Origin of the sequence: Nocardia sp. NPDC051030 (genome assembly GCF_040683015.1) — a bacterium.
Taxonomy (GTDB): Bacteria; Actinomycetota; Actinomycetes; order Mycobacteriales; family Mycobacteriaceae; genus Nocardia.
The window spans coordinates 228,707-342,111 of record NZ_JBFBCD010000010.1; the positions used below are offsets into that span (position 1 = coordinate 228,707).

The window sequence follows — 113,405 nt, forward strand, 5'->3', positions numbered from 1 at the left end:
TGATGCCGATTCCCGCCACCAGTGCTCCCTGATCTTGGGAGACAGGCGCGGTAAGCGACCACGAAGTCCGCGCCACCCGGTGGGCACTGCCACGGCTGCCTGGTGGCCAGTGGCTGCGCCCGCCACGGCCGCACGCGAAACCCCGTTCAGCGCGTGATGATTCGGTGTGTCAGAGCCACCAGGTCGTCGGCGCGGTAGCCGGGGTAGCCGTGGAGGAGGGCTCGCCAGTCTGCGGGGATTGCCGATGCGCCCCACTTCGCGCCGAGTAGGCCGCCCGCGATGGCTGCGGTGGTGTCGGTGTCGCCGCCCGCGCGGACCGCGAGTTCCAGTGCGGCGGGGAGGGAGTCGGCGTGGGTGATGGCCCACCAGGCCGTTTGGAGGGCGTGCACGACCCAGCCGTTTTTCGGGAAGTCCGTGGGTTCGCCGTGTTCGGCGGTGTCCAGCAGCGGACCCCAGAATCCGGCGTCGACGTGTGAAAGTGCTTCGCGCAGACCGTCATAGGTGCCGTGAAGGATCGCGTGCCGGATGGCCATCGACCAGATCTTGCATGCCTGCATGGCCTGCGGGTCGTAGTGGGTGAGGGAGCTGACCAGGGCCGCCGCCTTCGCCAGATGCGCTTCATCGTCGAGGTAGGCGAGGGCGACCGGCGCGGTGCGCATGAGCGACCCATTGCCCGCCTTCAGCCCGCCCAGATCGTGCGCGTGGATCTGCATCTCGCGCCCGGTCGGGCTGCGCCACTGCAAGACCTGGCTGGTCTGGAAGCCGACATCGGCGGGTTTGGAATCCCACCAGGTGATGAACCCGGCGGCCACGGCGTCCAGCCCGGCCTCGTCATGCAGCGTCCCGGCCTCGGCCGCGCCGATCGCCACCGCGACCGCCATGGAGGTGTCGTCGGTCCATTCCCCCGGAGCCCAGTTGAACGCACCGCCGCCCTTCATATGGATCGCCACATCCGGACCCGGGTGCGTGAACTCGTATCCGGCACCGAGCGCATCCCCGGCCGCCGTCCCCAGCAGCACGCCCTCGGCCCGATCGATCTGCTCCGCAGTCAATTCCATCGGCGTCCCGACCCTCTTCCATTCGATGAGCTCGCCATCCAATCTCTCACGAACCTACGACGCTCCCGGCGTCGCCCGGCCGGGACCGCGAAATACGTACGGATTCCACACGGTGGTGAACGCGGCCCGGCTCGCTCGCGTACGGCCATGGTGAGGGGGTTCGAGCACGCCGGTGGGCGCTGCCCGGGGTCGGCACGGTTCTTGCATTACGCTTCGGGTGACTCCGGCGCAGCGTTGCCGCCACGGTCGTTCAGTGCATCCCCGCTCCCCCGTAAACGGATGGAATTTCCGGAGGTTTGCCGATGTCGAATCAGGTCGCCACCCCGCCCCGCGTGGCCGCTTCGGACCGCGAACCGCTACTGCGGCCGCTGGCCCCGGTGCCGTCGAGCGGGCATATCTTCGACGTCACGCGGCGATTGGGCACCGTGGACATGGACGAGAACCAGGGTCTGCGGATCGATGGGATCGCGCGGCAGATTCAGGACGCCGGGGTCGATCATCTGGTGCATTGCGGGGCGCTGGAATCGCATCCGCACTGGATCGTGCGGCGGACGGTGATCGATGTGATCCGGCCGATCACGTGGCCCGCACAGCTGCGGCTGCGGCGCTGGTGCTCGGGGATCTCCCCGCGCTGGTGCACCATGCGGGTCCGGATCGATTCGGACAATGGCGGGCTCATCGAGACCGAGGGGTTCTGGATTCATATGAACAAGGAGACGATGAGCCCCTCGCGGGTGGAGGACAAGTTCTTCGAGCTCATGTGCACCACCACCGATGAGCAGCGGCTGCGCTGGCGGCAGTGGCTGGACGCGCCCCTGGATGGTGTGGCGGGCACGCGATTTCCCTTGCGGCGCACCGATGTCGACCACTTCGGGCATGTCACCAATACGGCGTACTGGCATGCGGTGCACGAGTTCACCGCAGACTCGGCGGACATCACGCGGGAGCCACATCGGTTCGTGCTCGAATACAACAAGCCGATTCGATACGGCGAACAGCTCGATATTCATGCCGAACGGCGTCCGGACTCGCTGAGCCTGTGGTTCGCGGTCGAGGGCGATGTGCGGGCCGTCGCGCAGCTCCGACCCACCGTCATGTGACCCACATCACTCGATAGTTTTCGATCGCGGCGACGGATTCCGCCCCGGCGGCTGGTCTAGATGTGGACCGAATCCGACTACCTCCGGAGTATCCGATGTCCGCTCCATTCCAGACCGCCGTCGTCACCGGTGCCAGCCGCGGCTTCGGGCGCGCGATCGCCGCCGCGCTCGTCGCCTCGGGCAGCACCGTCATCGGCATCGCCCGCGATGAACAGCAGCTGCGTGCCGTACGCGAGGAACTCGGCGAGCGATTCATTCCGCTCGCCGCCGATGCCACCGAGGAAACCCTCGCGCACACCGTCATTCGCGACTATCAGCCCACCCTGCTGGTCCTCAATGCCGGGGCCGCACCGCTAATGCTGCCCGTGCAGGAACAGACCTGGGACACCTTCAGCCGCAACTGGAATACCGATACCAAACACGTATTCGCCTGGACGAGAGCCGCATTGCTGGCGCCGCTCGCACCGGGCAGCGTGGTGGTGTCCATGTCCAGCGGGGCCGCGCTGTTCGGGTCACCGCTCAGCGGCGGGTATGCCAGCGCCAAGGCCGCCATTCGATTCATTCGCGGGTACGCCGAGGAGGAATCGGGTCGCGCCGGGCTCGATATCCGCTTCGCCGCGCTCATGCCGAATATGACGCCAGAGACCGACCTCGGCACGATCGCGGTCACCGGGTACGCGGCGCGCGTGGGCGTCTCACCGGAAGCGTTCGTCGCCGGGCGGTCCCAGCCCATCCTCACCCCGGAACAGCTCGCCAAGTCCGTCCTCGAGGTCGCCGGAAACCCGGACAGCGCACCGGAATACCGGGTCGAAGGCGTCGGGTTGCAACCCGTCTAGGCGAACCACAGCTCCCCACCGAACTCCCCCGGAGACCCGAGATGCCCTCGAACACCGAATTCGCCACCGCCACCGAGCCTTTCCGCCCGGAACTGCTCGCCCACTGCTACCGCATCCTCGGCTCGATCCACGATGCCGAAGACCTGGTGCAGGAAACCTATGTGCGGGCGTGGGGCGCATTCGATCGGTTCGAGGGCCGCTCCACGGTGCGGCGCTGGCTCTACAAGATTGCCACCATGGCCTGCCTGACCGCGCTGGAAACCCGCTCCCGGCGGCCACTTCCCTCCGGATTGGGTGCACCCTCCGATGATCATCGGATCGCAGTCGCCCCGCGCGAGCCGACCCTCGAATGGCTACAACCGGCCCCCGACTTCGGTTTCGGCGCGGTCGACCCCGCCGCCATCGTGGCCGGCCGCAGCGGAGTGCGGCTCGCTTTCATTGCCGCACTACAGTTCCTGCCCGCCCGGCAGCGGGCGGTACTGACCCTGCGCGATGTCCTGGCCTTCCGCACCGCCGAGGTCGCCGACATGCTCGAGATGTCGAATGCGGCCGTCGACAGCGCGCTGCGGCGGGCCCGATCCCGCCTGGCCGAGGCCGGGCCGGTGGAGGACGATCTGGCCGAACCCTCCGAGCTGGCCCGCCGCGCCCTGGTGGACGATTTCGTCGACGCGTTCACCCGGGCCGACCCGGACGCCCTGGTGACCCTGCTGCGCGCCGATGTCGAGCTCGAAATGCCGCCGACCCCCACCTGGTTCACCGGCCGCGACGCGGTCATGGGTTTCCTCGCCACGCGGGTCATGCGCGAAAACCTGTGGCATCAGATACCCACGACCGCCAACGGCCAGCCCGCCGTCGTCGTCTACAAACGCGCGGACGATGGGCGGTACGAGGCCTACGGAGTGCACGTCCTCACCCTGATCGGGTCTCGGATCGCACGGATCACGGCATTCAATGATCCAAGCCTCGTATCGGCCTTCGGTCGCGCGGAGGTGCTCACGCTCTGAACGCGAGCGACTACTTGGCGGCCAGGCCGATCAGATCGGCGACCGCCTCGGGCTGCGAAACCGACACCGCGTGTGAGGCGTCGATCTCGACCACGTGCGCGCCCGCACGCTCGGCCATGAAGCGCTGCACCTGCACCGGAATGTTCTTATCTGCCGTGGTGATCAGGCTGAAGGAAGGCACCGACTTCCACGCCGCGGCAGCGGCCGGTTCCGACAGAGCGGCCACGGCCACCGGGCGCTGCGTCGCCGCCATGAGCTCGGCCGTCGCGGCGGGCACGTCGTCGGCGAACTGCTGCGGGAACTCGGCCGCGCGGATGTAGAGCTCGGTCCCCGCCTCCGCACCCGGGATCGGGTAGGACGCCGGGCGCGTGGTCGGGCCCAAGGTGGAGCCCGGGAACTTATCGGTCAGCTGGAGTGCGCTCTCGCCCTCGGCGGGAATGAACGCGGCGATGTAGACGAGCGCGGTGACATTGGACTTGCCCGCGGCCGCGACGGTGATGACGCTGCCGCCGTAGGAGTGACCGGCCAGCACGACCGGACCGGCGACATCGTCCAGCACCGAGGCGATGTAGGCGGCATCACTGTCCAGGCCGCGCAAGGGGTTCGCGGCGGCGATGACCGAATGTCCCTGGGCGCGAAGGCGTTCGATGACGCCGTTCCAGCTCGACGAATCGGCGAACGCGCCGTGCACAAGCACGATGGTGGGGTTGCTCATGACTGCTCCGAATCTGTGGGTGGTGCGGGAATGTCAGGCCGGGTACAGCGCGGACCGCAGGGTCGCGACCGCCTGTGCGACAGCGGCTTTCGCGGCATTGGTGTCATGCAGCGAATTGACCATGACGAAGTCGTGGGTGATGGCGCCGTAGCGCACCTGGGTCACGGGGACACCGGCCGCGCGCAGCTTGCCCGCGAACGCCTCACCCTCATCGCGCAGCACATCGGCCTCGGCGGTGATGACCAGGGCGGGCGGCAGACCGGTCAGCTGCTCGGTGGTCGCGCGCAGCGGGGACGCGGTGATCTGGGCGCGGTCCTCGGCGCTGGTGGTGTACTGATCCCAGAACCACTTCATGCCCTCGCGAGCCAGGAAGTAGCCCTCGGCGAACTGGTGGTAGGAGCCGGTATCGAAGTTGGCGTCGGTGACCGGGTAGAACAGCACCTGCTGCGCGAAGGAGACATCGCCGCGCTCCTTGGCCATGAGGGTCAGGGCGATCGCCATATTGCCGCCGACCGAATCGCCCGCGACCGCGATGCGGGAGCTGTCCAGGCCCTTGTCCGCGCCATTCGTGGTGACCCACTGGGCGATTCGATAGGACTGCTCATTGGCGACCGGGTACCGCACCTCCGGCGAGCGATCGTATTCGGGGAAGACCACGGCCGCATGCACGCCGACGGCGAGATCGCGGACCAGGCGGTCGTGGGTGTGCGCGTCGCCGAAGACCCAGCCCGCGCCGTGCGTGTAGATGATCACCGGGAGGATGCCCTCGGCGCCCTGCGGCTTGACGATGCGGGCGCGCACCGAACCGGTCGGGCCGCCCTCGACGGTGATCCATTCCTCGTCGATCTCCGGCTTGAAGATCGGCGAATCCTGCACCGAGTCAACCGCCTTGCGGCCTTCCTCGGGCGGGAGCTGGTAGAGGAACGGCGGCTGCGAGGTCGCGTCGACAAACTCCTGCGCGGCCGGTTCGAGCGAAATACCCAGCGGATTTCCAGACAAGACAGTGCCTTTCTCCAGGACAGAGTTGAAAAGTGTGTTCGATCAGGCCAATTCGGCGATCGCGTCGGTAATGACCCGCGCCACCTCGGCCGGATGGGTCTGCATCACCAGATGCGGGGCGTCGATCTCCACGACCGAACGCAATCCCGCCCGCTTGTAGCCGAAACGCTCCACATCGGGATTGATGGTGTGGTCGGCGCTGGACACGATTCCCCAGCCCGGCTTGGTCTTCCACGCGACCGCCGAGGCTGGCTCACCGAATGCGACTGCGGACAAGGGCCGCTGCGAGACGGCGAATACCCGAGCCTTGGCCGGATCGACACCGGCGGCGAAGATCTCGGGAAACGCGTCAACCCGTACCGACACATCCGTGCCCGGCGCGCCGCCGTCGACCGGATAGGGCTGGTAGACCAGGTTGGCCGCGAGCTCCGAATCCGGGAACAGGCCCTGCAATTGCCCCAGGCTCTCATCCTGGTCCAGGGCGTATCCGGACACGTAGACGAGGCCGACGACATTGTCGGCGACGCCCGCGACCGTGATGACCGCGCCGCCGTAAGAGTGCCCGGCGAGCAGGACCGGTCCGTCGATCTGCTCCACGAACGACCTGATGTAGGCGGCATCGGCGGACAGACTGCGATCGAAAACGGGCGGCACGGCGACCCGATACCCCTGTGCGAGCAGTAGTTCGGTGACCGGGGCCCAGCTGGCGGCATCGGCGAAGGCACCGTGCACAAGCACGATGGTCGGGCTCGAGGGTGTTGATGCGGAGGGCATGGCGTTTCTCTCCAATGCTCGATCGACGCGCGGATGGTGCTGCGCCTCAATCATTTTCATCCGGAAACGCTCGCCCGGCCCCTCACCGAGGGCCGTAAACCCCTCCGATCAGGACACGGCTTCCAGGATTTCCGAGTCCGCGCCGGTGATCGAACCGGTCGAGCGGAAGCGCTGCTGATACTTGCGCGGGGAGATGCCGAGGCGCGCGACAAACGCGCGGCGCAGCGCCTCACTGCTGCCATATCCCGCGGTCATGGCCACCTCGGTGACGCTCCGCCCGGCGTGTAGCAGGTCGCGGGCCAGACCGAATCGGATGAACGCGACGTACTCGACGGGCGAGCGCTCGAGTTCCGAACGGAACAGCCGGGTCAGGTGCCGAGCGCTGACGCGGGCGTGCTCCGCGAGACTCTGAACCGTATGCGGGAAGGCGGGATCCGCGCAGATCAGATCGACCACGCTGCGCACCAGCGGGCTGCGCGGGACCGGACCGCTGAGCGAGGCCGAAAACTGGGATTGGCCGCCGGAACGCTGCATGTACACCACCAGCAACTGCGCCACCCGCCGGGCGATATCGGGACCGTGGTCCTCCTCGACCAGTGCCAGCGCGAGGTCCACGCCCGCGGCCACTCCGGCCGAGCTGTACAGATTGCCGTCGCGCACGAAGATCGCATCGGGTTCCACGGAGATCGCCGGGTACCGGCGGGCGAGGTCCGCGGTGAACTTCCAGTGCGTGGTCGCGCGGCGACCGTCGAGGAGTCCCAGGTCCGCCAGCACGAACGCGCCCGCACAGATCGACGCGATGCGCCGCGTGTTCCACGACAGGTGCCGGGCGGCCTCCAATAACTCGGGTGTCACGAATTTCGCGGGCGGCAGCTCGCTACCCGGGATCACGATGGTGTCGAAGCGTCCCGCGTCGACGGCGGCGCAGCTCACCTCGATGCGCGCGCCGATGGAGGTCTGCACGTCCCGGCCGTCGGCGGAGATCAGGACCACTTCGTAGCCCGCCACCGCCTGATTCGCCTCCACGAAAACCTCGGCGGGTCCGACGAAGTCGAGCATCTTCACGCCGTCGAACACCAGAATGCCCACTCGGCGGCGAGGCATATCAGAGATCTTTGGGGACATGTCAACCAGTATTATGGAGGCGTGCCTCCAAAACAAGGCGATGAACGTCTCAACCGGACAATTGGTACGGTGAGCCCCATGGGACGGCCACGACAGTTCGACGAATCGAGCCTGCTCGACGCCGCGACGGAACTGTTCTGGTCGAAGGGCTTCGACAACACCTCGGTCGAGGACGTCTCCCGCGCGACCGGCGTCGGCAATGGCAGCGTCTACTCCGCCTACGGTAATAAGCGCGGACTCTTCCTCGCCGCCTTCGAACGCTACTGCGATCGTCGCGCGCGCTTCGTCCGCGAGACGATCACCGCCGCCCCCGGCTCGGCCCGCTCCGCCGTGCACGCCCTCTTCCGCGCCGTGATCGAAGACTGCGCCGCCCAACCCGGCCGCCGCGGCTGCCTGATGCTCAACAGCATTGCCCAACTGGCCGGGCACATCCCCGAAGTCGTCACCCTCGGCGCGCGCACCACCACCGCCATGGAACTGAGCGTCGCCGACCGCCTCCGCACCGCCGCCGGGGGACTCGACGAGGCAGCACTCGCCACCCTCAGCGCCAACATAGTGATGGCCTCCCAAGGCCTGATCCAGTTGAGCCGCTTGGGAATTCCCGCCGAGCGGCTCCAGGAAATCGCCGAGGTCTCCGCCGACGTCCTACCCGCAGCCTGGGCGGACCGCGTCTAGCTCAAGTCGCGGGAACGATCCTCACCATGGTCGTGATCGCGGCCGCCTTGCGGATCTCCTCCGCATTCGGCGTCCCATCCGCATTGCGGCCGACCCCGTAGTACTTCGAATCACTCGGCATGGCGTGCAAGAACTTCGACAGATTCTCCGCCACCACCGCGACATCCGTAATGGGCGTGGCAATCCCCCGCTGCGTCTCCCCCGCAATCAACATGTCGACGGGAGCCCCGCCCCGCAAATTGATCCACCACTTGCTGTCCGTATAGCAGGTGACGGCATCCCCATCCCGCACATACCGAACCACGACAACATATTTCGTCCCGCTCTTACGACCGGTGACAGTCATCATCATCGTGTTCCCGCTCATCACCCGATGCAACGGCGACCGCAACACCTTCTTGACGAACCAGTTCACATATCCGGGCACTGTAGGCGGAGCGGTCTGGACGCTCATAACGATCCCCCTGCGTATTCATTCCGGCAAAACGGTGATACGTACCGCCCGCGACTTTACGCCTCAGCCCCAAACCGACCCCACCGCAAGCCATAACCACCCTGCAGTCGCCCCCCGCCTCAGGTCCACCAAATCAATTGCCTACCAATAGCATTGGTGCCGAATCCACCCCGACCGAACCGCAGGCCTTCTCGACAGCTGCAGGGGCTGTAAGGCCTGCAGCTGTCGAGAAGGCCTGCAGCGTCATCGTGTGGGCGGGGTGGGGGTCCAGCGACCGGTGCGGTGGGAACGGGCGGCGGTGGTGGCGGCGGAGGCGAGGCGGGTGCGGAGGCGGTCGGGGGAATGGAGGTCGCTCCAGGTGATGCGGACTACCAGCCAGCCGAGGGCTCGGATGCGGTCCTCGCGCTTTTTCTCGTCGAGGATCACTTGTTCGAGGGGACGGCCATTGCGAAGATCGGACTGGTATTTGATGGCGCCGTCGAATTCGATGACGATGCCGAGCTCGGGAAGGAGAAGGTCCACTCGGGCAATCCAGTTACCTGTGTCGGTCCACAGCTCGGCCTGCGGATGCGGGGACGGCAAGCCCAATTGGTGCAGGAGCACGCGGGTCCAGGATTCGCCGGGACTTTCGCTGCGGCCATCGAGGAAGGGCAGAACCGCCCGGGCTCGCTGGACACCGGTTCTTCGCCCGGCGCGGAGAAGCTGCTCGGACAGCGCCGCACTGTCGACGAGGTCCGCGTGCAGGGCTGCATCGCCCACCATGACCGCCCACTCGAAGGGCAGTGATCGGGCCAGATCTATGACGGTTCGCGCAACCGAGGTCACACGCATGCCCTCGAGCAGGACGATCTCATCATCGGTGATCGATATCCCGTGCAGCAGCAACTGCCGACTGGTTCGCCCACCGCCCTGACGATTTCGCGTGAGATGCACTCGCTCCAACAGGTGCCGCAGCACCGGAAGCCCATGGAGCACGGCCGCAGAGGAGTGACTGACGACCGACTCCGGGCTGGCGGCCTCTACCACCGCCCGCACCAGCACCGCATGCTGCTCCTCCGCCGACAACTCCACCTCGGTACGCAGATAATGCCCACGCCGCACCCGCCGAAAGGCCGGACTATGCATGAGTTCCCGATCCGAAAGCCCACCCGCCAACGCATCACGCCGAGAAACCGCCCGAGGAGTCACCATCCCACGATGCTCGCCCCCACCCCCTCCCCCCAAAACCCCCCACCCCCGATCTGTGGACAACCGACCGCAGTGTGAACAACCTGATTCCAGAGGTTGCAGGCCTTCTCGACAGCTGCAGGGGTTGTAACCCCTGCAGCTGTCGAGAAGGCCTGCGGCTATTGGAGGGTCGATTCGGTGAGGTCTCGGAGGTACCAGTTGAGGGGGCCGTGGGTGTCGTCGGTGCGGTGGCTGAAAGTGAAGTGGGTGCGGTGGGCTACGGCTTGGGAGGCCAGGTTTTCGGGGGCTATGCGGAGAACGGCTTGGGTGGCGAAGTGGGAGTCGGCGAGGAGGGTGCAGGCGAGATTCACCGCATGGGTGGCGATTCCCCGACCCCGCCAGGGCGGGTAGATGCCGTAGCTCAGATTGGCTTGGCCGGGCGCGAGGCAGGAGAGCTGGCATTTCGCGTCGATCAGGCCGGTCGTGGTGCCGGTGGACAGGTCCTCCACGGCGAACGCCCTGACCGGCGCGTCGGATTCCCAGTCTCTGACGCAACGGTGAAAGTAGTTCGCGACGCCCTCGGGAGTGCTGCGGCCGCCCGTATACCAGCGCACGAGGTCGTCATCCTCCGCCGCGAGATATACCGGTGCATCGGCGAGGACGACCGGCCGCAATCGGATGAATCCATCGCTGATCACCCACCGCATGAATGCTGAGACTACTGCTGAGCGGGCGCTCAGACCGGAAATCGATGTGATGTCATGACCCGACCGGAATGAATACTCGCAAGTAGCGACGGCGGTAGAAACGCTGAGCCACCAGCAGCGCGGGAAAGATCAGTCGCCACGGGCCGCGCGGAGCGGGACGGGTGAGGGAGCGCAGGGTCAGGTAGATGACGTCCATGGCATCCCGTTGCAGCACAAAGGCTCCCGAGGTCTCTCAGTTTTCCGACAGCATCGTGATTGAAGCGGTAAAGTCGTTCCAGTTCAACCACTTTCCACCCTGTGCCCAGGCGACGCAGGGTTCCCTCCCCCACCCGCACTTCGGTCGGGTGGGCCAGCGTCCGGAGGGACACGCCCCACGGGCCGGCTTCTGCACTGTGCAGTAACCGGAACCAGGACATGCGCACGATCGGCAGCCTGTGTGCTCCCACATCTGTAGGCGCACGCAGGATCACTTAGCCGATCAGCGACGCTTCCTCGCCCGAAACAGGGTGACCCGGAAGAGTGCCATAGGCGAAGCCCGCTCGATCGGGCCTATCGACCACAGCCCCGCCGCACCGGCTCGCGCACCGCGAACGCCTGCACGGCGGGGCTGGTCGCGCCGGGCGGGTCGTAGGTCAGATCGGTCACTGCTCACTCCGTGACAGTTCGGCGGCCCGGCGGTGCTGGTGCCACTTCCAATAGATCAAGGCGAGCACGGCAATCACCAGTAGGACGACCGCAAGATCGGAATCGACTCGTTTCAGGATTGCCGTGAAGGATTGGCCGACAAGGTATCCCGCCAGCACCATGAGTGATCCCCAGAGAATCGCGCCGACGGCGCTGGCCAGCACGAAGCGGCGGTACGACATCGGAGACATCCCGACCAGCTGCGGCAACATGGTCCGAAAGAACGTGCTGAACCGCCCGAACAGAATCGCCCAATCCCCCCGCCGTTGCAGGAATTCCCCAGTCTTGTCCAGCTTCTCGCGATACCGATCGAAGATCGGCCGCTGCAACAGCCGCGCGCCATATCGATTCCCCAGCGCATAACCGATGCTCGCACCCACGATCGCCGACACGATAACCAGCCCGAACGTAGTCGCGAGCCCCAGATGACCACGACTCGCCGCCACCCCGGCCAGAATCGCGGCGGTATCCCCCGGCACCAGCAGCCCGAACACCATCGCCTCCTCGGCCGCCACCAGCAGCCCCACCACGAGGTAAGTCCACACCGCAGGAAAGTCGAGTATTCGCTCCACCAGCGAGTCCATACCCGACGACGCTAATCGGACAACCCGGGCTACCTCGCCCGACACACCCGCCGAGGGAGCTGTGGTGGCGGCGAATCGGACGAAATCCCGCCACCACAGCTCCCTCACCGGAGAAGACCACTATTCGAGGAGGCCCCTGACGCTCAGGGTGGACCTCGCCGACGCACCCGCCTCGATCGTCCCCCAGCTCCGTCGGAGCGGTCAGCCAAATTGCTCAGGGCCACATATTCTCCCTGGATGGATGGTCGACCGAACGAAACCAGTCGTAGTGCCGGAGACGAGCTGCGGCTCGACCGGCATTGGGATCGAATCCGGACGGTGGTCGCGCGCGGGCAGCGTTCCACGGGGCATTGCGCCATCGCCTCGGTGGGACCCGATGGGATACCGAATGTGACGCCCGTGGGCACGGTTTTCCTGCGGGACAACGGGACCGGGTTCTATTTCGACGTCTACACCAGTGCGCTGGCACGCAATATCGAGGCCAATCCCAAGGTGTGCCTGATGGCGGTCGACTCGGGGTCGTGGATGTGGCTTCGGTCGCTGATCATCGGGCGGTTCGTGCAGCCGCCTGGCGTGCGACTGTATGGAACGGCCGGAAGTCGTAGGCCCGCAACGGCCGAGGAGCGGTCCGAGGTCGAGCGGCGGGTCCGGCAGGCCCAGCGGCTGAAGGGCGGCCGACTGCTGTGGTCGGAGTTCACCCATGTCCGGGACATCACGTTCAGCGAATTCCGACCGGTACGGTATCCGCGAATGATGGACGGGATGTGGGCGGACTAGTTGTCTGGGACCGGGCCGTCATTGGGGCTGGGGTCTACGGTGATTCGGTGTTCGGGGAGGAGGGGGGCTAGGGCGAAGACGCCTGCTGAGGCGTCGGCGGGGAGGGCTTCGACTGCTCGGACTCCGGGGTGGGTGGCCAGGGTTCGGAGGTCGGGTAGGGGGCCTTGGACGACTATTCCGACTACGCAGGCGCAGTTGGCTCGTAGGCGGGTGGCTACTACGTTTTTGGTGCGGGTGGAGCGGTCGTCGAAGGTGGGGGTTGATTCAGCTTGGGCGGCTGCGGTTTTGACGGAGGCCAGCGCTGCCGCATCGCCCGCTGGGAGGGGGATGTCGATGATCGGGGTGGAGACGCGGTCCAAGGCGACGTGGTAGAGGACGTCGGAGATGCGGAGGCCGCCGGTGTAGGTGGGGATGCGGTCGGGGGTGATGGCTTCGGTGAAGGAGATCAGGGACCAGCGGGGGGTGGAGTCGTTGGGCTGCAAGGAGTTTTGGGCGCGGGTGAGGTAGTCGGCGACTACCTCGCTGTTCTCCGGGCCCAGGCGGTCGGTGGAGATGACGGCGCGGTAGGGCTTGATCAGTACGCCCAGCAGCACGATCAGGAGGACGAAAGCCAGTGCGGTGATCGCGAATCCGAGCGGGCGGGCCGCCGGGTGACGCAGGAGCGTCTTGGCCCGGGTGGACGCGCGATCGTCTGCGGAGTGCACGAGTAGGCAGCCTACGCGGTGCGCAGGACGTCCAGGGCGTGCTCGAGGTCGGCGGGGTATTCGCTGGTGATCTCGATCCAGCGGCCGTCGGCGGGGTGGTTGAAGCCGAGCTGGCGGGCGTGCAGCCATTGGCGTTCCAGGCCGAGACGTTCGGCCAGGCGGGGATCCGCGCCGTAGGTGAGGTCGCCGCAGCAGGGGTGGCGGACGGCGGAGAAGTGCACGCGAATCTGGTGGGTGCGACCGGTTTCCAGGTGGATGTCGAGCAGGCTCGCGGACTGGAAGGCCTCGACCGTGTCGTAGTGAGTGACGCTGGGGCGGCCGTCCGCGGTGACCGCGAACTTCCAGTCATTGCCGCGGGCGCGGCCGATGGGGGCGTCGATGGTGCCGCTGCTCGGATCCGGATGTCCTTGTACGAGAGCGTGATACCGCTTGTCGACGGTGCGCTGCTTGAACGCGCGCTTCAACACCGTGTACGCGTGCTCGGACTGTGCGACCACCATGACGCCGGAGGTGCCGACATCGAGGCGATGCACGATGCCCTGGCGCTCATGCGCGCCGGACGTCGAAATGCGGTAGCCCATGGCGGCCAGTCCACCCACCACGGTGGGCCCGGACCAGCCGACTCCGGTGTGCGCGGCCACACCCACCGGCTTGTCGACGGCGACGATATCGTCATCGGCGTAGAGGATCTTCATCCCATCCACGGGTGTGGCCTCGACGACGAGTTCGCGCTTGGGCTCCGGGAATTCGACCTCCAGCCAGGCCCCGGCGGGCAGCCGTTCGGACTTGCCGACCGCGACGCCGTCCAGCTGCACCGAGCCGTCCTCGGCCATGGCCGCCACCGCGGTTCGCGACAAGCCGAGCAATCGGGACAGTCCGGCGTCGACACGCATGCCGTCCAAACCATCCGGCACCGGCATACTGCGTGTTTCCCTCATACCGTCTTCTCCTCCGCCTTCTCGTCCTTGCCCGCGCGCGTGCCATCCGGTTCGAATCCGAACACCGTCAACGCCACCAGCAGGATCGCGCCACACACAATCGACGAGTCGGCCACGTTGAACACCGGCCACCAGCCGACCGCCACGAAATCCACCACATGCCCCTGCAACGGCCCCGGCGCCCGGAACAGCCGATCCACCAGATTGCCGAGCGCACCACCGAGCACCATGCCCAAGCCGATCGCCCACGGCACCGACCGCAGCGTGCGGCCGATCCGGATCACACCGATCACCACCGCGACGGCGACCAGAGTCAGCACCCACGTCATACCGGTCGCCATGGAGAACGCCGCACCGGGATTGCGGACCAGCGTCAAACGCACGGTGTCGCCGATGATGCGAATGGGATGACCGGGCGTCATCTGCGCCACCACAATGGTCTTGGTCAGCAGATCCAGACCGAGCACCACGGCCGCCAGCAAAAGCACCGTCTTCAGACGTAGCGGCTGACGACCCACCGCACCGGCCGACTCCGAATCAGCCTCCGCGCGCTCCGCATCGGACGCATCCGACTCGGTAGTGGCCGCATCGGCCGCGGCCCCGGACGCATCCGATGCCGCATCGGCCGCAGCATCGGTTTTGACCCGTGCGGGCTGCTCAGTCGGGGTGCCGGTGGATGCGGTGTCGCCGGGCGATTTATCGGGTTCGTCGGCGGCGGATTCGCTCGGACGGTCGGTACTCACCCCTGACATCATTCCCTATCCCCACTTCACACCCGTCGCTCGCCGTGCCCGAGCACCGCGCCCGCGCCGAATCCGGCAGTGTGTCTCCGGCGAATCCGATAGGGGCGCTCGGGCAAACCACCAGCGGCGCGGACCCGATCCCAGCTGATTATCAGGAACGGGCCGTAACCTGTTCCACGTGACGGTGTTGTCTTCATCCCCCAGCTCGGCGAACGCCACCGCACGCTGTACCGGTTCACCCGGCCGGCCGCGCCAGGGTTCGCGCGGCGCCCGATCCGGCGTCCTGCTCCTGGTGCTGGCGGTCACCCTGACGGCATTCGGCGTGGGATGCAGTGAGCGTTCGGAGATCACGGCCGAGGCCGAAGCCGAACCGGCCGGAAGCCTCAAGGAAGTCACCATGCCGATCGCGGCGGTGACCACCACGGTCGTGGAGCCCGGGGAGGAACCGCGCTCCCCGCTGCGGCCCGCCGTGCAGCCGGGCACCGTGCAGCAGGTCACGCTGAGCACCAATCATCACATCGAGCAGCAGATCAATTCGCAGGCGGTGCGCGACTTCTCCCCGCCCTCGGTCACCATCCCGCTCACCGCGCAGACCGGCCGCGACGGCGTCGAGCTGACCCTCGGCACCGTCACCTCCCCCGATCCGGCGCTGGCCAAGGCGCTGGCACCCGCCGACGGTTCCCGCGCCGGATTCGATATCAGCGAGCTGGGTGCGATCACCGCATTGCGGCTGGCCCCCAAGCCCGCCACCTCGGACGCGGCCCGCGCGGCGCTGGAGAACGCCTTCTATCAAGCGGTGTACCAATCCATCGCGTACCCCGACGAACCCGTCGGAGTGGGCGCGGTGTGGACGGTGCGCCAGCAGGTCTCGGGCAGTGTGCCGCTCGAGCAGGTGACCACCGCGACGCTCACCGCGCGCGACGGCAATCTGCTCACCATCGAACTGAATGTGGTGCAGACGCCCAAGTCGACGGTGTGGCATCTGCCCAATCAGGCCGGGCAGCTCGAGATCGTGGACTACTTCATGCACGGCACCGGCACCATCGGCGTGGATCTCGGTCAGCCGCTACCGGTTTCCGGATCGGTGGAGGTCGGCGGGAATCAGACCTATCGCGATCCGAACAGCTCGGTGACGCTGCGCCAGACCCTGCGCACACAGGTGCAGTGGGGAGCTTGAGTCGCGGCTGCGATGATGTGGCCGTGCCGGTATCCCCCACTCCGACCCGTCGTCGCACCGCCGTAGCCGTGCTGGCGAGCGCGGTGGCCCTGACCGTTTCGGGTTGCGGTTCGAATGATTCCGCGAGTCCCCTGCCGAGCTTCGGGCCGACTGTGCGGCCGCCCGCCACGACCGGCGCGCCGGGTGCGGTGCTCGATTCGATCACCCTGCGCATGGATCTGCTGGATGTGCCGCAGTTGCCGAACGGGTATGCGGCGCTCAATGATCCGCCGCCGGGCAGTGCCACGGGAGCGGGGGCGAAGACGGATCCCGCGCAGTGCGCGAAGGTGCTCGCGCCTATTTCGGATCAGGTGCCGGGGTCGGTTTCTCAGGCCATCGCCCAGTTCAGCGGACCGGATTTCGACAGCATCGATATCGATGCCGCCGCCTATGCGAATGGTGGCGCGGCACAAGCGTTTTCGAAGGTGCAATCGCTATTGCGAGAATGCACCGACTATTCCGGTAGGGACACCGATGGGGAATCGGTGAAATTCCGGGTGGGCGGTCTGGATCAGCCGAATGCGGGCGATGCCTCGACCTCGTTCCGAGTGAACACCACCAGCCAGGGCCTGACCCTGTACTCCGTGGTCAGCGTGACCTTGGTGGGTAACACCGTGGTGCAGCTCTCGCTGTCGAGCGCGAAAGAGCCGGACCCGCAGCAACTCAGCACCCTCACCACCACTCAGGTGCGCAAGCTCAGCGGCGCGGCAGGTCCATAAATTTTCGCTTGATCATCGACGCAATCGGGCAATTCCTGTCGGTGCCCCGTCCTAGGCTCGAGACGTCCGACAAAACAACCTCGATCGGAGGTTTCCGATGTCCGATGTCAAACCCATCCCCGACGGCTACCCGGTCGTGTCGCCCGCGCTAGCGGTGGACGGCGCAGCGAATGCCATCGACTTCTACAAGAGAGTGTTCGGCGCCGCGGAGCGCTACCGCATGCCCGGACCGGACGGCAAGATCGCGCACTGCGAACTACAGTTCGGCACCTCACTGGTCATGCTGGGCGATTCCGCACCGTCCATGGGGTTCCTGGATCCCAAGACGATCGGCGGCACCCCCGTCAATCTCTACACCTATGTCGATGACGTGGATGCCGTCCACGCCGCCGCACTGGGCGCGGGCTCGGTGGAAACCCAGCCACCCGCCACCCAGTTCTATGGCGACCGCACCTCCGCCTTCGAAGACCCGTTCGGCCACCGGTGGACTCTCGCCACCCATGTGGAAGACGTGACCCCGGAGGAAATGGAAAAGCGGATGGCCGAGATGCAGGGCTGAGCCCACCCGCTCAGCGCCGCAGCACCGAACCGCGGTACCACCCTCCGCACCCGCTTCAATGCCGAAACGGGTGCGGATCGCCGTCTAACGCCAGCCCATCACATTGATCGGGCCGGGACTCGACAGGCCCGAACGGGATTCGGGGGTGATGACCGGCTGCGCGGTGACCGCCTTGTCGTCGATGCGGCTGAACTGCTGCAGCTCGCCCCAGTCGATGCGCCAGGCGTCATTGAGGTAGGTGGACAGGGTGTGCGGGCGCAACAGCATGGAGCTCCAGCCGAGCGGTCCGCCATTGTCGTGGTTCTCCCACAGGTTCGTGTCATGCGCACCGCCCCGGTCCGGCAGGATGCGCCACTTCGGAACCTCGGCGATGCCGACATTGTGATCGAACGGCCGCTGGCACGGAACCTGCAGTCCCACAGCCCAATCCAGCAGGACCGGATCCTTCGAGCCGACCACTTCCTGCAGGGTGCGGGTGTGCGGCACGCGCGGCGGAGTCAGGGCGACCCACTGCCTCGGATCACGATTCTTATCGGACGCGACCAGGCGAATGACATTGGCGTTCACCGGAATATCGGCGAACGGCACCCGCAGATTGCGCCAGGTCGGGGTCGGGCCGATATCGATCGGCAGCACACTCCCCTGCGCCTGCGCCTCGCCCGCGGGATCGGCGGTGCCGTACTCGATTTCGACCGACTGACCGGCGGTCTCGACACCGTACTTGTCGATCGACCGGATCCGTCCCGCGGCGGAGATGGCGATGATGCCGGAGCGGTCGCCCGCGGCGGGCAGGCGATACCAGCCGGTGGTCAGCGTCGCGATGGACTCCGAGCTGCCATTGCTGCCCAGCACCGGGGTGGTGGCCGGATTCAGGCCGAAAGGCAGTGCGGTACTGGTGGTTCCGGTCTCGCTGCTGACGGCGTGACTGTCCTTCGCACTGGTGATGGCGCTGGTGTCGACCTCGTCATCGGCCTTCATATCGGTGGCCACACCCGAGGGCGAGAAGCCCTTCACGTCGGCATTGAAAGCGGAAAAGGCGTCACCGGTCAGCGGGGTCAGCATGCCCGCGTTCGGATCGGTCTCCACCAGCACATCTCGTGCCAGTCCACACGTATTACCCAGCGCCGCATTCACATTCGAGCTGGCGAGGGAGAACGACGGATACTGCGCGGCCGCCCCCTTGGCGAACGAGGCCACCTCGAACAGCACCATGAACGCCGCCGCCACGGTCAGCGGCCGGATCGCGGCCAGACGCCAGGCGCGCCGGGAAATCCGATGCGGGGCAGTGGGTTCCGGAGCACGCACATGCCACCAACCGGCCAGCGCCAACAGGGCCAGCGCCAACACCAGGAACAGCTTGTACACCCCGATGCCCGCGATCACCACCGGCTTGTCATTCCACGGGATCCCCCAGTTGGAGACGTACCACCAGCCGTTCATGGCGGAGAACGACATGGCCAGCGCGAACGCCACCACCGCCGCGAACAGGGCGCGGTTGCGCGGCGAACGCATCACCTTCGGGCCGAGCGCGACCGCGGCCAGCACCGCCACCGCACCGGCGAGCCCGGCGTAGACGCCATTGTGGTGCGTCCATTTGGTGGGCGTGGTCATCATCAGCAGCGTCACGCCGACCGTGCTGCCCAGCAGGCGGCGGGCCGGACCCGACGCCGTGAACGGAATCCGGCCGCCCTTGCGCAGCAGCACCAGCGCGCACGCCGCGAAACCCAGCCACAGCATGAACATGCCGAATCGGCGGGCCAGCGAACCGTCGATGGAATCCATGAACAGGTACTGATAGCGCAGATATTCGTTGTTCCACTTCACATCCGGACCGACCAGATGGTGTACGCGCTTCATTTCGAACATGGAGCTCAGCGGCTGATCGCCGAACATCACGCAGAGCACGACCGCACCGGCCGCGCCCACGGGGGCCATGAGAGTGAGGTAGCCGAGGAAGCGGGCGCGCACGACGGCGAACGTCCCGGCATTCGGCGGAAGCGGCTTGCTCATGGCCTGGGCGCGGCTGTCGATGATCCGCCAGATCGGGCGAATGCCCGCCAGCAGCGGGGCGAAACAGATCACGCCCGAGGGGCCGACGGTAACGGTGAGCGCGCCGATCATGGCGGCCACGGCGTATGGCAGCAATCGCCGCGTGGCGATCGCGCGCTCCACCGACACCCAGGTGAGCAGAACGCCCGCCGCCACAATGGGTTCCGGGCGCAGGCCATTGTTGTAGGGCAGCCAGATGACGAGGAAGCCGAGCGCGCCCGTCCACACCGCGACGCGATCACGCTGAATGCGGGCGCCGAGCCGCGGAATCACCTCACGACTGATGGCCAGCCAGGTGATGATTCCGGCGAGCAGCGCGGGCAGCCGCATCCACGGGCTGGCGACGCTGAGCTCCGCCATCCGGCCGAGCAGGTCGTAATACGGTGTGCCGATCGGGTTCTCGGGGACGCCGAAGTAGGCGAAGTAGTTGGCCATATACCCGGCGTGAATCGAGGCGCGGGCCATACCGAACTGATAGCCGTCATCGGACGTCGTGGAGCCGATGAAATGCCACAGCAGCAGCGGGGCCAGCACGACGCCGTCGACCGGCTTGAACGTCCACCAGCTCTGCGGCAGGAACCGGCGAGTGCGACGGCCATCGCGGCGATCCAGCCGGAAGAGCGCGAACAGGGCGATGATCGTGGCGATCACCGACGTCCAGATCGCGAGGCGCTTGACCGGGCTCGGATGGGAGGAGAACCGGCTGTCGACCTGCGCGGTGGCCGTGACGCCATCGGCGGCGGTCAGATCGGAGTAGATGCCGACCAGCTGCGGGCGCTGATCACCGGAGAGCTCCACCGGGGCGACCGAGGAACCTACGAGCGTGACATTGCCCTCAGTCATGCCCACATGGACGTCCAGGACGCTGTTCGTGGCGAGCTGATCGACCGGAACACTGATCAGCGACTGATTGCGCAGCACCACCTCGAGCTTGCCCGGAGTAGTCGAACCGTCGTCATGATTGGCGGCCGCCGTGACCCGGGCCACGAACCCGTAGCGCTCCAGATCGGGTGCGCCATCCGGTCCCGTGGCGATCAATGTGCCGCCCTGCGAACCCAGCTGTGCCACAGCGGAATACGGAATCGTGGCATCGAAAGTCAATGGCGCGTAAGACACCAGTGGCGCTTCGATGCTGTGCACCGAATTCCCCTGCGGCCAAGACAAAGTCGCCGCATCCACCCGCACCGGCAGCAACGGCACCAATACGGCCGCCACCACCGCGATCACACCGGCGATCAGAGCGAGCGGCCGCTCCCATCCTCCGGGTCTACCCGCCCCCGCCTCAGCCTCAGCTCTACCGGCGGACTCTTGCCCCGCCCTCTCCAACACGTCGGTCACGATCGCCGATAGTAAGCGGAATCCCACCCCTCCCGCTCCACGGTCATCCCCACGACCTCGTGAACACCCGGGGAAGGAGCCCGATATCACCCTCGGCCGGTCGGCCCCGGGACGTCACATCCGAATGCGAACGGGCCCGGCACCCCACTGCTGGGTGCCGGGCCCGGAAGCGGAAGAGACTAGCTGCAGGCCGGGGAGGTCTGGTTGGCCAGCGACAGCATGTTGCAGATCCATTCCTTCTGGACCTTCCACTTGCCGTCCTCGGCCACGAACGGCACGACCGCGTTCTGCGGCGCGCCACCATTGACGGAGACCTGCGCGTCGGCGGTGATGGTGCCATTGCCGAGGTCGGTCACATTGGTGACGGTGACGGCCGCGCCATTCTGCTTGTAGGCGTCGGTCAGTCGCTGCGGCAGCTCCGGGTCGGCCTGCACGCCCTGCATCATGTCGAGCTTCTGCGAGTTCGGGACGCTCGGATCCAGCGCCTTCTGCAGATCGGCGTTGAGTTCCGCCGCGCTCGGAGCCGCCGGGTAGTTCGCGGCGGCGGTGGTCTTCGAGGTGGTGGCCTTGGTGGGCTTGGTCTCCTTCTTGTCACCGCTGCCACACGCCGACAGCCCGAGTACGGTCACGACAGCCAGTGCGGCAACCGCGATACGTCCAGTCTTCTGAAGCTTCAACTGCTCGTCCTTTGCGTTCGAGTAGGTCCGTTCGACAACGTGACAGCAACACCCGAACGGCGGCGCTGCACGACGGCCCTCAGGCTACCAACGAGATCCACGAGAATCCGACTCCGAACACCATGGCGCGGCACTTTCAGGCCGAATCCTCATAATTCACGCAATCAACCCTTAGGTGTGGGTCACCGCAGGCTGCCCAGTGGATCCGCCCTGGTCAGCCCGGAATTCTCGGCCGAAAATGTGTGCGCCGGACCCGGTCCGGTCGACCGGGTTTCGAAGCGGACGGTCACCACGCCGTGTCCCGCCCCCTGCACCCAGCCGTGCCCGAACTCGGGATGCTCGACATCCAAACCGGGATACCAGGTTCCGGTCGCGTAGGACCGAGTCGCGGGTGGCACCACCGGATCCGGCTCGACGGCCACGCTCAATGTCGGTTCCTCGTACACCGGTTCATCATCGACGACGGATTGATCCAATTCCGGGAACAGTGACTCCTGCCGAATCTCCGACAATCCCGCAAAACCCACACCTACCAGGCGAATCGGACCCAGCTCGGCCGGATCGAGCGCGGAACGCTGCGCGGCGGCCGTCAAGGTGGCCAGATCCTCGGTCGCATACGGCAGCGTGGAGGACCGCGTCACAATGCTCATATCCGATTTCTTGAGCTTCAACACCACGGTGCGCGCCGCGCGCCCATCGTGGGTGAGCCGCCGATGCGCCGATACCGCCATGGCGTCGATGGCCGGCCGCAATTGCGCGAGGCTGACAATATCGCTCTCATAAGTGGTTTCGGCGCTGATCTGCTTGGCCTCGGCCCGCTCCGCCACCGGCCGATCGTCGATCCCGCGCGCCAGCCGATGCAGCGCGACCCCGATGGCGCTCCCCAGAATCGACGTGGCCTCCGATTCGGGCAAAGCGGCCAATGCCCCCACGGTCTCGATTCCCAAGGTGCGCAACCGATTCTCCGCCACCGGCCCCACCCCCCACAGCTTGCGCACCGGCAGCGCGGCCAGGAACCCCTGCTGTTCGGCAGGCGAAATCACCCGCACCCCATCGGGTTTGGCCAATCCGGAGGCAATCTTGGCCAGCTGCTTCCCACTCCCCGCCCCCACCGAAGCCACCAGCCCGGTCCGTTCCAGCACGGAAGCCCGCAGCTCCTCACAGAATTCGAGCACCCGATCCGGCGTCGCCCCGGCCAGTTCCGCCGGTTCCCCGAACGCCTCATCGAAGGACAGCGTCTCCAGCACCGGAATATGCGTCCGCAGCGTGTCGAACACCTGCCCGCTGAGCTCGCCGTACACCGCCCCGCGCGGCGGAATCACCACCCCGGCGACCCCGACCAGCCGTCGCGCCTGATGCATGGGCATGGCCGACCGCGCCCCGAACACCCGCGCCTCATAACTCGCCCCGGCCACCACCCCGCGTCCGCCCATGCCTCCCACCAGCACCGGCCGCCCGCGCAGAGTCGGCCGCGTCAACTGCTCGACCGAGGCGAAGAACGCGTCCATATCTATATGCAGCACCCACCGCCGCCCCGCCTGTCCACTCACTGGGAGCGAGCTGCCGATCCGCTGCGAATCCAGCCCCGCCCGCACGGCTCCCCCACCCGCCGCGCCGACCCCCTCGAGAGCAGTGCGACCAGGCGCAATACCCGCGGCAGCGGAGTCGGGGGCAGAGTTCACACCGGGGAATCTACGCGCGGCTACCGACAGGTAGGCCCAGCCCCGTGTGTGATGATCGGTTCATGACGATTCGCAAGGCCGTGATCCCCGCCGCAGGCATCGGCTCCCGCCTGCTGCCGCTGACCAAGGCGATTCCGAAGGAGATGCTCCCGGTAGGTGACAAGCCGGTCATCGAGCACACCGTTCGGGAGCTGGTGGCGTCCGGCATCACCGATATCACCATTGTGGTGAGCGGCGGAAAATCGTTGATCCAGGATCACTTCCGCCCCAACCCGGCCCTGGTCGCGCAGCTGCGCGCCGACGGCAAGTCGGCCTACGCCGATGCCGTCGAGGAGGTCGGCGAGCTCAGCCGCCGCGGCCATATCAACTACCTCGACCAGCACGGCCCGTACGGCAATGGCACGCCCGTCCTCAATGCCGCCCGCAATCTGGGCGATGAACCCATGCTGGTGCTCTGGCCCGACGACGTGTTCGTCGCCGAGGTGCCGCGCGCCCAGCAACTCATCGACGCGTATGCGAAGACCGACGCGCCGGTCCTGGCGCTCATGCCCATGGACCCGTCCGAATCCCAGCGCTACGGCGTGCCGGTGGTCGAGCAGTCCGAGGGCGGCGGCCTCATGCGCATCAGTGGCCTGAAGGAGAAGCCCAAGCCCGCCGACGCCCCGTCGTCGTTCGCGGCCATCGGCGGCTATGTGGTCACGCCCGGCATCATCGCCGAACTGCGCCGCCAGGTGGACGATTGGTACACCCACCGCACCGGCGAGGTCTACCTGACCGATGCCATCAATATCTTCGCCGCCTCGAATCCCGTGTACGGCCAGGTGATTCAGGGCCGCTGGTTCGACACCGGCAATCCGGCCGACTACCTGGTCGCCCAATTCGCCTCCGCGCTCACCCATCCCGAGTACGGGCCGCTCCTGCGCCAGCTCGCCGCGGAGTAAGCGGGCGCATACACGCCACGGCCCACCACGACCACGCTTGCGTCGGTATCGTCGAGACCCGAAACATATGGGCGGTTTGCGACGATCATCCGTCCGGAAGCACTGGCTCGTTCAGAGGTTTGGGTTTTGCTACGTGGAGTTGGCAAGCGGGCGACGGCGCTCGCGGCGACGGCGTGTTCCTTCATCGGTTCGATGACCGCTCTGACCATGGCGGGACCGGCCACGGCCGCCCCACCCGACCCCATCACCAGCACCGCAACCCTTTCGGACACACCGGTTTCCGAGGACGGTTCGGCCATCACCGCCTTCGAGATCCACGACTCGCGCAATCTCACCCTGCATGTGCGCTCGGAGGCCATGGGCGCGGAATACGAGGTGGACGTCCAGCGTCCCGCCGATGCCAGCGCGCCGCGCCCGGTGCTGTACCTGCTCAATGGCGCTGGGGGCGGCCAGGATACGGCGAACTGGAAGCGCAATACCAATGCCGATCAGTTCTTCGCCGATAAGAACGTGAATGTGGTGATGCCGATCGGCGGGGCCTTCACCTACTACACCGATTGGCGCGCAGCCGATCCCAGGCTCGGCGTGATCAAGTGGAAGACCTTCCTCACCGAGGAGCTGCCCCCGCTCATCGACGGAGCCCTGGGCACCAATGGCGTTCGCGCCATCGCGGGCATGTCCATGTCCGGCACCTCGGTCCTGCAGCTGCCCATCGCCAAGCCGGGGCTGTACCGCGCGGTGGCCGCCTACAGCGGCTGCGCCCAGATCAGTGATCCGATCGGGCGCAAATTCGCCGAGCTGGTGGTGTCGGTCGGCGGCGGCAATCCGGCCAATATGTATGGCCCGACCGATGATCCGGAGTGGACCAGCAACGACCCGTACGTGCACGCCGACGCCCTGCGCGGCCTGGACCTGTACGTCTCCAATGGCAGCGGCTTGCCCGGACGCCACGACAATGCCACCGATGTGCGCAGCCTCGGCCCGGCGGACGGCGGCATCATGCAGCAACTGCTGGTCGGCGGCATCCTGGAGGCGGCCAGCGACTGGTGCGCCCGGAATCTCCAGACGAAGTTGCAGCAGTTGGAGATTCCCGCGACCTTCGATATCAATCAGGCCGGAACGCACTCCTGGGGTTATTGGGAGGATGCGCTCAGGGCGTCGTGGCCGGTGCTGGCGAGGGGCCTGGAGTTGTAATCGACGGCACGGCAGGCGAAGTGACCGTCACACTCGCCGGAGTCGATGGGGCCGTGAGCGATACGGAGGTGCCGGTCGTCCCCGACGGCAGCGGCACGATGACCACCCGATTGTCCGGTAGGGCGGGGATCCACAGATTGCGCCCGGCCGGATCGACCGTGAAATCCGCAGGCCCGTGCAGATTGTCGGGCAAGGTCACCTTCGCGACCTCGGACCCGTCCGGGCGATAGACGGTCACGGTGCCCGGGTTCGTGCCCTGCGATGAAATCCAGTCCGAGATCACGAGATTGCCGTTCGACAGGATGGCGAGCCCATCGAACACCCCGTGCAGTGTGCCGATCCGCTGCGGCACCACCGGATTCTGGCTGAGATCGAGCTTCCACAGATCCCCGCCACTGAAATCGGCCCCCGTGCCGACCACATAGGCGATCTTCCCGCCCGAATCCACGGCGACGCCATTCGCGCCCGGAATCCCGCTGGCCAGCGGCTCGAACTTCTTGGTCTCCAGGTCCAGCCGGTACACGATCCCGCGCATGGTGTCGCTCACCAGCAGCGTGCGCGGATCCAGCAATGCCATGTCATTGAGCAGCGCGGGCTCGTCACCGCCGAGCGGGGCCTCGAATACCTGCCCGTGCGTGTCGATGTCATACCCGACGACCCGATCGATATCGGCCACGAAGACCCGATTATCGGTGTGCGCCATACCCTTCGGCGCATTCAGCGGCGGATCCCCGGCGCGTGGCATGGCCTTGCGCGCGGTGAGCGTTCCCACCGAGTTCAGCTCGGTCAGGAAGCCGTCGCCGTCCTTGGCCGTCGGTTCCACCTTCGGGCCGACATTGGAGACGAACCAGCGGTCGCTGGTGAACAGCACGCTCTCGGGTGAGGAGAAGCCTTCGAGGGTCCCGGGTTTGGACACTGTCCCGGGCGAGGAGTTGGTGGTGCTCGCGCCGCTGCCCGGGGTGAGCGAGGTGGTCGTGAGCGTGTTCTTGGAGTCATTGGACGTGCCGCAGGCTGTCGCGACGGCCATCACCAGTAGTAGCGCGCCACCGAGTCCGGCCAGGCGGCCGCGACCTCTCGACCGGATGGAAGCTTTCGACCGCTCGGACATAATGTCCCCTTCACGGGCAAGGTCCCGCCCCGACCAGCGAGACGATTCAGTCTAGCCAGTACACGGTCTGAGACAGATCGAAATCGATTGAACTCCAATTAGTTTCGTTTACACATCAACTATTCGTCGGCGGTGTTGTACCGGACCAGATACCTCGCGAGCTGCGCGACGTCCGAATCATCCCAATCCTGGAAGCGCTCGGTGAATGCCTCGGCCCGGCTACGCGAGGCCGCCTCGGCCACCTTGCGACCCTCCGGCGTCGCCCGCAGCACGTGATTGCGCCGATTGGCCGGATCGACCTCGCGTTCCAGGTAGCCCAACTTCTCCAACGCCGCGACCTGCCTGCTCACGGTCGACTTGTCGAGATGGAAATGCCCCGCCAGATCCGCCGCCAGGCACCCGTCCCGCTCGATCACCAGATCGAGCACGCTCGACGCCACCAGCGACAGCTCCGGATGCAGTTCGGCGGCCCGCCCGCGCGCCCGCCGGGCGAACGCGGTGAGCTCACGCTGTATGACCTGGATCGCATCGGCGCGACCGGGGAATGCGGGATCGATCTCCATAGTTGTAGACTACAACCTCATATAGTTGCATTTACCAACCTTGCGGAGAGAATTCATGGTCTCGCATCAGATCCGGCACGTAGCCACCCACCTGCTGACCCCGCTGCTCATGTGCCTCGGCATGGGTTTGGCCTACCTCGGGGCGTTCCACCAGCCCGAGCCCAATCACCTGGCCCTGGCCGTGGTCGGCGACGCGCCGCAGGTCAAGGTGCTCGCGCAGACGCTCAAGGACAAGGGCGGCGACGCCTTCGACATCATCACCGTGCCCGGCCGCGACGACGCCATCGCCCAGCTGCGCACGCGCGATCTGGCCGCCGCGTTCATCCCCGATGCCCAGCATCCCGAATTGCTCGTCGCCACCGCAGGTTCCGACACCACCGCCATGGCCGCCGAATCGGTCTTCCAGCGCGTCACCATGCAGCAGGGCGTGCCGTTGACCGTCACCGACATCACCACCCCCAGCTCCGGCGACCCCACCGCGCAAGGCATCTTCTTCCTGCTGGTCACCCTGAGCATCGGCTCCTACGCCAGCGTGGCGGCCATCGGCGCGGCGGGCGCGGGACTGTCCATGCGCATTCGCGCCCTCATCGGCCTGGTCACCTCACTGGCCGTGAGCCTGATCGGCCTGGCCCTGTCCGGCCCGGTCTTCCACGTGGTCGATCACGACAATGCGGCGATCTGGGCCATGTCCTGGCTGTACTCCGCGGGCATTCTGGCCATCGGCATCGGCCTGCACACCTTCCTGAAGCGCTGGACCACGCTCGCCATGATGGTGCTGTTCGTCATGCTCAACTTCACCAGCTCCGGCGGTGTCTACACCCCATGGCTGCAGAACGACTTCTTCGGTGCGCTCCATTCGTTCTGGAACGGTGCGGGATTCGTGGAGGGCGCGCGCAGCCTGCTCTACTTCGACAGCAATGGTCTCAGTGGCCGGTTGGTCAGCCTGGTGCTGTGGTTCGCCGCGGGCATCGTGCTCATGATCGTTGCCGCGATCGCCGAAATGCGCCGGGCCACACTGGAACCGCGACACGCACTGCATGAGACCCCGGCCGCGATCGAGGAGAAGACGGAAGAGGAAATCGAGGAAACGGTCGGCGTCTGATCGCTCCCGATATGACTGCGGCGCACGTGAATTCGCGTGCGCCGAGTCATTTGTCCAGACGCGCCAGCGCGGCCTGAATACCGGCCGTGACCGTCTCGGGATCGCCGACCCCGCCGCTGATGGTCACGCCATCGCGGGTCAGCAGCAGCGCGCGGGACATCTGCTCGGTGTCGGCATGACCGGCCGCGTGGAGCTTGTCGGCCATGAGATCGCGGAACCAGGCGCGGTAGTCGTCCACCACCTTGCGCACGGCATGCTCCGGATTCGGGAACTCCACGGCCGCGTTCAGGAACGGGCACCCCCGGAAGCCCGGGCCACAGCTGAGCTCACCGAGCTTCTCGAAGATGGTGACGATCGAGTCGGTCCCGGTGCCCGGCACGGCTTCCAATACGCCGCGCTGCCGGTCGTACTCGCGTACCAGGTACGCGACGACCAGTTCTTCCTTCGTCTTGAAGTGCCGGTAGAAGGTCGCCTTCGCGATTCCGGCCTCGGCGATGATGCGGTCGATGCCCACGGTGTGGATGCCCTCGGCATAGAACAGCCGGGTGGCGGTCTCCAGGAGTCGTTCGCGGGCTGCACTCACCCCTTGACGATAGCAGACAGATCTGTCTACTCTGGATCGCAAGTGAACAGACAAGTCTGTCTAGGAGGACAACATGGCACCCCTCTACACCGCAGTGGCAACCTCGGTCGGCCGCGACGGCCGTTCCTACACCGATGACGGCGTGCTCGACCTGAAGCTGGCCCGCCAGAAGGAACTGGGCGGCGACGGCAATGGCACCAATCCGGAGCAGCTCTTCGCCGCGGGCTACTCCGCCTGCTTCGCCAGCGCCCTGCAGCTGGTCTCCAAGCGCATGAAGCTCGATGCCGAAGAGGCGTCGGTCACGGCCGAGGTCGGCCTGAATGCCTTGGAGGGCGGCGGTTTCGGCCTCTCGGTCGTGCTGCGCGTCGAACTCCCCGAGCACCTGCACAATGAGTCCGGTACGGCTCTCATCGAGGCCACCCACCAGGTTTGCCCCTATTCGAACGCCACCCGGGGCAATATCCCCGTGGAACTGGTCGTGGAGTAGATCAGAAGAACCGGCGGATGTCGTAGATCTCGAACTGCGACAGTGGGCTCAGCCCCACCGGCACTCCCCAGTCATACGCATTGAGGATCTGCCCGCCGCCCGCATAGATGCCCACATGCGAGGCATCACCATTGAGGACCACCACGTCGCCGGGTTGCATTGCGCCGAAAGGCACTTCCAACCCGGCGTCGGCCTGTTGCCAAGTGGTACGCGGCATATCGATTCCGACACTGCGAAATGACCACTGCACCAACCCCGAACAATCCCAGGCATCCGGTCCGACGCCGCCCCACCGATAGGGCTTCCCGATCTGAGTGGAGGCCACCCCGAGTGCCGCCATGGCGCGCGGGCTCGCCAGCGGCAACTGCGCCGACCCACTGGCACTACCGGAGGCCGAACCACTCCCGCTTCCCGACGCCGAACCCGAGGCCGAGCCGGAGTCGGCATGAGCAGAGTTAGCCCAGAGTGAGCTGAATGAAACCAAAGCGATCGTGGCGGCAATGAACGACCCGAACCGTTGTAGCAGTTTTCGCTTCATGAACTCGCCCCTCGGATCTATGACGCCGTGGAACTAGCAAATGCAACTCATGCGACCCGCGTTAACTATGTGATTGCTGTTCTATCTCATCAGCAACATCCTTCACAAGGTGGACAGCCCTGGCGTGTTCGGAGATCCACGTCACTCCCCCTAAGTGGTCTCCGAAAATGCCACACAATTGGCTATTCAACCCATCCACTTCTCGCCCTAGGTTCGAGGGTGTGAGCAACTGGAACATCCACCCGACACTGACCGGCGAGCACGTGCGCCTGGAACCGCTGACGTCCGAGCACACGAAGGGCCTGTTCGAGGCCGGAGCCGATCCCGGGATCTGGACTTGGCTGAGCGTCGACCAACCCGCCGATCTGCCCGCGATGGAGCAGCTGGTCGCGGCTGCGCTCGCGGATCCGGCCCGGCGGACCTGGGCGCAGATCGATGTGAAGTCCGGCCGAGTCGCGGGGATGACGTCGTACTACGAGATCTCCGAACAACACCGGATCCTGGCCATCGGCCACACCTGGATCGGCGCGGACTTCCAGCGCACCGCCATCAATACCGAGTCGAAGCTGCTCCTGCTCCGCCACGCCTTCGAAACCCTCGGCGCGCAACGGGTTTCCTGGCACACCGATATCCGCAACCTGCGGTCGCAGCGCGCCATCGAGCGACTCGGCGCGCTGCGCGAGGGCGTCATGCGCGCACATCGCATCCGCCCGGATGGCAGTTCACGGGACACGGTGCTCTACTCCATGCTCGCCGGAGAGTGGCCCGGAGCGCGCGACCGACTGATCGAACGGCTGGCAAGCGGGTAACGCGCCCGCTTCTCACCGCAGAGCCGAGAGGTAAAGCGAAGGGGCGGGGCCGTTTTCGGCCCCGCCCCTGCTACTGCTTGTTCGATCAGGCCTTGGTGACCGAGGCCTTCACACCACCGACGAGGTCGGCGGCATCCGCGCCCGCCGCACCGAAAGTCAGCGTGGTGGCGAGGATTTCACCGGCGATCAGGTCGCGGTGGGTCTGGGCCCAGGCTTCCCGGTCGGCCGGAACCTCGAGCACCACGGTGATGCGGTCGGAGACTTCCAGGCCCAGGTTCTTGCGGGTCTCCTGGAGGTCGCGGATGAGGTCGCGGGCCCAGCCCTCGGCCTCCAGTTCCTCGGTGACCACCGAATTGAGCACGACCAGACCGCTATTGCCCGGCAGGGCGGCGGTGGATTCGGGCTCGGCGGCCACCAGGCGCTGGGTGTACTCCTCGGGGAGAAGCGCGATGCCCGCGGCGGTGACGGTGCCGTCGGCGGATTCGCTCCACTCACCGGCCTTGACCGCCTTGATGACCGTCTGCACCGACTTGCCGAGGCGGGGACCCGCCGCGCGGGCGTTCACCACGAGTTCGAAGCGGCCGTGGGCGGCCACATCGGTGGTGAGGTCGACCTTCTTGACATTGACCTCATCGGCGATCAGATCGACGAAGGGGCGCAGGCGTTCCGCGTCCGACGCGGCGACAGTGACCTCCGAGAGCGGCAGGCGCACACGGAGATTCTGGGCCTTGCGCAGGCTCAGCACGGTCGAGCACGCGGTGCGGACCTCGTCCATGGCCGAGACCAGTTCCGGATCCCGGGGCAGGTCGGACGCGGCGGGCCAATCGGTGAGGTGCACCGAACGCTCGCCGGTGAGCCCCCGCCAGATGACCTCGGTCACGAGCGGCAGCAGCGGTGCGGCGAGCCGGGTCGTCACCTCGAGCACGGTGTGCAGGGTGTCGATGGCGTCGCGATCCTCTTCCCAGAAGCGCGAACGCGACCGGCGCACATACCAATTCGTCAGCGCGTCCGCGAAGGAGCGGAGTTCCTCGCAGGCGGTGGCGATGTCGTAGACCTCGAGCGCATCGGTCATGACCTGACGGGTCTCGGCCAGCTTGGCCAGGATGTAGCGATCCAGGACATGCTGCGAGTCGGTGCGCCAGGTGCCCGGCTGGGATGCGTAGAGCTGCAAGAAGGTCCACGCGTTCCACAGCGGGCGCAGCGCATGACTGACGCCTTCGCGGATGCCGCGTTCGGTGACGATCAGGTTGCCGCCGCGCAGCACCGGGGACGCCATGAGGAACCAGCGCATGGCGTCGGAGCCGTCGCGGTCGAAGACCTCATTGACGTTCGGGTAGTTGCCCTTGGACTTGGACATCTTCATGCCGTCGTCGCCGAGCACGATGCCGTGCGCCACAACGGACTTGAACGCCGGGCGGTCGAACAGCGCGGTCGAGAGCACGTGCAGGTTGTAGAACCAGCCCTTGGTCTGACCGTTGTACTCGACGATGAAATCGCCAGGGCTGTGGGCAGCTTTCTCCGGGGTGCCCTCGAACCATTCCTTATTCTCGAACGGGTAGTGCACCTGCGCGTACGGCATGGACCCGGACTCGAACCAGCAGTCGAGCACCTCGGGGGTGCGCCGCATCATCGACTTCCCGGTCGGGTCATCGGGATTCGGGCGCACCAGCTCATCGATCAGCGGGCGGTGCAGATCGGTCGGCCGCACGCCGAAGTCGCGCTCGAGCGCGTCGAGCGAGCCGTACACATCCACGCGCGGGTAGGCCGGATCATCGGAGATCCACACCGGGATGGGCGCACCCCAGTAGCGGTTGCGGCTGATGTTCCAGTCGCGCGCGTTCTCCAGCCACTTGCCGAACTGGCCGTCGCGGATGTGCTCCGGAGTCCAGCTGATCTCCTTATTGAGCTCCATCGCACGATCGCGGAACTTGGTGACCGCCACGAACCAGGACGGCACCGCCATATAGATCAGCGGCTGACCGGACCGCCAGCTGTGCGGGTAGGAGTGCTCGATGGTCTCGTGCCGCAGCAGCTTTCCGGCCTGCTTGAGATCCTTGATGATGACGGGGTTGGCGTCGAAGACCATGAGGCCCTCGTACGTCGGCACCATCGAGGTGAACTTGCCGCCCGGATCCAAGGGCTGCACGATCTCGATGCCGTGCGCCGTCGCGACATCCATATCCTCTTCACCGAACGCGGGCGCGAGATGCACGATGCCGGTACCCGAGTCGGTGGTCACGTAGTCGGCGTTCAGCACGCGGTGCGCGTTGGGGTGGCCGAGGAAGAAGTCGAACGGCGGTAGGTAGCGCAGATCCGCGAGGGCCGCACCCGCGTGCTCGGACAGCACGGTCGGCTCATCGCCGAGTTCACGCGAATAGTGCGAGACGCGCTCGGCGGCAAGCAGGTAGCGCTTGCCGTCCTTGCCCTCGACATGGGCGTAGGTGACGTCCGGGTGGACGGCGATCGCGAGGTTGGACGGCAGCGTCCATGGCGTGGTGGTCCAGATGACGGCGTTCGCGCCGTCCAGCGCGGCGAGGGGATGCTCGGCCGGAACCTGCAACACCATGTCCACGGTGACCGCGGGATCCTGGCGCATCCGGTAGGCGTCGTCCAGGCGCGCCTCCTGATTCGACAGTGGCGTCTGCTCGTACCAGCTGTAGGGCAGCACCCGGAAGCCTTGGTAGATCAGGCCTTTGTCATACAGCGACTTGAACGCCCACATGACCGACTCCATGAAGTCGATGTCGAGGGTTTTGTAGTCGTTGTCGAAGTCGACCCAGCGTGCCTGACGGGTCACATACTCACGCCACTCATGCGTATACCGCAAGACCGAAGATTTGCACGCGGCATTGAATTCCGCGAGACCCATGGCATCGATCTGTGATTTGTCCGTGATACCGAGCTGCTTCTCCGCTTCGATTTCCGCGGGCAGTCCGTGCGTATCCCAGCCGAATCGCCGTTCGACCTTCTTCCCGCGCATGGTCTGAAAACGCGGGATCAAATCCTTGACATATCCCGTGAGCAGATGTCCGTAGTGCGGCAATCCATTGGCGAAGGGGGGACCGTCGTAGAAGACGAATTCCTCTGCATCGGAACGGTTCTCGATGCTCGCACGGAAGGTGTCGTCAGCGGCCCAGTAGTCGAGTACCCGCTTCTCCAGCTCGGGGAACGACACCTGGCCACTGGTCGCACCGAGATCGGTGCGCGGGTAGGCGTTGGGTGAGGACATGACCGCTGAGTTCTCCTCGTGCCGTAGTAGGCACGGGGACGATGCCGACGCTGTGCGTCGAAACCGCGGTACCACCCCGCTTGCCCGGCGGCTGCGGCGAGAATGCCTCAGCGACCGAACCTCTCGTTGTGAGCTGTGACGGGCTCACCCGTTCGGTTCTACTGAGCGGCCGGTGAGCCGCTGTTCTTCCGAAGACTCCCCGGTGATAGCCGGATCAACGCCGAAAAACTACTTCGATTCTAACCGGATGAGTCCAGCGGTTTAATCCGCACCCCACCCGGGGTATCAATGTCGGGAGTGCCGACCCCCGGGCCGGAACTGCTGCGCCTCGCCGTCATCCTGTCGCAGCGACAGCGCACTGACGAGGAGCAACACCGCACCCGCAACGCAGACGATGATGCAACCCCACGCCCAGATCACCGAACCGGTGGTCAGTGCGGTCACCAGCAGACCGAATCCGACGGCCGCGAGCACAAGCGTTACCACGAGCATGAGTACCAACCCCTCGTGCTGTGTCGATAGCGGTGGCTACCGGATGCCGAACGGTGGCGGCGGCGCGCGGCCCGACTGTGCTCTTCTTCAAGCAGGGCCCGGACCCACGCAGCGCCAATGGCCGTAGTAACGAGTTTACTTGCCGCCCTTGAGGAGTGCGCCGTTGCCCGAGGCGTTCTCGTTGAACTCGCCGCCATCGACGGGGACCGCGGAACCACGGTTCTCCAGCTCCTCCAGCTGCGATTCCAGGTAGGACTTCAGCCGCACGCGGTATTCGCGCTCGAAGGTCTTGAGCTGTTCGATCCGGCTCTCCAGCACGCTGCGCTGCTGGGTGATGGTGGCCATGATCTCGGTGTGCTTGCGCTCGGCATCGGCCTGCAGGGCGTCGGCCTTCTCCTTGGCCTGGCGCAGTTGCGAATCCGAACGAGTCTGCGCATCCGACAGCATGGCTTCGGCCTTCTGACGGGCATCGGCGATCATCGCTTCGGAACGCGTCCGCGCGTCGCCGACCAGTCGCTCCGAGTTGGCTCTAGCATTGGCCAGCAGCTGCTCGGCTTCGGTCTTCGCGTCGGAGGTCAGGCGGTCGGCCATCTCCTGCGCCAGCGAGAGCACCTTGGCGGCCTGCAGATTCGCGTCCGCGCTCGGGGCTTCGGCCTTGACCGGCATCGGTGCGGGGACCGGCATGGGCGGCGGCGGAGCCTGCTGCTTGATGGGCTCCGGGGCCGGCGGTGCGGCCTTCACGGCTTGGACGGGGCCACGATTCTTCTTGGCGTCAGCCAGTTCCGCGTCCAGTTCGGCAACGCGCTGGCGAAGATCAGCGTTTTCCTCGATGAGACGTGAGAGCTCCTGCTCGACCAGGTCGAGGAAGGCGTCGACTTCATCCTCGTTGTAGCCGCGCTTCCCGATCGGTGGTTTGCTGAACGCGACGTTGTGCACATCGGCTGGGGTCAGCGGCATGGAACGATCCCTTCACGCTTCGTTGTGAGATCTAGCGGTAGATCTGGGCAAGCTTTCTTCTTGCGGCCATTCTGTCACACCTGAGCTATCGACTGCCCGTGCTGGCCCGTGATCGTCATCAAGATGAAGACGATGAAAAGCAGGACCATTATCGACAGATCGAGTCGAATTCCCCCAAGATTCACTGGGGGTATCAAACGCCTCAGAAGTTTCACCGGCGGGTCCGTGATCGTGAAGATGACCTCCAAGATGATCACGACGAAGCCGGTCGGCCGCCAGTCCCGTGCGAAGCTGCGAATGAACTCGACGATGACGCGGCTGATCAGCAGCAGCCAGAAGAGGAACAGCAGTAGGTTCAACACCTGGAACAAGGCCACGCCGATCACTCTGCCTCAGATTCGATGGCTTGCAAAATAAGAACCGGAATCGCGCCGCTCACAGCGCGGTTCGCCGCGGCCGGGCCGGTCTCGGTGACGCCCCTAGGAGGGCGGAAAGCCCGGTCGAACCGGGCGAAACGCTCGGCAAACCGGGCAGATTGGACTCCCCCGACAGTAACTTTGGTTCGAACACAGCACACTCTCACCGCGACGCTCCCGGCCTGGGCCGTCCTGCGCCAGTGAGGTGAACGACTGCCCTCGTTCTCAACCCCCGTTGATGGCTGCTGTTTGTTTGCAGCCCTTTACTTCTGGCGCTTACTTCTGGTTGTAGAAGCCGTTTTCGGCGATCCGGCGGCGCTCCTCGGCGGAAACGTCCACATCCGCGGGCGAGAGCAGGAAGACCTTGGTCGCGACCTTGTCGAACGAACCACGCAGTGCGAAGGCCAATCCCGCGGCGAAGTCCACCAGGCGGCGGGCATCGGAATTGCTCATCTCGACCAGGTCCATGATCACCGGAGTGCCGTCCCGGAACCGCTCACCGACGATGGCGGCCTCGGCATATGTGCGCGGACGCAGCGTCGTGATCTTGGACATGGGGCCTCCGTCCTCGAAGATCGCGGAACGGCGCGGCGCCGGCGGCTCGATCCGACGCTCCTCCATCCGCAACTCTTCCATGCGCCGCTCCGCCTCCGGATCCACCGCGAGGGCGCCACGCGTGGTGCCGCGCACCATGGATGCGCTGCCGCCGGGCATGGTCCGGGAGCGGCTGGACGGTGCGGTCTCGATGCGGGTGGGGCGGCGCGGCGCTTCGTAGCGGTCGCGCTCGCGGTCACGATCACGGTCGTCGGCGTACTCGTCCGCGTATTCGTCGCGGCGAGATGCGCTGTAGGCAGGCTTGTAGGGAGCCTTGTAGGCGGGCTCGCCGTAAGCCGGCTCATCGTCGTACCGTTCGTCGCCGTAGCGGTCCCGGTCGTACTCGCGATCGGCGTAGGACCGGGGACGACGCGGGGCACGTTCATCGACCGTGCTCCGGGGTGCTCCAACCGGCCCGCGATCGTCGACGTAGTCGTCTTCGTAATCGTCGAGCGGAACCATCCCGAAGTACGCCTTGAACTTATGCAGCGTGCTCATCTGGTCGACCTTCCTTCGGCCCCGGTGGCCTGGGGGTGTTGTACTGCTCAGTTCCTCGTCCGCCACCAAGCATATGTTTCATATGTGACTGATGAGGTTTCTTTGCTACGCCGAGGTTATCGGTCGCGCGCCCATCAAAGCGGTACCGACACGCACGCACGTGGATCCATGGCGGATCGCTGCCTCCAAGTCACTTGACATGCCCGCGGACAGCTCTCTGGCCTCGGGATGTTCCGTCAACAGGGACGCGTGGATGCGGGCCAGGCGCTCGAATGCGACGTCGGGTTCGACGTCCAGCGGCGGGATCGCCATCAGGCCCGCGAGCTGCAACGATTCGGAGCGGGCCACCTGATCGGCAAGGGCCGTGAGCGTCGCGTCGCGGACGCCGCCGCGGGCCGGATCGGCGTCGAGGGAGACCTGAAGCAGGACCCGCAAGGGGGTGTCGCGCTCGCCCGCCTCGAGGGCCGCTCTCGTCCCGTCGTCAAGAGTTGTTGCCAGCCGGTCGCTGTCGACCGAATAGACCGTATCCGCCCAGCGTGCGACCGATTTCACCTTGTTCCGCTGCAAGCGGCCGATGAATTCCCAACGCATATGGGACAGGTGTCCCAGCTGCGCCACTTTGGCCGCGGCCTCCTGCTCACGGGATTCACCGAACTCGCGGCGGCCGAGTCCATAGAGGATCTCGATATCCGAGGCCGGGAAGAACTTGGTCACCGGCAGCAGCCGGACCGCACCCGGATCGCGCCCCGCAGCCCGGCACGCTGCGTCGATGCGCTCGATCAGGGCCTTCAGCGCGCCGGCGAGCTCCACGGCGCGCTCGCCCGATACAGTGACGCGCGCCTCTTCGGAAGCTTTTGCGGCGGCAGCACTTTCGGTCATTCTGCGATCCCCTTCGATGACATCCAAATCACACCGGCGAGTCGGCCCGTCGGCGCGCCGCGGCGGTGACTGAACAGGGCCTTGTCCTCGATGGTGCACCGCGGGTCCATCGCCACGGCGGGCACACCCGCCGCCTCCAGCTGCCGCCGGATGCCCGCGCGCAGGTCCAGACCGGGGGTTCCCCTGACGGTCGTGGTCGCGCTGCCCGGCAGATGCGCCTCGACATCGGCGCGCATGGCGGCGGGCACCTCGTACTGGCGACCGCTGGCCGCCGGTCCGAGGAACGCGCCGATGCGTTCCGGCTTCGCGCCCACGGAGATCATGGCTTCCAGGACCTTCGGCACGATGCCGATCCGCGCCCCGATGCGCCCGGCGTGCACGGCCGCGATGACACCGGCCTCGTCATCGGACAGCAGGATCGGCACACAGTCGGCGCTGAGCACCACCAGCGCCAGATCGCGCTGCGTCGTCACCAGCGCATCGGTCGCGGGTATCGGCTCGCTGCGCGGCCCGTCCACGATCTCCACATTGCGCCCGTGGATCTGTTCCATCCAGACGAGCCGCTCCGGCGTCAGCCCGATATTCTCCGCGAGCCGAACCCGATTGCGCCGCACCGCCTCCGGATCATCCCCGACGTGATCGCCGAGATTGAACGAGTCGTACGGAGCCTGCGAGTAGCCACCCGCACGCGAGGTCACGACCCGCCTGGTCCGAAAAGCCTGTGCCGCAGAAGTCATGTCTTCGAGCGTACTGGCCACCTCCCCGCTAACCCGCCCCGAGACCGGACTCGATCGGCCGCTGCGGCGCGATCCGGCACCGCCACGGTCCGCGGTGGATACGCGAATGCGCCCGCCCCGGAATCGGGGCGGGCGCATTCGGATCGAACACCCTAGGGGCGCAGTCGGTCAGCGCCGCATGAAGGAGGGAACGTCGACATCGTCGTCGTCGGCGTCCGGGGGCTGGATGTGGGTGCGGGAATTGTGCTCGACCGTCGGATCGACGGTGCGACGCGGGGAGTCATAGGACGGCGCCGGGCCGCGACCGGAGGAGATCGGGGCCTGCGACACCGGAGCCTGCGCGGGTTCGGTGCGGGGCGGGGGAACCGGTTCGGCCGCGCGGGCGGGGGTGTAATCCGGGGTGCGGCTCACTTCCCCGGCACTGGCGCGAGCCGTGCTGAAGGACGAGGTGGAGGCGGTAGTGCTGGTGCGGCCGACGGCCGGTTCGATACGGCGCGCTGGACCGCTGCCGTCAAAACCCGCTGCGATCACCGTGACTCGAACCTCGTCGCCGAGCGAATCGTCGATGACCGTACCGAAGATGATGTTCGCCTCGATGTGCGCGGCCTCCTGGACCAGTGAGGCGGCCTCGTTGATCTCGAACAGGCCGAGATCGGAACCACCCGCGATCGAGAGCAGCACGCCGTGCGCGCCATCCATCGATGCCTCCAGCAGCGGCGAATTGATCGCCGACTCCGCGGCTTTCACGGACCGGCCTTCACCGCGCGCGGAGCCGATGCCCATGAGGGCCGAGCCCGCACCGGACATGACGCTCTTGACGTCGGCGAAGTCGACATTGATCAGGCCCGGGGTGGTGATCAGGTCGGTAATGCCCTGAACACCATTGAGCAGCACCTCATCCGCGGAGCGGAAGGCGTCCATCAGGCTGACGGCCGCATCGCCCAGCTGCAGCAGCCGGTCATTGGGGATGACGATCAGGGTGTCGCAGGATTCGCGCAGCGCTTGAATGCCGGCCTCGGCCTGGTTGCTGCGGCGCTTGCCCTCGAACGAGAAGGGCCGCGTCACAACACCGATGGTGAGCGCGCCGAGTTTGCGAGCGATTTGCGCGACGACCGGTGCACCACCGGTGCCGGTGCCGCCGCCCTCGCCCGCGGTCACGAAGACCATATCGGCGCCCTTGAGCACCTCTTCGATCTCGTCCTTGTGGTCCTCGGCGGCCTTGCGGCCGACCTCCGGATCGGCACCGGCCCCGAGGCCTCGGGTGAGTTCGCGGCCGACGTCGAGCTTGACGTCCGCATCACTCATGAGCAGCGCCTGGGCGTCGGTGTTCACCGCAATGAACTCGACACCCTTGAGGCCCTGTTCGATCATTCGGTTGACGGCGTTCACGCCGCCGCCGCCGATACCGACGACCTTGATCACAGCAAGGTAGTTGTGCGGGGGCGTCATGGGCGCTCGCCTTCCTTCGATCTAGAACAGCTTCGTCGTCTTCGGATGCTCGGCGTATGCCGGAACATATTGGTCTCGGTCCGATAAACCCTCAACCATAGGTTCAGCGTTATGTCAAGTATCCGACTGGTGCGGAACGGTATTCGCAGCCACCGCGTTACGGGCGCAGGCGCGCCGAAACGAGTACCAGAATCTTGGTTGATTCACCTCGTCCAACCCACCTGGGCATCGTATCGTGGACGGTTGCCCTCCGGAGCCAACATGACGTGCACACTGCCGCCCCGATGGTGACATTCCGGCAAGCCACCGAAAATTTCGGTGGCCCAATGGTTATCGCTCACTTTACAGTGACCAGATTCGGACTCGAAATGTCGAACACCTTGCCGGGCTGGGTAAGTAAGGGCAGCACCACCGCCGCCTTCCGTTGCGAATCATTCGACCCGCCCCACAAGACAGTACTGCCGTTGCGCAACTCCAGGGCAATATCCGAAACCGAGCGGGCCACAACCTGTCCCACCTGATCGAGCAGACCGGGTGGTACGGACGCCATGACGGCCACCGCGGCCCGGGTCACCGGGTCCGCACCCGACGGGTGATCGGTCACCAATTTCGGGGCCAGCGGCCCGGGCGGCTCGATCGCGAATTCCACGCTGTCGCAATCGAGCAGGTGGGTCCCCTCCGGACTGTCGAAGTACAGCACGGCGGAACGCTCCTCCACCGTCACCTTGACGCTGGAGGGGAAGGACCGCTGCACCCGCACCGATTTGACCTTGGGCAGATGGGCGACGCGTTGCGCCATCTCGGTGGTGTCCAGGCGCATCATGGACAACCCGTCGGGCACCTGCAGGGCGTCGAGAACCTGCTGCTCCGGAACGGCGGCCAGGCCGTCGATCCGCACCGAACGCACCGAGAGCACCGGGGAGAACCAGGCCACCAGGCCCAGCGCCACCACCAGCACGAAGCCCGCTACCACGCCGATCCGGACCCGGCGCGATTGCCAGGCCGTCGCCAGACGCGAATCCCGGCGGCCACTGCCGCGTCGCAGCCGCGCGCGGCGGGCCGCGGCCGACTCCGGAACGCCGTGTTCAGGACCGGCGGAATCCCCGTCGTCCCAGTCGTCCTCGTCCCAGTCGTCGACCGCATGGTCGTCAGCCCTGTCGTCCGCTCCCCCACCCGAGCCCATGCGCGCTCACCGCCCGTGCGAGGGTCGTGCCCGCAGCCCGTCGAGAATCTGGCTGCCGAGCATGGTCACATCGCCCGCGCCCATGGTGATCACGACGTCACCCGGCCGGGCGAGCGAGGCCACCTGACGGCCCACCCGCGACATATCCGGCTGGTAGTGCACGGGTTTGGTGACCGAATTGGCCACCAGCGCGCCGTTCACGCCGGGCAGCGGCTCCTCGCGCGCGCCGTACACATCGAGCACGACGACCTCGTCCGCGAGGGACAGGGCAGTGCCGAACTCGGTCGCGAAAGTGGCGGTGCGGCTGTACAAATGCGGCTGGAAGACCACAATGACCCGGCCCGGGCGCGAGCGCGCCCCGTCGCGGGCCTCCTGGGCCACCAGTTCGGCGGCGGCGCTGAGCACCGCGCGCACCTCGGTCGGATGGTGGGCGTAGTCGTCGAAGACCCGCACGCCGTTCTCCCGGCCGGTGAGCTGGAAGCGCCGGTGCACACCGCCGAAACCCTCCAGGCCCTGGATGATTTCGCCCATATCGGCCCCGGCGGCGCGGGCGGCCAGCAGCGCGCCCAGTGCGTTCAGCGCCATGTGGCGGCCCGGCACCGACAGGCGGATGGTGCGCGCGGCGGGCTCATCGGACAGTTGGAAGACCGCGACGCCGCCGACATCGCGCGGCTCCCAGGACTCCATGCGCGCGCCGAAGGTCACACCGTCCACGGCGAACTCGCCCGAGCCGTAACCGATCACCTCGATACCGCGCGGATCTCCGGCCAGCCGGGCCGCCGAACGTTCGGCCAGCCCGCGCGAGCCCGCATCGTCCAGGCACACCACCAGGCGGCCACCCGGCTGCAAGCGGTCCACGAAATCATCGAAGACCTGCACGTACGCCTCATCGGTCCCGAAGTAGTCCAGGTGATCCGATTCGATATTGGTCACCACCGCGACATCCGGCGCGTACTGCAGCAGCGAGCCGTCGCTCTCGTCGGCCTCGGCCACGAAAATGCCGCCGGTGCCGTGATGGGCATTGGTGCCCGCCTCATTGAGCTCGCCGCCGACCGCGAAGGACGGGTCGAAACCACAGTGCTGCAAGGCGACCACCAGCATCGAAGTGGTGGAGGTTTTGCCGTGCGTGCCCGAGACCAGCAGGGTCTTATGCCCCTGCATGAGCGAGGCCAGCACGGCCGGGCGCAGCAGCACCGGCACGCCGCGCTCATGCGCCGCGACCAGTTCGGGATTGGTCTTGGGGATGGCGGCATAGGTGGTGACCACGGCCGTCGGCCCACCGGGCAGCAGATCCAGCGCGCTCTCGTCATGGCCGATGCGCACCTGTGCGCCACGCGCCCGCAGGGCCAGCACGCCGCGACTCTCCTTGGCGTCCGAGCCGGACACCATGCCCCCGCGCGAGAGCAGAATCCGGGCGATACCGGACATTCCGGCCCCGCCGATGCCGATCATGTGCACCCGCTGCAAGAGCTCGGGTAGGTCGGTCTCTTGTTCGGCATGCATGCCGGTCTGTTCGGTTTCCGCTGCTTCGGTCATCGACCTGCCACCTCCAGCACAATGCGGGCTACCTCATCCGCGGCGTCGCGATGTCCGGCGCCGGCCGCCGCGCGACCCATCGCCGTCAGCCGATCGGTATCCAACAGCAGCGGTATCACCTCGTCTATCACGTATTTCGGAGTCAGCTCCGCGTCCGCCACGATTCTGCCACCGCCCGCGGCGACCACCGGGCGGGCATTGAGTTCCTGCTCCCCATTGCCGTGCGGCAGCGGGACGTAGAAGGCGGGCAGGCCGGTCGCGGAAACCTCCGCGACCGTCATCGCGCCCGAACGACATACCACCGCGTCGGCGGCGGCATAGGCCAGATCCATACGCGAGAGATAGGGCACCGCAACGTATTTCGCACGGTCGGCCGCGACGGCCCCGTCGGGTTCCGGGGCGGCAGGGTCGGCGATGTCGAGGCGGACGTTCTGGTCGGCGGGCCGCGAGTCGGCAGCGGTCGCAGTAGGAGCCTCGAGGGTCAGCGTGTTCTTCGGGCCGTGCGCGTGCAGCACCGAGATGCCCGCCAGCGCCAGCTGCGGAGCAGCGCCCGACACGGCTTCATTGAGGCTGCGCGCGCCTTGCGAACCGCCGAAGACGAGCAGTACCGGACCGTCGGAAGGGAGGCCGAAGTGCTCGCGGGCCTCCGCGCGCAATGCTGCCCGATCGAGGGTGGTGATGCTCGCCCGCACCGGAATGCCCACCACTTCGGCATCGATGCGGCCCCTCGCGTGCACGCCCGAATTCGGCACTGCGGCCAGCACCCGGTCCGCCACTCGCGCGCCGATCTTATTGCCGATCCCGGCCATGGCATTCGCCTCGTGGATCACCACCGGCACCCGCTTGCGTCTGCGCAGCAGGCCGCGCCCGGCAGCAAGATAGGCGGGCAGCGCGACATAGCCGCCGACGCCGACGATCACGTCCGCGTCCACCGCGTCGATGATCTGGCGAGTGCGTTTGACCGAAGCGCGCACCCGGCCCGGCAGGCGCAGGAGATCCGCGGTGGGCTTGCGCGGCAGCGGAACCGGCGGAATCAACTCCAGGGGGTAGCCGCGTTCGGGGACGAGCTTGGTCTCCAGGCCACGCTGGGTGCCGAGTGCGGTGACCCGGATGGACGGATCCCGCCGCAGCAGTGCGTCGGCCACGGCCATGGCGGGTTCGATATGCCCGGCGGTACCACCGCCCGCCACGATCACCGAAAGCGGCCGTTCCACACTCACCTCGAATTACCCCGTTCGTCTCTCGAATGCTTCATCGGATAGCTGGGCTCCCAGGCCCGGGTGCTGCGCCACGATTCGGTGGAGCGGCTGGTGGTCCGGCGGGCGGAGTCGGAATCTATCGACCGGCGGGCGTCGGAGCCGCCGCGGCCTTTGCCGGAAGGCGGTAGGGCGCGGCGCTTCTGGCTGGAGACCGCGTTCGCCTTCGGTTTCGGCTTGGGTTTCGGTTTGGCCTTCGCCTTGGCGCGGGAGGCGTGTGCCCTGACGGGCGAATACATTTCGGGCTTGGGTAGTCGCAGCAGGCGACTGACTCTGCCGTCCTGCCCGGCATGCAGGGCCGCCACGGCTTCCGGCTCGTGCCGGGCCGCATTGGCGATGATGCCGAACATGAGCAGCGTGATCGCGAGCGAGGAACCACCCGCCGACACCAGCGGCAGCTGCAGGCCGGTCACCGGCAGCAGGCCCACCACATAGCCGACATTGATCAGCGCCTGCCCGGTGATCCAGGTGGTGGCCGAACCGGTCAGCAGGCGCAGGAACGGGTCCACCGAGCGGGTGGCGATGCGCAGGCCCGTGTAGACGAACAGCGCGAAAAGGCCCAGCACCAAGGCACATCCGAGGAACCCGAGCTCCTCGCCGATAATCGCGAAGATGAAATCGTTGTGGGCATTGGGCAAATAGCTCCACTTGGCCCGCGACTGCCCCAGTCCGCGACCCCAGATACCGCCGTCCGCAAGCGAATACAGCGCCTGGCGCGCCTGATAGCCGATGCCCTGCGGGTCATCCCCCGGGCTGAAGAAGGCCCGCATGCGGTCGGACCGGTATCCGGCCGAGAGCGCCAGAATGGCCGCTGCCACACCGCCGGACACCGCGATGGTGACGAACATGCGCAGCGGCAGACCGCCGAACCACAGCAGCGAGGACAGCACGATGCCGAGCGCGATGGTGGTGGACAGGTTGGGTTCCAGCACGACCAGGAAGCACACCAGCAGACCGGCCGGGACCAGCGGCATCAGAATGTCCTTGTACCCGGCCTTTTCCGACTGCCGCGAGGCCAGCAGGTGCGAACCCCACACCACGAGCGTCACCTTGGCGATCTCGGACGGCTGCACCGACACCACGCCGAGGTCGAACCAGCGCCGCGAGCCCTGCACCTCGGTGCCGATGCCGGGAATCAGCACCAGCACCAGCAGCGCCATCGAGACCACGAACACCGGGAACGAGAGCTGGCGCATGACCCGCATGGGAATCCGCAGTGCGATATAGAACAGCAGCGCGCCGAACGCCGCCATCATCGCCTGCTGGATGAACAGCGAATACGCCGATTTGCCAATGGCATACGACTCGACGCTCGAGGCGGAGAGCACCATGACCAGGCCGAGCACGGTGAGCAGCACCGCGATGGCGACCACCAGATGGAACGACGCGAGCGGGCGGGCCAGCCATGCTGCGAACCATCCGGTTCGCGCCCGCCGCGTCGTGCCCGTCATTCCGATCTCCCGATGTCCTTCTCGTCCAGGGCCTGCACCGCCGCCGCGAAACTTCGGCCGCGATGGGTGTAGTCGGCGAACATGTCCAGTGAGGCCGCGGCCGGAGCCAGCAGCACGGTGTCGCCGCTCTGGGCGAATCCGGCGGCGACGCGCACCGCACGGGCCATCACCGCTTCAGGTTCGATTTCGGTGAAGGGATCACCCATCACTGCATCGTCCCCCGAACCGAGCTTCACGACCGGTACATCGGGGGCGTGTCGCGCGAGTGCGGCGGCGATCACGGGCGCGTCGATGCCGAAAAGTACAGCGCCGACCAGATGCTCGCGCACCTCCTCCACGAGATCCTCGACACTCGCGCCCTTGAGTTGACCACCCGCGACCCACACGACCGCCGGGTGCGCCAGGATCGACGAGCGCGCGGCATGCGGATTAGTGGCCTTGGAATCGTCCACGAAATTGACCCCGGACAGTTCCCGCACGAAGGCGGCGCGATGCGGGCCGACCTTGTGTTCCTGCAGGCCCTCCTTCACGAACTGCGGGGCCACATCGATGGATCGGGTGAGCGCGGCGGCCGCGAGCGCGTCGGCCACACCGGCCGGGCCCTGCGGGCTGATATCGCCGATCTCGGCCAGGATGGCGGCCTTGGTGAAGGCGCGGTCCAGGAGCTTGCCGTCCACCACGCCGAGTTCACCGTCGGCCGGAACGCCGATGCGGAAGCCGACGGTGCGGCGCGCCTTGGACTTTCGTGCCAGCGCCGATGCCACCTGATCGTCCAAGCCGACGACGCCGACCCGTCCAGTCAGAGCGCGCGCTTTGGCGGCGGCATACGCGTCGAGCCCGCCGTGCCAATCCAGGTGATCCTCGGCCACATTCAGCACCACGCCCGCCTCGGGTCGCACCGAGGGAGCCCAATGCAGCTGGAACGAGGACAGTTCCACCGCGAGGACCTGCGGACCGGGACTGCGCCGCAACGCATCCAGGATGGGCAGACCGATATTCCCGCAGGCGACGCTGGGGATTCCGGCGGCGCGCAGGATCGAATGCGTCATCTGCGTGGTGGTGGTCTTGCCGTTCGTGCCGGTCACCACCAGCCACTTGCGGACCGGGCCGTAGATGCGCGCCTGATCGACCCACCAGGCGAATTCGACATCGCCCCAGACCGGAATGCCCTCGGTGACAGCCGAAGCCAGCACCGGCGAATCCGGCCGCCAGCCGGGACTGGTGATCACGAGCGCAAAGCGTTGCAGCGCATCATGTTCCAGCAGATCGGCATTGGTGGCGGTGGCCAAGCCGAGTTCGGCGGCCTCGGCGAGGGCCTGCTGGCCGCCGTCGGTCACCACCGGCCGCGCGCCGATATCGCGCAGAGGCTCGATCAAGGAACGACCCGACACCCCCCAGCCCGCGACGAGAACGTCACGGCCACGCAGGAATTCGAGCATGGGTCCCGGAGAACGCAGGACCCGCGGAGAATGTTCGACCATCTTCCTTATCACCCGACCGCGGAGAGGTATTCGCTATAGAACAGGCCCAGACCGATCGCCGACGCCATGCCGGCGAGTAGCCAGAACCGTATGATCACCGTGGTTTCCGCCCAGCCAGATAATTCGAAGTGGTGATGGAACGGAGCCATCTTGAACAATCGATTGCGTGTGGTGCGGAACACCGCCACCTGCAACACCACCGAGGCCGCCTCGGCCACGAACAGCGCGCCCAGCACGACCATGAGCAGTTCGGTGCGGGTGGTGATGGACAGGCCCGCGAGCAGACCGCCCAACGCGAGGGAACCGGTATCGCCCATGAAGATCTTGGCGGGCGCGGCATTCCACCACAGGAAGCCGATACACGCGGCACCACCGGCGGCACACACCAGCGCCAGATCGAGGGGATCGCGCACGTTGTAGCAGCCCGCCTCCGGATGCGTGGAGCAGGCATTGCGCCACTGCCAGAAGGTGATGATCATGTACGCGCCCAGCACCAGGCTCATGGAACCGGCCGCGAGACCGTCCAGGCCGTCGGTCAGGTTCGCCGCGTTCGACCAGGCCACCACCAGCAGGCAGACAAAGGCCAGGAAGATCACGATGCCCATGGACACCGTGGTGATATCGCGGGTGTAGGACAGGTGGCGGCTGGCGGGGGTCAACCCGTTCGCACCCTTGAATTGCAGTGCCAGCACGCCGAAGATGACCGCCGAGCCGAGCTGGCCGATGTATTTACCGGCCGCCGTCAGACCCAGATTGCGCTGCTTGCGCAGCTTGATCATGTCGTCCAGGAAGCCGACCATGCCGAGCGCGGTGGCCAGGCCCATCACCAGCAGACCGGACGCGGACGGCCCGGCCTCGCCGTAGCTCATGGAGATCAGGTGCGAGCCCAGGTAACCGGCCCACATGCCGATCAGGATGGCGACGCCGCCCATGGTGGGGGTGCCGCGCTTGGCCTTGTGGCTCTCCGGGCCGTCGACCCGGATCTCCTGGCCGAAGCCCTGTTTGGCGAACCAGCTGATCACCGCGGGCGTCAGCAGAATGGATACGGCGAGCGCGATGGCCGCCGAAAGCAGAATCTGAGTCATCGCGCGGCCTCCTGCTGTGTCTCGGCACCGAGGAGATGTTCGGCAACGGTCCACAGGCCCACGGACTTCGACGCCTTCACGAGCACCACATCTCCTGGCTCGAGTTCGTCGTCGAGCAACGCGATCGCGGACTCGATATCGGGCACGTGAATGGACTCCTCACCCCAGGAACCTTCCTGCACCGACCCCTGGAAGAGGGCGCGCACCGGACGGCCCGCGCCGACCACCACTAGGCGGTCCACATCGAGCCGGACGACCAGGCGGCCGATCTTGTCGTGTTCGATGACGGATTCCTCGCCCAGCTCGCCCATTTCGCCGAGCACGGCCCAGCTGCGGCGCGGCTGCTCGCTCGCCTTGGCCATGGTGACCAGGGCCTTGAGGGCGGCGCGCACGGAATCCGGATTGGCATTGTAGGAGTCGTTGACGACGGTCACGCCGTCGGCGCGGGTCCGCACGTCCATGCGGCGAGCCGAGACCGCGCTCGCATCGGACAGCGCCTGTGCGATGGTCGCCAGGTCCGCGCCCCGATCCAGGGCCACGGCGGCGGCCGAGAGGGCATTGCCCACCTGATGCTCACCGGAGACGGCCAGCTGGATCGGGATGCTTTCGCCCTTGTGGTGCAACGTGAATCGCGCCCGGGCGTTCTCATCCAGGGTGACATCGTCGGCGCGCAGATCGGCATTGCCTGCCAAGCCGACGGTCACCACGCGAGCCTCGGTGCGCTCGGCCATCTTGGCGACCAGGTGATCGTCGAGATTGAGCACGGCCAGCCCGGAGGCCGGAAGCGCTTCCACCAGTTCACCTTTGGTCTGCGCGATGACCTCGCGGCTGCCGAACTCGCCCAGATGCGCGGTGCCGACATTGAGTACGACGCCGATGCTCGGCGGGGCGATCTCGGTGAGCGCCTTGATATGTCCCGGTCCGCGAGCCGACAGCTCGAGCACCAGGAAGCGGGTGTCGGCATCGGCGCGCAATGCCGTCCAGGGGTGACCGAGCTCGTTATTGAACGAACCCGGCGGGGCCACAACGGGTCCCAGCGGGGCCAGGACGGCCGCGAGCAGATCCTTGGTGGAGGTCTTGCCGGAGGAGCCGGTCACGCCGATCACGGTCAGGCCACCGGCCGCCACCAGGCGGTCGATGCTGACGCGAGCCAGCTTGCCCAGCGCGTCCAGTACCGCCGCGCCGGAGCCGTCGGTGTCGTGGGCCAGCGCGATGGCGCGGGTATTGCCGAGCCGGGGCTCGACCACGATGGCCGGTACGCCGACCGGCCGCGCGGCCAATACCGCCGCCGCGCCCTGGTCTACCGCCTTGGCCGCGAAGTCGTGGCCGTCGGCGCGCTCGCCCGGGAGGGCCAGGAACAAGTCACCGGAACCGATACGGCGCGAATCGAATTCGGCCGAGCCGGTGACCTTCGCCTCGGGGTCGGGAACATCGTGGAGCGTGCCGCCCACAATGTCCGCGATCTCCCGCAAAGTCATCTCGATCATGAATGCGTCAGGTCCCTCGTCTTTCGCGACAGGGCTGCGACGAGCACCTCGCGGTCGTCGAACGGATACTTCACGCCTGAAATCTCCTGCCCTGTCTCATGTCCCTTGCCCGCGACCAGCACCACGTCACCGGGTTGTGCCCAGTCGACGGCGGCCTCGATCGCGGCGGCCCGGTCCCCGACCTCCCGGACCTCTCCACGTTCATGCTGCGGAACCTCGTCCGCCCCCGCCCGGACCGCGGCGCGGATGGCCGCCGGGTCCTCGCTGCGCGGATTGTCATCCGTAATGATCAGCAGATCGGCCCCGCGCGCCGCGGCCGCGCCCATGAGCGGGCGCTTCCCGGCATCGCGATCGCCGCCCGCGCCGACCACCACGGCCAATCGACCCGTGTGATTTTGTTCGGCCAGCAGCGCGCGAAGCGTCACTACCACCGATTCGATGGCCGCGGGCTTATGCGCGTAATCGACCACCGCCAGGAAATCCTGGCCCTGATCGACGCGCTGCATGCGGCCCGGCACATCCACCTCGGCCAGTGCGGCCGCGGCGGTCGCCACTTCCGCACCCGCAGCCTCGCACACGGCGAGGGCAAGTACCGCATTGGCGATGTTGTAGTCGCCCGGAAGCCGCAGTCGCACATCGATATTCGCGGCCGAGCCGGATTCGGAGGGCTCCTGGATGGTGAATTCCTGGATTCCGCTCGGACTGGTCGTCGCGGGACCGGCGAGCCAGTCGGCGTCGGTGCCCGGCACCGCGCTCACACTCACGAGCCTGCCCTTGGCGTCCTCGCCGAGGCTGGCTGCCACGTCCTCGAACATCCGGCGGCCCCAGCCGTCGTCGATGCAGATGACGGACTTGCAGGCCGCCACCGACGGGCGGGCCGACGCCGCAGTGGCCTGGCCGTCCGGAATGAACAGGCGGCGCTTGGCGGCGAAGTAGTCCTCGAAGTCGCTGTGGAAATCCAGATGGTCCTGGGACAGATTGGTGAACGCGCCGACCGCGAAACTCACCCCGTCCACCCGGCCCAGTGCGAGGGCGTGACTGGAAACCTCCATCACCACCGCGTCCACGCCCTGCTCGACCATGACGGCGAACATGGCGTGCAGCTGCGGGGCCTCGGGGGTGGTCAGCGCCGAGGGCACCCGGACGCCGCCGATGCGGGTCTCGATGGTGCCGATCAGCGCGGTGCGCAGTCCCCCGGCGGCCAGACCGGTCTCCACCAGATACGACGTGGTGGTCTTGCCGGACGTGCCGGTGATGCCGATGATGCGCAGTTTGCGGGAAGGATCACCGTAAAGAGCCGAGGACAACTCGCCGAGCACCGAACGCGGCGCATCGTGCACCAGCACGGGGACGTCCATCTCGCCGATGAGTTCCGCACCGGCCGGATCGGTGAAGACAGCGACCGCGCCGCGCGCCACCGCATCCCGGGCGAAACGGGCACCGTGTGCGTGGGTCCCGGCCAATCCGACGAACAGGTCACCCTGCTGCACCGCATTCGAGCGCTGCTCGATGCCGGTGACCTGCACGTTCTCCAGGGCCTGGACCTGCGCCGGGCTCGCACCCGTCAACTCAGCAACCGTGCGCAGGGTCGTCGCCGGGGGTACGGCGGGCCGAAGCACCTGCGGACTGGCTTGCTCGGGCACGAAGCTCCTCTCGGACAGTGGATTGTCTACAGGGTGAAATTAGAGCGATCCGGTACCAGGCTGTGAAACCTCGCTGACGCGGATCGACGAGTCAGGTTACCTGTGTTCGATCGCCGTGCGATCGGCACGGCGCAGTTCGGTCACCCGCCGCTACCCATGCCGGGGGCGGTGTACGTCACGTTCACCCGACCCCTGCTCTAACTCGCCTGCAAAATCAGTGGTTTCGCGGGCGGCGACGGTGGCACCCGATCGCGCTGCAAGGCCCACGAGGCAATGCTGTGGAACAGCGGCGCGGCCGAACCGCCGCCGCTACCGTCGGAGCTACGCACCGGCGCGTCCAGCATCATGCCGATCACATAGCGGGGATTGTCGGCCGGTGCCATTCCGGCGAAGGTGATCCAGTAGCGGTCGGCCGAGTAGCACTGGCACTTCTGATCGATCTGCTGTGCGGTGCCGGTCTTGCCCGCCACCTGATAGCCCTCGATCGACGCCGGGCCGCCCGTGCCCTGCTGGATGCCGCGCGGATCCTTCTGCACCACGGCCTCGAACATCTGCCGCAGTGTCGCCGCGGTCGCCGGGCTCACCACCTTGACGCTGTCCGGCTGCTCCTCATCGGTGCGGGAACCGTCCGGCGCGACCCTGGCCTTGACGATGCGCGGCGGAATCCGCACGCCGTTATTGGCAATGGCCTGATACATGGAGGTCATCTGCAAGGTCGTCATCGAAAGGCCCTGGCCGATGGGAAGGTTGGCGAAGGTGGACCCCGACCACTGATCCCGCGAGGGCAGCACGCCGGCGCTCTCACCCGGCAGGCCCACGCCGGTGCGCTGGCCGAGACCGAACTTCTTGAGCATGTCGAAGTAGCGGTCCTCGCCGATGCGCTGGGCCAGCATGAGCGTGCCCACATTCGAGGACTTACCGAAGATGCCGGTCGTGGTGTACGGCATGGTGCCGTGATCCCACGCATCGTGCACGGTCACGCCGCCCATGGAGATGCTGCCCGGAACCTGGTGCACCTCATCGGGATTGGTGAGGCCGTATTCGATGGCCGCGGCCGCGGTGACGATCTTGTTCACCGAGCCCGGCTCGTACACCTCCTGCACCGACGGGTTGCCCAGATCCGACGCGGACCAGAACTGCGGGCCCAGTTGCGGATTGAAGGTGGAGTCATTGGCCATGGCCAGCACCTGACCGGTCTTCGCGTCCAGGACCACCGCCGAGGCGGCCTGCGCGCCAGACATCTCCTTGGCCTGCTGCACCTGCTGTTGCACGTAGTACTGCAGGTCCTGATCCAGGGTCAGCTCCACGCCGTAACCGTTCACGGCGGGCTGGCGGTCGCGCCACGAACCGGGGATCACCGCGCCGTCCGAGCCGCGGTCATAGGTCATGGAACCGTCCGAACCGGCGAGGATGGCGTCCATCGAGGACTCCAGGCCGATCTGGCCGTGCCCGTCCCAGCCGGTCGCGCCGATCACATTGGCGGCCAGGGAACCACCCGGGTACTGGCGCATATCCTTGCGCTCGGTGCCCACCTCGGGGAACTTCAGGCTGATGTCGTCGGCGACTCGCGGATCCACATTGCGCACCAGATAGACGAACGGCTCATCACTGCGCAGCTTGCTCAGCAGATCCTTCTCGAGCGCGGCATTGCCGAGCTTGTCGTGGATGTACTTGGCGATGGCCTGCAAGCGGGCGTCCGGCTCGGGGGCCGAGGACTTCTTCTCATGCGCGTCCGCGAGGGTCTTGCGCACCTTGATCGGCTGGAAGTTGAGGTCCTCCGCGGCAATGGTGAATGCCAGCTGATTCCCGTAGCGATCCAGAATCGGTCCGCGCATGGCCAGATCGGGCTGCTTCACCGTGCGCTGATCGGCCGCCTGCGCCGAATACTTGGGCGCGGCAATGCTTTGGATCCACAGCAATTGGGCCGCGGTCACCAGCAGCGCCACCAGCATGATGACTCGACCCACTCCGAACCGGAATCGCGTCGACGAATCCAGGCCCGAAGCGGGGCGTGGTCTGGACTGGCGGCCCGGCCCGGAACTCGCACGGCCGGAGCCGGTCCGGCTCCGGCCGGAAGCTCCGCGCCCCCGGCCGGACTCGGACCGACCCCGACCGGGGTCTCGACCGCGCACCGCGCGGGAGGGACTCATCGAGGGGCCCCATTCGCCTGCACCGCGGGGACTTCCGGCGGATGTGCCGCGGTGGTGGGCACGCTCGGTGTGGTGGGCGCTGCCGGGGTGGTGGTCACCGGGACCACCCGTTCACCCTGCGCCTGCACCAGTTTCGGCGGCTGCGCCGACGGCACGGGCGGGGTGGTGTTCAACGGCGGGACGGGCGGGCCCTGCGCCGGAAGCGGATTCCCGACCACGGTGACCTGACCATCCGGGCCCACCAGCAGGCGGGCCGGGTCCTTGGCCGGGACCATGCCGAGTTCGGCTGCGCGCTTGGCGAGATCCGGCGCGGAATCCGCGGCGACCACCTCCCGCTGCAAGGCATCACGTTCATCGGAGAGCTGCTGATTGGTCCGGCGGGCCGCGCCGAGCTGATAGCTGTCCTCGGTGGCGCGGGTGGTCAGCAGCAGAGTCAGGGCCAGGCCGCAGCCCAGCAGCGCGATAATGGTGGCCACGAACGACATTCGCCCGCGCGGCATCCCATCACCGCTGCGCCGCAGCACGGCAGGCAACTCGGTGCGTCCCGCCCGGCTGCGCCGGCGTGCGTAGGCCCGTTGCGCCGCACCCGATTTCACTCGTTCCGCCGCTTGCACCCGGCGAGCCCCCCGGCCCGCCGACTGGGTCCGGATCGTCATAGGGCGACCCCGATCCAGCGGGTACTCATATGCCGCTCGCGCCGCCGAATCATGGTGCGACCTCCCCGGTAATGCGTTCCGCCGCCCGCATGCGCACCGGAGTGGCACGCGGGTTCTCCTCGATCTCCTGCTCGGTCGCCTTCTCGGCGCCACGGGTCAGGATCTTGAATTCCGGTCCCATGCCGGGCAGTTCGACCGGAAGATCCAGCGGCGTGCGCGAGGCGCTGCGCTGTGCCAGCTCCTGTTTCACCACCCGGTCCTCGAGCGACTGATAGCTCATGACCACGATCCGGCCGCCGATCGCGAGCGAATCCAGGGCCGCGGGCAGCGCGGCCTCCAGGGACTCCAGCTCCCGATTGACCTCGACCCGCAAGGCCTGGAAGGTGCGCTTGGCCGGATGACCGCCGGTCCGCCGGGCCGCCGCCGGAATGGTGTCGTACAAGACCTCCACCAGCTGCGCGCTGGTGGTGAACGGGACGCGCTGGCGACGCCGGATGACCTCGGAGGCGATCTTGCCCGCGAAGCGTTCCTCGCCATAGACCTTCAGCACCCGGGCCAGATCACCGTGGCTGTAGGTATTGAGAACATCGGCGGCCGTGGGGCCGGTGGTGGGATCCATCCGCATATCGAGCGGGGCATCGATGGAATAGGCGAAACCGCGCTCGGCCTCGTCCAGCTGCATGGAGGACACGCCCAGGTCCATGAGGATCGCGGACACCGAGCCCTTGGCCGGGAGTCCGGCCTCCTCGAGCGCGTCGGCGATACCGTCATACCTGGTGTGCACCAGGGTGATCCGGTCCTGATACGGGCTTAGTCGCTCACCCGCCAGCTTCAGGGCATTGGTGTCGCGATCCAGGCCGACGAGCCGGATATTGGGGTAGGTGCTCAGGAAGTGCTCGGCATGTCCGCCGAGCCCGAGCGTGCAATCAAGGTAGACGGCTCCGTCTGAACCCAATGCGGGACCGAGGATTTCATCCGCTCGATGGAGTAGAACCGGAACATGGCGGGGACCGTCGCTGCTACGGCTCAACTCGACCTCCCGGATCCTGCCTCACGTTCATTGCCCGGCCGCGCCTCGAGGCGCTTGCGCTAAGGACTGTCAAAAACGTTTCAGCACGAGAATTTTCAGCACTGGACTTTTCACGAAACTGACACCGTGGCGTCGAAGGCCAATGCCCCGGGGTCTCTGACCGAAGCACGGCACCTGGCGTTGGGGAAGTACGTCAGGGTCCGCGTCGGGCAGAGGCCGCAGGGCACTCGCCTCGCTCGGGGCTAGAAGATTCCGCCCAGCGACTCGTCTCTGGCCTGCGAGTAATCCTCCTCGTGCTCGGCGAGGTAGGTATCCCACGCCGTCTTGTCCCATATTTCGAGGAAGTCGACCGAACCGATCACCACGCAGTCCTTGGAGAGGTTCGCGTAGCGACGATGTTCGGCCGACAACATGATCCGGCCCTGTCCGTCCGGACGCTGTTCATCCGAGGAAGCCGCCAACGCCCGGACGAATGCGCGAGCCTGCGGATTGCTTCTGGACGCGGCCGCGGCTCGCCGCGCTAACGCGGTGAACTCGTCCTTTGGATACACGGCAAGGCTATGGTCCTGACCTTTCGTGACCATCAACCCTCCCGCCAGCTCGTCCCGAAACTTCGCAGGCAACGTGAGTCGCCCTTTGTCGTCCAACCGAGGGGTGTAGGTACCGAGGAACAAGTCCCGACACCTCCTACCGGATCACCCTCTCGACTGTTCGGCTCCTGTAGTGCGCGCTCCACATTACCCCACTTTCCCCCACTTTCAATCGAAAGCGGCGGTGATCTCGGTCCCCGGTTGGCGAACTTCGCAGGTCACACCAGCTATCACACTGGTGGGGAACTTTCCGTGCAGTTCCCCCGACACGCGCGACGCGCGCCGGGAAGCACCCGACAACTGCCAGCAAACCCGCAGATAGCGCCCATTTCCGGCGGAAATGGGTGGCCGTGGGGGATGCCCGTGGGGTGATGTGGGGAGTTCCGGAAACATGCGACACGCCGTGAGCGGACCTACAAGAAACGCCGTGGCGCCACACCTGAATTCGGTGTGGCGCCACGGCGTGTCGCGCTCTGTTTCAGTTAGCTCTAGCTCTGCCGCGCGACGCCGGGAAAATCGGCTGCACGACAGCCCGGATCAACTGTCCTGTTCGAACCTTCTGCGGAAGCGGTCCTCCATGCGAGCAGAGAATCCACCCTGCTTGCGCGGCCGACCCCGAGTACTACCGGGAACGCCGCCGGGACCACCGCCCGCGGTCGGTTCGGTATCCGTGCCGCGGGTACCCGAGGAAGTCATCCCGGGGCCACCCATCAGCAACAGCACACCCGCACCGAACATGACAACGAATCCGACCAAACTGATGATCGGGAAGCCGCCCGGCTTCACGGGAGCGGCAATGCCTGCCACCAATAGGAACAGACCGAGGACGAACATTGCCGCCGCTTGGAGTCTGCGGCGGCCAGTGGCGGAACGAAGCCGTCCGCCCCGAACCGTCGAGGCGAACTTGGGATCCTCAGCATAGAGAGCGCTCTCGATTTGTTCGAGCATGCGCTGCTCGTGCTCGGAGAGTGGCACGGTACCTCCCCCGGCACTAGGTAGTGGCAGTCGCCTCCGGGTAGGCGACAGATAGCCGACCTTGGCGGCTGTCTGTCACCAATGATACGAGTTCGATCAGAGCGCTACCACCTACTCGCCGATACTCACGCCAGCATTCCAGCAACCCACCCCGTTCCGGGACCCTGCCGAGAGGCCACGGCCAGCAGATCCTCCACGTCATGCAGGAATGCTCCTACCCGCGAAGCGAACTCGGCGGCGCGTTGATCGTCCACCGGGCGCGGCAACCCGGCCTCCAGCGCGGCCCGCGTCTCGGACTGTCCGGTGAAGTAGTCCGCCCACATGATGAATTCCGGTGCCGCACGCTGCATCAATACCCAGGCATTGCGGGAACGGGCCCGGGGCGCGCGGTCCGCGCCGGTGAGTGCCAGCACCGCGCCCGCACCCCGCAGGGCGGCCAGATACGCCGTCCGGAAACGCTCCGCCGGATCCTGCTCTCCCGCCGCCTGCATGAGCAGACCATCGGCGCGCCGGAGTAATTCGCCGGCGCGGCCGGGATGCATCGGGGGTGAATTCTTGCCGGTCATCGGGTACCTCCCCACTCGCACACCCGTTTCACTCGTGGCGAAATCACGGGGTATGCCCTGATTCCTCTGAGCCATCCGGCCCTCACAAAGATCGAACAGGTATTCGAAGGTTTCAATTGAGTTTGAATATAGAGACACCCACCGACAAGTTCCGGTGCCCGGCATCGGCGCTATCGTCGGACCATCCGTCCGCGCCAACGAGAGCTGCGCCTGCCCGATGACCGCCGTACCTCGTAACACCACACCCGCGCCCGTCGTGGTCGACCTCTCGGCCGCAACCCTGCGCGCCCGGCTGCACGACGCCCTCGCGGTCTACGTCGCGGCCATGGACTATCCGCGCGGCACCGAACACCAGCGCGCACCCATGTGGACCGAGCACACCACCCGGCCCGGATGGCAATCCGTCGCCGCCGTCCTGCCCGACGATGACGGGCGGCTCGACCTGCGCACCGCGCCCATCGTGGCCATCGCCTACGGGTATCACGGTGCGCCGCACCAGTGGTGGCATCAACAGGTGTACAGCGGTATGCGACGCACGGGGTGGCCCGAGCACGCGGCGCGCGAATTGCTTTCGGACTACTTCGAACTCACCGAGTTGCACGTGCATCCCAGTGCGCAGGGGCGTGGGATCGGCGAGACATTGCTCACCCGGCTCCTGCAGAATCGGCCCGAACGCAGCGTGCTCCTGTCCACGCCCGAGGTGGACCGGGAGGCCAATCGGGCCTGGAAGTTGTACCGCAAGCAGGGATTCGGGGATGTCGTGCGGCATTTCATCTTCTCCGGCGACACCCGCCGCTTCGCGGTGCTCGGGCGGACGCTGCCGCTGTGAGCGTCGCGATCATCGGGTCCGGCCACAATGCGATGGTCGCGGCCTGCTACCTCGCCCGGGACGGGCATGACGTGGAAGTACTCGAGCGCGACACCGTGCTCGGCGGGGCCGTATCGACCGTGGAGCGGTTTCCGGGGCATCAGGTCGACCGGGGATCGTCCGCGCACATCATGATCCGGCATACCGGGATCATCGAGGAGCTCGAACTGGCGCGCTTCGGGCTGCGCTATATCGATTGCGACCCTTGGGCTTTCGCGCCCGCACCGCCCGGCACCGAGCTGCCGCCCATCGTCTTCCGCCAGGACCTGGACCGCACCTGCGCGTCCATCGCCGCTGCCTGCGGGGAGCGCGATGCCGAGGCCTATCGGCGGTTCGTCCAGGTCTGGGGACCGCGTACGGCGCGCGTCATGCGCTCGTTCTCCGGTGCGCCCACCCCCGGCAAGCTGCTCCGATCGTTCTGGGGACTCGACGCCAAGGGTGGCGGTAGCGCGCTCTCCCGCGAGTTCATGCAGACCGGAGACGCGCTGCTGGACAGCTATTTCGACTCCGAACGCCTCAAAGCCGCCCTGGCCTGGTGGGGTGCGCAATCCGGCCCGCCCATGTCCGAACCCGGCTCGGCACCCATGGTCGGCTTCGCCGCGCTCATGCACACCCTTCCGCCCGGCCGCGCCGTCGGCGGCAGCGGCGCGCTGACCTCGGCCCTGGTGGCCCGATTCCGCTCCGACGGTGGCGTCGTCACTCCCGGCGACGCAGCGGTTTCCCTCACCCGGTCCGGTGCGGGCTGGGATATTCGCACGGCGAGCGGGCGAAACCTGCACGCGGACAACGTCATTGCGGGCAGCCACATCCTCACCACCCTGAACCTGTTGGAACAGGGCGGATTCGACGCCGCCACCCTCGCGGACTGGCGACGCCGCATACGAGTCGGCCCCGGCATCGGCATGGTCGTACGCGCCGCCACGAGCGCGCTGCCGCAATACCCGGGCGTGCCCACCACGGACTCCGCCCACGGCCTGCAACTCCTGGTCACCGACCGCCGCGAGCTGCGCCGCGCCCACGGAGCCGCCCTGTCCGGCGACCTCCCACCCCGCCCGGTAGTCCTGGCCATGAGCTTCACCGCCCTCGACCCAAGCATCGCCCCACCCGGCGAACACCAACTCTCGCTGTGGTCCCAATGGCACCCCTACGAATTGGCCGACGGCTCCTCGTGGGCAGACCACGCCGACCGCGAAGCCGACCGCATCATCGCCGAAGTAGACGCGCACGCACCAGGTTTCGCGGCCACCGTCCTACACCGCCACATCCAAACCCCCGCCGATATCGAACGTGAAATGGGCCTCCTCGGCGGCAATGTCATGCACGTCGAGATGTCCCTCGACCAGATGTTCATGTGGCGTCCAATCCCCGAACTGTCGAACCAGCGCGTACCCGGAGCCCCCGGCCTCTACCTGACAGGTGCCTCCACCCACCCCGGCGGCGGCGTCTCCGGAGCAAGCGGCCGCACCGCCGCCCACCTGCTCAGCCACGACCTCCGCCGCCCCCGCTGGCTTTCCCGCCGATGACCGACGCCACACCGGCATCGCGCACCGGTCGGCCCCGGCAAGCGACGAATCCGAATGCTGCCCTGACGAATCCGGCCGCGAGCACACGATGACGCCCCGGGGCGACGTTTCAGGCCACCCGCCGAGGACTGAACATCGCACAGACAGTCGAACAGCTATGACATGGGCGGCAAGCGCGGTGTCGACTCCTGCCGGGCTGAACTCGGCTGCGGGCGCACAGTGACGCGGGCGAGAGGTGGCGGTGGGCCGGTTCAGCGGCCGCGGAGTGGAATTCGGGGGGTGCGCTGGGCCGGGATGACTCGGCCGACTGTGGTGGCTGCGGTGCCTGCCGTGCTGTTGGTGGGGGTGCAGATTGCTTATCCGCTGACGGAGGGGGTTGGGCGGGATCGGGTTACCGTCGCGGTGGTTTTGCTGTTCGCGGCATCGGGGCTGGTACATGCTGCCGTCACTCGGGGAGTGCGGTGGGCTGTCGGGTTTTTGGTGATCGTGTCGGGGATCGGGTTGGTGGCCGAGATCGTGGGAACGGCTACCGGGTTTCCGTTCGGTTGCTATGACTATGCGAGTGGGCGGCTGGGGCCGGAGATCGCGGGGGTGCCGGTTGTTGTTCCGCTGGCTTGGACCGGTGGGGTGTATCCAGTGTGGGTGGTGGCCGGGTTGTTGAATTCGAGTGCTCGGGTGCGGATTCCGTTGACCGCGGTGGGGGCGGTGGGGTGGGATTTGTTCTTGGATCCGCAGATGGTTCATGACGGGCAGTGGACTTGGTGCTCGGGGATTGCGGGGTTACCGGGGATTGGGGAGATTCCGGTGATCAACTATGTGGGGTGGTTCGGGGTGGCTCTGGTGATGGCCGCGGTGTTGGAGATGTGGGATCGGACTGCCATCGATACGGGGGCGGCTCGGGTTGTGCCGGTGGCGGTTTTTTTGTGGACCTGGCTCGGGTCGGCGTTGGCGCATGCGATGTTTCTGGGGTTGCCGGTGTCGGCGGGGTATGGGTTCGCGGGGCTCGGCGTGCTGGGGATTCCGCTGGTTCTGGGGTTGTACGCCCGTCGAATCACGCTGCGGCCCGGGGGTCATGGCACGATGTGAGCCGTGCAGCCGAGTCCGATCCTCTCCACAGCAGACGAAACGCTCGAGTCCGCGCCGGTCGTGACCGCCTTAGCCACGCCGGAACAGCGGCGAGGGCGCCGGTGGGTGCGAGTGGTGGCGGCCGTCATGTTCGCGGCGCTCGCGGTGCTGTTGACCGGATGCCTGCGCGTGCAGGTGTCGATGGGCGTGTCCTCCAATGACCGGGTGTCGGGTCGGATCGTCGCCGCGGTCGTGCCCGCCAATGACAAGGACAAGGGCCCGCAGTTGAAGGCGCCCGAGGCGCTGAGCGGCAAGGTGCGGGTCGACACGTACACGCAGGACGGATACGTCGGCAGCCAGGTGTACTTCGACGATCTCACCTTCGGTGAGGTGCAGCAGCTCGGATCCATGTCCGATCAGACGCAGGGCATGTTCACCCTCCAGTTCAATCGGGTCGGCGATCTGGTGACGCTCAGCGGGCGGGTCGATCTCAAGAGCCTGCCCTCGCAAGGGTCGGATGTGCAGTTCACCGTGGCGTTCCCGGCGCGCGTGGCCACCACCAATGGCACGCGCGACGGCGATTCCGTGGTCACCTGGAAGCTGCCCGCCGGTGATGTCACCAATCTGCGCGCCGAAGTCGGTTACGCCGACCCGAATACCCGGTCCTTCGCCGGATGGGCGGGCATTGTCGGCGGCATTACCCTCGCGGTGGCAGCGGTCGTCGCCGTGCTCGCCTACATGAGCCGGAATCCCGATCCCCCGGCCTACGTGCGCGCCGCCCGTTGGCTGCGCTCCGACCGCGACACCCGGGTATGACCCCGACCCGCATCCGCGACACCGCGGTGCGGGCCGGAACCGCCATCGCTGTGCTCGGAACGGCGGTGGCGCTGGCGAACCGAATCGGCATGCGCCGATTGCGTGTCGGCGCACACCCCGTGATCGAACCGGTCACCGTCTGCATCCCCGCCCGCAATGAGGCCGACCGCCTCCCGGCCCTGATCGCGGATCTCCGCGCCCAGCAAGGTGTTCCGCGTCTGCGCGTACTCATTCTCGACGACGCCTCCACCGACGACACCTACGCCGCTGCCCAGGCCGCAATCGGCAACGACGATCGATTCATGCTGGCCCACAACGACATCGATCCCCCGCCCGGCTGGACGGGCAAGACGGCGGCCTGCGCCCGGCTGGCCGATCTGGCGGGCGTGGGCCTGGACGAAACATCGACGCGACTCGACGACTCGACGGAAATCGGCCCGGCCGAGGGTGATCGCCCGCCGAATGCGGCGGATTCCGCCGGTGTGATCGTCTTTCTGGATGCGGATGTGAGACTGCATGCGGGCGCGCTGGCGGCGGCCGTCGGCGAATTGCGATGCGCGCGGGCGGCGCTGGTGTGCCCGTGGCCACGGCAGCGGGCGGAATCCACGATGGAGCGACTGGTGCAGCCGCTGCTGAGTTGGTCCTGGGGCTCGACTTTGCCGGTGCCACTGGCGAACCGGAGCCTGCGGCCGTCGATGGCGGTGGCGTGTGGCCAGTTCCTAGTGTTCGACGCCACGGCCTACCGGGCAGTCGGCGGGCATACGGCGGTGGCCGACCAGGTCACCGAGGATCTGGCGATTGCGCGCGAGCTGCGCCGAGCGGGACGCCGCACCACCTTGGTAGCGGCCGGACGCCTCGCCGAGACTCGGATGTACCGCAGCGCAAGCGAACTCGAAGCGGGGTATACGCGCTGGCTGTGGTCGGCTTACGGAGGTCCGGCGGGCACCCTGGCCGTCGGCGCGACCGCCGCCCTCGCCTACTGGATACCACCGGTGGCCGCTCTCTGCGGACGCGGCCGCATCCGCCGCATCGGCCTGCTCGGCTATGCGGCGGCCGTCTCGGCCCGTCTACTGGCCCGCAATACCGAAACGGGCGACACTCCCGACCGCACGGATATCGTTGCCGCCCTGGCACATCCACTAGCGATCGCCGCGTACCTTCGCCTGTCGGCCCGCTCCCACCGCGCGCACCGCCGGGGCACGCTGTCCTGGAAAGAGCGGCCGCTCACTCGCGATATCTGACCCCGGTCAGGGAACCGGCGTGATTCCGACCGTGGGGAAGAAGAAGCAGCTGCTGGAGCCATTGCGGACGAAGCCGAACATGGCGGCCAGGACCGTGCCCGAGCCGGTATCCACGGGGACCGCGCGGACGCCGCCCTTGGGAAGAGCTCCGGCGAAGAAGTCGTGGACAGCCTGTTCGACGACGGGGCGAAGTTCGCCGGGCACGCCCGCGGGGATCATGCCGTCGAGGACCTTGGTGAGGGGGCCCATGGGGGTCAGGCCACCTCGGCCGCTGGCGAGGTTGAGCCAGGCAACCTGCATACCGCTGGTGTCCGCACCGTCCGGGTTGAGGCCGTAAGGGACGAAGGCGAACATGGCCTGACCCGCTTTGACGGCCGAAAGGTCAAGCCCGGGAATGGCAACGGCGTAGCGGGGCCAGGGGCCGGGGACGGTGCCCGCCACCGCGGGAGCCAGGCCGAGCATGGTGCCGCCCAGACAGAAGGGGGCCGCGGTCGGGTAGAGGAAGGGGTCGACGCCCAAGGCTTGCAGCCCGTTCAGGGTTTCGCTGTAGGCGCTGAACCAGTCGGAGGGGGCGGCGGCTTCCTCGGCGCGGGCGAGGGCGGCGACGGCCGCATCCACAGTGCCGGTCCCGTGCGCATCGGCCGGGACGAGGCTGGGCTGTCCGGCCGAATCGTCCGGGGCCGCGGTTGCCGGACCGGCGGCGGCCAGCACCGCGCAGGCGCTCACCGCGCCTGCGACACGTACGAGATTGTGCAACACGGGCATCGGAGCGTCTCCTCACCATCGCAGTCGAGGTGGGACGTTACTCCGCTGACCAGCACATACCTGACATTTCATCCGGCAAGCCGGACAACCGATCAGGTTGACTCACGCACCTGCCGGAGCCGCGCCGACCGTGTAGCCGAGGTTCGCCAGGACTTCGCTGGTGGCCTTGGCGAAATTGAGGGTGATGAAGTGCAGGCAGGGCGCGCCCTCGTCGATGAGGCGCTGTGCCATTTCGGTGGCGATCTCGATACCGGCCGCACGCACCGCCGCGCGGTCCTCCTCGGGACCGTCACCGGCGGCCTTGCGCAGGCGCTCCAGCACGGCGACCGGCAGCTCGCGACCGGACAGCTCGACCGCGCGCTCCACGGTGCGCAGCGAGGTGATCGGCATGAGCTCGGGGATGATCGGCTTGCCGCCCTCGATCGGGTCGTGCTTGGCGACGCGGTCACGCAGGCGCAGGTAGTGCTCGACGTCGAAGAACATCTGGGTGATCGAATACTCCGCGCCCGAACGCAGTTTCGTGACCAGGTGCCGGGTGTCATCGTCCAGATCGGTGGACCGCGGATGCCCCTGCGGGAATGACGCCACACCCACGTGGAAGTCGCCGAGATCGCGGACCATGCGCACCAATTCATCGGCGTACTCGACGCCTTCGGGATGCTTGACCCAATCCCCCAGCGGGTCGCCCGGCGGATCGCCGCGCAACACCAGCAGATTCTGGATTCCGGCATCGGCGTACGCCCCGACGATCGACCGCAATTCGGCGACGCTGTGATCCACGGCGGTCAAATGCGCGACCGTCATCAGCGTGGTCTCCCGCGCCAGCTGCCCGGTCACCCGGATCGTCCGATCCCGCGTGGACCCGCCCGCCCCATAAGTCATCGACACGAACGCCGGATGCAACCGCTCGAACTCCCGGGCCGCCCGCCACAACCGAGCCTCACCGGCGGCATCACGCGGCGGATTGAACTCCACCGAGAACGGCACCGACCCATCGGCCCGCGGCCCCAGCTGCTGCACCACGGAGCGAGTTCCGGACGCTTGCGGTGTGCGGGAAACTCGGCCAGGGGTCGAATATCCCCGTACATTGTCGAAACTCACCGGCCCAGTTTAAAGGTGCGCACCCACCCTCCCCACCCCGGACCAGCACACTCCCCGCACCCCGAACGGAGAATTCAAGATCAAGGAGCTCTGGTGGTGGGATTTCGGGCGCGGGAACGACGTGGGAGCTCCCTGATCTTGGTGGGCGGGCGGGCTTCGCTCGGGGAGCGGGCGCTCGGTACAGTCGGGGGCGAACTCCGTGTGCGGCCATTGTGGTTCGCGGGCGTTCGGCGGATTCCACTGTTGCGACGGATTGCGGCGCATGGGTGCCGGGCGCTGGTGGCGGGGATTAGCAGGCGTCGCGCGCGAGTGCGGCCACACCACAGGAGGTTCCTCTGTCCGCCGGACCCGGTACCCCGACTCGCCGACCGGTCGGCGCGGGATCGCTCGCTGCCGCCGTGGAAGAACGCCTCACCAGCTTTTTCGTGACTCGGCAGGCGATCGTCGAGCCCCTGGGGCCGGTATTCGTGGATGCCGCGCGGACACTCGAGGACTTCGTCATCCGGGGCGGGAAGCGGACGCGGCCGAGTTTCGCGTGGACCGGGTGGCTCGGGGCGGGACGCAGCCCGGAGGATCCCGAGGCCGAGGCGGTCTTGACCGCGTGCGCCGCCCTGGAACTCGTGCAGGCCTGCGCGCTCATCCACGACGACATCATCGACTCCTCGCGCACCCGGCGCGGGTTCCCGACCGTGCACGTGGATTACGAACAGCGGCACCGCGATCGGCACTGGGCCGGTGACTCCGGCCACTGGGGTACCAGCGTCGCCATCCTCATCGGCGATCTGGCGCTGGCCTGGGCCGATGACATGACCCGCGATGCCGGACTGCCCGCCGACGCGGCCGCGCGCTTCGCCCCCGTGTGGGCGGCCATGCGCACCGAGGTCCTCGGCGGCCAACTGCTCGACATCCACGGCGAGGCCGAAAGCGACGAAACCGTCTCGGCCGCACTGCGAATCAACCGCTACAAGACCGCGGCGTACACCATCGAACGCCCGCTGCACCTGGGCGCGGCCCTGGCCGGTGCGGACCCCGACCTGATCGCCGCCTACCGCGAATTCGGCACCGACATCGGCATCGCCTTCCAGCTGCGCGACGACCTGCTCGGCGTCTTCGGCGATCCGGCCATCACCGGCAAACCCTCCGGCGACGACCTGCGCGAAGGCAAGCACACCGTCCTCATCGCCGAAGCCCTCCAGCGCGCCGACGACACCGATCCCGCCGCGGCCACCCTCATCCGCACCAGCCTCGGCACCGACGTCACCCCCGACCAGGTAGCCGAATTGCGCACCCTCCTCGCCGAACTCGGCGCGGTCGACGCGGTCGAGGCCCGCATAACCAGCCTCACCGACCAGGCCCTCACCGCCCTCGACGCCAGCACCGCCACCCCCGACGCCAAGCGCCAACTCCGCGCCATGGCCCTCGCCGCCACCGCCCGCGCCTACTGACCTCGCCACACTCGGAATTACCACCGCCCGGCCGGGCATCGCGCCCGGGAAGCGACCCGCGCTCGGCGGGCCTCCACGATGCCGCGAGAATCTACGCCGGAGGGTCCGCATCTCTTTGTTCGGCGCGCACCCGGTGCGGACGCCGGGCAGGGGCGCTAGCCGAACGGAGGGGCTGCGAACCTCAGCGGCGGGGACATGGATTGGACACTAGGAAGCTATGGGTGGCATGAAGACGATTACCGGGACTGCTGATCGGGTTGTCGTGGTGGGGGCCGGGTTGTCCGGGTTGGCGGCGGCGCTGCATCTTGCCGGGGCCGGGCGGCGGGTGACCGTGTTGGAGCGGGCCGATCATCCCGGTGGGCGGGTCGGGTTGTATCGCGGGGCGGATTATGAGATCGACTCCGGGGCAACGATTTTGACTGTGCCGGACCTTATCGATGAGGCGCTGGGGGCGGTGGGGGCCACTCGGGAATCGGTGGGATTGCGGATTCTGGAGATGGCACCGGCTTATCGGGCTCGGTTCGCGGATGGGACCTCCGTGGGGGTGTATTCCGATCCGGAGGAGATGACCGCCGAGGTCGTGCGGGTGCGGGACGCTGGTGCGGGGCAACGGTATCGGCGGCTGCGGGGGTGGTTGCAGGGGGTTTATGAGGCCGAATTCGGGCAGTTCATGGACAGCAACTTCGATTCGCCGCTGGATATGGTGCGCAAGCCGGAGAAGCGGCGGGCACTGGTGAAGCTGGTGCGGCTGGGGGCATTCGGGCGGTTGGGGCCGAAGGTCGGGCGAGTCATGGGCGATGAGCAGTTGGCTCGGCTGTTCAGCTTTCAGGCGCTGTTCGCGGGGATGTCGCCGCGGCAGGCATTGGGCGTGTACGGGGCGATTCCGTATATGGACACGTGCCTGGGGGTGTCGTATCCACAGGGCGGGATGCGAGCGGTCGCCGCGGCCATGGCTCGGGCGCTGATCGCCGCGGGCGGGACGGTCGAGCTGAACACCGAGGTCGTCGGGATCGACTACGCGGGTCGGCGGGCCACCGCGGTGCGCACCGCGGACGGGCGGACGCTGGACTGCGATGCGGTCGTGGTGACCGCCGATATCGGGTCGATCGAACGGTTCGGATTGCGCACGCGGCGTGGGCTGCGGGCCTCGCCGTCGGCGGTGGTCGCGCACGGGACGATTCCCGCCGAGGTCGCGCGGCGGTGGCCCGTGCAGGCGCATCACACGATCGACTTCGGGCGGGAGTGGGATCGCACATTCACCGAGATCGCGGCCGGTCGCGGACGCGGGAAACTGATGAGCGACCCCTCGCTGCTGCTCACCCGGCCCGCGCTCACCGATGCCGACCTCTACATCGACCGTGCCGAACAGCACATCGACGAGGCCGGGCACATGACCGATACCGTCCGCTACGAGCCGCTGTCACTGCTCGCGCCCTGCCCGAATCTGGACGCCGCACCCCTCGACTGGGACCGGCTCGCCCCGTACTACCTGCGCGAACTCCTCGAAGTCCTGGAAAGCCGCGGCTACCAAGGCATTTCGGAGCACTTCCGCATCGACCACCTCGACACCCCGCGCACCTGGCGCGACAAGGGCATGCTCGCGGGCACCCCGTTCTCCGCCGCGCACCTGTTCCGGCAGACCGGCCCGTTCCGCACCCGGAACCTGGTGCGGGGCCGCGACAATGTCGTTCTCGCAGGTTCGGGCACTGTCCCCGGCGTCGGCGTGCCTACTGTCCTGATCTCTGGAAAACTGGCCGCGGAGCGGATCACGGGTGATGCGCGACATGCCGGGGCCCGAACCGCTCGAGCCGACGCAGTAGCCGTACCGCACAAGCACTAGACTGACCGGCGTCCTGAATCCACTGCGGATGCCGCCGCCGACCTTTCCGGGGGGAATAGACCGATCATGCCGACCCCCGATACGGACGCCCCTGCCTTGCCTGACACCCCCGGCGCTACCGCCGACCTGATCACCACCGGCGGCGCCACCACCCACAACTGGGTGCGCCAATGCACCGACTTCGCGCGCAGCCCGGAGGGACATGCGGCGGCGCTCGGCTTCTTCGGGGCCCTCATGATCACCTTCGGCGGGTTCGGCGCGGGCAGTGTGCGCCGCAATGACCCACTGCTGGAGACGGCGCACCTGTCCTGGCTGCGGTTCGGGCACGGCTACGCGCTGTCGACGGTGTTCGTGTGGATCGGCGTGGTCGCCATGATCACCGCGTGGGTGCGGCTCGGGCGCGCGACCATCGGCACGGTTCCCGGCGCATCGGTGACGCTGAACGAACTGCGGGCGATCGTCGGCATCTGGGTGTTCCCGCTGCTGTTCGCGGTGCCCATGTTCAGCCGCGACGCCTACTCCTATCTGGCGCAGGGCGCGCTGCTGCGCGACGGGTTCAATCCTTATCTGGTCGGCCCGGTCGTGAATCCCGGTGTGCTGCTGGACAATGTGAGCCCGGTCTGGACCACCACCACCGCGCCGTACGGGCCGGTCTTCCTGCTCATCGCGCGCGGCATCACCTCCATCACCGGCGACAATGTGGTGGCGGGGACGATCGCGCTGCGCCTGGTCATGCTGCCGGGCCTCGCGCTGATGATGTGGGCCGTACCGCATCTGACCAAACACCTCGGCGGTAAGCCGACCACGGCCCTGTGGCTGGCGGTGCTGAATCCGCTGGTGCTCATTCACCTCATCGGTGGCGTGCACAACGAGATGCTCATGGTCGGCCTCATGGCCGCGGGCATCGCCATGGTGCTGGAACATCATCATGTCGGCGGCATCGTGGTGGTCGCCATCGCGGTCGGCGTGAAGGCGACCGCGGGCATCGCGCTGCCATTCCTGGTGTGGATCTGGATGATTCACGAACGCGAGCGCCGCGCCGCGCTGGGTGAGGGCGCGCTGCCGCATCCGGTCCGCATGTTCGCCAGGATCGCGGGACTCGGCGTCGCGGTGTTCGGGCTCGTCTTCGTGATCGCGACCGCGCTGACCGGGCTGGGCCGCAATGGCTACGGCTGGCTGACCGCGCTGTCCGGGTCGAAGAAGATCATCAACTGGCTGTCGCTGCCGACCATCATGGCGCACGCCGTCACCTGGGTGACGCCGCTGCGACTGGAATCGGTACTGGTGGTGACCCGAGCCCTGTGCGCCATCGCGCTCGTGGCCATCCTGGCCTGGACGTGGTGGCGGTTCAAGAATAGCGAGAAGGAAGCCATCCTCGGCATCACCATCGCCTTCGTGGCCATTGTGATCCTGTCCCCGGCCGCGCTGCCCTGGTACTACTCGTGGCCGCTGGCGCTGCTCGCCGGATTCGCGCTCTCGACCCGGACCTTGCAGGTGATGGTCGGGCTGTGTACGTGGCTCATGCTGGTGTTCCAGCCGGACGGGTCGATCGGGCTCTACAACTTCTGGCATGTGGCGCTGGCGACCTTCGCCTCGGTGGTGGCGGCGATCTCGCTGTGCACCGTCGATCCATTGAAGTTGCGCGCCAACCAGACTCACCCGCATTCCGCCCAGACTCACCCGCATCCCGGCCAGCCGACCCCGGTATGAGCTCGGCGGAGCTGAATCGCGCGTACCGGGACTGCCGCCGCATTGCCGCCGCCCACGGACGCACCTATTTCCTGGCCACCCGCCTGCTGGAGCCGGAGCGAAGACCGGCCGTGCACGCGCTGTACGCGTTCGCGCGCATGGTGGACGACGTCGTGGACGATGCCGACGCGCCCGCCCGTTCGCTGGAATCCGCCGCGCGCCTGGATCGCATCGAGGACGACCTGCGCGGCTATCTGGTCCACGCGCCCACCGAGGCCGCCGACGCCGAACACCGCGTCCTGCTGGCCGTCTCCGACACCATTCGCCGCTATGGCATTGCCGCCGAACACTTCTGGGTGTTCCTCGACTCCATGCGCATGGACATCCCCGGCAGCCCGCACTACCGCGACCGCTACCCCACCATGGCGGCGCTGCGTGAATACATGCGCGGTTCCGCGGCGGCCATCGGCCTGCAACTACTCCCCGTACTGGGCACCGTCGTCCCGACCGCCGACGCCGAACCGGCGGCCGCCGCACTGGGTGAAGCCTTCCAGCTCACCAATTTTCTGCGCGATATCGCCGAAGACCTCGACCGCGGCCGCATCTACCTCCCCGCCGACGAACTGGCCGCCTTCGGCGTGGACGACGAACTACTCCGGCACTGCCGCGAATCCGGCCGCACCGATCCCCGCGTCCGCCGCGCCCTGGCTCATCTCATCGCCGTGAATCGCGGCATCTACCGCCACGCCACGCCCGGCATCGAATTGCTCACGCCCCGCGTACGTCCCGGCATCCGGACCGCCGCCACCCTGTACAGCGCCATCCTCGATGAAATCGAACGCGGCGACTACGAGGTCTTCACCCGCCGCGCCGTGGTCCCGCGACACCGCCGTCTGCGCGTCGCGGCAAAGGAATTCGCGCTGGCCGCCCCCACTCAGCGCGCCGCCCTCAGCTAGCCCCGGACCTCGAGTCGATTCGGCGGCCGGGAGAACGCTGCCGGGGTCCGGCGATATGTAGAGGTGTGGAAGTTCTCAGTTCGCGCGAACTCTCGCGCCCGGTGCTATCGGCATCGGACGCGAGAGTCGGCTGTTATTCAGAAGGGATCGGCTGCTGCTCGACGGATGACCTCGCGGGCCAAGGGGCCGTGAAGGGCGTCGATGGGGCGACCGGGAAGGGACTCGTCCTCCGTGTAGATCCACTGGAGGATTTCTTCGTCGGTATATTTGCCGTCGCGCATGACCGTGATCAGAGGGGCCACGTGCTTGGCTACTTCGCCGGTGGAATCGAAGAATTCCTTCGGGACACCGACCACGCCATCGCGGCGCACCGCGAGGATCTGATGCTCACGGAGCATCTGATGAACTCGGGTGACGACCAGGCCAAGCTGTTCGGCCACGTCGGGCAGCGGGATCAGGGTCACCGAATCCGACAGGACATCTTCGCTGCATGGGAAGGCACTCACCCGCATAACGGTAGTCGTACGCGCCGCTGAGGTCGCATCACACCCCCGCACGGCTACCATCGGGTGAGCCGCACGGGCGGACCATGAAGATCGGAAGGGTTGCAGTTGATCGGCCAGATGCTGGAAGGGCGCTACCGCATCGACGCGCCGATTGCGCGTGGCGGCATGTCCATGGTGTTCCGGGGGGTGGACACCCGCCTGGACCGACCGGTCGCCATCAAGGTGATGGATCCGAAGTTCGCATCCGATCCACAATTCCTGACTCGCTTCGAACTCGAAGCCCGCGCCGTCGCCAAACTCAAACACCCGTCCCTGGTCGCGGTATACGACCAGGGTGTGGACGGTGACCACCCGTTCCTCATCATGGAACTCGTCGAGGGCGGCACGCTGCGCGAACTGCTACGCGAACGCGGACCCATGCCCCCGCACGCGGTGCGCGCCGTCGCCGAACCCGTGCTGCAAGCCATCGGCGTCGCGCATGCGGCCGGGCTGGTACACCGCGATATCAAACCGGAGAACGTGCTCATCTCCGACTCCGGGGAAGTCAAGATCGCCGACTTCGGTCTGGTGCGCGCCGTCGCAGAGGCGAAGGTCACCTCCGACAGCGTGATTCTCGGCACCGCTGCCTACCTCTCCCCCGAACAGGTCACCAGCGGCAGCGCCGACTCGCGCAGCGACGTGTACTCGGCCGGTGTGCTCATGTTCGAAATGCTCACCGGAAGAACCCCGTTCACCGGCGACAATTCGCTGTCCATCGCCTTGCAGCGGGTCGAGAACGATGTGCCCAGCCCGAGCCGGTTCATTACCGGGGTGCCGCCGGAGATCGACGAGTTCGTCGCCCACGCCACCGCGCGCGAACCCTCGCACCGCTTCTCGAACGCCACGGATATGGCGAGAGAACTGCGGCGCGTCGCGCGCGAACTGCAACTTCCGGACTACCGGGTGCCCGCACCCAAGGAATCAGCCGAGCATCTCAGCTCCAACTACCGCGTCCAGCCCGCGCCTGTACCGGCCCGGCATGCCCCGTCGAGACCCGCGCCCTACGGCGCGACCGATCTCACCACGCGGATTCCCGCGGATCCGCCGACCATGCAGGTGCCGCCGCATCAGCACACCAGAGTCATGACGGCCGCGCGGGAAATGCCACCCGAGTACGCCGCCGCACCCCCCGGGCCGCCGGGGAACCATCAGGGCTATCAGTCCGAGATGATCGAGAATCGCGGGAAATCCCGTAAGACCGTGCTCATTTGGCTGGGCGTCGTGGTGACGCTGGCAATCGTGCTCGGCATCGGCGGCTGGTGGGTCGGGGTGGGACGCTTCGAAGCGGTACCGTCCGTAGCCGGACTCACCACCGATAAGGCGATCGCGGCGCTACAGGACGCGGGCTTCAAGACCGAGACCCGGAACAAGGCCTCCGACATCATTCCGGTCGGCAATGTGGTCGGCACCGATCCGGCCACCGGAACCAAGGTCACCAAGGGCTCGACGGTGGCGGTCCTGGTCTCCAGCGGTAAACCGAAGGTCCCGGACATATCCCCCGGACAAGATGTCAGCAGTGTCAATAAAGCCATCAAAGACGCGGGCCTGACCCCCATCGACGCCGGGGAAGTCGGCAGCACCGCCGCCAAAGGCACTGTCGCCAAGGTGGATCCGGCCCCCGGCACCGTGCTCCCGGCGGGCGCGAACGTGAAGGTCTACCGCAGCAAGGGTTCCGCCCCCGTCAAGATCCCCGATGTGCGAGGCAAAACCGAGGACGAGGCCAGAACAGTCCTCGAAGCCGCGAAGGTGACGGTGAGTTCCACCCGCACCCAATACGATTCCAAAATCAAATCCGGCCAAGTGATCGGCACCGATCCCGCCGCAGGCACCACGGTCGACTCCGGCACCGTAGTTCTCATCATCAACAGTGCCGTCGACGTCCCGAATGTGCTCGGCGCCAATGTCTCCGCCGCCCGCACCAAACTCCAAGCCCTCGGCCTCCAGGTAACGGTCCGCCAACTGGCCGACAACGACAGCTCCATCGTCATCTCCCAATCCACCGCCCCCGGCGGCACCGTCGAGCCCGGCTCGACCATCACCCTGGTGGCCATCCCGTAGAACCGCTCAGCTTTCTACTCGCCTACGTAGTCGACGAAGGCCGCGAACACCTGCCGCATCGTCGCCTGACTCACTACCCCGATCGGTTCGGTGAACCACGACATCGGAATAACCTTCGGCCAGTACACCAACACGGCGCCGCCCGGCAGCGGGTCCAAGTCGCCAAGGGGCACAACAAGGCTGAACGCCGATGGTGAAAGATCCGCATCGATGGAGTCCCGCACCGGGAGAACCAGCGCCGTCTGCATCGACCGGTTCGCGCCGTCGTTCGACACAACCAGAACCCGTTCGCCCGACAGCGCCGACGGCTTGTCTCGGCCGCTCACGCCCGGCAAGTAGGACCGTATCTCGCCCCGCCGCACCGCCATCAGCGAGCCGTATCGGCGATGGCAGCCTCATTCAGTGCGTGATCGGCTAGAGCGCGGTCTTCCACACTCATGTCTTGGCGGCTTTCCCACTCCGAGATGGCCTCGCCCGCGAGATACATCAGTTCATGACGTGCGGCGCGTTCCATGAAGGCGCTGATGTTCTCGTCCGCCGCCTTGGACACGACCCGCACCCTGTCGAGGACGTGCTTGTCGATCGAAATGGAGGTATTCGACTTCATACCACGAACGGTACCAGCGACCCTGATACTGCGGGCCGACAAACAGCGAACGGCCTGATCGAATCGATCAGGCCGTTCGGGTGAATCCTGCTGAGTGCGAGCGTTATTCGAGGATCAGCGCAGCATTTCCGCTACCAGGAATGCCAGTTCCAGGGATTGCTGGGTGTTGAGGCGGGGGTCGCAGGCGGTTTCGTAGCGCTCTTCGAGGTTGAGGTCGGAGATGTCTTGGGCGCCGCCGAGGCATTCGGTGACGTTCTCGCCGGTGAGCTCGATGTGGAGGCCGCCGGGGTGGGTGCCGAGGGCGTGGTGGACCTCGAAGAAGCCCTGGACCTCGTCGACGATGCGGTCGAAGTGGCGGGTCTTGTAGCCGGTGGAGGCCTCGTGGGTGTTGCCGTGCATGGGGTCGCACTGCCAGATCACCTGGTGGCCGGTGGCTTGGACCTTCTCGATGATGGGGGGCAGCACGTCGCGGACCTTGCCATTGCCCATGCGGGCGACCAGGGTCAGGCGGCCGGGCTCATTGTTCGGGTCCAGGCGCTCGACGTATTCCACCGCCTGCTCGGGGGTGGTGGACGGGCCGATCTTGAGGCCGATCGGGTTCGCCAGGAGTTCGGCCAGCGCGATGTGCGCGTGGTCGAGCTGACGGGTGCGCTCACCGATCCACAGGAAGTGCGCGGACAGGTCGTACAGCACCGGCTCGCCCGTGACCGGGTGCTCGCTCAGGCGCAGCATGGCCCGCTCGTAATCCAGCACGAGGGCCTCGTGGCTGGCGTAGATGCGCGCGGTGGACAGGTTCGGATCATTGACCCGGCAGGCCTTCATGAACGCCAGCGCGCGATCGATCTCGGCGGCCATCGCCTCATAGCGGGCCCCGGCCGGGGACTGGGCGACGAACTCGCGGTTCCAGTCGTGCACCTTGTGCAGGTCGGCCATGCCCGCGGAGGTCAGCGAGCGGACCAGGTTCATGGCGGCCGAGGCATTGGCGTAAGCGCGCACCAGGCGCGACGGATCATGCTCGCGCAGGCCGTCTTCCGCGACCAGGGAGTTCACCATATCGCCGCGGTAGGACTTGAGGCCCAGCGAATCGACATCGGAGGAACGGGGTTTCGCGTACTGACCGGCGATCCGCGCCACCTTCACCACGGGCAGGCTGGCGCCGTAGGTGAGCACGACGGCCATCTGCAGCAGGGTGCGGATATTGCCGCGGATATGCGGTTCGGTGTTGTCGGCGAACGTCTCGGCGCAATCGCCGCCCTGCATGAGGAAGGCCTCGCCGCGCGCGACCTCGGCCAGGCGCGCCTTCAGCTCCTCGACCTCGGCGGGCACGCAGATGGGCGGCACGCTCTCCAGCACGGTGCGCATCTTGGCGGCATGCTCGGGATCCCAGGAGGGCTGCTGCACGGCGGGGCGGGCCAGGGCCTCGTCGAGGCGCCGACGCAGCTCGGCGGGCAACGGAGGCAATTCCGGCAAGCGATCGATCGGTACGTCGACGGTCCAGTTCACCCGTTCAGAATACGGACCGCGACAAACCCCGCGGACCACCCCCAGGGTGAATTCCCGGCACCACCTTTGCCCGCCCGCCGAGCGCCGCCCCGAGTGCGGAACATAGGCTGGATGACCGGATGATCTGCCCGGATCATCTCCCACCACACGGCATCGGCGGCCCACGCCGGCGGCCGCGGACCTAGGAGCTGACCTCTCTCGTTGCGGTACTTTTACGACTCGGAATTCATCGAGGACGGGACCACCATCGACCTCGTCTCCATCGCCGTGGTGTGCGAGGACGGGCGCGAATATTACGCGGTCTCAACCGAATTCGACCCCGAGAAGGCCGGTCCCTTCGTCCGCCGCAATGTGCTGCCGAAGCTCCCCCCGCCCTCCTCCACCCTGTGGCGCAGCCGCGAGAAGATCCGCGAGGACCTCTACAAATTCTTCCTCCCCCGCCCCGGTATCGAACCGGAACTGTGGGCCTGGGTAGCCGCATACGACCACGTGGCCCTCTGCCAGCTCTGGGGTTCCATGGTCGACCTGCCCACCGCCCTCCCCCGCTACACCAATGAGCTCCGCCAGCATTGGGACCAGCACGGCCGCCCCCCACTGCCCCCCATCCCGAAGGACGCCCACGACGCCCTGGCGGACGCCCGCCACAACCTCGCCAAATTCGAGGCGATAGAGGCTCATCGCCGCCGTCAGGCTGCTTCTTGAGCTCGCACGAACCAACGAATCGGGCCCCGAGAGAATGAACTCTCGGGGCCCGATTCGTGATTGAGGAAGGTCAGCTCGCGATGGTCTGCGGGATGCGGTCTGCGTCGGGGCGGGAGCCGGAGGGCGCACCCTTCTTCAGGCTGGCGGCGTAGACGTCGACGTACTCCTGGTCGCCCATCCGCATGAGCTCGTACATGATCTCGTCGGTGACGGCGCGCTCCACGAAGCGGTTGCCGCCCATGCCTTCATAGCGAGAGAAGTCGATGGGCTTGCCGAACTTGACGGTGACCTTGCGGGCGCGCCAGCGGAACGGTCCGGGAGGGCACACCTCGTCGGTGCCGATCAGAGATACCGGGATCACCGGTACCCCGGTCTCCAGGGCGAGGCGTGCCACACCGGTTTTGCCCTTGTACAGGCGGCCGTCCGGGGAGCGGGTGCCCTCGGGGAACAGGCCGACCAGGCGGCCTTCCTCGAGCAGTTTGCGCGCGGTGTGCAGCGCGCCCTCGGCGGCGGCGGCGCCGGAACGATCGATCGGGTGCTGGCCGGCGCCGGAGAAGAAGAACTTCTGCAGGCGGCCCTTCAGGCCCGGGGTGGTGAAGTACTCGGCCTTGGCCAAGTAGGTGATGCGTCGCGGGCTCGCCAGGGGGGTGAACAACCAGTCGGTGAATGACAAGTGGTTAGCGGCCAGAATGGCTGCACCATCGGCTGGAATGTTCTCGACACCCTCGACTTTGGGCCGGTTGACGAGATGAATGAACGGCCCCACCAGAACGAACTTCAGCAGCCAGTAGAACATTGCGTCCTTTCCCCATTTTCGATACCCGGGACCGGCCTCGTTGCGGGCACCACACTCGTTAGCCGACTCTACCGCCGAGACCACTCGGTGACCAACCGCTCCCCACCGGAACAGTCCGCGTCACACACCTTTTACGCCCCGGAAGCATCCCCGGCGCTCCATACGGTTTCGCTATTACATACCTGCGCGCCTTCTCGACAGCTGCAGGGGTTGTAAGGCCTGCAGCTGTCGAGAAGGCATGCAACTTCTGGGAGGTCGGTCAGCGGCCGGGGCCGACGGGGACCGCATTGTGCGGGACCTCGAGAGCGGCGCGGGCGAGTTCGGCCGCGCCGATCATGCCCGCCGCCTCACCGAGCTGGGCGGTGCGGATGCGAGCCAGGCGGCGGTGGCGGGCACCGGTGATGGAGGCCGCGTAATGGTCGCGGGCATCGTCCAGGAACAGCGGAGCCGACGAGCTCACGCCGCCCGCGACCACGATGAGATCCGGATCGAAGAGGTCGCTCACGAAGGCCAGGCCCAGGCCCAGCCAGCGGGCGAACTCGGCCATCACATCGAGGGCCACCGGGTCGCCGCCCTCCGCCGCGCCCGCCACCCGGCGGCCGGTGAGGGAACCCGGATCGCGCAGCGCATCGCGCGCCAGCTGCTTGGACCGCTGCGGATCGGTGGCCAGCATTTCCAGGGCGGTATCCACCAGAGCGGTTCCGCTGCAATACCTTTCCCAGCAACCCCGCTTACCGCAGGGACACGCGCGCCCCTGCGGCACCACCTGTAGGTGACCGAGCTCCGGCGCGACACCGTAACTGCCGCGATACAACTGGCCGCCGGTGAGCAGCGCGGCACCGATCCCGGTCCCGATCGCCACCAGCACCACATTGCGGCCACCCGCCGCGGCCCCGAACCGGTACTCGGCCCACAACGCCGCATTCGCGTCATGCTCCAAAATCACGGGCAGCCCGAGCCGATCGGTGAGCCGCTGCGCCACCGGCGCGTCCTCCCACGGCAGATGCGGCGCGAACCGCACCGTGGCCCGATCCTCGTCCACGAATCCAGCCACCGCGAGCCCGACCGCACCGATCTGGTGCCGCGCGCACAGTTCTCGCACCACCCGCGCGAGCCCATCCTCCAACGACCGCGCCGAATGCGGCGTCGAGGCGGTCACGGTATCGAGCACCTCACCCGACCCATCGACCACCGACGCACGAATATTCGTGCCGCCCACATCGATTCCGACTGTCAACGGCACGTCAACACCGCCCGTCATGCCTTGATAGTCACGTTGATGGGTACATATCCGGTCCGCCCGGTCCCCCGCCCTCCCGCGGGACTACCACCACGCCCGGCGCGCGCACCGCCGCCGGGCTGCTCGCCGGTACCAGGCTGCTGAGCGCCTGCTCCGGATGACGGACCGCCGCGACCCGACGGCTGACCATCGGCTCCTGGCGAGGCTCCGCCCAGCCGCGGCTCGGCCGCACCGGACGGCGTTGCGCCAGTGGCGGATCGACTATCGGCCGTATCGGACGTCCGAGCGCCGGTAGTGGCCTGCCGACCGGCGAATCGGGAGGGCCGTCCCGCTCGGCCGGGTTCCTGGCCGACGGCTCCGGGCATCGGCGGATCAGCAGAGGTATCAGGTGCGGCGACGGGCGGACCGAACGGCTGACCGGCAGTGCTGACCGGAACCTGGTCGGAGCCGCTGCCCGCGGTCGGGACGGACGCGCTACCCGCGGCCGAGGCGGGCGCGCCACCCGCGGTCGAGGCGGGCGCGCCACCCGCGGCCGAGGCAGAGGCGCGGCCTGCAGTCGAGGCAGCGGCGCGGCCTGCAGTCGAGGCGGCGGCGTGGCCTGCAGTCGAGGCGGCGGGGCGACCGGACGCGGCTGGTCGACGGGCGGCGCCCGGGCCGGGGCCGAACGGGTCGTCGGAATCGGTTGCCGCATTGGTGTTGTCGGCGGGGGCTTCGGTGCCGTGGGTGGCGGCGGTCGGCTTGCCTTGTGCGCCTGCGAGGAAGCGGGCGAAGAGGTTGCTCAGGGCGGTCGCCGCGTGGGAGGGCGTGCGGGTGCCTGTGGCGGAGCTGGTGTAGTGACCGCTGCCGGGGGTGGCCGGGCGACCGCGCGACGGGTTGCCGGTTTCGCCACTGTCCGAAGTGGATTCGGCCTCGGGGGCGTGGGTGCCGTAGTGGCCGCCGCTGAAGTTCTTCGGGTCGTGGAACCAGGCGTGGTATTCCGGGGAATCCGGGTCCAGGTCCGGGGGGATCACGGGTTCGACGGGGACACCGGCGAGGGCTTCGCGCAGGACCGTGACTATGGCGGTGCCGTGGTCGGCGATCGCCGCGACCACGTCGTGGTGCTCGCCTCGGACGATGGCCGCGGCCGCGCACACCGGGCACCAGCTGCAGCTGTCCCATTCGGTGCGGCCGTCGGAGGCGGTGCGGCGCAGGACCGGTTCGACTCGTTCGAGGACGGCCTCGGCGAGCAGGCGCAGTTCTTCGGCGAATTCGCTGAAGTTGTCGTCCGGGTACCCGGCGAACGGATGATGCTGTGTAGGAGTCATTGCGGCCATACCTGGGGATCGGGGCGGAAGCGGATCACCAATTGATCGCCGTCGAGTTCGGCGGCATCAACGGTGCACCGCCGCAATACCGGCGCCAGCCGCAGCCGGCGCCTGACCCCGTCCGCTCCCACGATCAAATCGTCCTCCACTCGTCCCAGCTGCAGGGTCGACGGATCGACCACGGGCAGATGCATCCGCATGGCGAACACCGAATGCACGCCCGCGCCGGATTCCAGCCGCACCACCGGCCCGGCGGCGACGGGCAGCACACCGTCCGCATCTGTGCCAAGCATAAGTACCGGACCCGATCCGACCCAGTTACCACTCGCGTCGACCGCATAGGACAGCGCCGACAATGAGCTCAAACCGACCGGTTCGGCTCCGGCGTGTCCCACCACCTGCACCGATACGCCCCTCATGCGTTTGCGGAGCGCGGTGACGACATCGAGCTGCTCACCACGCCGGTTGAAGTACCACTGGATCGCGGGATGCGGGACTTCGCCGGGAGACACCTCGGGTGAAGGCATTTCCGGCAGCACCTTGTTCACCAGAACAGCGTCCAACCGCAAGCCGAGCAACGCCGCCGCCGACCGCACCCGCGCCGATTCCGCCACCGCGACCTGCTCGGCGGCGGTAACCAGGCGGGCACTGGTGCGTGTGCGATCGGCGATGAGGTCCCGGGCCGCGGTCACCGCGTCGACGATCTGCTCCACCGCGATAGCCAGCATCGCGCGCTTCAAACCACCGTCGAAGCCGCCGAGCGCCCGAGTATGCGCGGGCCACACCCGCTCCAGATAGCCGAGCAGCGTGTCCGGTGCGGTGATGATGCGCAGCATGTCCGCCGACGGCGGGCAATCCACCACCACCACATCCCACCGCGCATCCTTGGTGAACTGCGTGATCTCCAGCAGCGCGAGCAGCTCCTGCACCCCGGGCAGCCCGGTCAACTCCGCGGGATCCAGTGCGCTCACATCGATTCCGAGATCTTCCCCTGCCCCGGCCGCCATCATCAACACCTGCCGGAAGCGATCCTCCAGCAGCGCAAGCGAATCCACTTCGATGACATCGAGCCCGGTCTGCACCGACGCGACCGCGGGCACCGCCCCGGCCTCGCGCCGGAATCTGAATCCCAGTGCGTCCCCGAGGGAATGCGCCTGATCCAGGGAGGCCAGCAGCACCCGCTGCCCGGATCTCGCATAGGCGAGAGCGGTCGCGCACGCCAGCGTTGTCTTCCCCACCCCGCCCTTGCCGATGAACAACTCCACCCGGGTGGAGGGCCGCGGCGGTTCGGTCCTGCTCGCGGTCAGCCTTCGACCCGTTTCTTGAGTTCCTTCAAGGCCGTATCGGTGATGACCTTCTCGGCTTTGCGTTTGAACATGCCGATCATCGGAATGTTCAGGTCCACGGTCAGCTCGTACACGACCTGGGTGCCGCCATCGGGCAGCGCGATGAGTTCATAGGTGCCGTCCTGCGCCTTTTGCAGGTCACCGGCGACGAGGGTCCAACTGACGGCCTTGCCGTCGGGCCGCCAGGTGTAGGACAGGCTGTAGGTGTCCTTCACAACGCCCGCGTCCAGCACGAAACGCGCCGTGCGAGCCCGTCCGTCGGGGTATTTGTCGAGGACTTCGACCGAGCGGGCCGCGGCGACCCATTCCGGATACGACTCCAGGTCGGCGATGACGGCCATCACTCGATCCGAGGGGGCGTCGATCACGATCGACCGTTGAGTGCGATCGGCCATGGGTGACAACGCTTCCTTTCCTAGGCGCGGGGAGGTGGAGCCGGGATGGCCGAGCTCTAGTGGCGGCCCGCCGCCGAGCTTTATGGGCGGCCCGCCGCCGCGGGGGCGACCCCGGCCTTGCGACCGGCTTCCAAACGGGCCTTGATCTCGAAGGACATCTTCTTACCGGCGACCCGGCGGGTGCGGTTGGCGGCCATCAGGTCGCGCGCCGACATGCGTTCCACATTCCGCGGTTCGGCATGCATGAAGTAGTGCAGGATGACGCCGTCGAGCATCTCCTCCAGCCAGACCTCCATGGTGCCGGTCACGGCGCCGGTGACGGTCCAGCGAATTCCCTTGCCGGCCCGGTCTTCCCGCACCTGAAGCTGCAAATCGGGCCACCACTGCTTCCAGCGGGCGCGATCCGCCAGCACCTCGGCCACGGCCGTGCCCGGCGCGGCAACAAAGGTCTGGTCGGCAACCTGGATACTGCTCACGCCGGTGAGCCTAGCCCAGACTGCGACTGTGTTCGATTTGCCTCCGCTGTGTTCGATTTGCCCTCCGCTGCGCTCCGGCTGTTCGCGGCCCGCTGTGTTCGATTTGCCTTCGCTGCGCTCCGGCTGTTCACGGCCCCCGAAGGCTCGGTTCTTCCCTCCCTCCGCTCCTCCAAGGCGCAGGGAGGTGGAGCCGTGCGCTCCCCCGCTCCGCTCAGTCCAGAACCAAGCCGGGCCGCGAACCTTCCGAGCGGTCGTTGGTGTCGAGGAGTTCTCGCAAGCGAGTGCCCATGAGATCCCAGCGCCACTGCTGTTGGACCCAGGTGCGACCCGCGGCACCCATGGCGGCCGCGGCATCGCGGTCGGACAGGATGGCGACGATGGCCTCGGTGATGGAATCGGTTTTGCGGCCGTTCACGACGTGGCCGGTCTCGCCCTCGCGGACGGTTTCCGGGGCGCCGCCCGAATCGCCCGCCACCACCGGGACTCCGGAGGCGGAGGCTTCCAGGAAGACGATGCCCAGGCCCTCGACATCCAGGCCGAAACCGCGGGTGCGGCAGGGCATGGCGAACACATCGGCGATCGTGTGGTGGGCGGCTAGTTCCTTGGATGGGACCCGGCCGGTGAACACCACATGTTCGGCCACGCCCATGGCCTCGGCCAGGGCGCGGAGCTTCGGCTCGTACGGGCCGCCGCCCGCGATGACCAGCACCGCGCCGTCGACACGTGCGCGAATGTCCTTGAGCGCGATGATGAGTGCGTCCTGCCCCTTGCGCGGGACCAGCCGCGATAGGCACAGAATGGTGGGCCGATCCCCCAGCCCGTAGCGGGCGCGTAGTTCCTCGCGGGCGGCCGGATCCGGCTTGAAAACCTCCGAGTCGACGGCGGGCGGCAGATATTCGAGCGCGGCCTGCGCACCGAACGCGGCCGCGAACCGCCCACGCGTGTACTTGCTGACATAGGTGATGACATCGGTATGATCGCCGATCACCCGCAGCGCCTGCCGTGCCCCCGGCAGCATGGACCAGCCGACCTCATGCCCGTGCGTGGACGCGATGATCCGCTCGGCCCCCGCCTTGCGCAGCAGCGGCGACATCAACGCCAGCGGCGCCGCCGCCCCGAACCACACCCGATCGCACTGCTCATCCCGCAGCAACTTCGCCGCACGCCGCAAGACCAGCGGCGTGGGCACCATCAATGTGGTCGGATGTCGCACCACCTGAAACGGCTGCTCCGCATCGAACTTCCAGTGACTGTCGCCCCGCCAGCGCGGCGCGTACACCACCAATTCATCCGGTGGCAGCTGCATGGCCAGCGAATGCACATAGGACTGGATACCGCCCGGCCGTGGCGGGAAATCATTGGTAACCAGCAAGGTTCGGCCCATACCCCCAACCTACTGCACCACCCCCGCCCCCTCTCCCCAGCCCGAAACCTCGCACCCCAGCGCGTCGGCGAGTCCCCCATTCCGCCCAATCCGTGCACCCACCCCGAATATTGGGCACCCTGAAGCGTGATCACCTCGCCCTGGTCCCAAGATCAAGGAGCGCTGGTGGCGTGATTCGGCGTCAATTCCCGCCACCACAGCTCCTTGATCTTGATGATCAGGCGCCTTCGGTGGTGCGGGCGGTGATCCAGGCGCGCCAGGTGGAGAGGAAGTCCGCGTAGTCGGCGCCCAGGGTGGTGCGGAGGATCGTGTCGGTGGTGGCACGGTTCTTGGGGCCGGTGGCCAGTTGGCGGTAGAGGTCTACGAGTTTGGGGTCGCCGTACTGGTCGGCAATGAAAGCGCATGCCGACCAGGCCTGTTCGTAGGCGTAGGCGGCTTGGCCGCTCGCGGGGTCGAAGAGGGCGTCGGTGGGGAGGTCCGCCGGGAGATTGTTCGCGCGGGCGCGAGTGGTGAGGGTCGGGGCGACCTCGGCGATCGGGTGGTGCATGCCGCGGTGGGCCGCGTATTCGGCGAGTCCTTCGAGCATCCACTGCGGGGAGCCGTCGACGGTTACGGCGCGGGTGGCGACGTGGGTGAGTTCGTGGCGCAGGACCGAGCGCAGGCCGTCCGCGCCGAGGCGCCGACCGGCTTCGGGGCCGAAGACCACGCGTTGGCCGGTCGGCTGGGTGCCGGGGTGGAAGGGGTCGGCGACCGTGGCGGCGGCGACTTCGGCGGGGACATCACCGGTGGCATTGGCGAGGGCGGCGAATTCGGCTGGGCTGGAGGCGACTACGACCACGGGAGCCTGCGACCAGTCCGAACCCCAGAGGGCGCTGACGGCGAGGGTGGCGGAGGCGAGTTCGCTCGAGAGGACATCGACATCGCTCTTACGGGCGGGGTGGCCGAGCACTATGCCCACGCGGTCGGACCCCGTCACCACGGGTTCGGCGACGATCTTGCCGTAGGAATCCATGATCCGGCGAAGTCCCGGCAACTGCGCATCGGTGGCGGTCGGCTGCCCGGCGTCGACGCCGGGCACCACGGCCCGGATCTTCGGGAGCACCGAATTCGGCAGCATGAGCAGGGCACCGCAGGCGGCGGTCAGGCCGGTCACCATGACCAGCGTCAGGACGAACTGAAATCGGCGCTTCGCCGACAGCCAGCCGCGCATCTGCCGCAAACCGCTCATCGCCACCTCATCATGAGTGGGGACCCTACGTGGTCACGCATGCCGACTCCTTCGAGGCCAGACATGCCGGGCCGGTCAGAACCGTCGCGCCGAATGGAATGGCGAGGACCCCATCGGCGCCACCTGGACGGGGATGCCGAAGGTCGAGGCGTGCAGCATCAGGCCATTACCGGCGTAGATGCCCACATGTGAGATGTCCGAGTAGAAGAAGACCACATCGCCGGGCTGCAGGTCTTTCTCATCGACCGGCGTGCCGTAGCTGGATTGCTGCTGGCTGGTGCGCGGCACACTCTTGCCGACCTGATGGAATGCCCACTGCACGAGGCCGGAGCAGTCGAACTGGTCGGGACCGGTCGCGCCCCACACATAGGGATCGCCGACACGGGTGAGCCCAGCCGCGAGAGCGCTGGTGCCGCTGCCAGGAACGAGGCCTTGCAGCAAGGTGTCGCGATTGAAGCCGGGCGGGAACATGGACCCCGCGAGCGCCGACTTGTCACCGGCGGACAGCTGACCCCAGGCGGCAATGACGCCCGCCATCGATCCCTGCAATGCCGCGCGTTTGCTCTCCAGGTCATTGCGCACCGTATCGGCCTGCGCGCTGGCCGCACGCGCGGCATCGGCGGCGGTGCGGGCGACGATTTCGGCGGCCGAGGCCGCGTCACTCACCTGTTTGTATTGGCTCAGTTGATCATTCGTGCGCGTGCCGACCAGATCCACGATGGACATCTGATCGAGCAGCTGCTGCGGCGAACTGCTGACCAGCAGCGAGGTGAGCCGGTTGGTGCGACTGCCGAGCAGGGCCGAGGCGGCGGCGCGGTCGATGGCCGGTTGGAAGCGTTTGATCTCGGCGCGGGCCGCGTCCAGCACGCCTTCGGCGGCGGTGGCCTTCTGGTCGGCGGCGGTGGCCGCGGCGAGCTTGGTGTCGAGATCGGTCTGCGCGTCGAGCGCCTGCTGATTGAGCTGTTCGGACTGGCGCGACAGGTCGATCAGCCGCTGCACTGCTTCCCCGGCAGTGGCCGGTGCGGAGACCGGATCGGCTGTCGCGGGGCCGATTCCATTGGTGCCGATCAGGAGGGCACCCGCGGTGAGGGCCCCACCCACCAGTTTTCTCGTTCGATGATTCCGCGTGTGCGCCACCGTCGGCGTGCGTTTCATTCCACACTGCCCGTTCTCTTACCCCGAGCTGGAAAAGAAGGTCTCGAATAGATTACGAAACGGCGACCGTCCATGTCCAGTAGGACACGAAAACATTACGGTCGCCGTTTCGCTGCAGGTCACTGACCTGCGGATGTGTCAGGGACGGGTAGCGCCCGCGAAGGGCATGGAGGAGATCGGCGCGACCTTCACCGGCTGGCCGGAGGTCGAGGCATGCACGACATTGCCGTCGCCGACGTAGATGCCGGAGTGGCTGCCGCCGTAGAACGACACCACGTCGCCCGGCTGCAGCTGATCCATCGACACCGGGGTGCCCGCATTGATCTGGTCGTAGCTGGTGCGCGGGAGGTTCACACCGGCCTGCGCGTAGGACCACTGCACCAGGCCGGAGCAGTCGAAGGCGTTCGGGCCGGCCGCGCCGTACACGTACGGGTCGCCGATCCGGCTCAGGGCGGCATCGACGGCCTGCTGGTGCGTATTCGACTGCGGGGCCGCGGGAGCCGGAACCTCGATGCCGGGGATGGCCGGGATCTGGACCGGGATCGAGGACGGCACACCGGGGATACCGGCGGGGAGCGCGATCTGGTCCGGCACGTCGAAGGTGCCGACGCCGGGGATGGTCACCGGCTGGGCCGACGCGGGGGTTGCGGGCAGGAGCAGCGCGCTCAGCGTGGCAGCGCCGACGGCACCGGCCGTGATGGCCCGCTTGACGGTGTTGGTCGCCATGGTGAGTTACTTCCAATCTGCCCCGCGACGCCGCACCAGGTAAGTGCGTCGGACTCCGCGAGGTCTCAGGAAGATTACGAGCCGATAACGGTGGTTTGTAAAGTCGCGACCAACGTCAGGTGGACTGAATTTGTTACGCGATGACATTTCGGTGCGACAAACGTCACAGCAATCACGAAACGATAACAGCGCCGGAATTGCCGAGAGCTTCCGAGCGGCTACCCACGAGTAGGAACTGCGGCCTCGAGACCCCTCCCACCTGGACGAATTCCGTATAACACCAGGTCAGAGGAGTCGCTCTCGACCTGGGCTCGAGCCGTCGACTCAACCGACACGCCCGACCGCGCGGTCGCGGGGCAGCACGCGCCGGGCGGCTCCGCGGGACGGCGACCACCCTCGGCCGGATTGATTCATAATATGAATCAATGTGACCCTGGCCACATTCGAGCATATTTCCGCAATTTGGGGATTTCATCTCGAGAATCTCGATCCGATATTCAGACATTTCCCCAGGTCGATATTCCACATCGCTATATAGCGAGCTCATGGGGAGCCTCGCCACGCCGATCCGGCCTGTGATGTCGTACCCCAGCCCTACGCTTACAGGCCGTGTCCGATCAGCTGGCCTTCGACGAACTCGAAACACCGCTCTACGACACGACGTTCGTGGTGGTGGACCTCGAAACCACTGGTACGAGCCCCGAGGGCGATGCCATTACCGAGATCGGCGCGGTCAAGGTGCGCGGTGGCGAGGTGCTCGGCGAGTTCGCCACCCTGGTCAATCCGGGCCGGGCCGTCCCGCCGCAGATCGTGGAGATCACCGGCATCACCACCGCCATGCTGATCGACGCACCGCCGATCGAGCGGGTCCTGCCCGGATTCCTGGAGTTCGCGGCCGGGGCCGTGCTGGTCGCGCACAATGCCCGCTTCGATACCGGGTTCCTGAAGGCGGCGGCACAGCGCAGTGAGACGCCCTGGCCCGCCTTCCCGGTGCTGTGCACGGTGCAGCTGGCGCGGCGGGTGCTCAGCCGCGACGAGGCCCCCTCGGTGAAGCTGTCCATGCTGGCGCAGATCCTCGGCTCCGAGACCCGGCCCACGCACCGCGCGCTCGATGACGCCCGCGCGACGGTGGACGTGCTGCACGCGCTCATCGCCCGCGTCGGCAATCAGGGGGTGCACAGCCTCACCGAATTGATGGACTATCTGCCCGAGGTGACTCGCAGGCAGCGCGCCAAACGGGTTATGGCGGTCGATCTTCCGGATACCCCCGGCGTCTACCTCTTCAGGGGGCCTTCGGATGAAGTCCTCTATATAGGGACCGCGGTGAATCTTCGCCGTCGTGTCCGCAACTACTTCACCGGTTCCGACACCCGCCCGCGCATGCGCGAGATGGTTCAGCTGGCGACGCGGGTGGATCACGTCGAGTGCTCGCACGGCCTGGAGGCCGGTGTGCGCGAACTGCGGCTGCTGCTCGCGCACACCCCGCCGTACAACCGCCGCTCCAAGTTCCCGCAGCGGGCCTGGTGGCTCACCCTCACCGACGAGCCCTTCCCCCGTTTCGCCGTCTCCCGCACCCCTACCCGGGATGCCCTCGGCCCCTTCACCTCCCGCGCCGACGCCCTGGAGGTGGCCGCGACGGTCGCCGAGCACTCCGGCCTGCGAACCTGCACCACCCGGATCCCCCGCACCGGCCATCACGATTGCCCGCCGGCCGTGGTCGGAGGTTGCCCCGCGAGCGCCGAAAACAGACCCCTATATATAGAGGAGTACGCGCAAGCCCCCGAAACAGTCCGGGCCCTGTTCTCCGGCCGCAGCGACGCGCTCCTGCAAGCCATGCACGACACAATCGAAACCCACTCCACCGCAGAACATTTCGAGGCTGCAGCCCGCCTGCGAGACCGCGCCTGCACTGTGATCCGAGCCCTCCGCCGCACCCAACGCCTGGCCGCCCTGGCCCGCATCCCCGAACTGATAGCTGCTCACCCCGACGGCACCGGTGGCTGGGAGTTCGCGGTAATCCGCCACGCCCGCCTGGCCTCCGCCGGCACCGCCCGCCGCGGCATCTCCCCCATGCCAGTGGTCGACCGCCTGGTCGCCTCCGCCGAAACAGTCATCCCACCCCGCCTCGGCACACCGCCACCCCACTCCACGAATCCCCACTCGGCAGATTCCCTCCCCACCACCGAACCGCTTCCGCCCTCCCCAGCCGCCGACCCCTATCCCCCACTCCGAGGGGCCCTGCCGGAAGAGGCAGGCCTCCTCGCCCGCTGGCTGGAACAGCCCGGCACCCGAATAGTCCGCACCACCGACGGCTACCACGAACCCCGCCTCGGCGCAGGCCCCTGGCTCACCTGGCTCGACCGCGCCCAAGCCGCCGCAACCACCGCCCTCACCGACCCATAACCCCCGACCGGCCCACGCCTCGCGCCGACCCAGCGCAAGCACACGGCCCCACCCCGCTCGACCACGCCCAAGCCGCCGCCCGCACCGAACCCCGCCCCTTTGTTGCCCAGCGCCGAGGGAGCTGTGGCGGCGGGAAAACCGGACAATCGACGCCATCAGCGCTCCCTGATCTTGATCCGATCTCGGTGGCTCGCACCGGAGTGCGCGACGTGGCGGACCGGATGGCCGAGCGTGAGCTCAGAGAGTCGCGCATCGACGGCGGGTTACTCGCTGTCGGCGGGCTGCGCAATGCCGAGGTTGGCTGGCGCGGCCGGTTCGAAGGCGGCGCGGTGCTGTTGGCACCAGGATTCGAAGGTACGGGGCTGACGAGAAAGGAGTTCCGTCACCGTATCGGTGCGGAGGCCGATGGTGTCGGCTCGCATGAGGGTGAACCATTCGAGGATGGCGGAGGCCAGGGCCGGTGGGGCTCCGTTGGGGTAGCGGGAGCGGAGGGCCTCTTCGGGGGTGGCTGCCTCGAGGACTTTGATTTCGCGGTTCAGGACTTGGGCCAGGACTGCTACTTGTTCGGCGACGGTGAAGGATTCGGGGCCGGTCAGGTTGTAGGAGTTGCCCTCGTGACCGTCCTCGATCAGGGCCTTGGCTATGACCGCGGCTATGTCGGCGGGGTGGATGGGGGCGTAGCGGCCCGGGCCCGTGGGGTCGTCGATCGGGTGCCCGGCGCGAATGGCGGGGGCCCATTCGAGGGCGTTGGTCATGTAGCCGCCGGGGCGGATGATCGTGGCGGGGATGCCGGTGGCGTGGACCAGGTCTTCGCGGTCGCGGTGCCAGCGGCCCATTGCGGGGAGGGGGTCGATCATGGCGTGGATCGAGGACAGCAGGACCATTCGGCGGACGCCTGCGGATTGGGCTGCGGTCAGGGCATTGTGGGCCAGGTCTGTGCCGATGCCGGGGATCAGCAGGAACAGGGTGGTTACGTCGGCGAACGCCGGTGTCAGGGTGGAGGGTTCGGTCAGGTCGCCGATGAATGGGTCGACGGTGGCGGGCAAGTCGGCGGCTCGGGCGGGGTTACGGATGAGGGCTCGGAATTCGGTTCCGGTGCGGGTCAGTTCGCGGGTCAGTTCTCGGCCGATGTTTCCGGTCGCGCCGGTGAGAAGTAGCATGATGTCTCCAGATCGTTAGCCGTCTATTGAAAACGTTAGACGGCTAACGATCGAGGGTCAATAGCTTTGTCGTCATCACGGAGGCCTGATGCCCGAGTTCCTCGATCTGCATGGCAGTACCTCGAAAGCCTTGCGGGCCTTGGCCGATCGCGATATGCGGCGACATGGACTGCACTTGGGGCAGAACCATGTGCTGGCCGTGTTGTGGGAAGAAGATGGGCGGACGCCGGGTGAGATGGCGGCCGCGCTCAATGTCACGACACCGACGATCGTCAAGATGGCGACGCGCATGACGACCTCGGGGCTACTGGTCAGGAAGCGCGATGAGCGCGATAACCGGCTGGTCCGGCTGTGGCTCACCGATCTCGGCCGGGAGCTGCGGCGGCCGGTCGAGGCGGACCGGAAGTCCTTGGAGGACAAGGTCACCGCGGATCTGACCGACGCCGAGCGCAAGCACCTCATGTCCGCACTCGCCAAGATTCACCGCGCCGCGACCGCCATGCTCGACGGTCCCATCGACTACACCGAAGCCGTGCCCGACTGATCGGACCCGAATCACGTTCTGTGGCTTGGCGCATGGCCGCGCCAGCGACGGTAGGCGTGGCTGAAGGCGGCGGTGTCGGAGTAGCCGAGGCGGCGGGAGACGGCTTCCACTGTCAGGCCTTCGGCCAGAAGTTCGACGGCGATCGACTCGCGCACCTGGTCGAGGAGGGTACGAAAGGTGGTGCCGTCGGCGGCGAGTCGGCGGTGCAAGGTGCGGTCGGACAGGCCCAGTCCGCGGGCGGCTTCGGCGAGGGTCGGCATGCGGGCCGGGTCCCGCAGTAGCAGGTGGCGAATCTGGGCGGCGGTGCCGGTGAAACGGTAGCGCTCGTCCAGGAGGCGTTCACACTGCTGGATGCAGGTGGCGGCGGTGGCCGGTTCGGGGGCGGGGGTGGGCTGGTCCAGGAGTTCGCGCGGGACGGTGAAGGCATTGCGGGGCGCCCCGGATTCGATGGTGATGAGAACGTCGTAGGCGGAGAGGAATACCTGGGCGAAGGCGATTTCCTCCGGTGTGGCGAGATCGCGGAGTTCCACCAGGACCGGGCGGTGCAGCCCGGCGACGAGATCACGCAGGGCGGGTGAGAAGAAGAGGCTGGCGGCGCGGGACCCGGCGACCAGGTCGCGGGGCAGTAGGAACGGGCGCACATCGGGCGGGACTTCCGTGTCGTCGACCTCGACCAACAGTCCGGCGGCGGTGTCCGTATAGGTGACGTCGAAGAAGACCGAGGTCAGGGCGGTGAACCGCTCGAGGATCGAGAAGGCTTCGCGCACAGTGGGACTCGATAGCAGCGCGTAGCCGAGTATTCCGGCGCTCGCGATGGAGTAGCGCAGACCGGTTTCCACGCCAAGCTCGCGCGGATCGCCGCCGCTGGCGAGCAGATTGCGGATGACGCGCAGTTCCTGCTCCGGCAGCACCAGTGCGCCCGGCTCGTCGAGATCGGTTGCGCGCAGCCCGGTTCCGGCCAGGCAGGTGTCGTCGGGCACGTGGTGATCACGCGCGGTGTCCAGCACATACCGTGCGGAGACCGCGGGGCGGGCAATGTCCCATCGAGACGGCCGAGCGGTGTCCCCCATGTGGCGGAACGTAACAAATACCGGTCGGATCGGCACATTCTTTGCCGGATCTCCGCTGCCTAACGTCATAACCAGGACTTCGGCGAAGAGGGGAACCATGACGACATCGACGATTCCATTTGATGCGGACCGGGCCAGGCGGATCGCGGCGGCGCGAGAGGCGGTCCCCGATCACGCGGTGGATCGCGTCGCGGAGGGCATGTTCCGCACCGACGCGCTGATCGATTCCGCCGTAGCGGATTTCGCGACCATGGGCCGCGGCGTGGGGTGGCGGATCTTGGGCGAGATGCTGCACACCAAAGGTCCCTCTTTGAGCGGCACGGCACCGGATTCACTGCGGGAACTGCTCACTCCCTTGCTGAATCCCCCGGACTGGTTCGATCCGGAGCAGGTCAGGCGCGGCGCCCAATTGTGGTGGCGATTCGCCCCCGCCGTGATCATCGGCTTGGGCGGCACCCTCATGACCGCCTACGCCTTCGGCGACCTGAACAAGCCGCAGGCCATGAACTCCCGTTCCGAGGCGATGGCCGCCCAGCGCTATGAGGAAACCTCCCGCTGGGTGCTGGCCGCCACCGCGCCGGGCGCGCTGATTCCCGGCGGGACCGGCTTCGACGCCACCATCCGGATCCGCTTCGTACACGCCATGGTTCGCCGTCATCTCCGCACTTGCGGGAAGTGGCAGCGCACCGAATGGGGTGAGCCGATCCACACCAGCGGCATGGCCGTCACCATCGACGGTTTCCTGCTGATGCCGCTGGCCATGCACGAGCTGCTCGATATGGATTTACGTGAGGACGAGCGTGAGGCGATCCGCCAGTTATGGTTCTGGATCGGCTATCTCATGGGTGTTCCCGATGAACTGCTACCGCATTCGATCGACGATGCCGCCGATATCAGCCGGGCCGCGACCATCGTCTTCGCCCCGCCCGACGAAGACACCGAAGTCCTGACCAAGGCTCTGCTGCGTGGTGGTCTGCGCGCCGAACGCGTACTGCCGAAACCTCTTTGGCCGATCGCCGCACCCGTCGTGCGGCCGGTGATGTCCACCCTCGTCTGGGGTGGCACCGGCCGAATCGTCAATTCCTACAGCAATCCCGAGGGCACCCCGCCCCGGAATCACCCGGTCATCCTCACCCTCCGCCAGGTCGCGAAGGTCCGGGAACACCTGCGCCGCAAGGGAAGACTCGGCACGGACCAGGACATCGCCCTCCGCCAGCGCGCCGTCCTGGAAGGCGCGCTGAACTTGATGAAGGCCGTCACCGACCCCGTCGATCCCCGTCACGCCGTCACCCCCGCCCGTCCCTGATACCGAAACAGCAGGCCCCGAGTCGATTTCGACTCGGGGCCTGCGCTTGCGGCAATTCAGCCGAGCTGAGCGAAGAAGCTGCGGATATCGGCGAGCAGCACCTCGGGCGCTTCGTGCGCTGCGTAGTGCCCGGCCGCATCGTTCGGCCCGCCGGCATTGACGCCGATGTCGTAGGAGTTCCAGCTCACGATGTTCTTGTGATCCCGCTCGGCGAACCGCCGAATCGACTGGAAGTCGCCCTTGAACATGGCCAATGCCGTTGGCACCGTGGTGGGTTCGGTCGGGTGCTCGCTGGTGTGGGCGTCCTCGTAGTAGAACCGAATGGAGGAGGCCGCGGTCCCGGTCAGCCAGTAGATGGCGGTATTGGCGATCACGAATTCCGGATCCAGGCTCTCGCCGAACAGTTGTGCGTTCCACCCGAGCAGCCCGACCGGCGAATCCGCCAGCGCGAAGGCGAGTGTCGCGGGCTGCTGGCTCTGCAAGGTATTGAACGCCATCTTGTTCTCGTGGAACCACTGCAGGTGTCCGAGCGCCGCCATGTCCTCGGCCGACAGACCCTCGAATTCGGCCGGATCGCCGGAGGGGAACGAGAACAGCTGCGTCACATGCACTCCCACGATGTGCTGTGGTGCGATGCGACCCATCTCGGGCGCGATCATCGACCCGGCGTCATTGCCGATCGCCCCGTACTGGTCGTAGCCCAGCCGGTTCATGAGCTCCACCCAGGCGCGGGCGGTGCGGTAGCGGTTCCAGCCGGTGCTGCGGGTCGGCCCGGAGAATCCGAACCCGGGCAGCGAGGGAATCACCACGTGGAAGGCGGGCTGATCCGCGGAGGGTTCGGTGAGCGCCTCGATCACGTCGAGATATTCGACAACCGACCCCGGCCACCCGTGCGTGAGGATCACCGGCAGCGCGTCTTCCCGCGAAGACCGCACGTGCAGGAAGTGAATGTCCTCCCCGTCGATCTCGGTGGTGAACTGCGGGTAGGCATTGAGCTTGGCTTCCAGTGCCCGCCAATCGAATTCCCGCGCCCAGTATTCGGCCAGCGCGCGCACCCGATCGCCGGGCACTCCGTAGGCATCGCCGACCCCGGCCAGCTCGTTCGGCCACAGTGCGCGGGTGAGCCGCTCGGAAAGGTCGTCGAGCTGGGTCTGCGGGACGTCGATGCGGAAGGGGCGGATGGCGTTCATCGAATCTCTCCTAGTTGGAACGGAATGTTTCGTTCTGTTTTAAGAGTAGCAGAACGGATCATTCCGTTTCAACCCCCAAGGCCAAAAAAGGGGAAGGCCCCGAGTCGAAAACGACTCGGGGCCTTCCCTTCAGAGCAGGTGACCTCAGTGGTCGGAGTGCGACCCGCCCTTGGCGGCGTCCTGGTGTGCTTCCAGGGCCGCGAGCATGTCGTGCTCTTCCTTGTGCGCGAGCTCGACATTCTGCTCGATCTCGGCATGCGGGTCGGCCCGCATGAACGAACCCGAACCGGGCTTGCCCGCCAGACCCAGCTTCGACATCTTCTTGGGCACCGGAGCGCCCTGGTACTCCAGCGGCAGCGGGTGGCCGTGCGAATCGACCGGACCCAGCGGCTGATGGATCTCGATGTACTCACCGTGCGGCAGGCGCTTGATGACACCGGTCTCGATGCCGTGCTCGAGCACCGCGCGGTCGCTGCGCTGCAGGCCGATGCAGAACCGGTACGCCACGAAGTAGGCGAGCGGCGGTGCCGTCAGCAGCGCGATCCGGAAGAACCAGGTCGTCGCGTTCAGCGAGATGTCGAACTTCAGCGAGATGATGTCGTTGACGCAGGCCAGGGTCAGCACCATGTAGAAGGCGATGGCCATGGCGCCGATGGCGGTACGCACCGGCACGTCGCGCGGACGCTGCAGCAGGTTGTGGCGCGCGGTGTCGCCGGTGAGCCGCTTCTCGATCCACGGGTAGGCGATCAGCACGGTGAACACCAGGCCCATGATCAGCGCGACCCAGAAGGCGGCCGGCACGGTGTGGCCCCAGAAGTACAGCTCCCACGGCGGCATGAGACGCGCCATGCCGTCGGTCCACATCATGTAGAAGTCCGGCTGCGAACCCGCGGAGACCTGAGACGGGTTGTAGGGACCCAGGTTCCAGATCGGGTTGATCTGGAAGACGCCACCCATGATCGCGACGATGCCCAGGGTGAAGGCGAAGAACGCGCCCTGGTCGGCGGCGAACACCGGGATGATGCGGGCGCCGACGACGTTCTTCTCGGTGCGGCCCGGTCCGGGGAACTGGGTGTGCTTCTGGTACCAGACCAGCGCGACGTGCGCGGCGATGAGCGCCAGGATGATGCCCGGCAGCAGCAGCACGTGCGCGATGTACAGGCGCGGAATGATGATGGTGCCCGGGAAGTCACCGCCGAAGATCAGCCAGTGCATCCAGGTGCCGATGACCGGAACGCCCATGGTGATACCGCCGAAGGCGGCACGCAGACCGGTACCGGACAGCAGGTCGTCCGGGATCGAGTAGCCGAAGAAGCCCTCGAACATGGCCAGGATCAGCAGCAGCGAGCCGATCACCCAGTTCGCCTCACGCGGCTTGCGGAAAGCGCCGGTGAAGAAGATGCGGAACAGGTGGATGATGATCGACGCCGCGAACAGCAGTGCCGCCCAGTGGTGCACCTGGCGCACGAACAGACCGCCGCGCACCTCGAAGGAGATGTTCAGCGCGGTCTCGTAGGCCCGCGACATGGTGACACCGCGCAGCGGCTGGTATGCGCCGTTGTAGACGGTCTCGCTCATCGACGGATCGAAGAACAGCGTCAGGTAGATGCCCGACAGCAGCAGGATGATGAACGCGTAGAGCGCGATCTCACCGAGCAGGAACGACCAGTGGGTCGGGAAGACCTTGTTGATCGAGCGCTTGAGGAAGGTGGCACCGCGGTACCGCTCATCCAGTTCATTGGCCTGCGTGGCCGCTTTGCTAGGACTCATGAACGACGCTCCCAGAAGGCCGGGCCGAGGGCTTCGGTGAAGTCGTGTACGGCGACCAGGTAGCCCTCGGAGTTGACGGTGATGGGCAGCTGCGGCAGTGCGCGGGCGGCGGGACCGAAGACCGGCTTACCCCATTCGGTCGCGGAGAACTGCGACTGGTGGCAGGGGCACAGGATTCGGTTGGTCTGCTGCTCGAACAGCGAGGTGGGGCAGCCCAGGTGGGTGCAGATCTTCGAGTAGGCGAAGTAGTCGCCGTAGTTGAAGCTCTCCTGGCCCTTGCGCTTGATGGCGCCCTCGGCGTCCTTGGTGCGCAGGCGAATCAGCATGACCGCGTTGCGGATACCGCGCAGAGACTGGAGGGTCTCGTGCTCGTCACCGCGCCATTCTTCCTTCCAGGGGAAGACGGTTTCCATGGCGCCGGCGTCCAGGTCTTCCGGCTTCACCAGGACGATATCCTCGGGACGGCCGGTGTCGCGACGCAGGTAGATGGTCTGGCCCTGGTAATCCGGGGTCCAGCCCGAGACCCACAGCGGCGACTTGTCGCCCTTGGCCCACGGGTTCTTGATCAGGCCGCCGACGAAGACGAACAGCGCGCCGACGCCGAGCAGGCCCGCACCCGCACCCGCGGTGCGGGTGATGAGCTTGCGGCGGCCCAGGGTCGAGGTCTCGAGCGCATCGGACAGCTCGGCGACCAGGGTGCGGCGGTCGACCTCCGGGGACCGGCCGTCGTGGCGGTCCTGGATGGAGATTTCGGCCGGGACGAAATGCTTGCGGATGAGCACCACGGCGATGCCGATCGCGAGCACGGCGACACCGAGGGTGATGCCGACCAGCGGGGTGTACAGCGAGTACGCGGCATTGCCGTCCTGGTGGCGGCCCTTGTAGGTCCACGGCCAGAACAGGAACACACCGATCAGCGCGGCAGCGGAGATCGCCGAGATGGCGAACCAGAGCGCCACGCGACGCTCGGCGCGCTTCTCCGCGCGGGTGCCCTCGACGGGCCAGCGCGGCGCACGGTAGGCGACATCGACGCCGTCGCGTTCGGTACCGAGCTTGACCAGCTCGTCCCGCGACATCGCATCGAGCTGCTCATCGGTGGGGTCGCCCCCGGTGGGGTTGTCCCCCATGCTGTTTCGCTCCTGTTCACTCATGATCGGGACCCGATCCACATCGCGGAGCCGACGAGGGCCACGATGCCGACGACCCAGATGGCCAGGCCCTCGGTCGCGGGGCCGAAGCCGCCGAGGCCGTAGCCGCCCTCGGAGCGGGTCTCCATGCGGTCCTTGATGTAGCCGACGATGTCCTTCTTCTCCTCCGGCGTCAGCTGCCGGTCGGAGAACTTGGGCATGTTCTGCGGGCCGGTGAGCATGGCCAGGTAGATCTGCTGCTCACTGGCTTCTTCCAGCGGCGGCGCGAACTTGCCCGAGGACAGCGCACCACCCTTGCCGGTGAAGTTGTGGCAGGACGCGCAGTTCATGCGGAACAGCTCGCCACCGCGGCCCAGGTCGGCACCCTCGATGAGGGACTCCTGCGCGATCTCGCCATTGCTGTCGCGGATCACGGTCGGACCGCCACCGTTGGCGTTGATGTACGCGCCGAGGGCATCGGTCTGGTGGGCGTCGAACTTCTCCGGCTTGCGGACGATCTGCGCCTCATTGCGGGCGGCCGGCATGCGGCCGGAGGAGACCTGGAAGTAGACCGCGGCCTCACCGACGCCGATCAGGCTGGGGCCGCGATCCGCGACACCCTGCAGGTTCGCACCGTGGCAGGTGACGCAGGAGGTGTCGTAGATCTGCTTGCCCTCGCGGATGAGCGCGGAGGTGTCCTCATGCGCGGTCGCGACCTGCGCCTGCGGAGTCAGGGCCGCTGCCGCGAAGCCGGCTCCGACGAGGCCCATCAGAAGAACCAGACCGCCGGCCAGACGCCGACGCATGCGGCGCTGCTTGCGGGTCTTGGTGGCCTCGCCGATCCCCTCGCTGGGATCTGGCGCTGACGGGGGAGATGAACTCATCTGTGTCCCTTTGGAGTAGACGGAACCGACTTGTCAAGAAGTTTCTGTGCCTACGGCGGCGGGCTGGTGCCGCGTCCGGCAGGTCGTCCGGGTTAGCGGACGAAGTAGATCGTGGCGAAGAGCCCGATCCAAACGATGTCGACAAAGTGCCAGTAGTAGGAAACGACGATCGCCGCGGTGGCCTGTGCCGGGGTGAACTTACTGACCTTGGTGCGGATCAGCAGGAACACGAAGGCGATCAGACCGCCGATGACGTGCAGACCGTGGAAGCCGGTGGTGATGTAGAACACCGAGCCGTACACGCTGCCCGAGATCGTGGTGCCTTCATTGACGAGGGCGTGGTACTCCGTGCCCTGACCGGCGACGAAGAACGCGCCCATGATCAGGGTGAGCACGTACCAGCGCCGCAGACCGAAGACGTCGCCGCGCTCGGCGGCGAAGACGCCCATCTGGCAGGTGAAGGAGGATGCGACCAGCACGGCGGTCACCGGCACTGCGAGCTTCAGGTTCAGCTCGGTCGGCTCCGGCGGCCAGTTGCCATGGGCCTGCGCGCGGGCGACAAAGTACATAGCGAACAGGCCGGCGAAGAACATCAGCTCGCTCGACAGCCAGATGATGGTACCGACGCTGACCATGTTGGGCCGGTTCAGCGAATGCACTCGCTGGGTAATGGCCGATCCTGGGGTCCCTACTGCGGTCGTCACGCCGGTAAGTATGACTTGTCGTAGTACGACAGGAGTAGCGGGGTACGAAACTTAGCCGTGCGTGTCGGAAAGCGCAGGGCGAGCGGGCCTCTCGACGAGGGCCTCGGCGTGTCACAGAGCAGCCTAGATTGCCTGGGTAAGAGGAAGCTGAGCCCAGCTCAGAGGGAGTGTGGAGATGTCTCGGTGGTGGAAGTCCTGGCGGCGCGGCGCGACAACGGAACTGGATCCCGCGCGTGTCGATCTGATCGTGGTGGCGTCGAGTTTCGATGACGCGGAAGCGTGTTCGGCCGCGCTGAGCAAGGCAATGAACTGGACCGCCGACCAACCAGTGGTGCTCAGACACCATCTGCGGATACCGCTCGCCCACGTCGATGCGGTGCAAATCATTGCCGCGCAGGACGGCTATCACACAGGTTCGCTCGATGATTGCGACCCCGCGAACCTGTCTTTGCAGCGAGTGCAAGTTCTGGATGCCCTGCACTGCTCGCAGGAACGCTCCCGCATGGCCGGGCTGGCCCAACGCCACGACGGCGACGCACTGGGCTGGGAGGCCCTGCAACCGGCTCCCGCGTCTCACGGATAGAGACGCGGCATCGGGCGGGAGAAAAGAAATAGCCCTCCCGCACTAGGCTTGCCCCAACAACACTGGTGTACGAACCTTCACCGGCGACGGAACGGAAGAGCAATGAGCGCGCGCAGCTGGAGAGAAATTCTCGGCATCCTCACCGATGGCAACGATCTGTCCTCGGACGAGGCCGCGTGGGCCATGAACGAGATCTTCACCGATAACGCCACCTCCGCGCAGATCGCGGCGTTCGGCGTGGCCATGAAGATGAAGGGCCCGACTCCCGCCGAGCTCAGCGGGCTGGCGGAGGGCATGCTCTCGCATGCGCGCCGGGTGCGCTTCGACGGGTCCGCCGTCGATATCGTCGGCACCGGCGGCGACCGTTCCGGCACGGTGAACATCTCGACCATGTCCTCGATCGTGGTGGCCGCCACCGGGATTCCCGTGGTCAAGCACGGCAACCGGGCCGCCTCCTCGAAGAGCGGCGGTGCGGATGTGCTCGAGGCGCTGGGCGTGAAGATCGCGCTCGGGCCGGAGTCGGTGGCCGAATGCGTGCGGCAGGTCGGGATCGGGTTCTGTTTCGCGCCGGTCTTCCATCCCTCGCTGCGGTTCGCGGGTCCGGCGCGCAGTGAGATCGGCATTCCGACGGTCTTCAATATCCTGGGCCCGCTGACCAATCCGGCGCAGCCCGGGGCGGGGCTGATCGGGTGCGCGTTCGCCGATCTGGTGCCGGTCATCGCGGGCGTGTTCGCCGAGCGCGGGGCCTCGGCGCTGGTCGTGCGCGGCAATGACGGCCTCGATGAGATCACCACCGCGGACACCACCGATGTGTGGGTGGTCGCGGGCGGGCGGCTCGCCGAAACCACCATCGACCCAACCAAACTCGGCATCGAGCGGGTGCTGCCGGAGGCCCTGCGGGGCGGGGACGCGGCCATGAACGCCGTCATCGCCCGCAATATGCTCGCCGGCGATCCCGGGCCGGTGCGCGATGCCGTGCTGCTGAATTCCGCGGCCGCCATCGTGGCCTACGAGCTCACCGCCGAGGACGTCGAGGGCGATCTGCACGACAAGCTGGCCGCCGCGCTGGAGCGGGTGAGCGCGGCCATCGACACCGGGGCCGCGGCCAAGTTGCTGGACCGCTGGGTCGAGGTCACCAACGTGCTCGGGTCGGACTGACGCCGGTCGAATCCGCGGTTCGCGAGGGTGATGCCGGGCGGGCCGGACACGGACGGCTCACCCATTCCGGAGCCAGGTGTGTCGATCGCCGATGCCGGACGGGCGTCGCGGCTAGAGTTTGCGCATTGATCAGGCGTTTTTCTCACCGGTGAGGAAGTGCGGCTCATGCGAAAAGGATTGGTTCTGCCCGGCCTGCTGGCCGTGGTGATTGCTCTTGCGCCGACAGCCGGCGCGGCTCCGGGGACGATTAATGTCAATGGCGAACGCTTTGACGATCCGTCAGGTTGCGTGGACGTTGCCCAGGTCTCCGGAAATCTGGAGATTCACAATGACACCTCGGGCCCGGTCACTGTGTTCACACATCACGGATGTGCCGGCGACGTCACCGGTGTGGTGCCGGAGGGATCGGTGAATACCTTCTTCGGCGCTTCCATCTCCGCCTAGTGGCACGTTCCGACCGGCAGCGGCGTATTCGCCGCGCCGGTGTCGATGCCTGTCCGGGGGTGGGCGGGAATCGTTGGCGGACAATCATTCTCGTCACGGCCGCGGTGCTGATCGGGTCGGCCGTGCTGGACATCGGCGTACCGGTGAGCACCGCGCATCCGGGCTCGGTTCCGGCGCGCATGAAGGAGTCGGCGGGCACGCTGGTCGTGGACGGCCACGACTACGACCAGCCGACGGGCTGCCTGACCGTCCGCAAGGTGCCGCGCCGCATTCAGGTCACCAATAACACCGATCAGCCGGTGCGCGTCTATCTGCTGCCCGGTTGTAAAGGCGGCGTCACGAATGTGGTCGAGCCCGGCGGGTCTGCCACTCCCCTGGGCGCTTCCGTCCAGGTCTGATGGTTATTCGCCGATCGAGAATCCGGCCTCGACATCGGCCTGCGAATACGACTTGAACGCGATGTGAGTGGCGGTGCGCAGCACCCCGTCGGTCTTGTTGATCCGGCCGGTCACCACTTCGGCGATCTGCTCGTGGTCGCGTACCCGCACGATGGCGATCAGATCGACATCGCCCGCGCACGAGTACACCTCGGCCACGCCCTTGATATCGGCCAGCGCCTGCGCCGTCTCGGGGATGCGGGCGGAGTCGGCATGGACAAGCACGATCGCGGTAATCATGTGGCCAACTCTAGGCGATCGCCGCGGCCGGGCTCGGCTATCCGGGCCCGGCGCGGATCGAATGAACCACTGCCGGGCCCGCGTTCACATTGGGCGGTGGTCACCACTGGCCGGGGACGTAATCTCCACCCACCATTCCGGCGATGACATTGAGCCGGTTCCAGGCGTTGATGGTGGCGATCAGGGAGATCAGCGCGCCGATCTGGTTGTCGTCGTAGTTCTTGCGGACCTGTGCCCAGGTGTCCTCGTTGATGGCCTGGTTATTGTCGGCCAGGCGGGTGCCTTCCTCGGTGAGGGCGAGGGCTGCGCGCTCGGCCTCATTGAAGACATTGGATTCGCGCCAGGCGGCGACCATGGCCAGGCGGACCGCGGTCTCGCCATTGTGGGCGGCGTCCTTGGTGTGCATGTCGAGGCACATGCCGCAGTTATTGATCTGCGAGGCGCGGATCTTGACCAGTTCCTGGGTGGCCTTGGGCAGCGTGGACTCGTCCACGACGCGGGCGGCGGTGGCGATGCGCTTGCTGAACTTGCCGGCAACTTCGTTCTCGTACAGGGCGAAGCGGGTCATTGTCTTGCTCTTTTCCGTGTGTTGTTCGTTGACTTCATGAGGTAGACGACGCAGCGCGCGGCGGTGTGACACGGGGGTCGCTGTGATGCCGGTCACCGCTTGCGAGCTGCTGCCGATTCAAGAATGGCCGGGCGGGTTGATACTTCGGCGATTCATGTGCTGTCGGCCCGCGATGCGGTGCCCCCATAATTCAGATCTTGATTTCGCGAAATCGGCCACCGGAGGGGAGGTCTCGCGCGATCATGAGTTTCGAGGAATGTGAACCGACCGGTAGTCACTCTCCGACTGCCTAGGGGGTTGCGATGCTTTATCAGCTGCGCGTACATACCCGCCCGACCACTTCGGGCCGACATCGGAAGAAAACATCCACGCGCGGCTGGCAGCGCGTTTCCGCCGCTGCCTGGCGCACCAGTCCCGGACGGCATCGCCGCCCGATCCCGAATACCCTGCGCACCAATGCCGCCCGGGCATTGCTCGCGGGCGCGACCGTCACCGTGCTGGCCACGGCCGCCGCACCCGCCTACGCCGCCCCAACTCCCCCGCCGATCAATCCGATCGCCGGATTGACCAGTGACATGCTGGCCGCCATCGATTCACTGAAGACCATTTCCCTGCCGGGCCTGGACCTTCCGGGCCTGGAACTGCCCGCATTGTTCAGCCCGGACACCGCGATCGTGGTGCTCGGCTACGGCCTGCTGCCGGACGGTGCGATGCGGCCGGAGCTGGAGGCCCGGCTCTATGCCGGATACGTGTCGGCGCTGCTGTCTCCGGATGCGCCGGTCATCGTGACCGGCGGTAATCCGCAGAACGGCGTGACCGAGGCGCAGGTCATGGCGCAGTGGCTGATCGATCGCGGTATCTCGGCGGCACGCATTCACACTGAGACGCAGGCGAATTCGACGGTGCAGAATGCGGCGTTCTCGGCGCAGCTCATGACGGCGATCGGCGCGCACGCGGCCATCCTCATCACCTCGGCGGACCATATCGCCCGGGCGCTCACCAATTTCAAGGCGGCGGGCATCGCGGTGGTGGCGACCATGACGCCGGACGAGACGCCTATGTCGGCGCAGCCGTTCGGGCCGGGCAAGTAGGGTTCTCCCGAAAGACGAAGGCCCGCCGGTCGATTCGATCGGTGGGCCTTCGTGTTTCGAGGTTCAGGAGAGGTAGCGGGCGATGCCCTGGGCGACGCACGCGGGCTTGGTTTCGCCGTCGATCTCGATGGTGACCGTGCGGGAGACCTGCACGCCGCCGGGGATATCGGTGATCGCGTCTAGAGTGATCCGGCCACGGATGCGGCTGTCGACCAGCACCGGGTTGATGAACCGCACCTTGTCCAGCCCATAGTTGATCGCCATGCGCGCGGCGCTGACCGTCATGATCTGCGCGGTGATGGGGATCAGCAGCGACAGTGTCAGGAATCCGTGTGCGATGGTGCGACCGTACGGGCCTTCCGCCGCGCGATCGGCGTCGACGTGAATCCACTGGTGGTCATCGGTGGCGTCGGCGAATTTGTCGATGCGCGCCTGGTCGATGGTGATCCAGTCGCTGACTCCGACCTCGGTGCCGACCGCGGCCCGCAGCTTGTCGAAATCGCTGAAGTCGATCATGTGAAGCGCTCCTTCAGTTCTCGCTTGAGCACCTTGTGGGTGGGTCCCAGCGGCAGCTCGGTGAGGAACTCCACGCGCCGCGGGTACTTGTAGCGCGCCACGTGCTCCTTGGCGTAGTCGATGACTTCCTCGGCCGTCACCGGCTCGGCGGGCACCACGACCGCGAGGATCTCCTCGCCGTAATTCTCATCGGGGATGCCGATCACCGCCACCTGCGCGATCTTCGGATGCCGCAGCAGCGCCGCCTCGACCTCGGCCGGGTACACATTGAAGCCGCCGCGAATGATCATTTCCTTGATCCGGCCGACGATGCGCAGATAGCCGCCGTCGTCCTTGGTACCGAGGTCGCCGGTGCGGAACCAGCTGTCCAGCATGACTTCCGCGGTGGCCTCGGGCTTGCCGGTGTAGCCGCTGAACACATTGTGGCCGCGCACCACGACCTCCCCGATTTCGCCGGTGCGCAGCAATTCGATGCGGTCGAGCACGCCGGGATTCGCGATCTCCACGTCCACACCCCACACCGGATGCCCGACGGTGCCCGCCTTCGGTCCGAGTATGGGCTGGTTCACCGTGGCGGTCGGCGAGGTCTCCGAAAGGCCGTATCCCTCCAGCACATACGCGCCGTACACTCGCTCGAAGTCCTCCATCACCGATGGCGGCAGCGAGGCTCCTCCGCTGAGACAACGTCGCAGTTTCGGCAGCTCTGGGGCGTCGCGAGCGGCGTCGAGGAGCCCGAGGTACATGGTGGGCACGCCGTGGAAGGTATTGACGTTCTCTTCGATCATGAGCCGGATGGCTTGTGCCGCATCGAATCTCGGGATGAGCACCAGTGTCGCCCCGACCCGCCAGATCGAGTTCATCGACACCGTCTGCCCGAACACGTGGAACAGCGGCAGCGCGCCCAGCGCGATGTCGTCACGGTGAGCTTCATTGGCGTCGAAGGCATTCACCGTCGAACCCATGACCATATTGAGGTGGCTGAGCTCGGCTCCCTTGGGCCGCCCGGTGGTGCCGCTGGTGTAGAACACCACGGCGGTGTCGAGTGGGCTGCGCGCCAGGAAGGTCGGGATGGGTTCGGCGGCCAGTTCTTTCGGATTCACACACTTGATTCCGACCCGCGCTGCGGCCGCCGTGCCCACCGCCGCCACCTGTTCATGACAAACGAGCAGCGTGGCGGCACTGTCACGCAGCACGTATTCGGCCTCGCCGGCGGTGAGCAGCAGATGCACCGGCACCACCGTCGCCCCGGCCGCGAGAATCGCGAAGTAGGCCCGCGGGAAATCGACGGTATTGGGTCCCATGAGCGCGACCCTGTCCCCTGGCCGCACACCGAGTTCCATGAGCGCGGCGGCCTGTTCGCGCGCCTGTCGCCACAACTCGGCGAAGGTGATCCGCTGAGTTCCCTCGATCAGGGCGATATGGTCGGGCCGCCGCCGCGCGGGTTCTGCGAGAATGCTTGCCAGAGAAAGAGTCGCGGTCATCTGTCTACAATCCCATATCCTTCGCAATGATCATTTTCATGACTTCGCTTGTGCCGCCGTAGATCCGGTTGACGCGGTTGTCCGCGTACAGTCGCGCGATGGGGTATTCATTGATGAACCCATATCCGCCGTGCAGCTGGAGGCAGCGGTCGATGACGCGCGCGGCCACCTCGGTGCAGAACAGCTTGGCGGAGGCGGCATCCGCGGGCGTCAGCGTCCCGGCATCCAGGGCCTCGAGCCCGCGATCGACGACGGCTTCAGCGGCATCCACCTCGGCCTGGCAGGCGGCCAGCTCGAACTTGGTGTTCTGGAAGCTGGCGACCGGCTGCCCGAAGACATTGCGCTGCTTGGTGTATTCCTTGGCGAATCGAATCGCCGCCGTGGCCTGTGCGTACGCGCCGACGGCAATGGACAGGCGTTCCTGCGGGAGGTTCTGGCCGAGATAGGAGAAGCCCTTGTTCTCCTCGCCGAGCAGGTCTTCCAACGGCACCTTGACGTCGGTGAAGTTGAGTTCGGCGGTGTCGGAGGTCTTGAGCCCCAGCTTGTCCAGCTTGCGGCCGACGACATACCCGGGCGATTTGGTATCCACCACGAACAGCGAAATGCCGTGCCGCCGATCGTCTTCGCGCGGCGCGGCGGTGCGGGCGCAGACGATCACACGGTCGGCATGCACGCCGCCGGTGATGAAGGTCTTCGAGCCGTTCAGCACATAATGCGTGCCGTCCTCGGAAAGCTTTGCCGTGGTGCGCATTCCGGCCAGATCCGAGCCGGTGCCCGGCTCGGTCATGGCGATCGCGAACATGATCTCGGCGGCCACGAAGCCGGGCAGCCAGCGCTGCTTCTGCGCCTCGGTGGCCAGGTGCTTAAGGTACGGCAGGCACAGTCCGACGTGCACGCTCGAGCCACCGAAAGAGACTGCGGCGCGGGCGGTCTCCTCGATGAGGATGGTCTGGAACTTGAAGGATTCGATGCCCGCGCCGCCGAACTCCTCGGGCACCTCGATGCCGAAGACGCCGAGTTCGGCCAGCTTGTAATAGAACTCGCGCGGGACGATCCCGGCCTCGTACCACTCGTCATAGACCGGCGCGACCTCGGATTCGATGAACGCCCGCACCGTCTTCCGGAAGGCGTCGTGGTCGGCGTCGAAAACTGTTCTCTGCATGACTAACTCCTGTAGAGCATGTGCGGGATTCAGGGGGAACCCCTGAGAGTCCCGAGAGTTGGGACAGCTCAGAGCTTGCGGCCACCGTCGACGTAGATGGTCTGGCCGGTGACGAACGAGGAATCCTCCGAGCACAGGAACGAGACCACGTTCGCGATATCGGCCGGTTCGCCGACGCGGCGCAGCGGGGTGACTTCGGCTGCCGCCTTACGGAAGTCGGCGGGATCCACGCCCACGCGCGCGGCGGTGGCATCGGTCATATCGGTGACGATGAAGCCGGGCGCGACCGCATTCACATTGATGCCGTACGGGCCGAGTTCGATGGCGAGCGTGCGGGTGAACCCCTGAATGCCCATCTTGGCGGCCGAGTAGTTGGCCTGCCCGCGACTGCCGAGCGCGGACACGCTGGAGGTGTTCACGATCTTGCCGGACTTCTGCTTCACCATGTACCGCTGTGCGGCCCGGCTGCACAGGAACGCGCCGCGCAGGTGCACCGACATCACGGTGTCCCAATCCTCCACGGACATCTTGAACAGCAGGTTGTCGCGCAGCACGCCCGCATTGTTGACCAGCACGTCGATCGAACCCAGTTCGGCGGCGACCCGTTCGAAGGCCGCGTCCACCGAGGCTTCGTCCGAGACATTGCAGCCCACCGCGATGGCCTTGCCGCCGGCGGCGACGATCGTATCCACGGCCGTCTTACAGGCGGCTTCGTCGAGGTCGGCGATGGCGACGGTGAATCCGTCGGCGGCCAGGCGGGCCGCGGTGGCCGCGCCGATTCCGCGGGCCGCACCGGTGACGAAGGCAACTTTCGACATTCGGTTCTCCTTCAAAGTCATTGTCAGAGGAAGGCGTTCACGCCGGTGAGCGCGCGGCCGATGAGCAGTTTCTGGATCTGGCTGGTGCCCTCGTAGAGAGTCAGCACGCGCGCGTCGCGCAGGTACTTGGACACCGGGTATTCGTCGATATAGCCGTATCCGCCGAATACCTGAATGGCATTGTTGGTCGCCTTCACCGCGGCTTCACTGGCGAACAGTTTGGCGACGGACGCCTCGGTGCCGAACGGCTTACCGCGTTCGACGAGGTCGGCCACCCGCCAGGTGAGCAGCCGCGCCGCCTCCACATCCACCGCGATATCGGCGATGAGTTCCTGGACCAGCTGGTAGGAGGCGATCGGCTTACCGAACTGTTCGCGTTCCTGAGCGTATTTCACGGCGGCCTCGAGGCAGCCGCGGGCAACCCCGACGCATCCGGCGGCGACGCCCATGCGGCCCTTGTCCAGCGCACCCATGGCGATCTTGAAGCCCTGCCCGAGCTCACCGAGCCGCGCGGAGTCGGGGACGCGCACCCGGTCGAGCACGAATTCGGCGGTGGCCTGCCCGCGCAGTCCGAGCTTGCCCTTGATCTCGGTGCGCGTGAATCCGGGCGCATCGGTCGGCACCAGGAACGCGGTCACGCCCTTCGGCCCGGGTCCGCCGCTGCGCGCGAAGATGATCGCGATATCGGCCCAGGTGCCATTGGTTATGAACATCTTGGTGCCGGACAGCAGCCAATCATCGCCGTCCTGAACGGCTTTGGCGGTCAGGTTCCCGGCATCGGATCCGGTTTCCGGTTCGGTGAGCCCGAAGCATCCGATGGATTCCCCGGAACAGATGCGCGGCAACCATTCTCGCTTCTGTGCCTCGGTCCCGTAGGTCTTGATCGACTTCCCGACCAGCCCCAGCGATACCGAGACGATCCCGCGCACCGAGCTGTCCCCGCGCCCGAGTTCCTCCAGCAGCAGACAGTAGTCCAGCGCGGTCCCGCCGGACCCGCCGTACTCCTCCGGAATCTCGATCCCGAGGAACCCCATATCGCCGAGCTTGCCGACGATCGCGGTATCCACGGCCTCGGCTCGATCCCATTCGGCCGCATACGGGATGACCTCTTTGTCCACCCAGGCGCGCGCGGTGTCTCGCAGTTCCCGCTGCTCGTCGCCGAGTTCGAAGTCCATGGCTTGATAGCTCCTAACCGAACGTTGTTAGGTTTATGACTCCGAAGTTATCCTAACGGTGTTCGGTTTATCAAGGGCGGAGTGATAACTTCAACAGCAGAGTCGGCAGCGAAGGGGAGGTGAGCCGCATGGCCAGGCCGAAAGTGCCTCTGCTGAGCCGCGACCGCATTCGCGAGGCGGCCCTCACCCTCTTGGATCGAGACGGCCTCTCCGACCTGTCCATGCGCAAACTGGCCGCCGAACTGGGAGTCCAAGCCGCCTCCCTCTACGGGCACTACCCCACCAAGGACGACCTGCTCGACGACATAGCCCGCGGCATCATGTCCCGGGTCGACACGTCGGCCTTCGATGAGGGCGACTGGCGGCACGGCCTGACCTCCTGGGCCCGCTCCTATCGCGCGGCACTGGTCCGGCACCCGAACTTCGTCCCCTACCTGGCATCAGGCCCCGGCAATCGCGACGAGAACCTACGCGCCGCCGACGCCGTCCACGGCGGCCTGGTCTCCGCGGGCTGGCCCCCACGCGATGCCACCCTCATCGGCGCGTCCACCCGCTACCTCGTCATGGGCTCCACCATCGGCTCCTTCTCCCGAGGCTTCGTGGACGATGTCCAGGTCTACCGAGACCGCTACCCCCACCTCGAACAGGCCCACCTGCTCCGCGCCAAGGCCGACGAGATCGATACCGACAGCTTCGAATTGGCCCTGTCCGCCTTCACCGACGGCCTGCAACTCCGCTTCGAGGCGATCACCGACCGCCGTTCGCGCCGCCAGGTACGCCGCGCGAAACCCACCTAGCGAGGTCGCGCGTCAGTCCTTGCCGCGTCCGGCCTTGATCTCGAAGTTCCAGTTGTATCGCCGGACGATTTCGGCGATGCCCGCGCCGGGGCGTCCGGCGGGTGGGCGGATGAAGGTGCACTCGCGGCGGACCACCAGTTCGCCATTGATGTTCTCGATGACGGCCAGGACCGCGTCGCGGGAATTGTCATTGCAGCCGTCGAGGGTCATTTCGATCGGGGCGCTATTGAGCGGGTACAGGGTGGCGGTCGCGTGGACGCCGCGGAAATCCGGTGCGCCTTCATACAGCGAGGTGAAGACCAGGATGCGGCGGAACAGCGGGGTGAAATCCAGGTTGATGTCGAGGTTTTCGCCATTGGCGCTGGCGCCGGTGCGGTCGTCCTGGTCGAGGCGGATGAACGGCGGGTTGGTCAGGTCGCCGAACCTGCGGTCCAGTGCGCGCACGGAACCGATTGCGCCATTGACCAATTCGTAGAAGCAGCACAGGTCCAGGTCGAGATCGCGTTTGCGGCCGAAGAGGCCGGTGCCGCGGGTGGTGGTCCAGTTCAGGTTGAACCGCATGGTGCCGCCGGTCGCGCCGGACTTGGTCAGCGAGACGGTGGGCGATTCCTTGGTCAGCGAGATCTTGGACAGGCTGACCGGAGTCGGGCGCTGCTGCGGCGGCGGGGGCACGAACTGCTGCGCGGGCGGCGGCACGAACTGCTGTTGGGGTGGAGGCGTGTATTGCTGCTGCGGTGGCGGGGGCGGCACGTACTGCTGTGTGGGCGGCTGTGTGTACTGCTGCTGCGGTGGTTGTGTGTACTGCTGCCGCGGCGGCGGTGGTGGCACGTACTGCTGCGTCGGCGGGGGCGTGTACGGCTGCGCGGGCGCGTCATCGACGGAGATGCCGAAATCGGTTGCCAGTCCGGCCAATCCCGAGTCGTATCCCTGGCCAACCGCACGGAACTTCCAGGCCCCTTGACGCCGGTATAGCTCGCCGAGCACGAAGGCGGTTTCGGTGGTCGCGCCGGTGCTGTCGAAACGTGCCAGTTCGGCGCCGTTGGAGGCGTCCAGTACTCGCACGTACAAGCCCTGGAACTGGCGGAAGGTGCCGCCGCTCGCGGAAGCCGCGATGACGATGGTCTCGATCTGCGGTTCCACCTGCGCCAGATTGGCGGACAGCACGTCCAGCACCGTCGGTCCGTGCTGCTTGCCCTCGTGCCGGACCGCACCGGTGGGGTGCACGGGCTGGTTGTAGAACACGAAGTCATTGTCGGAGCGGACTTTTCCGCTGACCAGCAGGAGCGCGGACGCATCCGCGTCGGGAACGCCCTGCCCCGCTTGCCATCCCAGCTCGATCCGCACCGCGTTCGCCGGCACCGGAACATTGGCGCCCTTCATCATCCCCACGAGCGTCAACTTATACGACGAGCAGGACCATTGTCAGTACATGGTTAATTTTTTCAACCTGAAGATAGAGTTTTTCAACCAAGGCGCGATACGCTGAGAGGCATGCGGAGCTACGGTCAGTACTGTTCGATTTCCCGGGCCCTCGATGTCGTGGGAGACCGGTGGACGCTGCTGATCATTCGTGAACTGCTGCTTCAGGGTTCGTGCCGCTACACCGACCTGAAGAACGGCCTGCCCGGCATTGCCGCGAACCTCCTGTCGAACCGGCTGCGCGAGCTCGAACAAGCCGGGCTGATCGGCCGCGAGGACGCACCGCCGCCCGTGGCGACCACCCTCTACCGGCTCACCGACGACGGTCTGGCACTGGAGCCCGCGCTGAAGGCCTTGGGGCTGTGGGGACTTCGCTATATGCCGATCGTGCGACCCGAGGATGCCTTCCGGGCGCAATGGCTCGCCTACGCACCGGCCTGGTTCGTCACCGATGCCGAGCCGGACACGCCGCCGGTGACCATTCAGCTGATCTCCTCGGGGGAACACGCCGTCCTCGAAGTCGGTGCGGGGCAGGTCGATTCGCGCATCGGCGAGACCGCTGACCCCGATCTGATCCTGGACGGACCCCCGCACACCGTGCTCGGCCTGCTCACCGGCGTGATCACCCTCGAGCAGGCCGTCCAGCTCGGGCTGACCACCCGGGGCCGCCGCGACATACTCACCCGCCTCCAGCCCACCACTTAGGGAACGACCATGACGCACACGCAAATCCCCGCGCAATACCGGACCGGGCGAGCCCGCATCAATATCGAGCAGGCCCTCGCCGACGCGGGCAAGGATCTCGATCGCCTCGAACCCGGTGATCTCGCCATGCTGGAGGACTTCCACACCAGCGGGCGCATCGCGACCTACCACCTCGCGGAGCTGCTCACCCTGACGCCCGGGACCGAAGTGCTCGACGCGGGCACCGGAATTGGCGGCACCGCACGGTATCTCGCCACTCGCTTCGACTGCCGGGTCACCGGCGTGGATATGGTCCAGGAGTACTGCGATACCGCCGACTGGCTCAATGGTCTGGTGGGTTTGGCCGATCGAATCGTCATCCGCCAGGGCGACGTGACAGATCTTCCCTTCGCCGATGCCAGTTTCCAGGTGGTTTTCAGCCAGCACGTGCAGATGAACGTCCCCGACAAGGCTGGTCTCTACCGCGAGGCTCGCCGAGTTCTCGCCACCGGTGGCCGCCTCGCGATCTGGGACATCGTCGCTGGTGACGGCCGCGCGCTGGACTATCCACTCCCCTGGGCCGAAGCCCCCGAGCAAAGCCACCTGACTTCGCCTGCCGCATTGCGCAGCACGCTCGAGTCGACCGGTTTCGGCATCGAACATTGGGCGGACCTCACGGACTCTTCGGCGGCGACGATGCGGACCGTGCTCGCCCTCCCCGAGTCCCCGCTCGGACTGCACGCCTTCGTCCCCAACTTCCGCGAGCGGGCCGAACACCTCACCGAAGCCCTGGCCGACGGCCGTCTGCGAGCCATTCAGGTGGTCGCCGGAGCGGAGTGATCGCGGGATAGATCACCTCGTTCCCCACTGGCAGTGGCGTTATCGCAATACAATTTGTGTCTCATCTCGTTCCAGCATGTCGATTTTCGACCCTCTCGAGAGGGGCATTGGCCGAAATGATCACTGCGAGATTCGCCGCCGCCTGCGCGGCCGTTTTCATACTCACCGGCGGCCTGCTCACCGCGGGCTCGACCACCCCCGCCGAGGCCTACGGCCCCTGGTCCTGCGCCGCCGGTAACCCCCTGCAACCCACCGCGGAACTGTTCGGCACCACCAATACGGCGACCATCACCGACCCCGCCGACCCCCGCCTCAATGACTCACTCACCCAGTTCGAACTGGAGGTGAACCTCACCGCCGCAATGGAACTCGGCCTTACCGTGCACTCCGAACCCATCGACGGCGTCTTCTGGTCGGAGGAGTCCCAGCAGATCACCTACGAGCCCTCCCGCCGCTTCGAACTGGCCTGCACCGGCCGCGACAATCTCTGCTGGATAGCCGACGACCTCCGAGTCCGCTACAACCAGGAAGCCGTCCTGGGCATCGAATTCCTCTCCGCCGACAATGAACGCGCCGACGGCTTCGAAGTCCGCATCCCCGGCGTGGACCGAACCCGCCTACACGACGCCCTCCTGGCCGACCCCACAGCCCGCGACCGCCTAGGCGGCGGCTCGGTGACCGAAGACGGCACCCTGATCCTGATAGCCGACCGATCCGCCCTCACCGAGGCCCAATCCTTCGTCAAAGGACTGGGCGCGCAATGGGATCCGTCCACAGTCCAATACGGAGACCGCCAGATGGTCACCGGCTACTGCACCCCGGGCGTCTACTTCTAGCCCCGCCGGAACCCCAGAATCGGGTAGCGCGGATCCGTGCCCCCGGCCCGAGCTTGCCCATGCCCGACAAAGGAACCCGCCGCGGCCAGATGCAGCCCATGGCGCGCACCGAGATGGGTGAGCAGGGCACACGTGTCGGCGCGCTCCCGGTCGCTCGGCGGGGCGTCGGCCGCCACGCGCATGGCGGCGGTTTTGTCCGTACGCGGCCGCTTCCTCGTCATAGTCAAGCACTGCACCATCATCGCGCGGTCAGCAATCACTCCCACGACTTGACTCTGTCTTATGGGAAGGGTTCATGCTCTCAGCGTGGATGGATTGTTGAGCATCGGCGACTTCTCCGCACGATGCGGCCTATCGGCCAAGATGCTTCGCTCATACGCTGCTGCCGGCCTGCTGGTCCCGGCCGCAGTTGATCGGGTTTCGGGCTACCGCTACTACTCGACCAGCCAATTACACCAAGCTCGGGTCGTTGCGCTGTTGCGCCGAGCGGGGATTGCGGTCAGCGACATCGCCGAGTTCTACGACCATCCTGACCCTGTCCAGCTCGATCACTGGGAGCGCGAGGTCGCGCGAGATTCTATGACCCGGCGTCAAGCATTGGTCCAGGCCCGAGCCGCATTGGCACTGGGCGAAGTCCCCCCACCGGCTTCGGCCGAAAGCTCGAGAAAAGGATCTGAAATGAGAACGAATTTTCTCGCGGGAGTGGCCACCCAGAAGGGTGGGCGCGATACCAACCAGGACGCGGTGCTCGTAGGAGACGGGTTGTTCGCGGTGGCAGACGGTCTCGGGCGACGCGGCGATGTCGCCAGCCGACTTGCCCTGGACACGCTCGGCGTCGCATTCGCCGCAGATCGCAGCATTTCAGGGCTGCTCAACGCGTGTCGAGAAGCCAATCAGGCTGTCTGGCAGCAGGCGAGCGCCGAGGGCGAAGATGCACCGATGGGGACCACTCTGGCGGCCGTCGCGATCACGTCTGACGTGGGCGTTGTCGTTGTCCACGTCGGCGACTCACGCCTGTACCGGTTTCAGCAAGGACGCCTGGACCAGCTCACGCTTGACCACACCTTCGTCGGCGATTTGATCCGCAGCGGCAAGCTCAGCGAAGAAGACGCCCAGACCCACCCGCACCGGCAGATCCTCACTCGAGCACTCGGCGTCGGCCCGGTCGCCGACATCGACTTCGCCGGGGTGTCCTGCGAACCCGGTGATCGCTTGGTTCTTTGCACCGACGGCCTCTTCAGAGCCCTACCGGCCGACGACCTGGAGGCCGGATTG

General features: G+C 66.9%; 110 protein-coding genes and 2 pseudogenes (1 of these 112 cut by a window edge). 37 read left to right on the plus strand and 75 right to left on the minus strand.

All coding sequences use genetic code 11. The features are described 5' to 3' along the window. Window positions 1-146 precede the first annotated feature (146 nt). Window positions 147-1,058: an ADP-ribosylglycohydrolase family protein gene (locus tag AB0N05_RS31395; protein ID WP_364700548.1), complete on the minus strand. Its 912-nt coding sequence runs from the start codon at window positions 1,056-1,058 to the stop codon at window positions 147-149. 302 nt (window positions 1,059-1,360) lie between these two features. Between AB0N05_RS31395 and AB0N05_RS31400 the strand changes: the two genes are divergently transcribed. From AB0N05_RS31400 to AB0N05_RS31410, 3 genes are all read left to right on the plus strand, one after another. Beyond that, window positions 1,361-2,158 carry an acyl-ACP thioesterase domain-containing protein gene (locus tag AB0N05_RS31400; RefSeq protein ID WP_364700550.1) on the plus strand — a complete coding sequence of 266 codons (798 nt, stop codon included), beginning with the start codon at window positions 1,361-1,363 and terminating at the stop codon, window positions 2,156-2,158. Between the two features lie 95 nt (window positions 2,159-2,253). Beyond that, entirely contained in the window at window positions 2,254-2,994 is a 741-nt protein-coding gene (locus tag AB0N05_RS31405) for an SDR family oxidoreductase (protein WP_364700552.1), read from the plus strand. A 41-nt stretch (window positions 2,995-3,035) separates the two neighbouring features. After that, window positions 3,036-3,998 carry an RNA polymerase subunit sigma-70 gene (locus AB0N05_RS31410; protein WP_364700554.1) on the plus strand — a complete coding sequence of 321 codons (963 nt, stop codon included), beginning with the start codon at window positions 3,036-3,038 and terminating at the stop codon, window positions 3,996-3,998. Window positions 3,999-4,008: 10 nt separating this feature from the next. Here AB0N05_RS31410 and AB0N05_RS31415 read toward each other — a convergent pair whose 3' ends face one another. The 4 genes from AB0N05_RS31415 to AB0N05_RS31430 all read right to left on the minus strand — a co-directional run bounded on the left by AB0N05_RS31415 (window position 4,009) and on the right by AB0N05_RS31430 (window position 7,611). Continuing rightward, window positions 4,009-4,713: an alpha/beta hydrolase gene (locus AB0N05_RS31415; protein ID WP_364700556.1), complete on the minus strand. Its 705-nt coding sequence runs from the start codon at window positions 4,711-4,713 to the stop codon at window positions 4,009-4,011. A 33-nt stretch (window positions 4,714-4,746) separates the two neighbouring features. Then, on the minus strand, window positions 4,747-5,712 hold the full coding sequence (locus AB0N05_RS31420; RefSeq protein ID WP_364700558.1) for an alpha/beta hydrolase: 966 nt from the start codon (window positions 5,710-5,712) through the stop codon (window positions 4,747-4,749). A gap of 42 nt (window positions 5,713-5,754) precedes the next feature. After that, the gene (locus AB0N05_RS31425; protein WP_364700560.1) at window positions 5,755-6,486 is read right to left on the minus strand and encodes an alpha/beta hydrolase; all 732 of its coding nucleotides are present in this window, start codon (window positions 6,484-6,486) and stop codon (window positions 5,755-5,757) included. Window positions 6,487-6,594: 108 nt separating this feature from the next. Beyond that, complete coding sequence (locus AB0N05_RS31430; protein ID WP_364700563.1) at window positions 6,595-7,611, minus strand: GlxA family transcriptional regulator; 1,017 nt, start codon at window positions 7,609-7,611, stop codon at window positions 6,595-6,597. A 78-nt stretch (window positions 7,612-7,689) separates the two neighbouring features. On the opposite strand from AB0N05_RS31430, the gene AB0N05_RS31435 reads away from it, so the two are divergent. Continuing rightward, complete coding sequence (locus AB0N05_RS31435; RefSeq protein ID WP_364700565.1) at window positions 7,690-8,286, plus strand: TetR/AcrR family transcriptional regulator; 597 nt, start codon at window positions 7,690-7,692, stop codon at window positions 8,284-8,286. A 1-nt stretch (window position 8,287) separates the two neighbouring features. Here AB0N05_RS31435 and AB0N05_RS31440 read toward each other — a convergent pair whose 3' ends face one another. The 6 genes and pseudogenes from AB0N05_RS31440 to AB0N05_RS31465 all read right to left on the minus strand — a co-directional run bounded on the left by AB0N05_RS31440 (window position 8,288) and on the right by AB0N05_RS31465 (window position 11,882). Beyond that, window positions 8,288-8,740, minus strand: coding sequence for a nitroreductase/quinone reductase family protein (locus tag AB0N05_RS31440; protein WP_364700567.1), 453 nt, complete (start codon window positions 8,738-8,740; stop codon window positions 8,288-8,290). Window positions 8,741-8,983: 243 nt separating this feature from the next. After that, entirely contained in the window at window positions 8,984-9,931 is a 948-nt protein-coding gene (locus AB0N05_RS31445; protein ID WP_364700570.1) for a hypothetical protein, read from the minus strand. Between the two features lie 155 nt (window positions 9,932-10,086). After that, entirely contained in the window at window positions 10,087-10,614 is a 528-nt protein-coding gene (locus AB0N05_RS31450) for a GNAT family N-acetyltransferase (protein ID WP_364700572.1), read from the minus strand. A 52-nt stretch (window positions 10,615-10,666) separates the two neighbouring features. Further along, window positions 10,667-10,834, minus strand: a pseudogene (locus tag AB0N05_RS31455) (DUF1990 domain-containing protein); the annotation flags it as partial. 256 nt (window positions 10,835-11,090) lie between these two features. Next, window positions 11,091-11,202: pseudogene (locus tag AB0N05_RS31460) on the minus strand (DUF1990 family protein); the annotation flags it as partial. 53 nt (window positions 11,203-11,255) lie between these two features. Next, window positions 11,256-11,882, minus strand: a complete 627-nt coding sequence (locus AB0N05_RS31465; protein WP_364700574.1) for a DedA family protein — start codon at window positions 11,880-11,882, stop codon at window positions 11,256-11,258. A 237-nt stretch (window positions 11,883-12,119) separates the two neighbouring features. Here AB0N05_RS31465 and AB0N05_RS31470 point away from each other — a divergent pair, with 237 nt between their 5' ends. Next, window positions 12,120-12,659: a pyridoxamine 5'-phosphate oxidase family protein gene (locus AB0N05_RS31470; RefSeq protein ID WP_364700576.1), complete on the plus strand. Its 540-nt coding sequence runs from the start codon at window positions 12,120-12,122 to the stop codon at window positions 12,657-12,659. Here the strand turns inward: AB0N05_RS31470 and AB0N05_RS31475 are convergent. The 3 genes from AB0N05_RS31475 to lspA are packed head-to-tail and all read right to left on the minus strand — an operon-like array spanning window position 12,656 to window position 15,044. Beyond that, a complete protein-coding gene (locus AB0N05_RS31475; protein WP_364700578.1) occupies window positions 12,656-13,363 on the minus strand; it encodes a hypothetical protein in 708 nt (235 codons plus the stop codon). The genes AB0N05_RS31470 and AB0N05_RS31475 overlap by 4 nt on opposite strands. 11 nt (window positions 13,364-13,374) lie before the next feature. Beyond that, window positions 13,375-14,301, minus strand: coding sequence for an RluA family pseudouridine synthase (locus AB0N05_RS31480; RefSeq protein ID WP_364700580.1), 927 nt, complete (start codon window positions 14,299-14,301; stop codon window positions 13,375-13,377). Next, window positions 14,298-15,044 (minus strand): signal peptidase II, encoded by a 747-nt coding sequence (gene lspA, locus AB0N05_RS31485; protein WP_364700582.1) that lies wholly within the window; start codon window positions 15,042-15,044, stop codon window positions 14,298-14,300. The genes AB0N05_RS31480 and lspA overlap by 4 nt, the downstream gene beginning before the upstream one ends. A gap of 178 nt (window positions 15,045-15,222) precedes the next feature. Between lspA and AB0N05_RS31490 the strand changes: the two genes are divergently transcribed. The 3 genes from AB0N05_RS31490 to AB0N05_RS31500 all read left to right on the plus strand — a co-directional run bounded on the left by AB0N05_RS31490 (window position 15,223) and on the right by AB0N05_RS31500 (window position 17,538). Beyond that, complete coding sequence (locus AB0N05_RS31490; RefSeq protein WP_364700584.1) at window positions 15,223-16,221, plus strand: hypothetical protein; 999 nt, start codon at window positions 15,223-15,225, stop codon at window positions 16,219-16,221. Next, the gene (locus tag AB0N05_RS31495) at window positions 16,209-16,979 is read left to right on the plus strand and encodes a hypothetical protein (protein ID WP_364700586.1); all 771 of its coding nucleotides are present in this window, start codon (window positions 16,209-16,211) and stop codon (window positions 16,977-16,979) included. Before AB0N05_RS31490 ends, AB0N05_RS31495 begins: the two co-directional genes overlap by 13 nt. Window positions 16,980-17,076: 97 nt before the next feature. After that, entirely contained in the window at window positions 17,077-17,538 is a 462-nt protein-coding gene (locus AB0N05_RS31500) for a VOC family protein (protein WP_364700588.1), read from the plus strand. 84 nt (window positions 17,539-17,622) lie between these two features. Here the strand turns inward: AB0N05_RS31500 and AB0N05_RS31505 are convergent, their stop codons facing one another. From AB0N05_RS31505 to AB0N05_RS31515, 3 genes are all read right to left on the minus strand, one after another. Beyond that, window positions 17,623-20,925 carry an arabinosyltransferase domain-containing protein gene (locus AB0N05_RS31505; protein ID WP_364700590.1) on the minus strand — a complete coding sequence of 1,101 codons (3,303 nt, stop codon included), beginning with the start codon at window positions 20,923-20,925 and terminating at the stop codon, window positions 17,623-17,625. A gap of 179 nt (window positions 20,926-21,104) precedes the next feature. Continuing rightward, window positions 21,105-21,602: a hypothetical protein gene (locus AB0N05_RS31510; RefSeq protein WP_364700592.1), complete on the minus strand. Its 498-nt coding sequence runs from the start codon at window positions 21,600-21,602 to the stop codon at window positions 21,105-21,107. A gap of 182 nt (window positions 21,603-21,784) precedes the next feature. Continuing rightward, window positions 21,785-23,170, minus strand: coding sequence for a DNA polymerase IV (locus AB0N05_RS31515; RefSeq protein WP_364700898.1), 1,386 nt, complete (start codon window positions 23,168-23,170; stop codon window positions 21,785-21,787). Between the two features lie 176 nt (window positions 23,171-23,346). On the opposite strand from AB0N05_RS31515, the gene AB0N05_RS31520 reads away from it, so the two are divergent. Next, the gene (locus tag AB0N05_RS31520; RefSeq protein ID WP_364700594.1) at window positions 23,347-24,225 is read left to right on the plus strand and encodes a UTP--glucose-1-phosphate uridylyltransferase; all 879 of its coding nucleotides are present in this window, start codon (window positions 23,347-23,349) and stop codon (window positions 24,223-24,225) included. Window positions 24,226-24,417: 192 nt separating this feature from the next. Beyond that, a complete protein-coding gene (locus tag AB0N05_RS31525) occupies window positions 24,418-25,419 on the plus strand; it encodes an alpha/beta hydrolase family protein (protein ID WP_364700596.1) in 1,002 nt (333 codons plus the stop codon). Here AB0N05_RS31525 and AB0N05_RS31530 read toward each other — a convergent pair. Both AB0N05_RS31530 and AB0N05_RS31535 read right to left on the minus strand, forming a co-directional pair. Continuing rightward, window positions 25,376-26,527, minus strand: coding sequence for an SMP-30/gluconolactonase/LRE family protein (locus tag AB0N05_RS31530; protein ID WP_364700598.1), 1,152 nt, complete (start codon window positions 26,525-26,527; stop codon window positions 25,376-25,378). The genes AB0N05_RS31525 and AB0N05_RS31530 overlap by 44 nt on opposite strands. 119 nt (window positions 26,528-26,646) lie before the next feature. Further along, complete coding sequence (locus AB0N05_RS31535) at window positions 26,647-27,090, minus strand: MarR family transcriptional regulator (RefSeq protein WP_364700600.1); 444 nt, start codon at window positions 27,088-27,090, stop codon at window positions 26,647-26,649. 55 nt (window positions 27,091-27,145) lie between these two features. Between AB0N05_RS31535 and AB0N05_RS31540 the strand changes: the two genes are divergently transcribed. Next, window positions 27,146-28,192 carry a hypothetical protein gene (locus AB0N05_RS31540; RefSeq protein ID WP_364700602.1) on the plus strand — a complete coding sequence of 349 codons (1,047 nt, stop codon included), beginning with the start codon at window positions 27,146-27,148 and terminating at the stop codon, window positions 28,190-28,192. A 46-nt stretch (window positions 28,193-28,238) separates the two neighbouring features. On the opposite strand, the gene AB0N05_RS31545 is transcribed toward AB0N05_RS31540, so the two are convergent. Then, complete coding sequence (locus AB0N05_RS31545; protein WP_364700604.1) at window positions 28,239-28,775, minus strand: TetR/AcrR family transcriptional regulator; 537 nt, start codon at window positions 28,773-28,775, stop codon at window positions 28,239-28,241. Window positions 28,776-28,848: 73 nt separating this feature from the next. Here AB0N05_RS31545 and AB0N05_RS31550 point away from each other — a divergent pair, with 73 nt between their 5' ends. Then, window positions 28,849-29,262 (plus strand): organic hydroperoxide resistance protein, encoded by a 414-nt coding sequence (locus tag AB0N05_RS31550; RefSeq protein ID WP_364700606.1) that lies wholly within the window; start codon window positions 28,849-28,851, stop codon window positions 29,260-29,262. A 1-nt stretch (window position 29,263) separates the two neighbouring features. On the opposite strand, the gene AB0N05_RS31555 is transcribed toward AB0N05_RS31550, so the two are convergent. Further along, window positions 29,264-29,800 carry an NlpC/P60 family protein gene (locus AB0N05_RS31555; RefSeq protein ID WP_364700608.1) on the minus strand — a complete coding sequence of 179 codons (537 nt, stop codon included), beginning with the start codon at window positions 29,798-29,800 and terminating at the stop codon, window positions 29,264-29,266. A 221-nt stretch (window positions 29,801-30,021) separates the two neighbouring features. On the opposite strand from AB0N05_RS31555, the gene AB0N05_RS31560 reads away from it, so the two are divergent. Beyond that, window positions 30,022-30,609: a GNAT family protein gene (locus tag AB0N05_RS31560; RefSeq protein WP_364700610.1), complete on the plus strand. Its 588-nt coding sequence runs from the start codon at window positions 30,022-30,024 to the stop codon at window positions 30,607-30,609. Between the two features lie 85 nt (window positions 30,610-30,694). Here the strand turns inward: AB0N05_RS31560 and ileS are convergent, their stop codons facing one another. The 22 genes from ileS to AB0N05_RS31670 form a co-directional block, all read right to left on the minus strand. Beyond that, window positions 30,695-33,838, minus strand: a complete 3,144-nt coding sequence (gene ileS / locus AB0N05_RS31565; RefSeq protein WP_364700612.1) for an isoleucine--tRNA ligase — start codon at window positions 33,836-33,838, stop codon at window positions 30,695-30,697. A 285-nt stretch (window positions 33,839-34,123) separates the two neighbouring features. Then, window positions 34,124-34,330 (minus strand): hypothetical protein, encoded by a 207-nt coding sequence (locus AB0N05_RS31570; protein ID WP_364700614.1) that lies wholly within the window; start codon window positions 34,328-34,330, stop codon window positions 34,124-34,126. A gap of 135 nt (window positions 34,331-34,465) precedes the next feature. Next, the gene (locus AB0N05_RS31575; protein ID WP_364700616.1) at window positions 34,466-35,287 is read right to left on the minus strand and encodes a DivIVA domain-containing protein; all 822 of its coding nucleotides are present in this window, start codon (window positions 35,285-35,287) and stop codon (window positions 34,466-34,468) included. A 74-nt stretch (window positions 35,288-35,361) separates the two neighbouring features. Further along, a complete protein-coding gene (locus tag AB0N05_RS31580) occupies window positions 35,362-35,664 on the minus strand; it encodes a YggT family protein (protein WP_364700619.1) in 303 nt (100 codons plus the stop codon). Between the two features lie 315 nt (window positions 35,665-35,979). Further along, on the minus strand, window positions 35,980-36,795 hold the full coding sequence (gene sepF / locus AB0N05_RS31585; protein ID WP_364700621.1) for a cell division protein SepF: 816 nt from the start codon (window positions 36,793-36,795) through the stop codon (window positions 35,980-35,982). Between the two features lie 105 nt (window positions 36,796-36,900). Then, a complete protein-coding gene (locus AB0N05_RS31590) occupies window positions 36,901-37,701 on the minus strand; it encodes a YggS family pyridoxal phosphate-dependent enzyme (protein WP_364700623.1) in 801 nt (266 codons plus the stop codon). Continuing rightward, a complete protein-coding gene (gene pgeF, locus AB0N05_RS31595; protein WP_364700625.1) occupies window positions 37,671-38,411 on the minus strand; it encodes a peptidoglycan editing factor PgeF in 741 nt (246 codons plus the stop codon). Before pgeF ends, AB0N05_RS31590 begins: the two co-directional genes overlap by 31 nt. 168 nt (window positions 38,412-38,579) lie before the next feature. After that, entirely contained in the window at window positions 38,580-39,860 is a 1,281-nt protein-coding gene (gene ftsZ / locus AB0N05_RS31600; protein ID WP_364700627.1) for a cell division protein FtsZ, read from the minus strand. A 337-nt stretch (window positions 39,861-40,197) separates the two neighbouring features. Continuing rightward, entirely contained in the window at window positions 40,198-41,043 is an 846-nt protein-coding gene (locus AB0N05_RS31605) for an FtsQ-type POTRA domain-containing protein (protein ID WP_364700629.1), read from the minus strand. Between the two features lie 6 nt (window positions 41,044-41,049). After that, window positions 41,050-42,546: a UDP-N-acetylmuramate--L-alanine ligase gene (gene murC, locus AB0N05_RS31610; RefSeq protein WP_364700900.1), complete on the minus strand. Its 1,497-nt coding sequence runs from the start codon at window positions 42,544-42,546 to the stop codon at window positions 41,050-41,052. A 29-nt stretch (window positions 42,547-42,575) separates the two neighbouring features. Continuing rightward, entirely contained in the window at window positions 42,576-43,799 is a 1,224-nt protein-coding gene (gene murG, locus AB0N05_RS31615) for an undecaprenyldiphospho-muramoylpentapeptide beta-N-acetylglucosaminyltransferase (RefSeq protein WP_364700631.1), read from the minus strand. After that, the gene (ftsW, locus tag AB0N05_RS31620; RefSeq protein ID WP_364700633.1) at window positions 43,796-45,286 is read right to left on the minus strand and encodes a putative lipid II flippase FtsW; all 1,491 of its coding nucleotides are present in this window, start codon (window positions 45,284-45,286) and stop codon (window positions 43,796-43,798) included. The genes murG and ftsW overlap by 4 nt, the downstream gene beginning before the upstream one ends. Then, entirely contained in the window at window positions 45,283-46,725 is a 1,443-nt protein-coding gene (murD, locus tag AB0N05_RS31625) for a UDP-N-acetylmuramoyl-L-alanine--D-glutamate ligase (protein WP_364700902.1), read from the minus strand. The genes ftsW and murD overlap by 4 nt, the downstream gene beginning before the upstream one ends. A 50-nt stretch (window positions 46,726-46,775) precedes the next feature. After that, window positions 46,776-47,852 (minus strand): phospho-N-acetylmuramoyl-pentapeptide-transferase, encoded by a 1,077-nt coding sequence (gene mraY, locus AB0N05_RS31630; protein WP_364700635.1) that lies wholly within the window; start codon window positions 47,850-47,852, stop codon window positions 46,776-46,778. Then, window positions 47,849-49,339 carry a UDP-N-acetylmuramoyl-tripeptide--D-alanyl-D-alanine ligase gene (gene murF, locus AB0N05_RS31635; RefSeq protein ID WP_364700637.1) on the minus strand — a complete coding sequence of 497 codons (1,491 nt, stop codon included), beginning with the start codon at window positions 49,337-49,339 and terminating at the stop codon, window positions 47,849-47,851. Before murF ends, mraY begins: the two co-directional genes overlap by 4 nt. Further along, on the minus strand, window positions 49,336-50,982 hold the full coding sequence (locus tag AB0N05_RS31640) for a UDP-N-acetylmuramoyl-L-alanyl-D-glutamate--2,6-diaminopimelate ligase (protein WP_364700639.1): 1,647 nt from the start codon (window positions 50,980-50,982) through the stop codon (window positions 49,336-49,338). Before AB0N05_RS31640 ends, murF begins: the two co-directional genes overlap by 4 nt. A 197-nt stretch (window positions 50,983-51,179) precedes the next feature. Continuing rightward, on the minus strand, window positions 51,180-52,934 hold the full coding sequence (locus AB0N05_RS31645) for a penicillin-binding protein 2 (protein ID WP_364700905.1): 1,755 nt from the start codon (window positions 52,932-52,934) through the stop codon (window positions 51,180-51,182). Between the two features lie 194 nt (window positions 52,935-53,128). Then, window positions 53,129-53,788, minus strand: a complete 660-nt coding sequence (locus AB0N05_RS31650) for a hypothetical protein (RefSeq protein ID WP_364700641.1) — start codon at window positions 53,786-53,788, stop codon at window positions 53,129-53,131. Between the two features lie 49 nt (window positions 53,789-53,837). After that, on the minus strand, window positions 53,838-54,818 hold the full coding sequence (gene rsmH, locus AB0N05_RS31655; protein ID WP_364700643.1) for a 16S rRNA (cytosine(1402)-N(4))-methyltransferase RsmH: 981 nt from the start codon (window positions 54,816-54,818) through the stop codon (window positions 53,838-53,840). Between the two features lie 242 nt (window positions 54,819-55,060). After that, a complete protein-coding gene (mraZ, locus tag AB0N05_RS31660) occupies window positions 55,061-55,492 on the minus strand; it encodes a division/cell wall cluster transcriptional repressor MraZ (RefSeq protein ID WP_364700645.1) in 432 nt (143 codons plus the stop codon). Between the two features lie 453 nt (window positions 55,493-55,945). After that, window positions 55,946-56,383: a DUF3040 domain-containing protein gene (locus tag AB0N05_RS31665; RefSeq protein ID WP_364700647.1), complete on the minus strand. Its 438-nt coding sequence runs from the start codon at window positions 56,381-56,383 to the stop codon at window positions 55,946-55,948. Between the two features lie 125 nt (window positions 56,384-56,508). Next, on the minus strand, window positions 56,509-56,949 hold the full coding sequence (locus AB0N05_RS31670; protein ID WP_364700649.1) for an SAV_6107 family HEPN domain-containing protein: 441 nt from the start codon (window positions 56,947-56,949) through the stop codon (window positions 56,509-56,511). Between the two features lie 217 nt (window positions 56,950-57,166). On the opposite strand from AB0N05_RS31670, the gene AB0N05_RS31675 reads away from it, so the two are divergent. From AB0N05_RS31675 to AB0N05_RS31695, 5 genes are all read left to right on the plus strand, one after another. Further along, complete coding sequence (locus tag AB0N05_RS31675; RefSeq protein ID WP_364700651.1) at window positions 57,167-57,778, plus strand: N-acetyltransferase; 612 nt, start codon at window positions 57,167-57,169, stop codon at window positions 57,776-57,778. Beyond that, a complete protein-coding gene (locus AB0N05_RS31680) occupies window positions 57,775-59,340 on the plus strand; it encodes an NAD(P)/FAD-dependent oxidoreductase (RefSeq protein WP_364700653.1) in 1,566 nt (521 codons plus the stop codon). The genes AB0N05_RS31675 and AB0N05_RS31680 overlap by 4 nt, the downstream gene beginning before the upstream one ends. 294 nt (window positions 59,341-59,634) lie before the next feature. Beyond that, window positions 59,635-60,426, plus strand: coding sequence for a carotenoid biosynthesis protein (locus AB0N05_RS31685; protein WP_364700655.1), 792 nt, complete (start codon window positions 59,635-59,637; stop codon window positions 60,424-60,426). Between the two features lie 126 nt (window positions 60,427-60,552). After that, window positions 60,553-61,221: a DUF3153 domain-containing protein gene (locus tag AB0N05_RS31690; protein ID WP_364700907.1), complete on the plus strand. Its 669-nt coding sequence runs from the start codon at window positions 60,553-60,555 to the stop codon at window positions 61,219-61,221. Then, window positions 61,218-62,462 carry a glycosyltransferase family 2 protein gene (locus AB0N05_RS31695; RefSeq protein WP_364700657.1) on the plus strand — a complete coding sequence of 415 codons (1,245 nt, stop codon included), beginning with the start codon at window positions 61,218-61,220 and terminating at the stop codon, window positions 62,460-62,462. The genes AB0N05_RS31690 and AB0N05_RS31695 overlap by 4 nt, the downstream gene beginning before the upstream one ends. Before the next feature lie 6 nt (window positions 62,463-62,468). Here the strand turns inward: AB0N05_RS31695 and AB0N05_RS31700 are convergent, their stop codons facing one another. Next, complete coding sequence (locus tag AB0N05_RS31700) at window positions 62,469-63,227, minus strand: hypothetical protein (RefSeq protein ID WP_364700659.1); 759 nt, start codon at window positions 63,225-63,227, stop codon at window positions 62,469-62,471. A 102-nt stretch (window positions 63,228-63,329) separates the two neighbouring features. Then, window positions 63,330-64,328 (minus strand): methylenetetrahydrofolate reductase, encoded by a 999-nt coding sequence (locus AB0N05_RS31705; RefSeq protein ID WP_364700661.1) that lies wholly within the window; start codon window positions 64,326-64,328, stop codon window positions 63,330-63,332. Window positions 64,329-64,726: 398 nt separating this feature from the next. Here AB0N05_RS31705 and AB0N05_RS31710 point away from each other — a divergent pair, with 398 nt between their 5' ends. The 4 genes from AB0N05_RS31710 to AB0N05_RS31725 all read left to right on the plus strand — a co-directional run bounded on the left by AB0N05_RS31710 (window position 64,727) and on the right by AB0N05_RS31725 (window position 70,258). Further along, window positions 64,727-65,773 carry a polyprenyl synthetase family protein gene (locus tag AB0N05_RS31710; protein WP_364700663.1) on the plus strand — a complete coding sequence of 349 codons (1,047 nt, stop codon included), beginning with the start codon at window positions 64,727-64,729 and terminating at the stop codon, window positions 65,771-65,773. A gap of 226 nt (window positions 65,774-65,999) precedes the next feature. Then, window positions 66,000-67,613: a phytoene desaturase family protein gene (gene crtI / locus AB0N05_RS31715; protein WP_364700665.1), complete on the plus strand. Its 1,614-nt coding sequence runs from the start codon at window positions 66,000-66,002 to the stop codon at window positions 67,611-67,613. Window positions 67,614-67,679: 66 nt separating this feature from the next. Continuing rightward, entirely contained in the window at window positions 67,680-69,323 is a 1,644-nt protein-coding gene (locus AB0N05_RS31720; protein ID WP_364700667.1) for an alpha-(1->6)-mannopyranosyltransferase A, read from the plus strand. Then, entirely contained in the window at window positions 69,320-70,258 is a 939-nt protein-coding gene (locus AB0N05_RS31725; RefSeq protein ID WP_364700669.1) for a phytoene/squalene synthase family protein, read from the plus strand. The genes AB0N05_RS31720 and AB0N05_RS31725 overlap by 4 nt, the downstream gene beginning before the upstream one ends. 137 nt (window positions 70,259-70,395) lie before the next feature. Here the strand turns inward: AB0N05_RS31725 and AB0N05_RS31730 are convergent, their stop codons facing one another. Then, on the minus strand, window positions 70,396-70,764 hold the full coding sequence (locus AB0N05_RS31730) for an Rv2175c family DNA-binding protein (protein WP_364700671.1): 369 nt from the start codon (window positions 70,762-70,764) through the stop codon (window positions 70,396-70,398). A gap of 105 nt (window positions 70,765-70,869) precedes the next feature. On the opposite strand from AB0N05_RS31730, the gene pknB reads away from it, so the two are divergent. Then, a complete protein-coding gene (gene pknB, locus AB0N05_RS31735) occupies window positions 70,870-72,861 on the plus strand; it encodes a Stk1 family PASTA domain-containing Ser/Thr kinase (RefSeq protein ID WP_364700909.1) in 1,992 nt (663 codons plus the stop codon). A gap of 14 nt (window positions 72,862-72,875) precedes the next feature. Here pknB and AB0N05_RS31740 read toward each other — a convergent pair whose 3' ends face one another. From AB0N05_RS31740 to AB0N05_RS31750, 3 genes are all read right to left on the minus strand, one after another. Further along, on the minus strand, window positions 72,876-73,229 hold the full coding sequence (locus AB0N05_RS31740) for a hypothetical protein (RefSeq protein ID WP_364700673.1): 354 nt from the start codon (window positions 73,227-73,229) through the stop codon (window positions 72,876-72,878). Beyond that, a complete protein-coding gene (locus tag AB0N05_RS31745; protein ID WP_364700675.1) occupies window positions 73,229-73,468 on the minus strand; it encodes a hypothetical protein in 240 nt (79 codons plus the stop codon). Before AB0N05_RS31745 ends, AB0N05_RS31740 begins: the two co-directional genes overlap by 1 nt. A gap of 114 nt (window positions 73,469-73,582) precedes the next feature. Continuing rightward, a complete protein-coding gene (locus tag AB0N05_RS31750) occupies window positions 73,583-74,971 on the minus strand; it encodes a class II 3-deoxy-7-phosphoheptulonate synthase (protein WP_364700677.1) in 1,389 nt (462 codons plus the stop codon). 201 nt (window positions 74,972-75,172) lie between these two features. Here AB0N05_RS31750 and AB0N05_RS31755 point away from each other — a divergent pair, with 201 nt between their 5' ends. After that, window positions 75,173-75,673: a polyadenylate-specific 3'-exoribonuclease AS gene (locus AB0N05_RS31755; RefSeq protein WP_364700679.1), complete on the plus strand. Its 501-nt coding sequence runs from the start codon at window positions 75,173-75,175 to the stop codon at window positions 75,671-75,673. 70 nt (window positions 75,674-75,743) lie between these two features. Here AB0N05_RS31755 and AB0N05_RS31760 read toward each other — a convergent pair whose 3' ends face one another. From AB0N05_RS31760 to AB0N05_RS31805, 10 genes are all read right to left on the minus strand, one after another. Further along, entirely contained in the window at window positions 75,744-76,469 is a 726-nt protein-coding gene (locus AB0N05_RS31760; protein ID WP_364700681.1) for a lysophospholipid acyltransferase family protein, read from the minus strand. A gap of 259 nt (window positions 76,470-76,728) precedes the next feature. Further along, window positions 76,729-77,730: an ROK family glucokinase gene (locus AB0N05_RS31765; protein ID WP_364700684.1), complete on the minus strand. Its 1,002-nt coding sequence runs from the start codon at window positions 77,728-77,730 to the stop codon at window positions 76,729-76,731. Further along, on the minus strand, window positions 77,727-79,013 hold the full coding sequence (locus tag AB0N05_RS31770) for a hypothetical protein (RefSeq protein WP_364700686.1): 1,287 nt from the start codon (window positions 79,011-79,013) through the stop codon (window positions 77,727-77,729). The genes AB0N05_RS31765 and AB0N05_RS31770 overlap by 4 nt, the downstream gene beginning before the upstream one ends. Continuing rightward, on the minus strand, window positions 79,010-80,278 hold the full coding sequence (locus tag AB0N05_RS31775) for an ArsA family ATPase (protein WP_364700688.1): 1,269 nt from the start codon (window positions 80,276-80,278) through the stop codon (window positions 79,010-79,012). Before AB0N05_RS31775 ends, AB0N05_RS31770 begins: the two co-directional genes overlap by 4 nt. 38 nt (window positions 80,279-80,316) lie before the next feature. Beyond that, window positions 80,317-80,754 (minus strand): SRPBCC family protein, encoded by a 438-nt coding sequence (locus tag AB0N05_RS31780; protein WP_364700690.1) that lies wholly within the window; start codon window positions 80,752-80,754, stop codon window positions 80,317-80,319. A gap of 80 nt (window positions 80,755-80,834) precedes the next feature. Beyond that, window positions 80,835-81,230, minus strand: a complete 396-nt coding sequence (locus AB0N05_RS31785; protein WP_364700692.1) for a polyketide cyclase / dehydrase and lipid transport — start codon at window positions 81,228-81,230, stop codon at window positions 80,835-80,837. A gap of 211 nt (window positions 81,231-81,441) precedes the next feature. Then, window positions 81,442-82,614 carry a glycosyltransferase family 4 protein gene (locus tag AB0N05_RS31790; protein ID WP_364700694.1) on the minus strand — a complete coding sequence of 391 codons (1,173 nt, stop codon included), beginning with the start codon at window positions 82,612-82,614 and terminating at the stop codon, window positions 81,442-81,444. Window positions 82,615-82,831: 217 nt separating this feature from the next. Beyond that, window positions 82,832-83,842, minus strand: a complete 1,011-nt coding sequence (locus tag AB0N05_RS31795) for a hypothetical protein (protein ID WP_364700696.1) — start codon at window positions 83,840-83,842, stop codon at window positions 82,832-82,834. A 75-nt stretch (window positions 83,843-83,917) separates the two neighbouring features. Further along, window positions 83,918-84,997: an NlpC/P60 family protein gene (locus AB0N05_RS31800; protein ID WP_364700698.1), complete on the minus strand. Its 1,080-nt coding sequence runs from the start codon at window positions 84,995-84,997 to the stop codon at window positions 83,918-83,920. A gap of 138 nt (window positions 84,998-85,135) precedes the next feature. Beyond that, window positions 85,136-85,723, minus strand: a complete 588-nt coding sequence (locus tag AB0N05_RS31805; protein ID WP_364700700.1) for a C40 family peptidase — start codon at window positions 85,721-85,723, stop codon at window positions 85,136-85,138. A 609-nt stretch (window positions 85,724-86,332) separates the two neighbouring features. On the opposite strand from AB0N05_RS31805, the gene AB0N05_RS31810 reads away from it, so the two are divergent. Next, window positions 86,333-88,126, plus strand: a complete 1,794-nt coding sequence (locus AB0N05_RS31810; protein ID WP_364700702.1) for a DEDD exonuclease domain-containing protein — start codon at window positions 86,333-86,335, stop codon at window positions 88,124-88,126. Between the two features lie 263 nt (window positions 88,127-88,389). Here the strand turns inward: AB0N05_RS31810 and AB0N05_RS31815 are convergent, their stop codons facing one another. Further along, window positions 88,390-89,286 (minus strand): NAD(P)H-binding protein, encoded by an 897-nt coding sequence (locus AB0N05_RS31815; RefSeq protein ID WP_364700704.1) that lies wholly within the window; start codon window positions 89,284-89,286, stop codon window positions 88,390-88,392. Window positions 89,287-89,374: 88 nt separating this feature from the next. Here AB0N05_RS31815 and AB0N05_RS31820 point away from each other — a divergent pair, with 88 nt between their 5' ends. After that, the gene (locus AB0N05_RS31820; protein ID WP_364700706.1) at window positions 89,375-89,830 is read left to right on the plus strand and encodes a MarR family transcriptional regulator; all 456 of its coding nucleotides are present in this window, start codon (window positions 89,375-89,377) and stop codon (window positions 89,828-89,830) included. 11 nt (window positions 89,831-89,841) lie between these two features. On the opposite strand, the gene AB0N05_RS31825 is transcribed toward AB0N05_RS31820, so the two are convergent. After that, complete coding sequence (locus tag AB0N05_RS31825) at window positions 89,842-90,900, minus strand: AraC family transcriptional regulator ligand-binding domain-containing protein (RefSeq protein WP_364700708.1); 1,059 nt, start codon at window positions 90,898-90,900, stop codon at window positions 89,842-89,844. A gap of 97 nt (window positions 90,901-90,997) precedes the next feature. Here AB0N05_RS31825 and AB0N05_RS31830 point away from each other — a divergent pair, with 97 nt between their 5' ends. After that, a complete protein-coding gene (locus AB0N05_RS31830; protein WP_364700710.1) occupies window positions 90,998-92,206 on the plus strand; it encodes an oxygenase MpaB family protein in 1,209 nt (402 codons plus the stop codon). Window positions 92,207-92,262: 56 nt separating this feature from the next. Here the strand turns inward: AB0N05_RS31830 and AB0N05_RS31835 are convergent, their stop codons facing one another. The 5 genes from AB0N05_RS31835 to AB0N05_RS31855 form a co-directional block, all read right to left on the minus strand. Next, window positions 92,263-93,396, minus strand: coding sequence for an epoxide hydrolase (locus AB0N05_RS31835; RefSeq protein ID WP_364700712.1), 1,134 nt, complete (start codon window positions 93,394-93,396; stop codon window positions 92,263-92,265). Window positions 93,397-93,540: 144 nt separating this feature from the next. Beyond that, window positions 93,541-95,166: a cytochrome bc complex cytochrome b subunit gene (locus tag AB0N05_RS31840; RefSeq protein WP_364700714.1), complete on the minus strand. Its 1,626-nt coding sequence runs from the start codon at window positions 95,164-95,166 to the stop codon at window positions 93,541-93,543. Continuing rightward, window positions 95,163-96,317, minus strand: coding sequence for a ubiquinol-cytochrome c reductase iron-sulfur subunit (locus AB0N05_RS31845; RefSeq protein ID WP_364700716.1), 1,155 nt, complete (start codon window positions 96,315-96,317; stop codon window positions 95,163-95,165). The genes AB0N05_RS31840 and AB0N05_RS31845 overlap by 4 nt, the downstream gene beginning before the upstream one ends. Further along, on the minus strand, window positions 96,314-97,099 hold the full coding sequence (locus tag AB0N05_RS31850; protein WP_364700911.1) for a cytochrome c: 786 nt from the start codon (window positions 97,097-97,099) through the stop codon (window positions 96,314-96,316). The genes AB0N05_RS31845 and AB0N05_RS31850 overlap by 4 nt, the downstream gene beginning before the upstream one ends. Before the next feature lie 170 nt (window positions 97,100-97,269). Then, window positions 97,270-97,881: a heme-copper oxidase subunit III gene (locus tag AB0N05_RS31855; RefSeq protein WP_364700718.1), complete on the minus strand. Its 612-nt coding sequence runs from the start codon at window positions 97,879-97,881 to the stop codon at window positions 97,270-97,272. Between the two features lie 175 nt (window positions 97,882-98,056). On the opposite strand from AB0N05_RS31855, the gene AB0N05_RS31860 reads away from it, so the two are divergent. From AB0N05_RS31860 to AB0N05_RS31875, 4 genes are all read left to right on the plus strand, one after another. Further along, a complete protein-coding gene (locus AB0N05_RS31860; RefSeq protein ID WP_364700720.1) occupies window positions 98,057-98,464 on the plus strand; it encodes a hypothetical protein in 408 nt (135 codons plus the stop codon). Between the two features lie 102 nt (window positions 98,465-98,566). Beyond that, window positions 98,567-99,622, plus strand: coding sequence for an anthranilate phosphoribosyltransferase (trpD, locus tag AB0N05_RS31865; RefSeq protein ID WP_364700722.1), 1,056 nt, complete (start codon window positions 98,567-98,569; stop codon window positions 99,620-99,622). Between the two features lie 165 nt (window positions 99,623-99,787). After that, window positions 99,788-100,066 (plus strand): hypothetical protein, encoded by a 279-nt coding sequence (locus AB0N05_RS31870; protein WP_364700724.1) that lies wholly within the window; start codon window positions 99,788-99,790, stop codon window positions 100,064-100,066. Next, window positions 100,066-100,464 carry a hypothetical protein gene (locus AB0N05_RS31875; protein ID WP_364700726.1) on the plus strand — a complete coding sequence of 133 codons (399 nt, stop codon included), beginning with the start codon at window positions 100,066-100,068 and terminating at the stop codon, window positions 100,462-100,464. Before AB0N05_RS31870 ends, AB0N05_RS31875 begins: the two co-directional genes overlap by 1 nt. A 3-nt stretch (window positions 100,465-100,467) precedes the next feature. Here AB0N05_RS31875 and AB0N05_RS31880 read toward each other — a convergent pair whose 3' ends face one another. Together AB0N05_RS31880 and AB0N05_RS31885 are read right to left on the minus strand one after the other, a co-directional pair. Beyond that, window positions 100,468-100,743 (minus strand): Lrp/AsnC ligand binding domain-containing protein, encoded by a 276-nt coding sequence (locus AB0N05_RS31880; RefSeq protein ID WP_364700728.1) that lies wholly within the window; start codon window positions 100,741-100,743, stop codon window positions 100,468-100,470. Between the two features lie 100 nt (window positions 100,744-100,843). Next, window positions 100,844-101,311, minus strand: coding sequence for a carboxymuconolactone decarboxylase family protein (locus AB0N05_RS31885; RefSeq protein WP_364700730.1), 468 nt, complete (start codon window positions 101,309-101,311; stop codon window positions 100,844-100,846). Window positions 101,312-101,613: 302 nt separating this feature from the next. On the opposite strand from AB0N05_RS31885, the gene AB0N05_RS31890 reads away from it, so the two are divergent. Then, window positions 101,614-102,402 (plus strand): YdcF family protein, encoded by a 789-nt coding sequence (locus AB0N05_RS31890; protein WP_364700732.1) that lies wholly within the window; start codon window positions 101,614-101,616, stop codon window positions 102,400-102,402. A gap of 63 nt (window positions 102,403-102,465) precedes the next feature. Here the strand turns inward: AB0N05_RS31890 and AB0N05_RS31895 are convergent, their stop codons facing one another. From AB0N05_RS31895 to AB0N05_RS31915, 5 genes are all read right to left on the minus strand, one after another. Next, entirely contained in the window at window positions 102,466-102,918 is a 453-nt protein-coding gene (locus AB0N05_RS31895; RefSeq protein WP_364700734.1) for a MaoC family dehydratase, read from the minus strand. Continuing rightward, window positions 102,915-104,399, minus strand: a complete 1,485-nt coding sequence (locus AB0N05_RS31900; protein WP_364700736.1) for a long-chain fatty acid--CoA ligase — start codon at window positions 104,397-104,399, stop codon at window positions 102,915-102,917. The genes AB0N05_RS31895 and AB0N05_RS31900 overlap by 4 nt, the downstream gene beginning before the upstream one ends. Before the next feature lie 4 nt (window positions 104,400-104,403). After that, window positions 104,404-105,561, minus strand: coding sequence for an acyl-CoA dehydrogenase family protein (locus tag AB0N05_RS31905; RefSeq protein WP_364700738.1), 1,158 nt, complete (start codon window positions 105,559-105,561; stop codon window positions 104,404-104,406). A 68-nt stretch (window positions 105,562-105,629) separates the two neighbouring features. Then, window positions 105,630-106,379 carry a 3-oxoacyl-ACP reductase FabG gene (gene fabG, locus AB0N05_RS31910; protein WP_364700740.1) on the minus strand — a complete coding sequence of 250 codons (750 nt, stop codon included), beginning with the start codon at window positions 106,377-106,379 and terminating at the stop codon, window positions 105,630-105,632. Between the two features lie 23 nt (window positions 106,380-106,402). Next, window positions 106,403-107,554: an acyl-CoA dehydrogenase family protein gene (locus tag AB0N05_RS31915; protein WP_364700742.1), complete on the minus strand. Its 1,152-nt coding sequence runs from the start codon at window positions 107,552-107,554 to the stop codon at window positions 106,403-106,405. 128 nt (window positions 107,555-107,682) lie between these two features. Between AB0N05_RS31915 and AB0N05_RS31920 the strand changes: the two genes are divergently transcribed. Then, the gene (locus tag AB0N05_RS31920; protein ID WP_364700744.1) at window positions 107,683-108,351 is read left to right on the plus strand and encodes a TetR/AcrR family transcriptional regulator C-terminal domain-containing protein; all 669 of its coding nucleotides are present in this window, start codon (window positions 107,683-107,685) and stop codon (window positions 108,349-108,351) included. A 12-nt stretch (window positions 108,352-108,363) separates the two neighbouring features. Here the strand turns inward: AB0N05_RS31920 and AB0N05_RS31925 are convergent, their stop codons facing one another. Then, on the minus strand, window positions 108,364-109,734 hold the full coding sequence (locus tag AB0N05_RS31925) for a TerD family protein (protein WP_364700746.1): 1,371 nt from the start codon (window positions 109,732-109,734) through the stop codon (window positions 108,364-108,366). A 108-nt stretch (window positions 109,735-109,842) separates the two neighbouring features. Between AB0N05_RS31925 and AB0N05_RS31930 the strand changes: the two genes are divergently transcribed. The 3 genes from AB0N05_RS31930 to AB0N05_RS31940 all read left to right on the plus strand — a co-directional run bounded on the left by AB0N05_RS31930 (window position 109,843) and on the right by AB0N05_RS31940 (window position 112,130). Beyond that, window positions 109,843-110,475, plus strand: a complete 633-nt coding sequence (locus AB0N05_RS31930; protein WP_364700749.1) for a helix-turn-helix domain-containing protein — start codon at window positions 109,843-109,845, stop codon at window positions 110,473-110,475. 9 nt (window positions 110,476-110,484) lie between these two features. Next, window positions 110,485-111,294, plus strand: a complete 810-nt coding sequence (locus AB0N05_RS31935) for a methyltransferase domain-containing protein (protein ID WP_364700751.1) — start codon at window positions 110,485-110,487, stop codon at window positions 111,292-111,294. Between the two features lie 116 nt (window positions 111,295-111,410). Further along, on the plus strand, window positions 111,411-112,130 hold the full coding sequence (locus AB0N05_RS31940; protein WP_364700753.1) for a hypothetical protein: 720 nt from the start codon (window positions 111,411-111,413) through the stop codon (window positions 112,128-112,130). Here AB0N05_RS31940 and AB0N05_RS31945 read toward each other — a convergent pair. Further along, a complete protein-coding gene (locus AB0N05_RS31945; RefSeq protein WP_364700755.1) occupies window positions 112,127-112,351 on the minus strand; it encodes a hypothetical protein in 225 nt (74 codons plus the stop codon). The genes AB0N05_RS31940 and AB0N05_RS31945 overlap by 4 nt on opposite strands. Window positions 112,352-112,436: 85 nt before the next feature. On the opposite strand from AB0N05_RS31945, the gene AB0N05_RS31950 reads away from it, so the two are divergent. Further along, window positions 112,437-113,405, plus strand: the 5' portion of a protein-coding gene (locus AB0N05_RS31950; protein ID WP_364700757.1) for a protein phosphatase 2C domain-containing protein. It continues 102 nt past the right edge of the window; only the first 969 of its 1,071 coding nucleotides appear in the window; it begins with the start codon at window positions 112,437-112,439; its stop codon lies off the right edge, out of view.

What these genes read in the sequence shown, in the direction of transcription:
- AB0N05_RS31395 (WP_364700548.1), bottom strand. Translation starts at nt 1,058, where the DNA reads ATGGAATTGACTGCGGAGCAGATCGATCGGGCCGAGGGCGTGCTGCTG.
- AB0N05_RS31400 (WP_364700550.1), top strand. Translation starts at nt 1,361, where the DNA reads ATGTCGAATCAGGTCGCCACCCCGCCCCGCGTGGCCGCTTCGGACCGC.
- AB0N05_RS31405 (WP_364700552.1), top strand. Translation starts at nt 2,254, where the DNA reads ATGTCCGCTCCATTCCAGACCGCCGTCGTCACCGGTGCCAGCCGCGGC.
- AB0N05_RS31410 (WP_364700554.1), top strand. Translation starts at nt 3,036, where the DNA reads ATGCCCTCGAACACCGAATTCGCCACCGCCACCGAGCCTTTCCGCCCG.
- AB0N05_RS31415 (WP_364700556.1), bottom strand. Translation starts at nt 4,713, where the DNA reads ATGAGCAACCCCACCATCGTGCTTGTGCACGGCGCGTTCGCCGATTCG.
- AB0N05_RS31425 (WP_364700560.1), bottom strand. Translation starts at nt 6,486, where the DNA reads ATGCCCTCCGCATCAACACCCTCGAGCCCGACCATCGTGCTTGTGCAC.
- AB0N05_RS31430 (WP_364700563.1), bottom strand. Translation starts at nt 7,611, where the DNA reads ATGTCCCCAAAGATCTCTGATATGCCTCGCCGCCGAGTGGGCATTCTG.
- AB0N05_RS31435 (WP_364700565.1), top strand. Translation starts at nt 7,690, where the DNA reads ATGGGACGGCCACGACAGTTCGACGAATCGAGCCTGCTCGACGCCGCG.
- AB0N05_RS31440 (WP_364700567.1), bottom strand. Translation starts at nt 8,740, where the DNA reads ATGAGCGTCCAGACCGCTCCGCCTACAGTGCCCGGATATGTGAACTGG.
- AB0N05_RS31445 (WP_364700570.1), bottom strand. Translation starts at nt 9,931, where the DNA reads ATGGTGACTCCTCGGGCGGTTTCTCGGCGTGATGCGTTGGCGGGTGGG.
- AB0N05_RS31450 (WP_364700572.1), bottom strand. Translation starts at nt 10,614, where the DNA reads ATGCGGTGGGTGATCAGCGATGGATTCATCCGATTGCGGCCGGTCGTC.
- AB0N05_RS31465 (WP_364700574.1), bottom strand. Translation starts at nt 11,882, where the DNA reads ATGGACTCGCTGGTGGAGCGAATACTCGACTTTCCTGCGGTGTGGACT.
- AB0N05_RS31470 (WP_364700576.1), top strand. Translation starts at nt 12,120, where the DNA reads ATGGATGGTCGACCGAACGAAACCAGTCGTAGTGCCGGAGACGAGCTG.
- AB0N05_RS31480 (WP_364700580.1), bottom strand. Translation starts at nt 14,301, where the DNA reads ATGAGGGAAACACGCAGTATGCCGGTGCCGGATGGTTTGGACGGCATG.
- AB0N05_RS31500 (WP_364700588.1), top strand. Translation starts at nt 17,077, where the DNA reads ATGTCCGATGTCAAACCCATCCCCGACGGCTACCCGGTCGTGTCGCCC.
- AB0N05_RS31520 (WP_364700594.1), top strand. Translation starts at nt 23,347, where the DNA reads ATGACGATTCGCAAGGCCGTGATCCCCGCCGCAGGCATCGGCTCCCGC.
- AB0N05_RS31525 (WP_364700596.1), top strand. Translation starts at nt 24,418, where the DNA reads ATGACCGCTCTGACCATGGCGGGACCGGCCACGGCCGCCCCACCCGAC.
- AB0N05_RS31530 (WP_364700598.1), bottom strand. Translation starts at nt 26,527, where the DNA reads ATGTCCGAGCGGTCGAAAGCTTCCATCCGGTCGAGAGGTCGCGGCCGC.
- AB0N05_RS31535 (WP_364700600.1), bottom strand. Translation starts at nt 27,090, where the DNA reads ATGGAGATCGATCCCGCATTCCCCGGTCGCGCCGATGCGATCCAGGTC.
- AB0N05_RS31540 (WP_364700602.1), top strand. Translation starts at nt 27,146, where the DNA reads ATGGTCTCGCATCAGATCCGGCACGTAGCCACCCACCTGCTGACCCCG.
- AB0N05_RS31550 (WP_364700606.1), top strand. Translation starts at nt 28,849, where the DNA reads ATGGCACCCCTCTACACCGCAGTGGCAACCTCGGTCGGCCGCGACGGC.
- AB0N05_RS31555 (WP_364700608.1), bottom strand. Translation starts at nt 29,800, where the DNA reads ATGAAGCGAAAACTGCTACAACGGTTCGGGTCGTTCATTGCCGCCACG.
- ileS (WP_364700612.1), bottom strand. Translation starts at nt 33,838, where the DNA reads ATGTCCTCACCCAACGCCTACCCGCGCACCGATCTCGGTGCGACCAGT.
- AB0N05_RS31570 (WP_364700614.1), bottom strand. Translation starts at nt 34,330, where the DNA reads ATGCTCGTGGTAACGCTTGTGCTCGCGGCCGTCGGATTCGGTCTGCTG.
- AB0N05_RS31575 (WP_364700616.1), bottom strand. Translation starts at nt 35,287, where the DNA reads ATGCCGCTGACCCCAGCCGATGTGCACAACGTCGCGTTCAGCAAACCA.
- sepF (WP_364700621.1), bottom strand. Translation starts at nt 36,795, where the DNA reads ATGAGCACGCTGCATAAGTTCAAGGCGTACTTCGGGATGGTTCCGCTC.
- pgeF (WP_364700625.1), bottom strand. Translation starts at nt 38,411, where the DNA reads ATGACTTCTGCGGCACAGGCTTTTCGGACCAGGCGGGTCGTGACCTCG.
- ftsZ (WP_364700627.1), bottom strand. Translation starts at nt 39,860, where the DNA reads ATGACGCCCCCGCACAACTACCTTGCTGTGATCAAGGTCGTCGGTATC.
- AB0N05_RS31605 (WP_364700629.1), bottom strand. Translation starts at nt 41,043, where the DNA reads ATGGGCTCGGGTGGGGGAGCGGACGACAGGGCTGACGACCATGCGGTC.
- murC (WP_364700900.1), bottom strand. Translation starts at nt 42,546, where the DNA reads ATGCATGCCGAACAAGAGACCGACCTACCCGAGCTCTTGCAGCGGGTG.
- ftsW (WP_364700633.1), bottom strand. Translation starts at nt 45,286, where the DNA reads ATGACGGGCACGACGCGGCGGGCGCGAACCGGATGGTTCGCAGCATGG.
- murD (WP_364700902.1), bottom strand. Translation starts at nt 46,725, where the DNA reads ATGCTCGAATTCCTGCGTGGCCGTGACGTTCTCGTCGCGGGCTGGGGG.
- mraY (WP_364700635.1), bottom strand. Translation starts at nt 47,852, where the DNA reads ATGACTCAGATTCTGCTTTCGGCGGCCATCGCGCTCGCCGTATCCATT.
- murF (WP_364700637.1), bottom strand. Translation starts at nt 49,339, where the DNA reads ATGATCGAGATGACTTTGCGGGAGATCGCGGACATTGTGGGCGGCACG.
- AB0N05_RS31645 (WP_364700905.1), bottom strand. Translation starts at nt 52,934, where the DNA reads ATGCTGGTGGCGCTGCTGGTGACCGCGGCCCAATTGCTGTGGATCCAA.
- AB0N05_RS31650 (WP_364700641.1), bottom strand. Translation starts at nt 53,788, where the DNA reads ATGACGATCCGGACCCAGTCGGCGGGCCGGGGGGCTCGCCGGGTGCAA.
- AB0N05_RS31670 (WP_364700649.1), bottom strand. Translation starts at nt 56,949, where the DNA reads ATGACCGGCAAGAATTCACCCCCGATGCATCCCGGCCGCGCCGGCGAA.
- AB0N05_RS31675 (WP_364700651.1), top strand. Translation starts at nt 57,167, where the DNA reads ATGACCGCCGTACCTCGTAACACCACACCCGCGCCCGTCGTGGTCGAC.
- AB0N05_RS31685 (WP_364700655.1), top strand. Translation starts at nt 59,635, where the DNA reads ATGACTCGGCCGACTGTGGTGGCTGCGGTGCCTGCCGTGCTGTTGGTG.
- AB0N05_RS31690 (WP_364700907.1), top strand. Translation starts at nt 60,553, where the DNA reads ATGTTCGCGGCGCTCGCGGTGCTGTTGACCGGATGCCTGCGCGTGCAG.
- AB0N05_RS31695 (WP_364700657.1), top strand. Translation starts at nt 61,218, where the DNA reads ATGACCCCGACCCGCATCCGCGACACCGCGGTGCGGGCCGGAACCGCC.
- AB0N05_RS31700 (WP_364700659.1), bottom strand. Translation starts at nt 63,227, where the DNA reads ATGCCCGTGTTGCACAATCTCGTACGTGTCGCAGGCGCGGTGAGCGCC.
- crtI (WP_364700665.1), top strand. Translation starts at nt 66,000, where the DNA reads ATGAAGACGATTACCGGGACTGCTGATCGGGTTGTCGTGGTGGGGGCC.
- AB0N05_RS31720 (WP_364700667.1), top strand. Translation starts at nt 67,680, where the DNA reads ATGCCGACCCCCGATACGGACGCCCCTGCCTTGCCTGACACCCCCGGC.
- AB0N05_RS31725 (WP_364700669.1), top strand. Translation starts at nt 69,320, where the DNA reads ATGAGCTCGGCGGAGCTGAATCGCGCGTACCGGGACTGCCGCCGCATT.
- AB0N05_RS31740 (WP_364700673.1), bottom strand. Translation starts at nt 73,229, where the DNA reads ATGGCGGTGCGGCGGGGCGAGATACGGTCCTACTTGCCGGGCGTGAGC.
- AB0N05_RS31745 (WP_364700675.1), bottom strand. Translation starts at nt 73,468, where the DNA reads ATGAAGTCGAATACCTCCATTTCGATCGACAAGCACGTCCTCGACAGG.
- AB0N05_RS31760 (WP_364700681.1), bottom strand. Translation starts at nt 76,469, where the DNA reads ATGTTCTACTGGCTGCTGAAGTTCGTTCTGGTGGGGCCGTTCATTCAT.
- AB0N05_RS31765 (WP_364700684.1), bottom strand. Translation starts at nt 77,730, where the DNA reads ATGACGGGCGGTGTTGACGTGCCGTTGACAGTCGGAATCGATGTGGGC.
- AB0N05_RS31770 (WP_364700686.1), bottom strand. Translation starts at nt 79,013, where the DNA reads ATGACTCCTACACAGCATCATCCGTTCGCCGGGTACCCGGACGACAAC.
- AB0N05_RS31780 (WP_364700690.1), bottom strand. Translation starts at nt 80,754, where the DNA reads ATGGCCGATCGCACTCAACGGTCGATCGTGATCGACGCCCCCTCGGAT.
- AB0N05_RS31790 (WP_364700694.1), bottom strand. Translation starts at nt 82,614, where the DNA reads ATGGGCCGAACCTTGCTGGTTACCAATGATTTCCCGCCACGGCCGGGC.
- AB0N05_RS31795 (WP_364700696.1), bottom strand. Translation starts at nt 83,842, where the DNA reads ATGAGCGGTTTGCGGCAGATGCGCGGCTGGCTGTCGGCGAAGCGCCGA.
- AB0N05_RS31800 (WP_364700698.1), bottom strand. Translation starts at nt 84,997, where the DNA reads ATGAAACGCACGCCGACGGTGGCGCACACGCGGAATCATCGAACGAGA.
- AB0N05_RS31805 (WP_364700700.1), bottom strand. Translation starts at nt 85,723, where the DNA reads ATGGCGACCAACACCGTCAAGCGGGCCATCACGGCCGGTGCCGTCGGC.
- AB0N05_RS31815 (WP_364700704.1), bottom strand. Translation starts at nt 89,286, where the DNA reads ATGCTACTTCTCACCGGCGCGACCGGAAACATCGGCCGAGAACTGACC.
- AB0N05_RS31820 (WP_364700706.1), top strand. Translation starts at nt 89,375, where the DNA reads ATGCCCGAGTTCCTCGATCTGCATGGCAGTACCTCGAAAGCCTTGCGG.
- AB0N05_RS31825 (WP_364700708.1), bottom strand. Translation starts at nt 90,900, where the DNA reads ATGGGGGACACCGCTCGGCCGTCTCGATGGGACATTGCCCGCCCCGCG.
- AB0N05_RS31830 (WP_364700710.1), top strand. Translation starts at nt 90,998, where the DNA reads ATGACGACATCGACGATTCCATTTGATGCGGACCGGGCCAGGCGGATC.
- AB0N05_RS31835 (WP_364700712.1), bottom strand. Translation starts at nt 93,396, where the DNA reads ATGAACGCCATCCGCCCCTTCCGCATCGACGTCCCGCAGACCCAGCTC.
- AB0N05_RS31840 (WP_364700714.1), bottom strand. Translation starts at nt 95,166, where the DNA reads ATGAGTCCTAGCAAAGCGGCCACGCAGGCCAATGAACTGGATGAGCGG.
- AB0N05_RS31845 (WP_364700716.1), bottom strand. Translation starts at nt 96,317, where the DNA reads ATGAGTGAACAGGAGCGAAACAGCATGGGGGACAACCCCACCGGGGGC.
- AB0N05_RS31850 (WP_364700911.1), bottom strand. Translation starts at nt 97,099, where the DNA reads ATGCGTCGGCGTCTGGCCGGCGGTCTGGTTCTTCTGATGGGCCTCGTC.
- AB0N05_RS31860 (WP_364700720.1), top strand. Translation starts at nt 98,057, where the DNA reads ATGTCTCGGTGGTGGAAGTCCTGGCGGCGCGGCGCGACAACGGAACTG.
- trpD (WP_364700722.1), top strand. Translation starts at nt 98,567, where the DNA reads ATGAGCGCGCGCAGCTGGAGAGAAATTCTCGGCATCCTCACCGATGGC.
- AB0N05_RS31870 (WP_364700724.1), top strand. Translation starts at nt 99,788, where the DNA reads ATGCGAAAAGGATTGGTTCTGCCCGGCCTGCTGGCCGTGGTGATTGCT.
- AB0N05_RS31880 (WP_364700728.1), bottom strand. Translation starts at nt 100,743, where the DNA reads ATGATTACCGCGATCGTGCTTGTCCATGCCGACTCCGCCCGCATCCCC.
- AB0N05_RS31885 (WP_364700730.1), bottom strand. Translation starts at nt 101,311, where the DNA reads ATGACCCGCTTCGCCCTGTACGAGAACGAAGTTGCCGGCAAGTTCAGC.
- AB0N05_RS31890 (WP_364700732.1), top strand. Translation starts at nt 101,614, where the DNA reads ATGCTTTATCAGCTGCGCGTACATACCCGCCCGACCACTTCGGGCCGA.
- AB0N05_RS31895 (WP_364700734.1), bottom strand. Translation starts at nt 102,918, where the DNA reads ATGATCGACTTCAGCGATTTCGACAAGCTGCGGGCCGCGGTCGGCACC.
- AB0N05_RS31900 (WP_364700736.1), bottom strand. Translation starts at nt 104,399, where the DNA reads ATGACCGCGACTCTTTCTCTGGCAAGCATTCTCGCAGAACCCGCGCGG.
- AB0N05_RS31905 (WP_364700738.1), bottom strand. Translation starts at nt 105,561, where the DNA reads ATGCAGAGAACAGTTTTCGACGCCGACCACGACGCCTTCCGGAAGACG.
- fabG (WP_364700740.1), bottom strand. Translation starts at nt 106,379, where the DNA reads ATGTCGAAAGTTGCCTTCGTCACCGGTGCGGCCCGCGGAATCGGCGCG.
- AB0N05_RS31915 (WP_364700742.1), bottom strand. Translation starts at nt 107,554, where the DNA reads ATGGACTTCGAACTCGGCGACGAGCAGCGGGAACTGCGAGACACCGCG.
- AB0N05_RS31920 (WP_364700744.1), top strand. Translation starts at nt 107,683, where the DNA reads ATGGCCAGGCCGAAAGTGCCTCTGCTGAGCCGCGACCGCATTCGCGAG.
- AB0N05_RS31925 (WP_364700746.1), bottom strand. Translation starts at nt 109,734, where the DNA reads ATGATGAAGGGCGCCAATGTTCCGGTGCCGGCGAACGCGGTGCGGATC.
- AB0N05_RS31930 (WP_364700749.1), top strand. Translation starts at nt 109,843, where the DNA reads ATGCGGAGCTACGGTCAGTACTGTTCGATTTCCCGGGCCCTCGATGTC.
- AB0N05_RS31935 (WP_364700751.1), top strand. Translation starts at nt 110,485, where the DNA reads ATGACGCACACGCAAATCCCCGCGCAATACCGGACCGGGCGAGCCCGC.
- AB0N05_RS31940 (WP_364700753.1), top strand. Translation starts at nt 111,411, where the DNA reads ATGATCACTGCGAGATTCGCCGCCGCCTGCGCGGCCGTTTTCATACTC.
- AB0N05_RS31945 (WP_364700755.1), bottom strand. Translation starts at nt 112,351, where the DNA reads ATGACGAGGAAGCGGCCGCGTACGGACAAAACCGCCGCCATGCGCGTG.